This is a genomic window from Curtobacterium sp. MCPF17_018, from assembly GCF_003234135.1.
Classification (GTDB): Bacteria; Actinomycetota; Actinomycetes; order Actinomycetales; family Microbacteriaceae; genus Curtobacterium; species Curtobacterium flaccumfaciens.
In genome coordinates, this window is the sequence record NZ_QKSJ01000004.1 from 168,868 (window position 1) to 261,231 (window position 92,364).

The window sequence follows — 92,364 nt, forward strand, 5'->3', positions numbered from 1 at the left end:
TCACCGAGACGCCCCGGAACACACGAAACGCCGCCGGATCCGGCGGCGTTTCGTCGTGCAGGGGGCGTCGTACGGTGACGACGGCGTCTCGCGCCGGTACAGCGCGGGAGGCGGTCAGAGGGAGCGGAGGACCGCGACGACCTTGCCGAGGACCGAGGCCGCGTCGCCGAGGATCGGCTCGAAGGCGGAGTTGCGCGGCAGCAGCCACGTGTGACCGTCGCGCTGGCGGAAGACCTTGACCGTGGCCTCTTCGTCGAGCATGGCCGCGACGATGTCACCGTTCTCGGCGGTCTGCTGCGACCGGACGACGACCCAGTCGCCGTCGCAGATCGCGGCGTCGATCATCGACTCACCGACGACCTTGAGCATGAAGAGCTCGCCGGTGCCGACGAGCTGTCGGGGGAGCGGGATGATCTCGTCGACGTGCTGCTCGGCAGTGATCGGGACACCTGCGGCGATCCGGCCGACGAGCGGCACGAGCGTGGTGGCGTCGATGTCCGGGCCCCCGACGTCGGACGACGGCTCGTCGACCAGGACCTCGAGCGCACGCGGGCGGTTCGGGTCGCGGCGGATCCAGCCCCCGAGCTCGAGCTGGCCGAGCTGGTGGGAGACGCTGGAGAGCGAGGAGAGCCCGGCGGCGTCGCCGATCTCGCGCATGCTCGGCGGGTAGCCCCGTGAGGCGATCGACGCACGGATCGCGTCGAAGATCGCCTGCTGCTTCGGCGTCAGCGGCTTCTGGCCCCGCAGTTCGTCCACCACGTCGTCTCGCTTTCGTCGGTGCCGGTCCGGCCGCGGCGGGAATGTCGGTGGTCCCCGCCAGGCTTGTCCCAGTCGATCGAAACAGTATCCGACCAGCCAGGGCCGGACAAACACCTGTTCGAGCGTGTCGCAAGAAAACCCCGCAGAAATCCCCTCCCAGGACTTGTGCGTCATCTAATTCGAAACTATGTTCGGTACACGACTTCGGTTCCACCGAACGGGAAGGCAAGAACGACATGAGCACCATCGCCATCGCTGACATCCAGCGCACCGCGGCGCCCGCCGTGCGTACCCGCCTGCGTCTGACGCGTCGCGGCCGCATCGTCTTCACGACGCTCGCCGCGCTCCCGCTCCTCATCGTCGTCGCCTTCGGTGTGCTGAACGGTGGACAGGCCTCCGCCGGTGACGCCACCGCCGGCGGCGCCCGCACCCAGTTCGAGACCGTGACGATCCAGCCGGGCGAGACCCTCTGGCAGCTGGCCGAGCAGACGGCCCCCGACTCCGACCCGCGCGACTTCGTGCAGGACGTCGTGAGCCTCAACGCGCTCGACGGCTCCGCGCTGCAGGCCGGCGAAGAGATCGCCATCCCCACCAAGTACACCGACGGCGAGTAGCCACTCGGGCAGCGCCGTCCAGACGGCTGGTCGTCGCACGGTGACAGCAGCCTACGATGGATCGGTGGCATTCACGCTCGAAGACCTCCCGATCCGAGACGACCTGCGCGGGCAGAGCCCTTACGGCGCCCCGCAGAAGCACGTCCGCGTGCAGCTCAACGTCAACGAGAACACGCATCCCGTTCCGGACGACGTGGCTGCCGACATCGTCGAGTCGATCCGGCAAGCCCTGCTCACGGTGAACCGGTACCCGGACCGCGAGTTCACCGAGCTCCGACAGTCCCTCGCCGACTACCTCGGGCACGACCTGACCGCCGAGCAGCTCTGGGCGGCGAACGGGTCGAACGAGGTGTTGCAGCAGCTCCTCCAGGCGTTCGGCGGGCCGGGCCGCTCGGTGCTCGGGTTCCCGCCCACCTATTCGATGCACTCGATCCTCGCGTCGGGCACCGGCACCACGTGGATCCCGGCCCAGCGGGAGGACGAGTTCCGCATCTCGCCCGAGACGGTCGTGGCGGCGATCCGTGAACACCAGCCGGACATCGTGTTCCTGTGCGGGCCGAACAACCCGACTGGCACCCCGCTCGAGATCGAGACGATCGCGGCCGCCTACGACGCGACCGACGGTATCGTGATGGTGGACGAGGCGTACGCCGAGTTCATGCCGTCCGACGCTCCGAGCGCCCTCACGCTGCTGCCCGGTCGTGAGCGCCTCGTGGTCTCCCGCACGATGAGCAAGGCGTTCGCGTTCGCCGGTGCCCGGGTCGGGTACATGGCCGCGCACCCCGCCGTCGTCGACGCCGTCCGGCTGGTCCGGCTGCCGTACCACCTGTCCGCGCTGACCCAGGCGGCGGCCATCGCGGCACTCCGGCACGCCCCCGAGATGCTGGCGATGGTCGACGACATCAAGGGGCAGCGCGACCGCATGGTCACCGCGCTCCGGGCCATGGGGTACCGCACCTACGAGACCTGGTCCAACTTCGTCCTGTTCGGTGGTGTGGCCGACCCGCACGCCGCGTTCGAGGCGCTGCTCGAGCGCGACGTCATCGTGCGCGACCTCGGCATCCCGAACCACCTGCGGGTGAGTGCGGGGACCGAGGCCGAGACGACCGCGTTCCTCGACGCCATGCGGCAGGTCGCCGCCGAGCAGCCGCCGGTTAGGGTTGAGGCATGACCGCCCGCACCGCCTCGATCAGCCGTTCGACGAGCGAATCGAGTGTCGAACTCGAGCTCGACCTGGACGGCACCGGGACCTCGTCGATCTCGACCTCCGTCCCGTTCTTCGACCACATGCTGACCGCGTTCAGCAAGCACTCCCTGATCGACCTGCGGGTGCGCTCGACGGGTGACACCGAGATCGACGTGCACCACACGGTCGAGGACACCGGCATCGTGCTCGGACAGGCGATCAAGCAGGCGCTCGGCGACCGCTCCGGCATCGGCCGGTACGGTGACGCCCTGGTCCCGCTCGACGAAGCGCTGGCCCAGGCCGTCGTCGACGTCTCCGGGCGTCCGTTCCTCGTGCACTCCGGCGAGCCCGCGGGCTTCGAGTTCCACCGCATCGGTGGTCACTTCACCGGCTCGATGGTCCGCCACGTGTTCGAGGCGATCACGTTCAACGCCGGCATCACCGTCCACGTCCGCGTGCTCGAGGGCCGCGACCCCCACCACATCGCCGAAGCCGAGTTCAAGGCGTTCGCCCGAGCCGTGCGCAAGGCGGTCGAACTGGACCCGCGCGTCGACGGCATCCCCTCCACGAAGGGCGCACTGTGACCGCCGCCAAGCCGAACGTCGTCGTCCTCGATTACGGGTCGGGCAACGTCCACTCCGCCGCCAAGGCGCTCGAGCGCGCCGGGGCTGATGTCACGCTGACCTCGGACAAGCAGGCGGCGCTCAAGGCCGACGGCCTGCTCGTCCCCGGCGTCGGCGCGTTCGCCGCCGTGATCGACCAGCTCGAGGACGTGCAGGGCGGCGAGATCGTCGACCACCGTCTGGCCGGCGGGCGACCCGTGCTCGGCATCTGCGTGGGCATGCAGGTCCTGTTCTCGCGGGGCATCGAGCGTGGTGCCGACGTCGAAGGGCTCGGCCAGTGGCCCGGCACGGTGCAGGAGATCCAGGCCGAGGTGCTGCCGCACATGGGCTGGAACACCGTGCAGGCCCCCGAGGACTCCGTGCTGTTCGACGGGCTGCACGACGAGCGCTTCTACTTCGTGCACTCCTACGGCGTGACCGACTTCCCGCTCGAGGCGTACGGGCCGTTCCGCGCGCCCCGTCTGACCTGGGCCGAGCACGGCCAGAAGTTCATCGCCGCGGTCGAGAACGGGCCGCTCACCGCCACGCAGTTCCACCCCGAGAAGTCCGGCGAGCCGGGCATCCGCCTGCTCTCCAACTGGGTGCGTTCGCTCTGAACCCGGCCGTGCCGGCCGCGACGGCCGTGCCGGACGCGCACCGGGCCTCCCGGCCGTCCGCAGCCCCTTCTCCACCGCAACGAAACCGACAGGACCATGACCGACCTCACCGACACCCCGCCCCTCGTCTTGCTTCCGGCTGTCGACGTCGTCGACGGACAGGCCGTGCGACTCACCCAGGGCGAGGCGGGGAGCGAGACCGGCTACGGCGACCCCGTCGCCGCTGCCCGGACCTGGCGTGACCAGGGCGCCGAGTGGATCCACCTCGTCGACCTCGACGCGGCCTTCGGGCGTGGCGACAACCGCCGGGTGATCGCGCACGCCGTCCGCGAGGTCGAGGGCGTCTCCGTCGAGCTGTCCGGCGGCATCCGTGACGACGCCTCGCTCGAAGCGGCACTGGCGACCGGTGCGGCACGCGTGAACCTCGGGACCGCGGCGCTCGAGAACCCCGACTGGGCCGCCCGTGTGATCGGTGAGTACGGCGAGCAGATCGCCGTCGGGCTGGACGTCCGCGGCACCACGCTCTCGAGCCGCGGCTGGACCGAGGACGCCGGTGACCTGTGGGAGGTGCTCGACCGGCTGGAAGCCGCCGGTTGTGCCCGCTACGTGGTGACCGACGTCACCAAGGACGGCACGCTGCAGGGGCCGAACGTCGAACTGCTCCGCCAGGTGTGCGACCGGACCGACCAGCCCGTGGTGGCTTCGGGCGGGATCTCGACGCTCGACGACCTCCGTGCGCTCCGCGAACTCGTGCCGTACGGGCTCGAGGGCGCGATCATCGGCAAGGCGCTGTACTCCGGGGCGTTCACGCTGCCGGCCGCACTCGACGTCGCCTCCGAGTAACGCCGTGGCGGGCATCTCGAACGGCCGCGGCACCGGGCCCGACGCCGACGACGCGCACACCCCGGGTGGGGCGGCGGACTCGGCGGGCTTCTCGTGGGAAGGTCGCACGTTCGACCACCACGACACCGCGTTCGCCGATGACGACGGGCTCGCCGACCCCGCGGTGGTCGCGGCCATCGGTGCGCTCGCCGACGGAGCCTCCCAGGCCGCGATCGTCGAGGCACTCCGCTCCGCGCGCCTGCTCATCCCGCTCATCGCCGAGGCCGGCGACGTGGGGGAGACCGATGAGGGCAAACTCGTCGACAAGACCCAGGAACTCTCGATCGTGACGGTCGCCGGTCCGGACGGTCGCAGCGCGATGCCGGCGTTCACCTCGGTGGACGCCGTGCACGCGTGGGATCCGGAGGCGCGCCCGGTGCCGGTGGAATCCCGCCGTGTGGCGATGGCCGCGGCGAGCGAGGACACCCAGCTCGTCGTGCTCGACCCGAAGTCGCCGACCGAGTTCGTGCTGCGTCGTCCGGCCGTGTGGGCGCTCGGGCAGGACCTGCCGTGGACCCCGTGCTTCGAGGACCCCGAGGTGGCCCGGGCCTTCGCCGCCTCGGTCGAGGGGGAGCCCGACGTCGCCCGTGTCGAACTCGCGCCGGGCGACCCTTTCGGACGGTTCGCCGGGCCGGAGCTGACGGTGGGCCTGGCGCTGCACCCGGGGCTCGACCGCGAGCGGGTCGGCGAGCTCGTCGGTCGGCTGCAGCAGCGGTGGTCGACCGACCCCGTGATCGCGGAGCGGGTCGACAGCATGCGCGTCGCCCTGCGCGCTGCCTGACGAGCAGCAGCGGCCGCGGCCAGGCTGCCGGCCAGCAGCGGCCGCGGCCAGGCTGCCAGCCAGCAGCGCAGGGGTCCCGCGGCGGTGCGGCCCGGCCCAGCCCGAGGTCGCCGGTACGATGACGGGGTGAGCCCGAACCCGACGACCAACCCCACCGGCGCGACCACCCACGGTCCGACGGGGCGTCCCGTCCGGGACTTCCCCGTACCCGAGGAGCTCGACAGCACCGGACCCGCCCGCATCATCGCGCTCTGCAACCAGAAGGGCGGCGTCGGCAAGACCACGACGGCCATCAACCTGGGCGCCGCGCTCGCGGAGTACGGCCGCAAGGTCCTGGCCGTCGACTTCGACCCGCAGGGCGCGCTGTCCGCGGGTCTCGGGGTCCGGACGCACGACATCCACACCGTCTACGACCTGCTGATGGGTGCCGTGAAGGACCCGAACCAGGTCATCCAGCCGACGAACACCCCCGGCCTCGACGTCATCCCGGCGAACATCGACCTGTCCGCGGCCGAGGTGCACCTGGTCAACGAGGTCGCCCGCGAGCAGATCCTGGCGAGCGTGCTGCGCAAGGTCGCGAACGACTACGACGTGATCCTGGTCGACTGCCAGCCGTCGCTCGGCCTGCTCACCGTGAACGCCCTGACCGCGGCGCACGGCGTGCTCATCCCGCTCGAGTGCGAGTTCTTCGCGCTCCGCGGTGTCGCCCTGCTCATCGAGACGATCGACAAGGTGCGCGACCGCCTCAACCCGGCGCTCAAGCTCGACGGCATCTTGGCGACCATGTACGACTCGCGCACGCTGCACTCGCGCGAGGTCATGGAGCGGGTCGTCGACACCTTCGACGACCGCGTGCTCGACACCGTCATCGGCCGCACTGTGAAGTTCCCGGACGCCACGGTGTCCGCACGCCCGATCACGCAGACCGCGCCGGACCACCCTGCCGCCCACGCCTACCGGCAGCTCGCACGAGAGCTCGTCCAGCGTGGCGCCGTCGCCTGACGCGGGGTTCCGGGTCCGGCTCGCCAACTTCGACGGACCGTTCGACCTCCTGCTGTCGCTCATCACGAAGCACGAGCTCGACATCACCGAGGTGTCGCTCGGTGCCGTGACGGGGGAGTTCATCCAGTACGTCCGGCAGGCCGAGTCCGCCGACGAGCTCGACGAGGCCAGCGAGTTCCTGGTCGTCGGGGCGACCCTGCTCGACCTGAAGATCGTCGGGCTGCTGCCCCAGGGTGAGCTCGTGGACGCCGAGGACGTCGCCCTGCTCGAGGCCCGTGACCTGCTGTTCGCCCGGCTGCTGCAGTACCGGGCCTTCAAGCAGGCCGCCGACTGGTTCGGGGAGCGCTGGGGCGTCGAGTCGCGCCGGCACGTCCGCAGCGTCCGGCTCGAGGAGCGGTTCCGCGCCCGCACACCCGAACTCGTCTGGACGCTGTCGGTGCAGGACTTCGCCGCGCTGGCCGCGCTGGCCTTCGCCCCGCGGGAGATCCCGACCGTCGGCCTCGACCACCTGCACGCCCCGCTCATCAGCATCCGCGAACAAGCCGCGATCGTCGTCTCGATCCTCCGCACCCGCGATGGTGAGGGCATCTCGTTCCGCGAACTGGTCGCGGGCGTCGACCAGACGGGTATCGTGGTGGCTCGCTTCCTCGCGATCCTCGAGCTGTACCGGAACGCGTCGATCTCGTTCGAGCAGCTCGAGCCGCTCGGGGAGCTGACACTGCGGTGGACCGCCGAGGACTGGTCCGACGAGAGCCTCGCGAACCTGGGAGCCGACTATGACGGATGACGTGCACGACACGTCCAGCGCCGAACCCGGCGGCGCCGACGAGATGGCCGACGCCCGCGCGATCGAGCACGAGATCCACGAACGCGCCGCGTCGCCGGCCCACCCCACCATCCCCATCGACCGTCAGCTCGAGGCGATCCTGATGATCGCCGACCAGCCCCAGTCGCTCGTCGCGCTCGGCGCTGCGGTCGGTTCGCCCGTCCCCGCCGTCCGCCAGGCGATCGAACGTCTCGTCGCGGACTTCGACGGCGTCGACGGCACGATCCGCCGCGGTTTCGAACTGCGCGAGGTCGGTGGCGGCTGGCGCTTCTACGTCCGCGCCGACCTGGACCCCGTGGTCGAGCAGTTCGTCGAGGCCGAGCGCCCCTCGCGGCTGTCGCAGGCCGCGCTCGAGACCCTGGCTGTCGTCGCCTACAAGCAGCCGATCACCCGCTCGCAGATCGCTGCGATCCGTGCCGTCAACGTCGACGGCGTCGTCCGGACCCTGGTGGCACGCGGCCTCATCGAGGAGTCGTTCACCGACGCCGAGACCGGCGCCATCAACTACGTCACGTCCGACCTGCTCCTGCAGCAGCTCGGCATCAACTCGCTCGACGAGCTGCCGCTCATCTCGCCCCTCCTGGACGACGGTGCGGACGGCTTCGAGCAGAACGAAGGGATTCCCGATGGCAGGGTTTGACGACCGGGGGCGCGGCGCGCCCCGAGACCGAGACGACCGCAACGGACGCTCAGGAGGCCCGGATCGCTCCGGCCGACCGGCCGGCGGACGCGGCGGGGCCGGCTCTGGTGCCGGTGGCCGCTCCGGCGGGTACGGTCGCGACGACCGCGGGGGCGCACGCCCGCCGCGTGACGACGACCGGCGCGGCGGGTACCCGTCGCGCGACGATCGTGGCGGCGACCGTGGTGGGTACCGCGGGGCTTCGGCGCCGCGTGACGACCGTGGTGGCTACCGGGGTCGTGACGACCGTTCCGGTGGCGGCTACCGCGGCGACTCCGCTCCGCGTGACGACCGTGGTGGGTACCGCGGCCGTGACGACCGTGGTGGGCCCGCGCCGCGTGACGACCGCGGTGGATACCGTGGTGCCCCGGCTCCGCGTGATGACCGCGGTGGCTACCGCGGCCGTGACGACCGTTCCGGCGGGGGCGATCGCGGTGGGTACCGCGGGGCTTCGGCGCCGCGTGACGACCGTGGCGGGTACCGGGGTCGCGACGACCGTGGTGCTTCCGCTCCGCGTGACGACCGTGGTGGCTACCGAGGGTCGGCTCCGCGTGATGACCGTGGTGGGTACCGGGGTCGTGACGACCGTGGTGCTTCGGCTCCGCGTGATGACCGCGGTGGATACCGCGGCAACTCGGCTCCCCGTGACGACCGTGGCGGCTACCGGGGTCGTGACGACCGTGGGGTTTCGGCTCCGCGTGATGACCGTGGTGGGTACCGGGGTCGTGACGACCGCTCCGGTGGCGGCTACCGCGGGGCTTCGGCTCCGCGTGATGACCGTGGCGGCGACCGTGGCGGCTACCGCGGCAACTCGGCTCCGCGTGATGACCGTGGTGGGTACCGGGGTCGTGACGACCGTGGGGTTTCGGCTCCGCGTGATGACCGTGGTGGGTACCGGGGTCGCGACGACCGTGGCAGTTCCGCTCCCCGCGACGACCGTCGCACCCCCGACGGCCAGCAGAGCCGCGTCTGGCACAACGGCCGCCGCTACGTCGGCGGCACCACGAGCGTCCGCAACAGCGACCGCACCACGCCGAAGCCGAGCGGGCAGCGCGACGATCGGGGCAACCCGGCCGAGGGCACGCCCGAACGGCCGATCATCGAGGACTGGGACGCGGCGGACGGAACGGCGCCTGCCGGGGCCCAGCCGGGCCTCCAGGCAGAGGGTGAGCGCCTGCAGAAGGTGATCGCCGCTGCCGGCGTGGCATCCCGCCGCGTCGCGGAGAACCTGATCGTCGAGGGCCGCGTGACGGTCAACGGCGAGGTCGTGGACGCCCTCGGGCGTCGTGTCGACCCCGAGAAGGACGCGATCAGCGTCGACGGCGTGCCGGTGCAGATCGACTCGTCGCGGCGGTACATCGTCCTGAACAAGCCGACCGGTGTCGTCTCGAGCCTGCAGGACGAGCGCGGTCGACGCGACCTGACCGAGTTCGTGGACCGCTACGAGGAGCGCCTGTTCAACGTCGGCCGTCTCGACACCGAGACCTCCGGGCTGCTCGTCCTGACGAACGACGGCGACCTGGCACACGTGCTGGCGCACCCGTCGTTCGGCGTGCAGAAGACGTACATCGCGAAGGTCCACGGCAACGTGAACCCTGCCGTGGTGCAGCGCCTGACCGAGGGCGTCGAGCTCGAGGACGGTCCGATCAAGGCCGACAAGGTGCGGTTGCTCGAGTCCTCGCGGGGTGAATCGCTCGTCGAGATCACGCTGCACTCCGGCCGCAACCGCATCGTCCGCCGCATGCTCGAGGCCGTCGACCACCCGGTCCTCGAACTCGTCCGCCGGTCGTTCGGACCGCTGCACCTGGGCAGCCTGCCGCCGGGCAAGATGCGCGAGCTCGGCACGGTCGAGGTCGGCAAGCTGCTCAGCACCGTCCGTGACGCGAAGCCGTCCGCTCGTGACGACCGCGACGTCGCGCTGGACCAGGACGACGACGAGTACGAGGACGAGTCGGCCGATTGACCGAGCCGGGTCTCGGGCATCGACCGATGCCCGAGACCCGATCGGTAGGCTTGCCCGGTGACCGACGTGAACCCGACCGACATCGACCGCCGTCTGCGTGGCCCGGTCCGGGTCGTCGGTGCCGGGTTGCTCGGTGCCTCGATCGGTCTGGCCCTGCGTGAGAAGGGCGTGGACGTCGTCCTCGACGACGTCTCACCCGCCGCACTGGCGCTCGCCGTGGACTACGGCGCCGGGCGTCGATCGGCTGCCGGCGACCAGCCGGAGCTCGTCGTCGTCGCGGTGCCGCCTGACGTCGTCGCGACCGTGGTGGAGCGAGAACTCGCCGCCTACCCGGACGCCGTGGTGACCGACGTCGCCAGCGTGAAGTCCGGGCCGCTCGCTGCCCTGGTGGCTGCCGGCGCCGACGTCTCCCGGTACATCGGTTCGCACCCGATGGCGGGGCGTGAGCGCAGCGGGCCGACCGCCGCCCGCGCCGACCTGTTCTTCGGGCGCCCGTGGGTGATCGCCGGGCACGACGGCATCACGTACCAGCGTGCCGCGGCGGTCGAGGACCTCGCGCTCGACCTCGGTGCCACCGTCGTGCCGATGGACCCGGAGTCGCACGACCTCGCCGTGGCGTACGTCTCGCACGCACCGCAGCTCGTGTCGACGCTGATGGCCTCGCGCCTGCGGGACGCCCCGGACGGGTCGCTCGGCCTGGCCGGCGGCGGCGTGCGCGACGTCACCCGGATCGCCGCGAGCGACCCCGGGCTGTGGGTGCAGATCATCGGGGCGAACGCCGGGCACATCCGGCCGGTGCTCACCGACCTGCGCGACGACCTGTCCCGCGTGATCGACGCCCTCGGCGACCCGGACGGTGCCGGTTCGCCGCGCACCATCGCCGAGACCATCGCCGACGGCAACCGTGGGGTCGAACGGCTGCCGGGCAAGCACGGCACCACCAAGCGCTTCGCCCAGGTGGTCGTCCTCGTCGACGACACCCCCGGGCAGATCGCCGCACTCCTGACGTTCATCGGGGAGATCGGCATCAACCTCGAGGACATGCGCCTCGAGCACTCACCGGGCGCACAGATCGGCATCGTCGAGGTGTCGGTGCTGCCCGAGCAGGAACAGCGACTCGTCGAGGAACTCGAGGGGCGCGGATGGAGGATCGCAGCAGCATGGGCCTGAACGACGACACGAACGCAGCGACGAACGACTCGGGTGTGGCCGGCGGGCGCGCTCCGGCTGGCGGGACCGACGGGCCCGACTCCGGCTTGCCGACGCCGACGCCGACGCCGACGCCCGGTGACGGGGCACGCGGCGGTGCTGAGGGCGGCCCCCTCGGCGGTCCGGCTGGCGGCATGGGCCAGCCCGGCGGCGAGCCCGGCTCGACCAGCGCCCCGATTCCGTCCGGCCTGGCCGACGGCGCCTACGTGGCGAAGATCGTCATCGCGGTCGACGGCCCCGCAGGCAGCGGCAAGTCGAGCGTCTCCCGTGCGGCAGCCCGCGCCCTGGGCTACGGCTACCAGGACACCGGCGCCGCCTACCGTGCACTCGCGTGGCACGCCCTGCAGCAGCGGGTCGACCTCGACGACGCCGCGGCGATCCTGGCGAGCTGGGACACCTTCGACTACGCCATCGGCACCGACCCCGACGACTACTACGTCAAGGTGGGGGAGACCGACGTCACCGACGCCATCCGCACCCCCGACGTCACCGGCGCGGTCGCCCACATCGCGAAGCTCCCGGACGTCCGGAAGCGCCTGGTCCAGCTGTTCCGGAACGTGATGCGGAAGACCGACGCCCCGGGCATCATCACCGAGGGCCGGGACATCACCACGGTCGTCGCGCCGGACGCCGAGGTCCGGATCCTGCTGACGGCCGACGAGTCCGTTAGAATGGCGCGACGCTCGGCAGAGGTCACGACCCAGTCGGCCGCCGAGACCTCCGCAGCACTCGCTCGTCGCGACGCGGCGGACGCGAAGGTCGTCGACTTCATGAACGCCGCCGACGGCGTCACGACGCTCGACTCCACCGACCTCGACTTCGACCAGACCGTGCAGGCGGTCGTCGACCTGGCCCGCGCGGCCACGCACTGACGCAGACCGGACCGCCTCGGCGGGCCGATCACGCACTGACGCAGACCGGACCGCCTCGGCGGGACGGTCCACCACGGCCGGACCCCCGGCCCCGGCCGGCAACGGCCACCGACACCGCGGCCCCGGCCGCTCGCGAGGAACCCAAGATGGCTCAGCTGGACAACCCGGACAACGACGACTTCCCACAGTACGACGACGCCCTCGGCGAGCGGCTCGCCGGACTCGACGAGGCCGAGGCCGAGCAGCGCGCGACCGCGCTCCGCGCCGGACTCGAGGAGTACGACCTCGAGGACGAAGACCTTGCCCTGCTCGAGGCCGGTCAGGTCGGCGAGGACGGCGTCCACTACCTGCCCGCCTACCCGGTGCTCGCGATCGTCGGCCGCCCGAACGTGGGCAAGTCCGCGCTCGTCAACCGCATCCTCGGTCGTCGTGAGGCCGTCGTGCAGGACGTCCCCGGCGTCACCCGCGACCGTGTCAGCTACAAGGCCGACTGGAACGACAAGCGCTTCACCCTCGTCGACACCGGCGGTTGGGAGCCCGGCGCCGAGGGCATCAACGCCTCCGTCGCCGCGCAGGCCGAGGTCGCGATCGACCTGGCCGACGCCGTGCTCTTCGTCGTGGACGTCACGGTCGGCATCACCGCCACCGACGAGCACGTCGTGAAGATGCTCCGCGGCACCGACCGCCCCGTCATCGTCGTCGCGAACAAGTCCGACGACGAGCGCCGCGACCTCGACGCCTCCGAGCTCTGGAACCTCGGTCTCGGCGAGCCGCACCCGGTCTCCGCGCTGCACGGCCGCGGCGTCGCGGACCTGCTCGACCTGATCATCAAGACGCTGCCCGACACGTCGGCCGTCGCCAAGCAGGAGGTCGGCGGCCCCCGCCGCGTGGCCATCCTCGGGCGCCCGAACGTCGGCAAGAGCTCGCTGCTCAACAAGGCCGCCGGTGAAGAGCGGGTCGTCGTGAACGACCTCGCGGGCACCACGCGCGACCCGGTGGACGAGCAGATCGAGCTCGGCGGCAAGGTCTGGCGCTTCGTCGACACCGCCGGCATCCGCAAGCGCGTGCACCTGCAGCAGGGCGCGGACTTCTACGCCTCGCTCCGCACCACCGCCGCGCTCGAGAAGGCCGAGGTCGCCGTCGTCGTCCTCGACGTCACCGAGCCGGTCTCCGTGCAGGACCTCCGCATCATCGACCTCGTCCTGGAGTCCGGCCGGGCCCTCGTGCTGGCCTACAACAAGTGGGACCTGCTCGACGACGAGCGACGCCGCTACCTGGAGCGCGAGATCGAGCAGGACCTGGCGCACGTCGCCTGGGCCCCGCGCGTGAACATCTCCGCCCGCACGGGCCGCCACCTCGAGAAGCTCGTGCCGGCGCTCGAGACCGCCCTCGAGTCGTGGGACACCCGCATCCCGACCGGCAAGGTCAACGCCTTCATCGCCGAGCTCGTGCAGGAGCACCCCCACCCCGTGCGCGGCGGCAAGCAGCCCCGCATCCTGTTCGGGACCCAGGCGTCGAGCCAGCCGCCGACCTTCGTGCTCTTCACGTCGGCGTTCCTCGACCCGCAGTACCGACGCTTCATCACGCGCCGCCTCCGCGAGGTCTGGGGCTTCTCCGGCACGCCGATCAACGTCAACATGCGGGTGCGCGAGCGCCGGAAGCGCTGAGCCCTCCCACCCGTCACGCAGAACGCGCCCCGATCCGTCGGGGCGCGTTCTGCGTGCGCGTCCGGCCTGGAGGCCCGGAGCCGGTCCGGCGCGCCCGTGCGGCATCATGGGTGCGTGCGTACCGGGCCGTGGGCAGCGGACCGACGTCGGCTCGCCCTGGTGGGCGTCCTCGTCGGTGTGGTCGTCGTGGGCTCGGTCTCCCTGTGGACGATCTCGCACACGTCCGACGACGGTGACACGGTCACGCGTGCCGACGCCGTGGCCCCCGAGCCGGCGCGGTCGCCCGACGTCCGACTGCAGCCGTCCAACGCCCTCGAGGAACCGATCGAGCCCGAACCCGTCCGGCCGGTCGACGGTTCGCCCATCGACCCGTGGTGGCGCCGCGTCCCGCCGGTCTCCGGCGACATCGTCGGCATCGGAGCCGCTGCCTCCGGGCACGTCCGGATCGCCGCGAACACGAGTGACGAGACCCTCGCGGTGGAGATCGACCACCTGGAGACCGGCGGGGACGGCCCGGTCGACGTCGTGCTGTCCGCGGGGACGGTACGCGGTGGTTCGAAGCCGGTGTGGACACCCGCCGGGGAGTCCTACGACCTGTTCCAGGCCGCCGGGGTCGAACAGGGGCTGACCGTCGTGCTGAGCGACCCGTGGTCACTGCCCGACGAGGTCCGGTCCCTGGTCCTGCTCGACGCCGGGACAGGCACCGTGCTGGGCGGCGCGGCACTCGTCCCGTCCGACTGAGCCGTCGGTGCCCCGGGCTGCGTCCGCCGGGGGCCTCGGGATGGGGCACGATGGACTGGTGACGCAGCAGAACGACGGACTCGGTGTGCTCGCCGACCGCGTGTGGTGCCGTCTGCGGCTCGACCGGTTGGCCGGAGGTCGACAGTCCGGGTACGTGATACGCGAGGACATGCTCGAACACCCGGACACCGTCCGCTCGTTCCGCTGGATCCGGTGGCTGCTCGTCGCGGAGACCGTCGTCGGGCTCGCCGCCATCGTGGTCGCCGTGCTGCTGACGCGCGCGGGGGACACCCTGTCGTGGGCGGTCTGGTTCCGGTCCACGGTGGTGCTGCTCATCACGCTGACGCTCTCCGTGTTCGCCTGGCGGGCGCAGCTCGGGTACTACTGGGCGTACCAGCGGCTGCGGTTGTTCAGCCGGATCTTCCCGATCGTGACCCTGATCGTCGCGGCGATCCCGGGGCTCTACCCGTTCTGGATGGTCATCGAGCAGATGCTGTTCTCGGTGCTCATGGTCGGCATCGGCGACGTGCTGACGTCCGACCACATGCGGGCGACGTTCCCCAAGCCCGCGCGGCGGTAGGCCTCCGGCAGGCGGACCGGATCCGCGACAGAACACGAGTCGATCGACGCGTGGAGTGTCGCAACGGTGGTGCGAGACCGGCGCGACCGGGCTACGCGACCGTGGCCAGGGCGAACGGGAGCACTGCGGCGGCCCCGGCGCGCCGGAGCTCCCGGCCGGCGACGGTCATCGTCCACCGGCTGTCGACCAGGTCGTCGACGAGCAGCACCGGGCCCTCGTGCGCCTGCAGGGCTGCGGCGAGCGATGGATCGACCACGAAGGTGTCCCACACGCCGGACAGTCGGTAGGCGCTGTTCGTCGCGCCGTCGCCACGGGGGGTCCCGCCGGCGCGGCCGAGCGTGCCGAGGAACTGCAGCCGCCCGATGGTGGACAGCGCCTGGGCGAGGGACCCCACGAGCTCGGGCCGCGACCGCGAGGACATCGCCACGACGCCGGTCGGCCGGGTCTCCCACGGCCAGTCCTTGAGCGCCCGGACACAGCCGTCGACGAGCTCGCGCGAGATCGGGGCATCGGGGGTGGACGGTGAGAACAGCGCACGCAAGGGACCTCCCCAGCCGAGATCGGTCAGACGCGCCACCGCACGCCCGGGCTGCACGAGCTCGTCCGCGCCGATCTTGCCCCGCACCGAGACCCCGAGCGACGACATCCCCGAGGGCCACTGGGCACGCGGGGCGATCTCGACGCCGACCTTGTCGAGCGCGGCCGCGGCTCCGGAGGAGTCGGTGTCGGACACGGCGGTCGGGAACCACGCCCCGGCGCAGTTGTCGCACCGGCCGCAGGGCTCGGCCGAGGGGTCGTCGAGGTCCTGCTGCAGCAGCTGCATGCGGCAGGCCGAGGTGGACTCGTAGTCGAGCATCGACGCTGCTTCGGCAGCGCGGGCCGCTGCGACCCGCTCGTACCGGGGTGCGTCGTACTCCCACGGCTGCCCGGTCGACACCCAGCCACCGGTGACGCGTCGGACGGCGCCGTCGACGTCGAGCACCTTGAGCAGGAGTTCGAGGGTGGAACGCTTGATGTCGACCAGGCCCTCGAGCGCCACGGTCGACATCGCGGTGTCGGTGGACAGGGCGCCGAGCACGGCGGCGGCGCGGGCCTCGGTCGGCATCGAGGCGCTGGCGAAGTACTGCCAGATCTCGCGGTCCTCACGCCCGGGCAGGAGCAGGACGTCGGCGTTGTCGGTCGCACGACCCGCACGACCGATCTGCTGGTAGTAGGCGACGGGCGACGAGGGAGCCCCGACGTGCACGACGAACCCGAGGTCGGGCTTGTCGAACCCCATGCCGAGCGCACTCGTGGCGACCAGGGCCTTCAGCTCGTTCCCCTTGAGCTGCTGTTCGAGCTGCTCGCGCTCGTCGGTGTCGGTGCGCCCCGTGTAGGCGCGCACCGCGTACCCGTTGTCGCGGAGCAGTCGTGCGATGTCCTCGGCCGCCGAGACGGTGAGCGTGTAGATGATGCCGCTGCCGGGCAGGTCGCCGAGGTGCGCGAGGAGCCACCCCAGCCGCTGCCGGGCATCGGGCAGCGTGAGCACGCCGAGGCGCAGGGACTTGCGAGCCAGGGACCCGCGGATGGTGAACACCGGGTCGGCCGGGCCGGCGGTGAGCTGTTCGGCGACGTCCTCGACCACGCGCTCGTTCGCCGTCGCGGTGGTGGCCAGGACGGGGACTCCGTGGGGGAGCGACCGGATGAGCTCGGCCAGTCGGCGGTAGTCCGGCCGGAAGTCGTGGCCCCAGTCCGAGATGCAGTGGGCTTCGTCGACCACGAGCATGCCCATCCGGGCGATCAGGGTCGGCATCTGCTCGTCGCGGAACTTCGGGTTGTTCAGGCGCTCGGGGGAGACCAGGAGCACGTCGACCTCGTCACGGGCGAGGGCTGCCTGGGTCTCGCCCCACTCGTGGGCGTTCGCGGAGTTGATCGACACCGCACGGACACCGGCCCGCGCGGCGGCGGCGACCTGGTCGCGCATCAGGGCGAGCAGCGGCGACACCAGGACCGTCGGGCCGCCCCCGCGTCGGCGCAGCAGCAGCGTCGCGAGGAAGTACACCGCGGACTTGCCCCACCCGGTGCGCTGCACGACCAGGGCGCGCTGCCGGTGCTCGACCAGCGCCGAGATCGCCTCGAGCTGGCCGGGGTGGAACACCGCGTCGGGGCGCCCCGTGAGCGCAGCGAGCGCCTGCTGCGCCTCGGCGGCGATGTCCGCAGAAGGCGAGACGACAGACGGAGCGGAGGTGGGGGTGTCCATGCCCCCATGCTGTCAGGAGCAACCGACGAAACGCGGGTCGCGCCTCCAGGCTGTGGACAACCGGACCAACCGGGCCCTACTGGTACGTGACCAACGACGGCGTCGGCTGCACGTCCTGCATCGTCTGCGCGGGCGTCAGCATGGGCGTGTCCTCGTCGTAGAAGTTCTTCCAGCCCCAGTGCAGCCCCTCCGGCGCGCCCTGGTGCAGTGCCTTCCAGGTCGCCTGCTTGTCCGGCTGCGACCCCTGCCCGTCGACGTGCACGAGCATGTCGAGCTCCGGGTGGGTCTTCAGTGCGGAGCGGTCCTGGATCATCGACAACCGGAACTGGTGCAGCACCAGGGCCTTCGGCGGCAGCCCCTCCTTCTTCACGAGCGCAGCCAGCCACGAGCAGACCTCGTTCACCTCGGACGCCGACACGCTGCCGATCTGCTCGAGCGGCACCTGGTCCTTCGTGAGCCGCCACTCCGGGTCGAGTGCCAGCCAGACGCCCGGCTTCTTCAGCAGCGACTCGTACTTCTTCGCCTGCGACAGGAAGTCCGACCGGCCGGGCTGCAGGTCGATGATGACCGGCATGTCCGCGTCGTGCGCGGCGTCGACGTAGGGCTCGAGCGTCGACACCGGCAGCTCCGTCGAGTAGTCGCCGTCGGCTCCGGCGTCCCCGGCCGCGACGGTCGCGATGACCTCCATCGCGGGCGTCACGAGCTCGTCGGACTCCGCCCGGTACGGCTTCGCGACCTGCTCGGCGCGCTGCACGGTCTCCTTCGGCCCCTGCTCGCCGAGCACGCCCAGCGCCGGCGCCCCCGGAGCCCCGTACAGCGCCACGTACCGGTGCCCGTCGAACGGCCGCTGGCCGCCGTTCCGCAGCTGGAACCCGCCCTCGGCCGCCCGCACCGTCCACTCCGGGTCCGGCAGGGCGTCGAACGCCGCGCCGACCAGGACGGTCGGGTGGTCCCGTCGTTCGTGCAGCGCCGTCACCACGTCGGGTGCGGCAGCCGGGTCGGTCACCCCCTTCGGCATGGTCACGACGCGCGCGCCGGCGGCCTTCGCGGTCGCCACGGCAGCGGCGTCCGCACTCGCGTCCGCCACCACCACGGTCGCCTGCCGGGAGGCCCGGGTCGACTCCGGCGCGTCACCGCCGTCCGGCGCCTGCCGCTGTTCGACGTCCGTGTCGAGCGACACGTCGCCCTCGGCCTGGTACCAGTCGGCGCCGAGCCGGTCGAGCTCGCGGGCGACGGCGGTGCTCGTGTTCTTGTCGTCCTTCGCGGTCAGCAGCACCGGGACGTGGGCGCTCGCCGCAGCCTTCGCCGCACCACGGATCCCGTCGGCGTCGCCGGCCCGGGCGACGACCGCTCCGGGAGCACTCGCGAACAGGGCCTTGCTGACGCGGACGGACCGGGCGGCGGCGTCCCCAGCGTCGGCCACCGTGACGGTGTCGGCCGAGGCCTTCGCCAGGGTCGGGCGGCTCGTGTCCGGTCCGCTCGACGTGCACCCGGCGGCTCCGAGCAGCAGCCCGGACACCGCGATCGCGAGCAGGAAACGAGGGGTGGAACGAGAACGCATCGAGCCACCATACGAGTCAGACGGAGAGGTCCCTGGGAATCCGACGGGTGTCGTCTCGTAGAAGGGAGGCATGCCCCACCACCCCGACGACCGCCCGCTCATCGGACCGGTCCGGTCGCCCGAGGTGCACTGCATGACGCTCAACGTGCGTCGCCGCGTGCCGCGACAGCCGACCCACCCGGACGCCTGGGAGCGCCGCCGCGACGCCGTCCTCGCGCTCGTCACGTCCGAAGCGCCCACCGTCCTCGCCGTCCAGGAGGCCCTGCCCACGCAGGCAGACGACCTGACGTCCGGCCTCGGGTCGGGTTGGGAGCCCGTCCTGGCCGGGCGGGGAACGCGCGGCGGTGGCGAACAGGTCGGCCTGTTCCTCGACCGCTCCCGCCTCGACGTCGTCGAGCGCCGTACCTGGGCACTCTCCCGCACACCCCACCGCCCCGGCTCGCGGTCGTGGGCCACGTCCTTCCCCCGGCACGCCGTCGGAGCCGTCGTCGACGACCGCGCGACCGGCGTCCGGTTCCTGGCCGTCGCCACCCACCTCGACGTCGCCTCGCCGTGGGCCCGGCTGCGGTCCGCCGAACTGCTCGGCCGGATCGTCCGGCAGCGCGGCCTGCCCGCCGTGGTCATGGCCGACTGGAACAGCCCCGCCGGTTCCGCGCCATGGCGAGCCCTGGCGGAGGCGGGGGTCGAGGACAGCTGGGGGCGGGCCTCCAGGCAGGTGGGTGAGCCCTACGGGACGTACCCGCACTACGGGAGCCCGCGCGTCGGTGGCCGGCGGATCGACGGGGTGCTCGTGACGTCCGAGGCGGAGGTGGACCGCGTCGCGGTCGACGTGCGGCGGCCGGGCGGCGTGTGGCCGTCCGACCACGCTGCCGTGTACGCGGTCCTGCGGTGGGCGTCGTGATCGCCACACTCGGACCGACGTTCCTGCGGCCGCGGTTCCTGGTGGCCGACGTGGTGCGGGCGCTGACGCTCGTGAGCGTCGTCGTGGCGAGTGTCGGGTGGGGCGGGACGGCGTTCCCGGTCATGGCACTGGCGCTGCTCGGGGTCGTGGTGCCGCGGATGCTCGGGCTGCGGCCGGCGTTCGACGTGGCGGTGTGCGTGCTCGTACTCGTCGCCGGGTGGTCGAGCGTGCTCGAGTGGTACACGACCGTCTTCCTGTGGGACAAGTTCATGCACGTCGTGCTGACCGGGCTGCTCGCGGCGGTGCTCTACGTCATCGGTGCCGACCTGCGGGCGGTGCCGGCCCCGCACGCCGAGCGCCGGGTGGTCGTCGCGGTGCTCGCGCTGTGTGCGGGACTCGCGGTCGGGGCGGTCTGGGAGATGGGGGAGTGGCTCGGGCACAACTTCGTCGACTCGAAGATCTTCGTCGGGTACGACGACACGATCGGGGACCTGGCGGCGGACGGGTCCGGCGGGTTGCTCGTCGGGCTCGGGTTGCCGTGGTTGGCGGCGCGGCGCGAGGTGGTGCGGCCGACTCGCCGTGGCACAGAGGGGGCCTGACGTCCGCTATGCTGGACCGGTCGCTCGCGCTCCGGTCGGACGTGGGCGAGGATCCTCCGGGATCCTGAGTTCTCCGGAACTCGCGGGCTGTGGCGCAGCTTGGTAGCGCACTTGACTGGGGGTCAAGGGGTCGCAGGTTCAAATCCTGTCAGCCCGACCGAGACGTGTCTGACACGACGACAGCAGCCCACCGAGGATCTCGGTGGGCTTCTTCGTTCCAGTGCCTGTCGTGGGGTCGTCCGCTTAGGGCTGGGCGGTTTCAAGGGGTCGTTGCAACGGGTGGTTGTTTCGGGTCTGACAGTAGCTGTTCGAATGCTTCTGCCGGGGTGCGGTAGCAGAGGGTTTTGCGGTGTCGTCCGTTGAGTTCGGTGGCGACTTCGAGGAGCCGTTCCGGGGTGTGGATGGTGAGGTCGGTGGATTGCGGGAAGTACTGCCGGAGCAGGCCGTTGGTGTTCTCGTTCGAGCCGCGCTGCCAGGGCTTGTGCGGGTCGCAGAAGTAGATCGCGAGGTCCGTGGCGAGAGTGATGTCCTTGTGCCGGGCAAGCTCCGTGCCCTGATCCCACGTCAACGACGGCCGCAGATGCTCGGGCAGGGTCTGGATGGTGGGGATCATCGCGTCGCGGACGGCGTCGGCGCTGTGCCCGTTCGGCAGGTGCAGCAGCATCACGTACCGGGTGGTGCGTTCGACCAGGGTGCCGATCGCGCTCCTGGCGTTGATCCGACGATCAAGTCGCCCTCCCAGTGACCGGGGACTGCCCGGTCGTTGGCCTCGGCGGGGCGTTCGCTGATCAGGATCATGTCGCGGATCTTCGACCACGACGCTTGCCGACGTTCACCACGGCGCCGGCGGAGGGCTCGGCCGGTGCGGAGATGTTTGTGCAGGTCAGCGCGCAGGTGGCCGCGGCCCTGCACGGACAGGGACTGGTAGATCGTCTCGTGGGACACGTGCGTCTCCGGCCGGTTCGGGAAGGTCCGGGCCAGGTCATCACGGATCTGCTCCGGGGACCAGTTCTGCACCAACCGAAGCTCCACTTGCAGGGCAAGTTCGACCCGGCCCAGCTTCCGCGGTTTCGGCCGGCGCGCTCGTGCCCGGCATCGCTTCTCGGCGGAGTACGGCCGGTAGGTTCCACCGGCCGCGGCGTTCCTCGCGAGCTCGCGGCTGATCGTCGACGGCGCCCGACCGAGTGCTTTGGCGATTGCACGCACGCCCTCACCGTCCTGGCGTAGGTCTGCGATCTGCAGCCGCTCTTCTTGGCTCAGGTATCTGTCGGAGCGCGGCTGGTGGGCGAACGGGTTCCGTCCGCCGGCTGCTTTGACCCATCGGTATCCCTGACGTCGGTCCACGCCGACAGCATCACAGGCCGCCGTGCGCCCAAGGCCCTGTCTCAATAGCTCCCAGAACCGCGCCTCTCGCGCACGGTGTTCCAGCCTCGATCCCATCTGCAGCACTCCGATTCACGGGGGTGTTGCAACGACCGGCTGAACCCAAGATGGCCTATCGGGACGCGGGTCCGCCCTCGCTGGCGACTAGGGTTCGTGTCGTGTCCGCGACTCCTGAGAAGCCGAAAGCCTGGGCGATTGCGAGCTTCTACATCGCTGGTGCAGCCGCGCTGATCTTCGGTGTCGCTCGCTGGACGACGCAGAGCCAGGCAGAGCTAGCCGCGCTGTCGTCGGGGCGGGGGCTGGTTTTGCCCGGATGGGCGTGGAACCTGTTATGTGTGGTGCTGGGGCTGGCGATGTTGGGGTTGGCGATCTGGGCGATGGTCCGTTCCCGTCGTTTCCGGTGAGGCTGGGCTCGCACTGCACCTGGTTGCCACCGTCACAGCAGCAAGGAGCGGATGCTCTGGACGCGCGCCCGCACGTCCGGTAGCCGATCGATCGGCGAGACCGCACCCCCCTTGACTCTCACGCTCCTGATCCTGCTGGCAGCATGCGGAGTCGGGCTCTTCGTGTTGCCACCAGGAGTACCGACGAAGTCGGAGCAACGTGCGTTGTCATGGCGGCCGTGGTGCTGATCTTCTCGGAACGAGCTGGTCGGTCAGGACGCTGACAGCACCGGGGTATTCCCGGTGCCCGCCAACCCATCGGTCACCGGTCACGACGCGGAGCAGTCACGAGTGGGGCATGCTCGACTCATGACGTTCTCCTGGTGGATCTGGTCTGCCTTTGTGCTCGTCGGGCTCATCGGAGCGGGACTGCTCTTCCGTTCGGTTGTGGTGACGGTCCGCGAGTACGGGTTCGGACGAGGTCAAATGACCGGGCGACCGGGGGCACCCTGGTTCTGGACGGGACTCGCAACTCTGGTCATCGCGGGGCTCCTCGTTATCGGCTGGGCCTTCATGCTCGACGGGTGACTCGGCAGGAGGGCGAGTCTCGGCCGTGTCTCGACACCGCCTTGCGTTCGGAGCTCCGGCGGAGCGCGCAGCAGTTCACCCGCGCCCGCTGACCGATCGGCCGCTGAGACAATCGTTGTTTTCCTGGCGAGGACTCTGTTCTAACGGTTGCGCCGCCAATCACACGGGAAACATCGGGTATCCGAGCGCCAGGCTCACGAGTCCGCCGGCACCGAACAAGATGAAGAAGCAGCCGATGGTGGCGATGAATCCGGGCGTGAAACGCTCGGCAACACGACGCCCCAACGCTCCATACAGTGTCGACTCCATCTTCTTCGCGAACCGCGTGAACGGGACACGGAATATCACGATGGTGACGCCGTACAGGAGGAAGAACACGCCGACTACGAGGCTGAAGACGTTCGAGGCAGGCACTCTTGCATGAAACCAGGTGGGGTCGTCGCAGGACGAGGGGTCGCGGATGCGGACGCGCAGTCAGTGAGGCTCCTACCTCGGCGCCGTGCTCGGTCGTGCTGCGAAATTCTGGATCAAGGAACTGTCCACCCGTCCGGTAGCGGATGGGTCACCGAGACCGCCAACGATGATGGGCAGTCCTATCGCTACCTGCGTTTACTGCCCACCCCCTGCACAACGAAGAGCAGACCGATCAGCACCAGGATGACCGCGATGATGATCTGCTGAATCGGCCGGGCTCCCGACTCGGAGGGCGACAAACCGTAGAAAACGCCGCAGGCGGCAAACACCACTCCGAGGACGATGACCGTGGCTGGTCGCTTGGCGTTGAAGAAGTTCACTGCGTTCTCCTAGTGGGGCTTGTGGCCGAACGGGCAGGCCGCTTCTAGCCTGCCTGCAGATCACCACTCTTGACCAAGCCCGCGTGACGATCGGATGCCCGCAGTAGCGGCGCCAAGCGCATAGCGCGCCCGAAAGGCGATCGGCTACCGGCCGCATGGGAGGATCCGGTCATGCTGAGTGACGATGCGATCGTTGAGGGTTCTGCGCCGGAAAGCGGGATGGCGCCTTCTCGACCCTCGGAAGAGCAGTCGGCTCGACTACCGACTCACGGACGTCCGCGTGCGAGACGGACACGTCCTCGACGTGCGCGTCACAGAGCGCGACGACGAGTCCGCTCGTCTGCTCGTCGAGATGCCAGCTTCCGGGTCGCCTCAGTACTGGGTCTACGCCCGACCGGAGGATGCTGCCGACTGGGTCGGGCAACTCCTCACTTGGATCGACGAAGAGGTGTTCACCGACGGCTTGGGACCGGGACGCATCCGGGAAGGTCACGGCGGCGAGAGCTACGTCGTCGTCGCGAACTACGGATGGCATCAGACCGACACCGCAGAACACGCACGCCTCACTGCTGCTGCTGGGCCCCAGGGATGGCATGGCCGGAAGACCGCGGCTTCCGCGGCAAGCAAGGTCGTTGCCGGGGTCGACGCGCACGAGGCGGATGCGTACCGGGGGCTGCAGGACGCCGTCGCGGCGCTCATCGGCGGGTTCAACAGTCCCTTGTTCACTGCCACGGAAGCGGCGGTGCGGGGTCGGGTGAAGTTCCACGCCGCCGCCCCGGACGCGAACATCGACTGGGCCGCAGCATCCGCCACGGCCGCCGAGCTCACGAAGGTCTGACCGGCACCGACCAGCGCAGGGGTACGGTCAGCGCCAGGGGGTCTCACCAGCTCCCGTGCGGGCCGGAGTTGAGTGCATGCTCCTCCGGTCCGTCCTCACAGCGCAGCGAGCTCGCCTGGACCGCACGGTAGGGGATCGCCAATCGGACACCTCTTGCCGCGGTGTGCCGTCGTGTCCACTTAGCATCGCCAGGAGAAGCGGAGCCGTTCTGTCAGACTCGGTTGGATGATCGCGCTTGTCTCGGCCCCGACCAACCTCGGCCTGCGGCCACCAGAGCCAGGCGCAGTCCCCGGAGCGGGGAAAGCGCCTGAAGCGCTTCGCGAAGCCGGTCTCTACCGCCGCTTTGTAGAGCAGGGAGCCACCGACGCCGGCGTGGTCCTTCCTGGTCGGTACGTCGACGACGACGCGACCCGCACCCCAGGTGTCGTGCGAAACGAGGCCGCGATGATCGATCACGCGCGGCGGCTCGCGGACCGCATCGACGCCGTACTGGCAACCGGTGCAGCGCCGTTGGTCATCGGCGGAGATTGCAGCGTGCTCATCGGCGCCGGCCTCTCGATGAAGCGGCGGGGCAGTGTCGGGCTGGTGCACGTGGACGGGCACACCGACTTCCGGCACCCTGGCAACAGCGACGAGTGCGCGAGCGTGGCGGGGGAGGACCTGGCCGCCGCAGTTGGGATTCACTGGCCCGCCGTGTCTGACATCGACGGTGCCGGCCCGTACTTCAACCCCGCACAGACCGCACACGTCGGCTGCCGCGACGACGACGCCGAATTGGCGGAGGTTCGCACCGTGGTAGGTGCGGTCGTCCCGACCTCGGAGTGGCGCGGTCGCGGCACCGCTGCCGTCGTTAACGTCCTGCGGACGACAGCGGGTGCTGCTGGCTACTGGTTGCAGGTCGACGTCGACGTGCTCGACGCAATCGTGATGCCCGCCGTCGACAGTCCTGACCCGGGCGGCTGCACGCCGGAGGAACTGATCGAGCTGCTTCGCGGGCTCGCACCTCGCGCTGTCGGTGCGTCGATTACGGTCTACGACCCGGACCTCGACCCGAAGGGCACGCACGCCCGCCTCTTGGCGGACGTCCTCCCGGTCAGCCTTGGTGACCTCGGAAGCGAGCTGCGGTAGCAACGTCCGGTAGCGGATCCCCTACCGAGGCGGTCACCGGAGAGGGCAGAGTTCGGTGGTCGACGAGCCACTCGACGGCGATAGCAAACTAAACCTTTCATCCGGTATAGTTTGAAGGATGCATCTCTCCTCCCGTCGCAGATGGACCCTGCTCGCCGTGGTCACAGCGTCGTTGCTTCTGATCTCCCTGGACAACTCGATCCTCTACACGGCCCTACCGACCCTGACCGAGGAGATCGGCGCCACCGCGAACGAGGGTCTGTGGATCATCAACGCGTACCCGCTGGTCATGGCGGGTCTGCTGCTGGGAGCCGGAACACTCGGCGACCGCGTCGGGCACCGGCGGATGTTCCTGACCGGAATGAGCATCTTCGGGATGGCGTCACTGGTTGCTGCGTTCTCCCCGAACCCGGAGGTCCTGATCGCAGCACGAGCGATCCTGGCGGTTGGTGCGGCATCGATGATGCCGGCGACGTTGGCGTTGATCCGGGTGGCGTTCACGAACGACCGTGAGCGCAACGTGGCGATCGCGGTGTGGGGTAGCGTCGCGGTGCTCGGCGGTGCGCTGGGGCCGATCGTCAGCGGTCTGCTGCTCGAACACTTCTGGTGGGGGTCAGTGTTCCTGATCAACGTGCCTGTCGCCGTCATCGCGCTCGTCGCTGCTCTGGTCCTTGCGCCGCCGAACGACCCTGATCGGACAAAGAAGTGGGATTTGCTTTCGTCGGTGTACGCGATGATCACGCTCGTCGGGGCAGTCGTTGCGATCAAGGAGATCGCACATCGTCCCCCGTCGGCGCTCGTGATCGGTGGGGCGCTGGCCGCCGCGGTCATCGGTGCCGTGCTGTTCACTCGCCGTCAGGCCCGGTTGCCGTATCCGTTGCTCGACTTCACCATCTTCCGGAACCCCGCGTTCTCTTCTGGGCTTCTCGGGGCTGGCCTGGGCATGTTCGCGTTCGCGGGCGTTCAACTCGTGACGACGCAGCGGTTCCAGCTCCTCGAGGGTATGACCCCGTTCCACGCGGGTCTGCTCGTGGCGCTGATCGCCGTGGGGACCCTCACCACCTCGCTCGCTGGCGGTTTCGTGCTTCACCGGGTCGGTCTACTTCCCCTCATCGCGGGCGGACTGGCGCTGAGCGCCGTCGGTGTGGTGATCATCTCGGTGTCCTTCCACTCTCTGAACGGCTGGCTGTTCCTGGGGCTGATCGTCCTCGGTGCCGGCTCCGGCGCGACGATGTCGGTCGCGTCCACGGCGATCGTCGGCAACGTGCCAGCCCGACGTGCCGGCATGGCTTCTTCAATCGAGGAAGTGTCGTACGAAGTGGGGAACCTCAGCGCTGTCGCGATCCTGGGCAGCATCGTGACTGCGATCTACTCCGCGCTCGTGCGGCTCCCGAGCGGCATCGTGAACGCTGATCAAGCGCGTGAGAGTCTGTCCGCCGCGGCGGAAGCAGCACGAGCTTCGGACGATGGCCGCAGCATCCTCCTTGCCGCCGGCAGCGCGTACGACACGGGCTACTTCGTGGTGATGGTGATCGTCGCATCAGTACTCGGTGTTGGGGCCATCGTCACCGGGATCCTTCTCCGCAGACACGGACCGGGATCGAACGCGACCATCCCGGACGCAGACCACTGACCTGGAAGGGCCTCTTCATGCGCGAGAGCAAACGCACCCTCGTTCTCGAATCCGCGGCACGGATCGTCGAGTCGTCGGGGATCACCGCGGTCACGTTCGACTCGGTTGCTGTCGAGTCAGGCCTCACCAAGGGCGGCCTGCTGTACCACTTCCCGACCCGGGAAGCCCTCCTCGAAGCGCTCCACGAGCACGAAGCCGCTCGCTGGGAACAGCAACTCCTGGATGCCCTCGAGGTGCCGTTCGACACCTCGACACGGGAGCAACGCCTCGCCGCGTACGTGGCAGTGTCCATGCGGTCCGCCTCGACAGCGGCACTCATGCTCCTGCTCGAGGCAACGTTCACCCCGACGCACGCGGAATCCTGGCGGACCGTCCTCAACCGCTGGACCGTCGGCGATGCAGCCACCGCGGCCGCGATGCCGATCGACCACCTCATCGTGCGGCTCGCGGCCGACGGGTTGTGGATGCACGAAGCCACCGCCGGCTTCGCGTTCGACGCCGCCACCCGAGAAGCGCTCCGCGAACGTCTCACCGAACTCCTCACCCGATCCACCGAGACCGACGGCGACCGGTAGACGATCGGCTATCGGATGCCGCGGCTACGTGTGGTGATGGAGCATGCCATCGGTCCGGTCGTGAGCGCATTCGTCGGCGACAGGGTCTTGATCGGCTATTGGGCCTGCAACCCTTGAGCGCGTGTACCAGTGTCAGACTGCGCGGTGGGATCGATGACGAGGGGCGCGATGAACCAGATTGAGGGCGTCGACGCTGAACGTGCACGGTTAGAACGCGTCGCGTGGGGGTCCGCATTGACACCTGCGGATGCGGCCCGCGCGCGGAGCGCCCTTGCCGCCCTGAGCAACGCTGAGCCCGACGCCGCCGACCGCACCGCGCTCGGACACGAGGTGTCTGACAGCAAGGAGTCTGAGGTCGGGGGCGTGGGTATTGCTACTGCCGCCGAGGAGCGTGGGGCGGGTGTCTGGCGGCGAGGCGGCCGCTTCCGCGGTACCAACCACCGGGTTATGTGGGCCCTTGGCGCAGCAGCCGTCGTGATCGCCTTCGTCGCGGGTACTGCGGTCGGTGTGTCCGTGGGTGGCCGCGCCGTCGAGCCGGCGTCGACTGTGACGCCGGCGACCGGGGCGGTGGCGGTCGACCGGCGGCTCGAGCAGCCGCAGACCGCTGCTGACCTGCCGCCGGCGGGGATCGTGACGTCGATGGAGTCCTCGAGCGCCCGGCTGGTGTTCACGAATCGTTCGCTGTCGGGCGACGATGCGGCGACGCCGTGGAACGTTTGGGCCGGGGTTGGGCGGGACGGGTCGACGATCTGCCTTGTCGCGTCGGCTGATCAGCTCGAGGGGACGAGTGCTTGCCACCCGCGGCGGGCGTCGCTGCACGGGCAGGTGTCGCTGTCGGCGACGGCGCTCAGCGGGACGTTGACGGTCCGCTTGGTCGGCGGTGGGGTGCGGGCATCGGTGGTGACTGGTTCCGAACCGATGTACACCGCCGGTCCGGTCGACTAATGCAGCCTCCCCTCCCGGCGCCCGACCCCGTACCTAGGGCGCGATCCACTTGATGGGCAGCTCGTGTGTAAGTACGGTGCAGCCGACCGTTCACCGATCTTTTACCGGACGACGCTATCCACTTCGCAGTCGGCCCTGTCTCGTAAACGGCCGGCACGACGCAAACGCTGCCGAGCTCCTGCGACACACGGCTGCGAGGGGATCAACGCTGGGTCTGCTGCGGCACATAACCGTGCTCCTGATACGCAGCGTCGGCAGGCCGAACCCCTCGTCACGCTTCGACGACGGACCCCAGAAGGACACTGAGCCGGTCACGGTCTGCAGCAGGGACATTATTGAGTAGCGGTGCAAGCGCTGCGAAAGTCCGTTCCTCGACTTCCGCGGCGAAGGTGTGCCCTCGCTGCGAGAGGGCGACTGTGAAACCGCGCTTGTCGTTGGCAGCGGGCTCGCGTTCGACGAGGCCGCGTCGTTCGGCGCGTGCGATCAGGCCCGACGTGCTGGAGCGATCTGTTCCGAGCGCCGCCGCCAGCTCAGCCATACGCAGTCGCCGGTCCCGGAGGATCGCAAGCATCCGCAACAGCGTCAGCGACATGTCCTCCTCGGCCGACAGCTTCGCGAGTCGCCCCATCACCTCGAACGACACTCGTGCGAGCAGTTCAGGGAGTTCTCGTTCCTCTGGCGTTGACATAGTTCGTAACCGCTCTTCCTCGCGACTGATATGCGGGATGTGTCCCGGCATGCTTGTACCGAAATCTCCGACCAGCCAGGGTCCCCGCCGTCTTCTCCGTGACGTCGTCTACGAGCAGATGCTCGAGGCGATCGAAAACGGCACGCTCGACACTGTTCTCGGTGTCCCTCGAGACCGCGGAGCCGAGTGGCCCGGGAATCCTGCGACTGTTCGGGACCGACCTCAACATGGAGGGACTCGAGCTCGAGCCCGATTCACACGCGGCGAAACGGGAGATGTTCGCCGAGTTCTTCAGCCGCGACCGTACTGCGCGCGCGTGATCGGGGATCTGGAGCGCAACCACTGACGGACCGGAGGCTCGGTGCCAGCTGGCACCGTCCCTCCAGGCTCGGCCGTCACCCCGCTGGCGCGGTGCGCCGGTACCGGCTGGTGGGGCCCACCTCCAGTCCCTCACGTGCCGCGCGCGATGAGTTGCTCGTGGTGGAGCTGGAGTTGCCGTCCACATCGCTGTGCGACGCGCTCACTGTGGGTGACGATCACGAACTTGCTTCCTGCTTGCTGCAGCCGGTCGAAGAGGGCGAGCACGTCGTCTTCGGTCGTCTCGTCCAGTGCGCCGGTGGGCTCATCGGCGAGGACGACGGCAGGGCGCTTCGCGATGGCTCGAGCGATCGCGACGCGCTGCGCTTCTCCTCCTGACAGTCGTCGTGGGCGCTTGCCAGCGAGGTGACTGATGCCGACCGCCTCGAGGGCGTCATGTGCTCGGGCGGCAGAATCAGCGCGAGCAGGAACGCCGAGCCGGACGTTGTCGAGCACGCTGCGGTCGCTGAGGAGGCTGTGGTCCTGGGTGACGTTGCCGATGTGTCGCAGTCGGTGCGCCGCCATCCTCCGTGCGGTGCGCTCGAGCACGCGCCCGTCGTGCTCGTAGGTCCCGCCGAAGTCCGTGTCGAGGCCGGCGAGGATCCGGAGGAGCGTGCTCTTGCCGGATCCGCTCCGCCCGGTGATCGCGACCGAGTGATCGTCTTCATGAAGGTCGAAGTCGAGTCGGTCGAACAGTGCTCGGGTCGATCCGTCGGGCTCGGTGATGGTCTTCGAAACGTCGCGCAGCACGATCATCGTGGGGTACCTCTTCGGCGTTGGGCGGTCAGTTCGATGCGGACGGCTCGTCGACCGAGTACGCCGTCCGCCACACACCAGAGGAGCAGGGCGGTGCCGGCTCCGAGTCGTGCCATCGCACTGTCGTTGGGGAGCAGCGCGCTGGTCGCGAGGAACAGCCCGAGCGCGGCGGTGTACTCGGTCAGGCGGCTTGCGCGGAACAGTCGGTTCGTGGCATCCGGGCTCCTCCCGAGGAGATGGTGCACCCGTGCCACTGGCGCTCGACGGTGATGCAGGAGCCGGTGGAGGAACGCCGTGATGATGCCCACGCCCGTGGTGAGGACGGCGAGCAGCGCGGTGACGAGCACCAGGTTGTCCTGGATGAGCTGGCGGACGAGGGAGAGCTGCACGAGGTAGGCCGGAACTCCGAGCAACGTGTACGACCGGAAGCCGGTGTCGTTTCCGATCGCGTCGAGACGCGCGACGACGCCTCCCAAATCGAGGCGGTGATCGACGGCGAGATCGGCGTTGAGCATCTGGAACACCAGGCGCCCGAACAGCTCGGGATCCAGCCGGTCCAGTGCTGCTCGGTCGAGTCCGGCGAGTGTCGGCGGGTAGGGCACGATGACGGTGTCGTCGAGGTAGTGGTTGGCTTCACCGCGGAAGTACATGGCGCTGTTCGGTTCGAGGAATCCGACGACTTCGAGCTCCTGCTCCTGCAGGATGACCGCTCCGGTGAGTCGCTCGCCGAGCTCGTACACGCCGCGGTACTCGTTGCCGAGCAGCACCGGGATCCGGCCGGATCCCCAGTCGACAGCGCTCCACTCGATCGGCTTGCCGTCCTGCACGGAGAGCCCCGCGAACTCGTACGCGGTCTCGTTGAGCTGGATGGACTTGATGTCCTGAACGCTCCGTCCAGACTCGTCCTGGTACTTCCCGTTGAGCGTGTACTCGGTGCCGTACCCGACGTCGAAGCGGTCGTCGCCGCGGAAGTCCTGGACGGTGACGGGCTGGTCGTACGAGGAGATGAAGTCGAACCCGGGCTCGTCGTCGATGCGGTCGGCGAATGATGCGACTGCGTCGAGCGCGTGCTGGTCTCGCCGGATCGCTTCGAAAGCGTCCGGGTCGAGATCGTCGATCACCGTGTAGAGGTCGACGTCGGCATCGGCGGACAGGCCCTGGGCCACGGCCTGCGATGTGGACTGGGTGAACGATGCCACGTTGTACCAGCAGAGTGCGAGCAGCACGAGCAGGACGATCTTGGCGACGATGATCGTCCAGTTGGACCGGAGGTCGTTCAGCAGTTCCATCGTCGGGTTCCCTGCCAGAACGAAGCGACGGCGACGGCGAGCATGACCGTTCCGACCGCGACGACTGCGGTGGTGACGTCGAGGTCGAGGCTGGTGGTCTGCCTGACGAGCGCCGCGCCCGCGAGGGCAGCCGTAGAGGCGGCGGTGCCGATCGCAGCCACTCTGGCGGCCGCGCTGCGAAGGGTGTTCAGTGGTCGGATCCCCGTGGTGAATCGGACGGCGGCGGCGCGGAGTTCCCATCGTCCAGCTTGCAAGCCAGCGACGACGGCGACGAGCACGACGACGAGTGCGCCCAGCGCGACCAGAACTGGCGACACAGCGTCGACGTTCGTCCTGCGGTTCGTGCCGTCGTCGATGATCTCGACGCTCCTGTCGGGGAACTGTGCGCTGTAGTGGTGGGCGCTGCTCGGGCCGTCCAGGAGTAGCCGCTGTGGTGACGCGGAGAACCGCGACGGATCGGCGATGACCACCTCATCGGACAGCAGACTGTCGGCGCGGACGCCGAGACGTCCCACCACGTTGTAGGTCGTGCCACCGACCGCGATGTCGTCACCGTGGACGCTGACGTCCGCGCCGGCGAGGGCTTCGCCGGGACCACTGGTCAGGGCATGCCCTTCGTGCAGGGGGACATCTGTCCACCGTCCCGACAGGATCGCAACGGCGCGGACACGATCATCGAGTTCCACGAACACCTTGGTTCCCGGTTCGAAGGCGCTCCGCGCACGCTCGAGATCGTCGAGGGTCGCGGTCACCCACGCGCTCTGGCCCGTGCGGGGGTCATTGCCTTCCGCGGCGATCACACGTCGGCGAGCGTCGAACACCCCGATCAAGACCGCCAACAGCGTGGCCAGCAGGAGCAGGCCCGCGATTGCCGTGATCTGTTGCTTCGTCACGTCTTCTCCTCACGCCGCAGCGGGTGTACATGCTCACGAGCCGTTAACATGTCAGACGTAGAACGTTTTGTCGAGCAACCTTATTTTCGGTCGCAACCGTCCTGCGGACGCCTGATCGGGGATCTGCAGCGCGACCGCGGACGGACTGGAGGCCCGGTGCCAGCTGGCACCGGGCCTCCCGTCCGTCGATCAGTTCCGCCCAGGGCGACAGATCAGGCGGGCTCAGGCACGCGCGCGCCGTCGCCGGCTCCGCAGCGTCCACACCAGTCCACCGGCCGCGAGCAGTGCCGCCGCCAGCAGCCCGAGGGGGAGTAGGTTCGCGCCCGTCCAGGCCAGTGCGCCGCCCGGGTCGCTGCCCGCATCCGCGCCACCGTTGCCCGGCGCTGCCGCGCCCGGTGTGCCGGATCCGCTGTCACCCGGCGTCGGAGCGTCGCTGCCCGGAGTGCCTGCGCTCGGCGACGTGGTCGGCGCCGGAGCAGCCGCAGCCACGACGGTGAAGGCGGCCCGAGCCAGGGCCACACCGTCGACCGATGCGGTGACGGTCACCCGACCGGACGCCGCGCCCGGCACCCGCAGGTCGGCCGAGAACGCACCGCTCGCGTCAGTGTGCGCGGTGGCCCCGCCGATGCGTGGCGCGGTCGCCAGCGCCACATCGGTGTCGGCCGGGAACCCGCTGCCGGTCACGGTCTGCGTGTCGCCGGCATCGACCCGAGGCGACTCGACCCGCAGGGCCGGGGTCGCCGCAGCCTTGCTGCTGAAGGCCACGACCGTGCGCTTCGTCACGGACCGCTCGTCGACCGGCACGCTGATGGTGCGGGTGCCGGCGTCGTAGGTCCACGCGGTGTTCGTGATCACTCGGCCGTCGATGGTGACGGTGCGGGGGCGGTCGGCGTTCGTGAACGTCGCCGTCCACGAGCGGTCCTGCACCTGGCCGGCGAAGGAGCCGTCGGCGGGGGCGATGGCGAGCGAACCGCCGGTCGCCTGCTGGGTGTAGCGGACGGCGGTGGAAGCGCTGCCCGCCGCGGCCTTCGCGGACGCGGCGGCCGTGGTCATCGCGCTCGACTTCGCGGTGTCGGCGGCGTTGTCCGCAGCGCCGTCCTCGCCGGCGTCTTCGTGCAGGTCGAACGAGCCGTTCGCTCCGGTCGCCACCGTCAGGGTGACGGCATCGAGCGGTGCGGCGTCGTTCTTGACCTGCTCCGAGCGGGTGGGGACGATGCCGCCGCTCTTCACGAACACCGGCATGCTGTTCAGGTCGGTCGTCACGTCGGCGGTGGTGCCGCCCGCGTACGTCTTGCCGGTGAACCAGTCGGTCCACGAGCTGCCGGCCGGGAACCAGACGGACCGGGTCGCCTTGCCGGAGTCGTCGTTCGCGGTGGTGACCGGGGCGACGAGCACGTCCGGGCCGTACAGGTACTCCGAGCCGGCCTGGGCGTAGGACTCCTGCGCCTCGGGGTACTGCAGGTAGAGCGGCTGCAGGATCGGCGTGCCGGTCTCGGTGGCCTGGGCCGCGAGCGTGTAGGTCAGGGGGACCAGGGCCTCGCGGAGGTTCAGGAACTGCTTGGCCGAGGCCTCGGCGGCGGCCGGGTACTGCCACGGCAGCCGGTCGCTGTGGTTGCTGTGCAGGCGGTCGATCGGCTGGAAGGTCCCGAGCTGCACCCAGCGGGCGTAGAGGTCCTCGGGCAGCTGGGTCGTGCCTTCCTCGGCGCCCTCGATGCCGTACTGCCCGCCGTTGTGGCCACCGATGTCGTGGCTGACCGAGGCCAAGCCGGTCGCAGCGGACTCACCCGGGGTGTACCCGACCTCGGCGAGCAGCATGTCCCACGACGACGTGGTGTCGCCGGTGAAGTGCACGGTCGTGCGCTTGTCCGCCCACGGTCCGGTCGGGACCGCCTGCGGGTTGCCGTAGCCACCGGCGGTCAGCGAGCCGTACGCCCGCGAGAACGCGAGCCCCCGGCCGCCGAGCGCCTGGTCCGTGTACTTCGCGTACTGCTGGTTGATGAACGCGTCGGGGGTGACGCCGTTCGCGGAGTACTTCGAGTTCTCGCTGCAGCACCAGTCGAGCCACCACATGTCGACGCCCTTCGGCTGCAGCGAGGTGTGCAGGTCGAAGTAGGCCTTCAGCTGGTCGGGGTCGGACCAGTCGAACAGGTACCGGTCGCCGTCGCCCTTGGTGAGCTTGCCCTTCGCAGTGGCCTGGGCCTTCGCGAACTGCGGGTCCTGGCTCGAGATCGACGGGTGGATGTTGAGGGTGTTGTGGATGCCCTCGGCGTGCCAGTCGGCGAGCAGGCCGGTCATGTCCGGGATCCGGGACGGGTCGACCGACCAGCCGTTCCACTTGCTGTCGCCCTGGTTGGTGGTGCTGCCGATCTTGTAGTCGGTGTCGATCGCCATGACGTCGACGGGCACGTCCTCGTCCTCGAACTGCTTCGCGATCGCCAGGTAGTCGGCCTGCGAACGGTCGTAGTACTCGGAGTACCAGACGCCGTACGCCCAGCGGGGGAGCAGCTTCGTCGGACCGGTCAGGACGGCGAGCTCCTGCAGGGCATGGCGGTAGTCGGAGCCGTACCCGAAGACGTAGCCGTCCTGGTAGCGCTCGCCGCCGTGGTCACCCGCCGGCGTGACGGTGTCGTTCGCCTGGTCGTACAACGCCGAGGCGCTGTCGTCGAGGAGTGACCAGCCGTCCTGGTAGAGCAGACCCGGGTTCGTCTTCACGGATCCGTTGGCGGTGTCGAGGTCGCGTCGGTACCCACCGAGCGGGGCGTGCGCGGCGAGGACCGGCGACGCGGTGTCGACCACGGCGACGGTGTCGAAGTTCACGTTGCAGTTGTTCGCCACGGTCGGGCACCCGATCACGACGTCGTTCCTGCCGGCGGCCAGGTGCACCGGCACGGTGGCGGTGTTCCAGTAGTCCCAGCCGCTCGTCTTCGGGAGCGGTGCAGTGGTCGCCTGTTGACCGGCCGGGGCCGCGGTGAGCGTCGGCGTCCCGGCGGAGCCGTTGGCGTAGCGGACCTGCAGGGCGTAGTCGCCCGCGGCCGGCACGCCGGTGACGTGGGTCGTCAGCTGCGCCCCGGCACGCTCGAACCCGGCGACGAAGCCGGTTCCGGCGAAGCCGTTGTGGTTCGTGGCGGTCGTCGCAGGGGCTGTCCGTGCCGAGTCCTCGGCCTGGCACACGGTGCCGAACGCGCAGTCCTCGCCGGTGACCGTGGTCGACGGCGCCGGGTAGGCAGCACCGGTGCTGACCAGGGCCAGGCTGTCGACGTTCACCCGGCCGGAGTCGTCCGCGGTGCGTTCGATGCGCACGCGGTGCTCGCCCGCCGTCAGGTCGAGCGTCGTGGCGGCGGTGGTCTTCCAGTCGTCCCAGTTCGCGCCGGGTGCGAGCCGGATCGTCTTGGCGGCTCCGCCGTCGACGGTCACGCTGAGGGTGCGGGTGGCGACCTGGCCGTCGCCGCCCTGCGAGTTCGCGTAGCGCAGGGCGAGGTCGTACGAGCCGGCCTGCTCCGCCGTGGTCGTGAAGGTCATCGCGTTGCCGACGGACTCGAATCCCGCGGCGAACCCGGCTCCGGTGAAGCCCGTGTGGTCCGTGGCGAGCGACAGGCCGGTGAGCCCGAGCGTCTCGGCCTCGCAGAGCGATCCGATCGTGCAGGACGGGGTCGGCGTCGACACCCACGGGGTGCCGGTGACCCGCTGGCCGGAGGCCGTGGTCACGGTGGTCTGCAGGGTGTCCTGCGTGAACGCCCCCGAGCCCTCCTTGTAGCGCACGGTCATCGCGCCCGTGTCGAGCGTCAGCCAGCCGTCCCGCTCGGTCTTCGTGAACGTCGTCGGGGCGAAGTCGTCACGCCCGATGACGTTGAAGGTGCTGCCGTCGGTGAACTGGGAGTCGCCGGCGTACTCGGTGCGGATCAGCGTGGGGGAGAGCACCTCGAACCGGGCCTGGCCCGAGATGACGGTGCGCGCCGCTGCGGGGTCCGCGGCGGCCGGGATCGCGGCGATCCCGAGCATGCCGAGGGCGGTCGCAGCGACGATGCCCGACGACAGCGCGCGGCGCAGCCCTCGGGAACGGAAGGAGATGGGGCGCAAGTGGGTGCTCCTCGTGGACGTCGTCGTCCATCGGGCCGTGCAACGGCCGTGACCTGCGGGCCGTCCCTGCGGCGGCCCGTTTACAACGCTGTAAACCATACGACGCGGATGGCCCCCGAGGAAGGGGCAGCCGTCGGCGGCTCGTTTCGCGGCTCCCGCCGCACCGGTCAGTGTCGTGGTCGCGTCGTGCGCGGCCCTGGACTCGAGCCGCTGACGGACTGGAGGCCCGGTGCCAGCTGGCACCGTGCCTCCAGGCTCGGCCGTCACCCCGCTGGCGCGGTGCGCCGGTACCGGCTGGTGGGGCCCACCTCCAGGCTCGGCCGTCACCCCGCTGGCGAGCGCCGTTCGTGGAGGGTTGCTGCAAGCATTCGCTCCCGCGTTCCGCCTCGTGTGCTCGGCCTGGGTGACGGAGAACGAAGACGGCCGGCTGAAAGTTCTCGGCCCGCCCCTACGACGCGAGCATCTGCGCCACCACCGCGTACAGGTCCTTGGGGTCGCCGGCGAGCATCTGCTTGATCAACGCGGCCTGCTCGTCGACGACGACCTCGTAGTCGTCGCGCTCGACGCCGTCCAGGGTCGCGCGCGCCACGTTCGCCGGGTCGGTCTTGGCCATCGAGATCCCCGCGGTCATGTCGGTGTCGGCCACTCCGAGGTGCACGGACATCACCGTGGTTCCCTGGCCGGCCAGCTCGTGACGCAACGCGTTGCCCATGTTCCACAGGGCCGCCTTCGACACCGCGTAGGCGGAGGCTCCGGGCATGGCGAGCCACGAGGCGCCGGAGGCGATGTTCACGATGCTCCCACCGCCGTTCGCCGCCAGGACCGGCGCGAACGCGCGGATCACGGACAGGGTGCCCCAGACGTTCGTGTCCATGTCGGCGTGTGCTGCGTCCAGGTCGCCCAGCAGGGTCGCCGTGGTCGCGATCCCGGCGTTGTTGATCAGGAGATCGACGTCGGTCGCGACCGCGGCCGCCGCTGCGACGGACGCGGGGGAGGTGATGTCGAGGGCGAGGCGCTCGACGCCCTCGAGGTCGATCAGGTCAGGGCGTCGGGCGGTGGCGTAGACCTTCGCCCCCCGGGCGATCAGCTGTGCGGCGAGGTGGCGTCCGATACCGCGGTTCGTGCCGGTGACGAGGGCGGTGGCTCCAGAGAGGTTCATGCCGCTACGGTAGAACCTGACGTCAACGTGAGAATCAAGCCCGAGGGACAGAACGATGCGGATCGGTGAACTCGCAGAACGGGCCGGCGTCAGCGTCCGGTCGCTGCGGTACTACGAGGAACAGGGCCTCCTCGAGTCCGGGCGGACCACGGGCGGACACCGGGAGTACCGCGAGCCCGATGTCGCGCGGGTGCGCTTCATGCAGATGCTCTACGCGGCGGGCATGCCGAGTCGTCGGATCGTCGAGATCCTGCCCTTCCTCGACACCGGGGTCGCGACGCGGACGATGCTCGACCACTTCGACGAGGAGAGCGATCGCATCCGACGCCAGATCGAGGCCCTCGGTGCCACCCACGACCGCCTCGCGCGGCTCCGCGACATCGCGGCGGAGTCCGTCGCGGGGCGGCCGCCAGAGGAGTGCCGCTCGTCGGCGAACGCCGCCGCCGCCTGAGCGCCCCGACTAGCTGGCGGCGGGCCTGCTGAACAGGTTGACGACGTTGCCGTCCGGGTCGCGGACCAGTGCGGAGCGGTTGCCCCACGGCATCGTGGTCGGTTCGAGGACGACGTCGTCGCTGCTGAGCTGCAGTTCGGCGAAGTCGCCGTCGACGTCGGCGACCTCGAACTCGATGAGCACGGAGCGGTTCGTCGCGGGCGTCAGCGCGTCGCCGAGCATGGCCACCGTCGCGGTGCTGGCGATCGCGAGGGTCCCAACCGGGCCGCTGAACTGCGCGAAGACCGGTGCGGGGCGCTCGGCCTGCTGGCCGGTGACCCGTTCGTAGAAGGCGACCATGCCCTCGAGGTCGTCGGTGATGATGCGGACGGATGCGAACGACATGGGGTTCCTCACGGTGGTGCTGCTGACTCGGAGTGACCAGCTTCTCCGGCCGTCGCGACACCGTCCTGTCGGTGTTTCCGGAAACCGGCGGCGCAGCTACTCGTCGAGGACCGGCCGGAGTCGTCCGTACTGGATCGCGAGGTCCTCGGATCGCAGGACGCGCTGCGCGGGCCGCTCGTCGGTGACCTCGACGGACAGCATCCGGTCGCCCCGGAACGCCCGCACCCCGTCGCGCATCCGGCACCAGGCGATCAGGTACCACTGACCGTCCTTCCCGATCGACCCCAGCGGTTCGACGTCCCGGACGGACTCCGCTCCGTCGGCGTCCCGGTACCGGAGTCGCACCACTCGATCCGCGCGCAGGGCCGCCGCGAACTCGGCCGGGACGACCGTGTCCTCCTCGCTCTCCAGGAAGTGCACGCGGGACGCCAGCGCGCTGGCTCGTGCGGCATCCCCGGCGGGCATCACCGCGAGCGTCTTCCTGGCCGCGGTGTGCGCGGCGTGCCGGAACGGACTTCGCCCCAGTGAGCCGAGCCCGATCAGCACCGCGAGGGCCTCATCCGGTGTGAAGCCCGCCGGGCCGAGCGTCGCGGACGCGTCGAGGACGTACCCACCCGTCCGGCCGGGCTCCGCCCAGATGGGCACACCCGACTGCTGCAACGCGGAGATGTCCCGTTCGATCGTCCGCACCGACACCTCGAACCGTTCCGCGAGACGACGCGCGCTCCGCGGTTGCGGGGAGATGGCGCGCAACTCCTCCACGAGGCCGTAGAGCCGGTCGGTGCGGTTCACCTCGTCATCTTCCCTCGCGCGTCGACCTTCCGTCCGATCCACGCCGTCTCGTGTGACGGGTGCTCACTCCGCGGAGCGCAGCTCCTGCACGTCGCCGTCGGAGCACTTCGAGACGCCGGTGATGCTGTAGCGCTGCGGGTAGGCGTTGAAGCCCATCGAGGTGACGGGGCCGTCGACGCCGCGGATCCCGGTGAGCGGGTCTGCGCCGCCGCTCTCGAACCGTTCCGTGGTGATCCCCTTGGCCTTCCAGAGTTCCTCGACGGTGCGGATGTCGGCTGCCGGATCGCCGTCGCCGTCCGTGCCGCTCCGCTCCAGGATGTACACGAAGCGGGCGCCTTCCTGGCCGCCCGACCGGGTGCAGACCTCGGCAGCGGGGCCGCGGTAGACGGTCCAGTCGCCGCCGACCGCGTCGGTCGACTCCTTCACGACATCGACGATCGACTTCTCGGCGTCGGACGGATCCACGGTCTTGCCTCCGGGGGTGTTGCTACAGCCGGTCATGGTCAGCGCCGCTGTCAGGACGAGGACGCCGGTGCTGGTGCGGGCGAGGCCGCGGAATCGTTCGTTCACGGTCACAGTGTCCACTGCGGATTCTCCAGGAGCCGGGACTCCGCTTCCTCGATCTCGACGGCGGCACGGTTCCCTGGTGACGCGTCCCGGTGGCCGGGCTGCGGCACTCGACGGGTGACGACGACGGACTGGAGGCACGGTGCCAGCTGGCACCGTGCCTCCAGTCCGTTGCGGCTCACGTCCGGCTCAATGCCCGGTGAGCGCGCGGTGGGCGAAGTCGAGTCGAGCGGCCGACCGAGACGCGGGGAGCCGCCCGCCGATCTCGAGGGTCGCCAATCCGTGGAGCGTCGCCCATGCCACCTCGGCCTCGGTGCCGTCGGGCCCGGGGAACGCCTCGTGGATCGCGGCGAAGGCGCGCTGGAGCGCGTTCGGGGCGGTGCCCGACCCGAACTCGATCCCGGACGGCATGGAGAACATCGCGTCGTACACCCGCGGCTGGTCGACGGCGAACCCGAGGTACGCCTGCATCCGGGCCTGCGGGTCGGCTGGCACGGCTTCCATCGCGACCGCGATCGCCTTGAACCCCTCGAGCGCGACCGCGTCGATCAGGGCCTGTCGGCCGCCGGCGAACGCGGAGTAGATGACGGGCTGCGTCACCCCGATCTCGGACGCGAGTCGTCGCATGGTGACGGCGTCCCACCCTTCGGCTGCCGCGACCCCGCGAGCCGCCTGGGTGATCTGCGCACGCCGGTCGTCGAGGTCGGGAGCGGGTCGAGGAGACATGGTGAAAGGGTAACAGAACGAGGTTACATAACAACGGTAGACATGGGGGAGGGACTGCATTAACGTCGTTACAGAACGACGTTAGCAATCACCGGAAGGTTCCCCCATGTTCATCGCCGCACTCGCAGTCGCCGTCCTCGGATGTCTCTTCATCCTCTTCATCGGTGGCCGGTTCCTCCTCGCACCGACGGTCGCCACAGCCGGGTTCGGCGTGGCAGAGGACCGCCGTAGGGCATTCACGAGCATCAAGGGGGTCCGCGACATCACCTCCGGCATCGTGCCGCTGGTGGTCGTGCTCGTCGCCGGTCCGCACGCGTTCGGCTGGGTGCTGCTCGCCGCCGCCATCACCCCGATCGGTGACGCGATCATCGTCGTCACGAACGGCGGGACGCTCCGCCAGGCACTCACCGTCCACGGTGCGACGGCGGTCGTGCTCATCGTCGCCGGGCTCGTGCTCGCCCTCGGCTAGAGCTTCGCTGTCGACCCCGTGGCGCGGATCGTCATCGCTCGACGACCTCCGCCGCTCGTACGGCACGCACCCGCAGGAAGTCGAGCTTGTCGGCGTCGGGGCCACTCTCGGGCGTGGAGTAGACGACGAGCTTGATGTCGGAGTCGGGAACGGTGACGACGTCGCAGTCCAGGACCACGTCACCGACGATCGGGTTGTGGACCGTCTTCACGAGCGACTGGTGCGCCGCGGCTCGTCCTTCGTCCCAGTACCCGGCGAAGCGTTCGCTCTCGGTCCGGAGCCGGGCGATGAACGTGCGGAACGCAGGGTCGCCGCCGAGGCTGCCGGCGGTGCGTCGGAGGTCGGCGACGAGGGCGCGTTCGAACGGTTCCGGCCCACCGTGCGCCGTCGCGATCTCGGCGATCCGGTCGTCGAGGAAGGTCTGCACGATCAGGTTCTGTTCGGGGTCCCCGCGCACCGACGGCGCGTCGAAGAGCGCCTGCCAGAGTGGCGTGGAGTGCAGCAGTGTCCAGTCGGCGGTGAACACGGCGAGCGGCAGGTCACCCATGCGGACCAGCATGCGCTGAACTCCGGGTGGGATGTGGCGGGACACCACACCGGCCCGGGGTGAGGCGAGTCCGGCGGCGCGGTGGAACAGGTCCGTCTCGGCTCGGTCGAGCTGGAGCGCACGGGCGAGCGCCTGGACGACCTGGGCCGAGGGGGTGCGGGAGCGGCCCTGCTCGAGCCGCATCACGTAGTCGGCGCTGACACCGGCGAGCTGCGCGAGTTCCTCACGGCGGAGTCCCGCCGTCCTGCGCCGACCGTACGACTCCATCCCGACGTCCTCCGGGGTCAGCCGACCCCGCCACGATCGGAGGAGATCGCCGAGGGCTTCGACCTGGTCTGCGGACACCCCACCATTCTCCGCGCGGGGACCCGCCGCTGGGTAGGACTGTCCTTCCGTGGCTGGAGATCCCGCAGCGCCGCACGCTGGTCACCTCACCACCAGCAACGAGCTCGAAGGAGATCCATGACGAACACCCTCATCACCGGCGGCAACAAGGGCATCGGCCGAGAGACCGCGCGACGGCTGATCGCCGCCGGGCACACCGTGTGGATCGGCGCCCGCGACACCGATCGCGGTCGGCGAGCCGCCGAGGAACTCGGGGCGTCGTTCGTGCAGCTCGACGTCACGGACGACGCCTCGGTCGTCGCGGCCGCGGCGACGATCCTCGACCAGGCGGGGCACCTCGACGTCCTGATCAACAACGCCGGCATCCTCGGGGACGTCACCGCACCCGAGGACATGACCGTCGACCAGCTGCGCGCGGTCTACGAGACGAACGTCTTCGGCGTCGTGCGGGTGACGAACGCGTTCCTGCCGGTCCTCCGGCGGTCCGCGCAGCCCTCCGTGATCAACGTGACGAGCGGCCTCGGATCGTTCACCATGATCCACGACCCCGAACGCGTGGAGTCGCGGTACCCGCTCGCGGCCTACGGGTCGTCGAAGACCGCGGTCACGATGCTGACCATGCAGTACGCGAAGACGACGCCGGACGTCCGCTTCAACGCGGTGGACCCCGGCCAGACGGCGACCGAGTTCACCGGGAACCTCGGGCACAGCGTCGAGGAGGGCGCCGACGCGGCCGTCCGCGTTGCGACCCTCGGTGCTGACACGCCGACCGGCACCGTCACGGATCGCGAGGGCACCCTGCCCTGGTGACGGCGCGGCGATCCCCACGCCGTCACGGGCTGGAGGCACGGTGCCAGCTGGCACTGTGCCTCCCGTCCGTCCGCTGGTCGCGTCGGGCGACTGACACCGGCTTGTTCACCCAACCGACGCATGCGCGTGGCAGGGTGGTGCGGGGCATCGTCGCCCGCAGCCCAGCCAGCCGCCAGCGGAGCACGATGCCAACACCCGACCTGATGATCGTCACGGACCTCGACGGGACGTTCCTCGACCACCACGACTACTCGTTCGACGCGGCCCTGCCGATGCTGGAACAGCTGCGGGCGGACGACGTCCCCGTGGTGTTCTGCAGCAGCAAGACGCGGGCCGAGATCACGGCGCTGCAGGCACGCACCGGGCTCGACGGGCACGCGTTCGTGGCGGAGAACGGCGCGGTCGTCGTCGGACCGGCGGGCGACGTGCTGGTCGGACCGGTCGACGGTGAGCTCGAGCGGCTGCACGCAGAACTCGACCGCGTCCGTCGTGCACTGCATCTGCGGTTCGAGACCTTCGGTGGCGTGACCGATGCGGTCGTCGCCGCGTGGACGGGGCTCGACCTCGAAGCGGCCGGACGAGCGCAGCAGCGCGAGGCGTCCGAGGTGCTGCTCTGGCACGCCGAGGACGACGACCGGGCGGACGCGTTCCGCGGCGCGCTCGCCGCGGTCAGCCTCGACCTGGTGCGGGGCGGCCGGTTCTGGCACGTGCTGCCGGCGAGCCGCGACAAGGGCGCGGCGGTCCGGACGCTGATCGCCGACCACGAGCGCCGGACGGGGACGGTCCCGCGCACGATCGGACTCGGTGACGGCCCGAACGACACGGCGATGCTCGACGCGGTCGACTTCGCCGTCGTGGTCCGCGGACACGGCCCGGCACCCGGACCACTCGCCGACGACCGACCCGAGCGCGTCCACCGCACGACCGCCCCCGGCCCGCAGGGGTGGACCGAGGGCCTCACCCGACTCACCACCCCGTCCGTCAGGAGCCACCGATGAGCGACTTCCACCAGAACGGCGTCATCACGACGTTCCACGACCTCGGTCGCCGCAGCACCGCGAGCCTCGAAGAAGACCTGCGCGGCTTCGCCGAGAAGCGCCCGATGAGCCTGATCCTGCCGGCGCTATACTCCGAGCTCGAGCGTCCGGCCCTGTCGCGGATCGTCGACGAGCTGGCCGAGGCCGACTGGCTCAGCGAGATCGTGATCGGGCTCGACCGGGCCGACCGCTCGCAGTTCGAGCACGCCCGCGAGTTCTTCTCGCGGCTGCCGCAGCGGCACCGGATCCTGTGGAACGACGGGCCGCGGCTGCGCGAGCTCGACGCCGAACTGGAGCGCGCTGGCCTGGCACCGGGGGAGCCCGGCAAGGGCCGGAACGTCTGGTACTGCACCGGGTACGCCCTGGCGTCGGAGCGGGCGGACTGCATCGCCCTGCACGACTGCGACATCACCACCTACGAGCGGGGCATGCTCGCGCGGCTGTTCTACCCGGTCGCGAACCCCGCGTTCGACTACGAGTTCTCGAAGGGCTACTACGCCCGCGTCGCCGACGGCCGGATCAACGGTCGCGCCGCACGGCTGCTCGTCGGGCCCCTGCTCCGCTCGCTCCGCCAGGTCTACGGGGAGTCCGAGTACCTGGAGTACCTCAGCAGCTTCCGGTACCCGCTGTCCGGCGAGTTCGCGATGCGTGCCCACGTGCTGAACGGCCTGAAGATCCCCGGCGACTGGGGACTCGAGATCGGCATGCTCTCCGAGGTCTACCGCGACTACGCGACCCGGCAGGTGTGCCAGGTGGAGATCGCCGACGCGTACGACCACAAGCACCAGCCCCTCGCCGAGGCCGACGGCACCGGCGGCCTCGCACGCATGGGCAACGACATCGTGCAGTCGCTGCTCCGGAAGCTCGCGACGATGGGCGTCCCGCTCACGGCCGACTCGTTCCGGGTGCTCAAGGCGACGTACTACCGGAACGCGCTCGACATCGTCGAGGTCTACCGGCACGAAGCCGAGATGAGCGGGCTCGCGTTCGACCAGCACGCGGAAGAAGCCGCGGTGGAGCTCTTCACCAAGGCGATCCTCGACGCCGGCGGCGCGTTCACGGCGCGGCCGAACGACAAGCCGTTCATCCCGAGCTGGAGTCGGGTGCGCTCGGCGGTGCCGGACGTGCTCGACCGGCTGCGGGACGCGGTGGAGGCGGACCAGCAGGACTGATCCGGTGCCCTGGGCGCGCGCCCTGGGTGCGGGTCAACGGCGGACGGGAGGCACGGTGCCAGCTGGCCCCGTGCCTCCCGTCCGTCGCTCTGGCGCCGTTCTCAGGCCGCGCGCTTCGGTGCCCAGCCGAGTTCCGGACCCACCCGCTCGGCGATGTCCGTGGTGATCTGGACGTAGTCGTCGGGCTCGAACGAGAACGGGAGCGCGAAGGCGACCTCGGTGACCGCCTGGTAGCCGACATCGGCACGCAGCCGGTCCGCGATCTCGGCCGACGTGCCCACCAGGTCGGCGGCGAAGAGCATCCCGGCGGGTCCCATCGGCACGCCGACGCGGCCCGAGCGGCTGTCGACGTAGGCGCGGTAGCGGGACTCCTGCTCGCTCGTCGCGGTGTCGGTCGGGATGACGACCAGGCCCTGCGAGACGCGGGCGGCAGCGGGGTCGGGGTGGACGTCGAGGTAGGCGTCGATCTGGGCGCGCTGGTTCGTGGCGAAGTCGGTGCCGTTCTCACTGCGGGTGACGCTCGAGGTGAGCAGGTGGAAGCCGTTCTCGCCCGCCCACACGGCCGACTTCGTGCTGCCGGTGCCGTACCAGATCCGTTCGGCCAGGCCGGCGCTGTGCGGCTGGACGGTGCTCGCGAACTCCTCGAAGCCGCGGCGTTCGACGGTCTCGGTCGCCGTCACCGGGTCACCGCGCACCAGGTCTCGGAAGCGCAGGAGCCGCCCGTTGCCGAGGTCCTCGTGCTCCAGGGTGTCGGGGTAGATCGCGTCGCGGTACAGGTCGAAGTGCATCGGGGTGCCGACCGAGAACCCGGGGTTCAGGCGGCCACCGAGGAGCACGTCGACCGTGCTGAGGTCCTCCGCCAGTCGGAACGGGTTCTCCGCGCCGATCGGGGTGACGGCGGTGCCGAGGTCGATGCGCGAGGTGCGCTGCGAGGCGGCGGCCAGCACCGCGACCGGCGAGGAGATGCCGTGCTGCAGGTGCCGGTGGCGCAGCCAGGCGCTGTCGAAGCCCAGGGCCTCGGCGCGCTCGATCACGCGCAGGGTGTCCTCGTGGCCCTCGGACGGTCGGGCGGGGTCGAACGACCCGATCGTCAGGAAGCCGAGCCGGTGCAGGGGAGTTCCGTCGAGGGGCATGGGTCGATCGTGCCAGACGCGCCGTGCCGGGTCCGTCGTGCCCGGTGCGTCGCCCAGACCCCGGTCTTGCCGGTCAGGGCCGGGTCTCCTTGATCAGCGCCTCGACGTTGTTGCCGTCCGGGTCGGACACGAATGCCGTGTACGCGCCGTACTCCGGCCAGTAGCGCGGCTCGTGCCGTGACACCCCGCCGGCGGCGACGGCCTCGCGGTGGAAGGCGTCGACCTCGCTCCGTGAACCGGCCTCGAACGCCAGGTGGAGTCCGCGCGTCGTCGCCTCGGGGGTCCGGGCGGTCTCGAGCGAGACGCTCGGGGTGTCGTCCCCGTGCTGCCAGAACTCGGCGACGGAGTCCGTGCGGTAGCCCGCCCCGATGCCGAGGGGCGCGAGGGCGGCGGTGTAGAACGCGGCGCTCGCGGCGAAGTCGGTGGCGAAGACGCCCAGGTGGTGGATGAGGTGACGACCCGGCATGGGACGACCCTAGGCCGAGATCGCGGCATCCGTCCGGGCAGCACCCCGGTCCCGCTGGCAGGCTGGATCCGTGCACATCACCCTCGACTCCGCGACCGACATCGTCATCTCCGGCATCCGTTTCCCGGAGGGCAACCGCTGGCACGGCGGTCGGCTCTGGTACTCCGACATGCACACCGGCCAGGTGTTCTCGGTCGACCCGTCCTCGACCGACGGCCCCCGGCTCGAGGCCACCGTCGACGGGCAGTCGTCGGGGCTCGGCTGGCTCGCCGACGGGCGTCTGATCATCAGCTCGATGGAGTCCCGCACGGTCGTCGCCGTCGAGCCGGACGGCAGCACCTCGGTGTTCGCCGACCTCTCCACGATCGAGTCGTCGCTCGTGAACGACCTGGTCGTCGACGCCCAGACCGGCCGGACCTACATCGGCGCCTTCGGGTACGACCTGTACGCGGGCGAGGAACTGCGGCCCGGCCCGCTCTACGTGATCGACCCCGACGGCTCCGTCCGCCTGGCCGCCGAGGGCCTGGTGTTCCCGAACAGCGCCAACATCCTGCCCGGCACCCGGACCCTGGTGGTCAGCGAGACGTGGGGCGGCCGGCTCACCGCGTTCGACATCGAGGACGACGGTTCGCTGACCGGGCGTCGCGAGTGGGCGGCCCTGCCCGGCGGCGTGACCCCGGACGGCAGCACCGTCGACCGTGACGGCGCGATCTGGGTGTGCTCGGTCGACACGGGGGAATTCCTGCGGGTCGTCGAGGGCGGCGAGGTGACGGACCGCATCGACGCCCCCGGGGACTGCGCGATCGACTGTGCGCTCGGTGGCGAGGACGGTCGCACCCTCTACCTGGCGACCGCCGACAGCTACGACCCGGCCGTGACGGCGACGACGCGCGCCGGTCGGATCAGTTCGGTGCGGGTCGAGGTCCCCGGGTGGTGAACCCGAGCGACCTCGCCGAGGCGACGCGTCGTGCCGAGCACCTGGTCGAGCACGGGCCGACGGTGGTCGTGATGTCGCAGCAGGCGGGGTTCGCCGGCATGTCGATCCTGTGGGCGTTCATCAGCCTTCCCTCCGTGCTCCGCACCGACTCGGTGATCTGGTTCCTGTTCGCCCTGGCCGGAGCGGTCGTGAACGTGACCGCATGGGTCGGTGCTCGACGCCACCGCAGGCTGCTGCCGTATCTCGTCGAGACGCCGGAACAGCCGCTCGGCGCGCTCACGCCGGCGGACCGCAAGTCCGTCACCCGACAGATCAGCGGACGGGCACCGGTGACGCCCGAGGCCGTGCCGCTCGTGCGGGCGATGCTCGCGTGGCAGCGACGCTCCACCTGGACCTCGGCCCCGACCCTGATCGGCACCGGGCTGAGCCTGTTGGGACTCGGAGGTGCCTCGGCCACGACGTTCGGTTGGGGTTGGGCGTTCCTGGTGTTCGTCGCCGTCGTCGTGGTGTTCGTCACGGTCGCGACGGTGATCGGCGTACGTCGAAGCCGCCGGGTCCTGGCCGAGCTGGACCGGGCAGGGACGCCGGTCTCCTGACCTTGGGTATGCCGCCTCCAGCGTCGGTCAGCGTGGGTACGGTGAGGCCGAGATGGACAGTCAAGGTCCGGGGGAGGCCAGGCTGGTCCCATGTCGGACGAGATTGTCGAGCAGGAGTGGTTCCGAGCCGTCCTGCGCTCGGTCGGCGGGTCGGTGGACCGGGTCGAACGGCTGCACGGCGGGGCGGTGAACCACACCTACCGGGTGGACCGTGTGGGTGCTGCTCCGGTGGTCCTGCGGTTCCCCGTCGACCCCAGTCGGCAGGACGAGTACCCCGTCGAGTCGTGGGCCGCTCGGAGCGCGAGCCGGGTCGGCATCCCGGTCGCCGAACCGCTCGCCCACGGGACGGAGGGCGGTGTCCCCTTCTCGGTGTCGGAGTACGTCGCACCTGACCCACGACCGATCGACCGCCCGTGGCGGTGGCTCGGTCGCGCCACGCGAGCCGCCGCCACGATCCCGCTCGTCGATGCGCCTCGGTCGTTGTTCTCGCGGTTCGGCGACGACCTCCGACCCGCCTGGACCGCGCACCTCGACTACGACCTCGATGCGCTCGGCGACGACGATCCGCTGCTCCGTGACGGTGCCTACGCGTCGCCGGGCCGGGTGCGTGATCGTCTCGCCCCGCTGTCGGACGTGCAGTTCGAGTTCGGGCTGGCCCACGGCGACCTCGCACCTCGCAACCTGGTCTCCCGCGGTCCGGACCGGCCGCCGGTGCTCATCGACTGGGGTGCCGCGGAGACCGGGCCGGCACCGTGGACGGACGCCCGCCGGGTCTTCGTGTGGACGTTCATCGACGGGTCCGTCACCCGCGCGGACCACGACGACTTCATGGCGGCTGCCGGACTCGCCTCGGACGACGACCACCGGCGGCTCACGTCGATGACCGCGCTGCACCTGATCGACGTCACGCGGTGGGCGCGTGACCGGCGACCGGACCTGTACGACGAGTACCTCGGACGCTGTCGCAGCGGACTCGAGCGCATCGAGGAGGTCGTCGGCCCGGCCTAGCGCAGGCGACAGGGACACCAGACGACACGGACCCCCGCCCACCCGCGTCACCTGCACCCCTCCGGGTACGGCAGACTGCACGGACAAGCATCCAGGAGTGATCGTCATGTTCGTCGCCGCCATCGTCTTCCTCGTCATCGCGCTCGTCGCGCTCTTCTTCCGAACACGCACCTACTCCACCCCCGCACGACCGGCCACACCCGGTCGCGAGGCACGCCCCGCCGTCCCGACCCGCCGCCCGAACCTCATCGCGACGTGGACCGCGGCCGCTGCCGGCGTCTTGTTCGTCGGGCTCACGCTCGGCAGCACCCTGTACGCGCAGGACACGGGCGAGTCGAAGGTGCAGGTGGACATCTCCGGCAACATCGTCGGGCAGAGCACGGACTCCGGGTTCCACTTCAAGGCGCCGTGGGCCACGCTCCACACGTTCAACATCCGGAACCAGACCGTCACCTACATCAACGCGGTGAACGGCTCCGACTCGGACAACAACGGCAACGTCCGCTCCGGCCCGTACGTCACGGTGCAGGACCAGGACGGCGTCTCGTCGAACGTGAGCCTCAACCTGCAGTACAGCATCGACGCGAAGTCGGTCACCGACATCTACCGGTCGTACAAGACCGAGGAGAACTTCAAGACGCAGTTCATCGGCAACTCGGTGCGCAGCGTCGTGCGCCAGGTGCCGAACGACTTCACCACCATCGAGCTGATCACCAAGCGCGGCACCGTCGAGAAGGCGATGATCCAGGCGCTCGAGAAGCGGTGGAAGGGCTCGGGCGTGCACGTCGACAACTTCGCCCTGCAGGAGATCACGCCGCCGAAGTCCGTCATCGACGCCTACGCCACCGCGCAGCAGGCGCAGATCCAGGTCACGAAGGAGCGCGCGCTCCTGGACGCCAAGAAGGTGCAGGCGCAGCAGCAGGTCGCCGAGGCGCAGGGTCAGGCCGACGCCAACGAGGTCCTCAACGAGCACCCGCTCTCCGACGCCGCCCTCAAGCAGCGCGAGATCGAGGCCCTCAAGAGCGCCGGCGACAACGGCTCGCTGATCGTCGTGCCGCAGGGCACGGACAACATTCTCAGCCTGCCGGGCACCTCGGGTTCGAAGAGCAAGTAGCGCGCGCCGAGACACCGCCCAGTAGCCGAGACGCCTCCGTTGTCGCCAGGCGTCTCGCGCACGGGGCGGCGTCGGGGGAACACGACGGCGTCTTCCGGATCCGAGACGCGCGCCGAGACGGACGGGAGGCCCGGTGCCAGCTGGCAACGGGCCTCCCGTCCGTCGGTGTGGCGGGGTCCGGGTCCCCGCTCAGGCCGCGCCGTGACTGGCGCGGCTGCGCCGCGAGAGCGAGTCGATGATGACGGCCAGCAGCAGCACCGCGCCGGTGATCATGTAGCGGATCGACGAGTCGAGGCTCAACAGGGTGAGCCCGTTCGAGATCGACTGGATCACGATGATGCCGAGCAGCGCCGACCAGGCGCTGCCACGGCCGCCGAACAGGCTGGTCCCGCCGATCACGGCTGCGGCGATCGCGTTGAGGTTCGTGTCACCGGCGCCGGACGACAGGCTCGCCGAGTTCAGGCGGGCGGCGGCGAGGATGCCGCCGACGGTGGCGAAGAGCGAGGTCAGCATGAACACCGAGATGTAGATGCGGTTCACCCGGATGCCGGATCGTCGTGCGGCCTCGACGTTGCCGCCGACCGCGAAGACCGAGCGGCCCCAGCGGGTGCGCTTCAGCACGAAGTTCATCAGCACGACCAGTACGACGAAGAACACGAACGAGGTGCCAGTGCCGAAGTCGCGCGACAGGTACCAGACCATCAGCGCGAGACCGAGGAACAGGGCGACGGCCTTCACGACGGTCAGGGACATCGCCCCGGTCGACAGCCCGGCACGGCGGCGGCGGGCAGCGCGACGGACCTCGGTGAAGAACAGTCCGCCGGCGGCCAGGACGGCGAGCAGGTACGCGAGCCACGGCGGTAGGTACGAGGCCGAGGCGAACTGCACGATCGGCGAATCGTACGGCAGGTTGATCGAGCCGTTCGGCCCGAGGATGAGCAGCTGCAGCCCGAGGAACCCGAGCAGACCGGCGAGCGTGATGACGAAGCTCGGCACTCCGAAGCGGGTGAACAGCAGGCCGTAGAGCAGGCCGGCGGCGGCACCGACGGCCAGGGCGACGGTGAGCACGAGCCACAGCGGCCAGCCGAGTGTGGTGAGGCCCTGGCCGAGGATCGCGGCGGAGAGCCCGCTGACGCTGCCGACGGACAGGTCGATCTCGCCGAGCAGCAGCACGAGCACGATGCCGATCGCGATGGTGCCGACCGCGGCGCACTGCAGGGCGAGGTTGACCAGGTTGCCCGGGGACAGGAAGTCGGGGGAGAGCGCCTGGAACACCGCCCAGATGACGATGAGGCCGACGACCACCGGCAGCGAGCCGATGTCGCCGCCGCGGACCCGTCGGACGAACGCCTTCGCAGCGCCGCCGATCCCCTGGTCACGCAGGAGCCGCTCGTCCTGCAGGTCGGCGGCCGAGGGCGTCGGGGTCGCTGCGGTGAGGGTCTCGTCGGTCTTGCTCATGCGGAGGGCTCCTGCTCGGTGCGGGCGGCGGCGCGACGGGTGACGGCGTTGTCGGTGGCGCCGGTGATGGCCGCGATGATCTCCTCGTAGGAGACATCGTCGATGCGGAAGGTGCCGTTGTTGCGGCCGAGTCGCAGGACCGCGACCCGGTCGGCGACGGCCTGCACGTCCGCGAGGTTGTGGCTGATGAGGACGACGCCGAGTCCGCGCTCGCGCAGGCGTTCGACGAGGTTCAGGACCTCGGCGGTCTGTGCGACACCGAGTGCGGCGGTGGGCTCGTCGAGGACGACCACCTGCGGGTCGCCGATCAGTGAGCGGGCGATCGCCACGGTCTGCCGCTGCCCACCGGACAGCGACGCGATCGGGATCCGTACCGACGGGATCCGGGCCGCGAGCTGCTGCAGGAGCTCCCACGAGCGGCGCTCCATCTCCTCTTCGTCGAGGAACGGGTGGGCGATCTCGCGCCCGAGGAACAGGTTCGAGACCACGTCGAGGTTGTCGGCCAGGGCGAGGTCCTGGAACACCGTCGCGATGCCGAGGGTCTGGGCCGCCGCGGGGTTCGGGACGGTGACCTCGTCGCCGCCGAACGTGATCGTGCCGCCGTCCGGCGTGTAGACCCCGGCGAGGATCTTCACGAACGTCGACTTGCCGGCGCCGTTGTCGCCGACGATGGCGACCACCTCGCCCGGGTAGACGTCGAAGTCGATGTCGCTGAGGGCCTGGACGGCGCCGAACCGCTTGGTGATCCCGCGCAGGGACATCACCGGGTCGGCGGAGGGGTGTGCTGCTGGTGACGCGTTGCTCACGGGTGTCGTGCTCACGGGTGTCGTCCTCGATCGGTGAGGCCCGCCCGGTCCGCAGTCGGACCGGGCGGGCAGAGGGGGGTCGGGCCTACTTGATGCCGGCGCTGTCGCAGGCTGCCTTGTACTGCGCGGTGCAGATCTTCGACACCTCGTACAGGCCGTCCTTGACGACCGTCGACTGCACGTTGTCCGTGGTGACGGCGACCGGGTCGAGCAGCGTCGACTGGACGCTGGCGCCACCGGCGGTGTCGACCGTCGTGTCGCCCTTCGGGGTCTCACCCTTCGCGAACTGGATCGCCAGGTCGGCGGCCTTCGACGCCTCGGGCTTGAAGGCCTTGTAGACGGTCATGTACTGCTCACCGGCGAGGATCCGCTGGATGCCCGCGAGCGAGGCGTCCTGCCCGGTGACGGGCGGGAGCTCGGTGACGCCAGCCGACTTCAGGGCCGCGATGACGCCGCCGCCGGTGTCGTCGTTCGCCGCGTAGACGCCGGTGATCTCGTCCTTGCCGAGCTTGCTGATCTGGCCGGCTGCCCAGTCCTGCGCCTTGGCGGGGTCCCATCCGGGGGTGTCGTACTCGGCGAGCACCTTGTAGCCGCTGTCGTCGATGACCGAGTGCGCGCCCTTCTTGAACTGCGAGGCGTTGTTGTCGGTGGGGGAGCCGTTCACCATGATGATGCCCGAGCCCTCCGGGACCTTCTTCGCCTTGAGGGCGTCGACCAGGGCCTGACCCTGCAGCTCACCGACCTTCTCGTTGTCGAACGAGATGTAGTAGCTCAGGTCGGGGCTGTTGATGAGCCGGTCGTACGAGATCACCGGCACCTTCTTGGCCTTCGCCTGCTGGACGATGGACGCTGCGGCCTCGCCGTCGAACGGGTCGAGGACCAGGACCTTGACGCCCTGCGTGAGCATCGACTGGGCCTGCTGCAGCTGCTTCGACGCGTCGCCGTCGGCGTTCGCGTAGATGACGGAGCAGCCGCTGCACTGCTTCTTCACCTCGGCGGTGAAGAGCGGACGGTCGGCGCTGGCGTAGCGAGCGGTGACGGAGTCGGGCAGGAGCAGGCCGATCTTGGCCTTCGACGCGTCCCCGCCGCCCCCGCCGGAACCGGTCCCGGCGTCCGCGCCGTTGGAACAGCCCGCCAGGGTGGTGATCGCGAGCAGCAGGGCGCTGACGCCCAGCATCGCTCGTGTGGTGGATTTCTTCATTGAAACGTCCTCCAACAGTGGACCGCCCCCATCGGCGGTGCCCTGAGTGTGACAGCGAGCGTTCTTGGCTGCAAGAGTTGAACGCAAGGACCGCGCTCCGTGACGAAACCGTTATCTACCGGGTTCGGGTGACGTCCACGGCCTCGATCGCCAGGGCCAGCGCGCCGGTCACCGAGGCCTTCTCGCCGAGCTGCCCCTGCACCACGTCCGGCGTGCCGTCGACGTCGACGATCAACGACGACTCGAGGGCGTGCCGCATCGGGCCGAGCAGGAGCTCCCCGGCGCGCGCGAACTCGCCCGTCACCACGACCCGCTCGGGGTCGAGGACGTTGCAGAGCCCCACCGCCGCCGAACCGATCGCCCGCCCGGCGTCGGCCACGGCGCGCATGCAGACCTGATCGCCGCCCATGGCCCGCAGGATCAGGTCCGCCAGCTTGAGCGTGCCGACCTCGTCGCGGACGCCCTCGAGCACCGCGGGGGCTCCGGCGATCGCCTCGAGGCAACCCCGGTTGCCGCACCGGCACAGGGGGCCGTTCGGCAGGACGGGCGTGTGCCCGAACTCGCCGGCGATGCCGTGGTGCCCGCGGAACAGGTGCCCGCCGAGGACGAGTCCGGCGCCGATGCCGTTGCCGACGTCGAGCGTCACCACGGTGTCGCGGCCGCGTGCCGCCCCGCTGCGGTGTTCGGCGAGGGCGGCGAGGTTGGCCGAGTTGTCGACCTGCACGGGCTTGTCCATCCGCCGGGCGAGCGACTGGCCGAGCGCGATGCCGTCCCAACCCCGCAGGATCCCGCCGCGCGCCGTCATCCCGGTGCGGGCGTCGATCGGGGCGGCCACGGCGAGCCCGACGGCGAGCACCTCGTCCATCGACGACTCGATGGACTCCACCATGTCCAGCACGAGCAGCGCGGTCTTGTCGAGTTCGGCGTCGGCACGGTGGTCACGGGCCAGGGGCATGTGCCGCTCGGCCAGGACGGCGCCGTTCAGGTCCGACAGTGCCAGCCGCAGGTGTCGCGGCGAGACGTGCACCCCGGCGACCAGCCCGAGGCCGTGCGGCAGGGTCACGCGGAGCGCCCGCCGACCGCTCGAGGTGCTCGGTGTCGCGTGCAGGGCACCGGTCGCGACCAGTTCCTTGACGATGTTCGAGACGGTCGCGGGGGAGAGCCCGGTCACCCCGGCGAGCTCGACCTGCGTCAGGCCGCCGTGTCGCTTCACTGCGCTGACGACCCGACCCCGGTTGGCTTCACGCAGTGAAGCTTGGTTCCCCGGACTGCGGCGCGGCTCTGACACGGGGACAGCGTAACGGGCGGGTCCGGAACGCTCGCCGTGACGGACTGGAGGCACGGTGTCAGCTGGCACCGTGCCTCCAGTCCGTGGGTGGTCGCGTCCAGGGCCCGGAGTCGCCGTGCGGCGGTCGACCGTCAGCGAAGTCGCGCCACCGGAGCGCGGCGAGCGCGGAGCAGCACTGCCGCGCTCGCGGCCGCGGCCAGCAGCACGAGAACCCACGCCGCCGTGGCGACCGCGCCGGCGGGGTGGACGACCGACTGTCCGACCGCGGCCTGCACCGTGAGGAGCACGGTGCCCGCTGCCCACGCAACGGCGACGACCGCGACGATGCGCACCTGCGCGGTCCGCTGTGCCAGCCACGGTAGGTGCCGACCCGCGGCTGCGACGAGGAGCGCCACGAGCGGGAGCACCTGCAGTGCGTGCATACCGACGAAGTGGGCGACCCGGTAGTCGCCGCCGACGGTGCTCCACCCGAGCAGTGGCACCCCGGGTCCGCCGTCCGCGATCCCGACCGTGTGAGCGCCGACGATCCCGTCCGGAGCGGTGAGCTGGGTGGGGGTCGGGCCGGTCATGAGGAAGGCGACCCCGATGCCGCCGAGTGCGATGACGGCACCGGCACGGACGGCGACCGTCAGCGCGGGGGTGGGGAGGCGCAGGAAGAACAGCGCGATCGACGTGACCAAGGTGCAGAGGTACAGCGTCGTGATCGCCGTCGCCATCACGGCCCACACGACGACGTGCACGCTGTTCGAGACGTTGAAGTGACTCGTGGTGCCGGTCGCGGCGGCCCACACGATGAGCACCTGTTCGACCACCAGGGCGACGGCGACCACGGTGCCGAGCCGACGAGCCAGTGTCTGCCACCTCGGCAGGAGGGCTATGAGCCACGCCCAGGTCACGGCGTAGAGCAGGATCGACAGCGAGAACTTCAGGGGCTTCATCCACGCCGGCGCTCCCAGGATGGTCCGGGGATCCACGACGAGTCCGACGAGGCAGACGGCGGTGGACGCGAGCATCAGGCCGGCCACGGCCATGAGTGCCGGGTGCCAGGCCACTGCTCGGCGAACGGCGGCGATCCGGCGGGTTGCGAGGAGAGTAGCGATATCTACTCTCTGTCCGCAAGGCATCAGCGCAGGTTCCGGAAGGTCGCACGGACGTCGTCGACGAGCAGCTCCGGCTGTTCGAGCATCGCGAAGTGCCCGCCGCGCGCCACCTCGTTGAAGAACACCAGGTCGGTGTACCGGCGCGCTGCCCAGCGGCGCGACCGGCGGACGTACTCGCCCGGCATGATGCTCAGGCCGACGGGCAGGGTCAGTGGCTCCTCGACGGTGCCCGGGGTGGCCCAGCCGGTCCGGGTCGCCTCCCAGTAGGTCCGCGCCGAGGACGCGGCGGTGTTCGGCAACCAGTACAGCATGACGTCGTCGAGGATCTCGTCGAGCGGGAAGAGCCGCTCGGCATCGCCGTGTTCGTCGTGCGAGCCGCCGACGTCCTGGAACATCGCGTAGATCCACGACGCCAGCCCGACGGGGGAGTCCGCCAACGAGTACCCGATGGTCTGTGGGCGGGTCGACATCTGCTGCGAGTAGGCCGACAGCTCCCGCCAGTAGTGGCCGCTCTCCTGCAGCATGACCTGCTCGTCGGGGGAGGCGTTCCGCGCCTCGTCGTCCGTCGGCATGAACAGCGCCATGTTGAGGTGGATCCCGGCGAGTCCGATGTCCCCGGCGGCCTGCAGGGCTGCGAGCTCCGCGGTGACGGTGGCACCGAGGTCACCGCCCTGGGCGTACCAGTCCGCGTACCCGAGCCGGGACATCAGTACCGACCAGGCCCTCGCGGTCCGGGCGGTGTTCCACCCGGTCGTCGTCGGCTTCCCGGAGAAGCCGAACCCGGGCAGGCTCGGGATCACGACGTGGAACGCGTCCGCCGCGTCGCCGCCGTGCGCCACCGGGTCGGTGAGCGGACCGATCGCGTGGCGGAACTCCAGGACGGAACCGGGCCAGCCGTGGGTGAGCAGCAGCGGGCGGGCACCGGGGACGGCGGACCGGACGTGCAGGAAGTGGACCTCGAGCCCGTCGACCCGGGTCGTGTGTTGGCCCCAGCCGTTCAGCAGCGCCTCGGTCCGGCGCCAGTCGTACTCCGTCGTCCAGTGTTCGACAAGGGCGCGGACCTTCTCGAGTCGGGGTCCTTGCGAGGTGTCCTCGACGGTCTCGGCATCGGGCCAGCGGGTGGCCAGCAGACGGCGGCGCAGGTCGTCGAGCTCCACCTGGGGGACGTCGAGGGTGAGCGGGGTGATGGTTGCGGTGTCCGACATGGGGTCCTCGGCTGCTCGGCGTCCTGGCGGCTGTCCGTCTTGATCGCAGATTATCTTTGCACAAGACGATCTTGTTCCGGTACGGTCTCTGGTATGGACAGTCCGACGCCGACCGATGCGCTCCCCGAGATCGACTGGGGTGCCGAGGGCATCGAATCCGAACTGGGGTGGGCACTGCCGCTGGCGTTCCAGGGCTTCACGCGGCTGGGCAGCGAGGCGGTGGCCGACGTCCCCGGCGGTCCCCGCGGGTACCAGGTGCTCGTCGCCATCACCACCGAGGAAGCGTCGTCGCAGCTCGGCCTCGCGCAGCGCCTCGGGATCGACAAGACGCAGATGACCTACATCGTCGACGCACTCGAGGCGGGCGGGTTCGTCGAGCGTCGCCCGGCCCCGACGGACCGGCGGGTGCGGCAGGTCCACCCCACCGACGCCGGGCGTGCCCTGCTCGCCCGGGCACGTTCGGCCCTGCGTGAGGCGGAGGGCGTGCTCATGCGGCACCTCGACGACGACGAGCGGACGACGATGCGCCGGCTGCTGGCCCGGGTCGCGCTGACGGCCGGCACCACCACCCCCGGGCCGTCCACTGCCGATCCCACGTTCCACCACCCCCTCGCCGTCCCGGAACGATCCCGGCGGCACACCACGACGACCTCGTCGACCCCCACAGAGTGAGGCTCCGCCCATGACCACCACCATCCTCGTCGCCGGCGCCACCGGCGACCTCGGGCACCGCATCGTCCGCGAGCTCACCCAGCACGACGTGCGGGTCCGGGTCCTCACCCGGCCCGGCAGCAGGACCGCCGGAGAGCGCTTCGGCGACGACGCCCGTGTCGACGTCGTCGCCGCCGAGTACGGCGACCACGACGCCCTGACCCGGGCCGTCAGCGGCTCCGACGTCGTGGTCTCCGCCGTGAGCGGGACACGTCCGGTGATCGTCGACGCCCAGCGCGCGCTGCTCGCGGCGACCGTGGCGGCGGGCGTCCGGCGGTTCATCCCGTCCGACTACTCGGCCGACTACCGGCGGATCACACCCGGCACCAACCGCAACTTCGAGCTGCGGCGCGAGTTCGCCGCCGACCTCGACGCGGCCCCGGTGCAGGCGACGTCGATCCTGACCGGCATGTTCACCGACCTGCTGACCGGCGATGCCCCGATGATCCTGTTCGGCCGCCGGCTCGTGCTGTTCTGGTCGTCGGCGGACCAGGTGCTCGACTTCACCACGAAGGACGACGTCGCCCGGGTCACGGCCCTCGCCGCCCTGGACGACGATGCTCCGCGCGTGATCGAGATGGCGGGCGACCAGGTCACCGCACGCGACGTCGCACGCGCCATGAGCGAGCTGACGGGGGAGCGCTTCCGGCTGCAGTGGGCCGGCACCACCGGGACCCTGTCCGCGATGAGCGCTGTCGGCAGGCGCCTGTCGAAGGACCCCGACGAGACGTTCCCGGCATGGCAGGGGATGCAGTACTTCGTGAGCATGTTCAGCGGGCAGGCGCAGCTGCACCACGTCGACAACGACCGCTACGGCGTGCAGTCGTGGACGAGCGTCCGCGACGTGCTCCGCGCGCACCTCAGCGGGCAGGGCCACCCGGCGACGGACTGACGGGCGCGGTGTGCGGTCGTCGGCGGCTGAGCAGGAACGTGAGCCCGACGACGACGACCGGCACCAGCGCGAGCGCGGCGAGCCAAGCGAGGACGTCCCACTCGGGCGAGAGCGGCACGCCGAACGCGCTCGACGAGGTCCGCCAGACCTGGTCGCCGGGCCCCTCGTGCTCGTCGGCCCCGGTGACCGGGAACAGCAGCGCCGTCACCAACGCCCATCCCACCAGCACCACGACGGCGATCATCGTCCACGGCCGCGGAGTGGAAGACGGGGACATCTGCGTCACCGGACCGAGGCACGCGAGCGCTCGGCCCGGGCACCCGACCAAGTCGCCACCACGGCGACGGCCCCCAGGGCGAGCCCGACGACGCCGGCGAGCAAGCACACGGGCATGATGATGCCGAGCCCGATGTTCGCGCCGCCGCCCTCGGGGCCGGAGAACGCGTCGTACAGCAGGGCGCCGACGCCGAGGAACCCCACGGCGAGCATCGCGGTACTGATCCAGTGGAGCGTCCGGGCTGTGGTCATGGTCGTCATTCCCCTCGGTCGTGCGGTTGGGGAATCCTCGCACGGCCGTTCCGCCGCACATTCCCGGAGCGGCATCAGTCGATCGGCACTCGGCCAGACCGAGCCGCCCGGACGATCTGCCACACGCAGACCGAGAGCACGACGGCGCCGGTGACGCCGGCGATCCACGTGCCGGCGACGCCGATCATCGGCGTGGTCGTGCACGAGCTCGTGCCCGCTCCGGGGGCGGCGTCGCGACAGGTGGTCGTCTGGACCAGCAGCAACATCGACACGGTCACGACGACGACCGCGGCGACCGTGGCCCACCCCACCACTCGCTCCACCGTGCGCTCCGTCCTGCCTGCCATCGGTCGCTCCACGATGCCGCACGCCGGCCCGGGCCGGTGTCTCGATCCTGCAACGACCCGACCAAGCCGACCGGCGGACTGGAGGCCCGGGGCCAGCTGGCACCGGGCCTCCAGACCGTCAACCGGTCGCGGCGACCGCATCGCTCACGCCACGACGGCAGCCGGCGTCACCGGTGCGGCGCTCGCCGCGACGTCCCGTCGCCGCACGGCGCCGGTCCGCACCCGGTGTGCCACCGACAGGGCCGCGGCTGCGGCGACGATCCACGCACCCAACGTGAGGAGCGCGCCGGTAGCGCCCGCCCCGTCGAAGTAGTTGAACCTGGTGACGGCGCCGAACGCGGCACCCGGCGGGAGGGCCTGTCCGACGGTGGCGAGCACGGGCGGCAACAGGTGCGTGCTGATCGTCGCGCCGCTCGTCGCGTTGCCGAGGGTGGTGAAGAGGAGCGTCGAGACGATCACGCCCATCGGTCCGACGATCGAGGTGATCGCCATCGTGGACAGTGAGACGGCGACGGCGAGGAGCGAAAGCACCACGATCACGGCGCCGGTCGATGCGGGGACGGCGCCGTCGATCGGTCCGGCGATGACGGCGACCACCGCGGCCGCGGCCAGGCTCCCGACCACCGTGACGACGATCCGGATGCGGAGGCGCGCGAGGGTACCGAGGGAGTTCATGACCTGCGCCAGGATGAACGCCGCCAGGGTCGTGCCGAAGACCAGGTAGAACCCCGCGATGCCCTGGGCGTCGTTCGTCGCGAGCGGGACGAGGTCCTGTGTGCGGGTGACCGAGGCGCCGGCGCCGGCCGCGACCCCGGAGAGCATCGTGGTCGCGGCGGTCGTCGCGCTCCGTCCCTCGGCGCCCGCCGTGTACAGGGTCCAGCCGTCGGAGCCGTTGCCGGGGACGAGGGCTGCGACGGCGTCACGGGACCGGACGAGGTCGCGTGCGTCGGACGGGGAGTCGGCGGTGCGGACGTCGGCGCGGTCGCCGAGCGCGCCCGCTGCCGCATCGGCCACCTGCGAGCCGACGACGGCGACGGGCAGGTGGTGCGGGGAAGGGGCCTTCTGCAGTCCGATGTACAGGCCGGCGAACGCTCCGGCGACGGTCATCGCGACGAGGACCTGGGTGATGAGGACGGGCAGGATCCGGCGGACCGGCGGGAAACCACCGGAGGCCGAGGCTTTGTTAGTAATCGATTCATTACTCATGGCATCGGATGATACCCTCACCGCATGACGACAGCAAGGGGTCCGGTTCCCAAGAGTGCCGAGCGCATGGCCGGCAGCCAGCGGCGCGAAGCCACACTCACCGCGGCGGCCGCCGTCTTCGCCCGCGAGGGCTACCACGGCGCGACCACGGAGCGCATCGCGCAGGCCGCGGGGATCAGTCAGCCGTACGTCGTCCGCATGTTCGGCTCGAAGGAGAACCTGTTCCTCGCCGTCGTCGACGGGTGCCTCGAAGCCGTGCTCGACGCGTTCCGGGCGGCGCTCGACGACGGGCAGCCGGGCACCGTCGCGTCGCGGCTCGGCTCTGCCTACCGTGCGCTCGCGACCGAGGACGGCGTGCACCTCATCGTCATGCAGTCGTACATGCTCGGTGCCGACCCCGTCGTCGGACCGGTCGCCCGTGACGGCTTCACCCGGATCCTGCACTTCCTGGTCGAGGAGGCAGGGCTGTCGGAGTCCGCGGCGGAGTCGTTCCTTGCCAAGGGGATGCTCATCAACACCCTGCTCGGCATGCGGCTGGGGGACCAGGACGACCCGCTCGCGCAGCGGTTCACGCAGACGGTGTTCGGCCCGGACCCCGCAGGACCCGGGCCGACCGACCGCTGACGAGCGCCGTCGTCACGTGATGCGCTCGACCCGGTCGACGAGCTCGCTGACGGCGTCCGTCGCGCTCGGGCGCTGCGCGGTCTCCTCGCCGAGTCGCCGTGCCGCGGTGAAGTGGCTGCGTTCCGCGAGCATCCGGTGCACCGCCGGACCGACCGCCGACGGCTCGTCGACCACGACCGCGACACCGGCCTCGGCGGCACGGGTCGCGTTGATGAACTGGTCCGCGCCCTGCGGGAGCAGCACCATCGGCACGCCCACGCTGGCCGCGGCGAGCACCGTGCCGGCACCGGCCGCGGCGACGACCAGGTCCACGCCCTCGAGCAGCTCGCGCATCGGGCGGAACGGCAGGAAGTGCACGTGCTCGGTGTCGTCGAGGCGTTCGCCGATGACGCCGACGGTCGCCACCACGTCGACCTCGTCGGGGTGGAACCCGTCGAGGATCGCCGTCAGCAGCGTCGCGTCGCCGAAGACCGTGCCGAGGGTGACGAGCACCCGCGGTCGCCACTCGCTCGCCGGGAACGGTGCGAGCGGCTGTTCGGCGGCGACGTCGGGCCGGCTGTGCGGCTCGGAGCGGAACGGGATCGTGACGGGCGGCTGCGTCCACGCGGGTGCCTGCAGCGACACCGGCGTCGGGTCGAGCAGGGCCACCGGCGGTGTCGGCACGACCCCGCGCTGCTCGTAGCGGGGGAGCACGAGTTCAGCCATCGGGCGGCGGAACTCCTCGGGGACCTCGGGGCCGAAGGCGACGATCGCGTACGGCACGCCGAGCTCCGCGGCGACGAGCGGTCCGACCAGGTCGACGGCGTCCGCGACGACCACGTCGGGTTCCCACCCGCGCGCTGCGCGCAGGGCGTCGTCGACGGTCAGGTCGACGCGTGTGCCGGCGAAGAACTCGGCGACGGCCGCCGGTTCGGGGCGGTTCGCGGGGTCGCTGCCGGGGATGCGCCGAGCCACCTCGGCGAACAGGTCGGGAGGCATGGGTCCGGCCGCCAGGACCGGCACCGTGGGCAGTTCGGTCGACATGGGCTCGCGCATCCCACCACTGGTGAGCAGGGCGACGTCGTGTCCGGCCGCCTGCGCGGCACGGGCGAGCGGGACGAGGGGCAGGAGGTGTCCGAGTGCGGGCACGCCGGAGAAGAGGATGCGCAAGAGGGGCGTCTTCCTGGTTCGGGGTCAGTCGGCGGCGAGGACGAGCGGGATGCTGCGTCGGCGTCCGGTGACGAGGGGGATCGTGCCGGCGGCCACCATGAGCACGAGGCTCACGAGGGCGGCCGGGAGCGCGGCCTGCAGGCCCAGGTGGGGCTGCGTGCCGGGGACGGTGACCGCGAGCGCGACGGCTTGTCCGCAGGCGGTGAGCACGAGGACCGCGGCGGCCACGAGGACCGCGGTGCCGACGAGGATGACGGACTCCCAGGCGGCACGGGCGAGCACGGTGGCGCGGGACCCGCCGGCGGCCTCGACCAGCGCGGCCTCCTGCTCGCGGGTGCGTCCGGCCATCAGGACGGTGGCGGCCGCGCCGAAGAGCGACACGAGCAGCGGCCCGCCGAGCATGAGCAGGACGCTCTGCACGTCGAGTCCACCACCCGACGACCCCGTGGTCCGTTGCACGGCGTCACCCAGGGTGTCGAAGCCGGCGAAGAGGCTGCCGGGCAGGGCGATCGTGATGACGAGCGCGCTCACCGTGGCGCTGCTCCGGTCGACGGAGAACGCGGCGGCGTTGCGGGCGAGGAACCACGATGCCGATCGGTGCGCGGGCACCACCGACGTCCAGGCCCGGAGGGCGGCCGGGAACACCACGGGGCCGATCGCGGTGCAGGCGGCCGTCAGGAGCGGCCCGATGAGCAGCACCTGCCCACCGGTCCGGACGCCGGCGTCGACGATCGAGCTGGTCAGCAGCGCGGCGAGCAGCAGCGCCACGGCACCCGCGGCCCACCGGGTCCACGTGGTCCGTGTTCGGGCGGACTCGGGCTCCCGCAGGACCTCGATCGGGCGGACGAGGCCGGCTCGGCGCGACGGTCGGAGACTGCTCAGGACGACCACGATCGTCACGGCGAGCACGACCGCGACGGCGCTGGTCGGACCGAACCGTTCGTCGAGACCCCGGAGCCCGTCGGACTGCGACAACCCGAAGTGCAGGAACGCCGGCACGAACGGGGCCACGACGAGGCAGCCGATCGTGCTGCCGACCAGCCCCACGACCGCGAGCTGCAGCCGGACGACCACCGTCACCGTGCGGGACGGCACCCCCACCAGCTGCCAGAGCGCGTAACCGCGACGCTGCAGGTCGATCGTCAGGCGGGTGACGCTGCCGAGGACCGCGGTGACGGCGACGATCGTCAGCACGACGACGAGCGACGCGAGCGTGGCGAGGCCCCCGGCTCGGAGCAGGTCCGTCGGTCTGCCGGACCCGATGATCGCGAAGCCGGTCTCGAGCATCCCGGCGGCGATGGCGGCGGCCGCTGCGGTGGCCGCGCTGACGACGAGGGCGCCGATCCAGATGCCGGCGTTCTGCCGGAGGTCGCTCAGGACGAGTCGGAGCACGTCAGGCCTCCTGCGCGGCGGCGGTCAGGGCCTCGAGGACCTGGGCGGCGTCCGGGTGCGCCAGCTCGCGGTGCACGGTGCCGTCGCGCAGGACGAGCACACGGTCGGCACGCGCAGCCGCTTCGAGGTCGTGTGTGACCATCACCACCGAGCGGGCACCGTCGGCCACCCGGCGCAGCAGGTCGAGGACCGCGTCACCGGCGGTGGTGTCGAGGGCGCCGGTCGGCTCGTCGGCGAACACGACGTGCGGTTCGGACGCCAGGACGCGTGCGATCGCGACCCGCTGCTGCTGCCCGCCGGACAGCGCGCCCGGTCGGTGGTCCCCGCGGTCGGCGAGTCCGACCGAGGCGAGCGCGGCGTCGACCTGGGCCGCGGAGACCGGCCGGTGGGCGAGGCTGGCGGGCAGCGCGATGTTCTGCCGCGCGGTCAGCGACGGGATGAGGTTGAACGACTGGAACACGAAGCCGACCGTCGAACGACGGAGCGCCTGCAGTTGCTTCGGCCGGAGGGTCTCGAGGCGTTGCCCGGCGATCGACACCGATCCGCTGTCGTAGGGCTCGAGGGCGGACAGGCAGTACAGCAGCGTCGACTTGCCGGAGCCGCTGGGGCCGACGACGGCGACGAACTCGCCCGGCAGCACGGACAGCGAGACGCCCCGGAGCACCGGGACCCTCGACTGTTCCGGCCCGGGGAACGACTTCGTCAGGTCGTGTGCCTGCAGGAGGGGTGCGGTCATGGTGTCAGTCCATCTCGTTCTCGGCGGCCGGTCACTGGTGCGGGCAAGAGGGTCGTGGTGGAGCCAGCTCCACCACGGCAGGGTCAGACGTCCGTCGCGGGGGCGGCCGACCGCAGGATGCCGAGGACCCGCGCGTACCGACGCTCCTGGTAGACCCCGTGCACACCGGCGAGCAGGACGGCCGTGACCACCCCGGCGGCCAGTGACCCGGACGGCACCCACGTGCTCGCGGTCAGCAGGGCCGCCCCGGCGCCGGCGACGATGCAGTTCACGACCGCGATCGCGCTCGACAGCGTGAAGAACACCCCACGCCAGGACAGCCGGAGCCCGATGTCGAGCAGCTCGTTCGGCGCGATCCGGTCCTCGGGCACCGGGAAGTACTGCGGGGCGCCCGGCAGGATCGTGCCGTACCAGCGGCGGATCCGCTGCATCGCGGCGAGGGCGACCACGTCCTCCAACGAGGTCTGGACGAGTCGCTCGTAGGTGAAGACGCCGAGCAGCACGACGACCGGGATCACCACGGCGAGGTAGCCCGTGGCGAAGTCGGTGTCGGCCAGGAACCCGAACGCCACCAGGGCGCTCGACAGCGTCGTCAGGTAGATCGCGGCCCGGGTCGACGACTCCGAGACGGTGATGCCGCGCGCGGTCTGGAGCACGAAGTGCTCGGTGACGAGCGCCGTGAAGAACGCGCTCGGCGCGTCCGGCAGCCGCGCGGCCGCGTGGTCGGCGTCACCGCCGGTGTCGTCGGCCGTGCCGCTCGCCGTGTCGTCGGCGGAGCCTTCCGGCATGGGCGCCTCCCGGTGGTCGTCGTGGTCGCGACCCGCTGCCGGGTCGCCGCCACGAGGCTCGCAGCTGGTCCACCGACGGTGCATCCGTTGCGTGACGTAACCCGTGCCTCCAGGCCGTCGACCGGTGCGTCAGTCCGTCGGACCGGACGCTGCCAGCGCGGCCGCCAGCTCGGTTCGACTCGTCACGCCGAGCTTCGGGAACACCTTGTACAGGTGTGTGCTGACGGTGCGGTGCGACAGGTAGATGCGGTCCGCGATCTCGCGGTTCGTCATGCCGGCGGCGGCGAGCCGCGCGATCTGCAGCTCCTGGGGCGTGAGCTGTTCGCGCGTCGGCGCCGTCGTGCTGCCGGCCCGCTCCGGGGCCTCGCCGGCTGCGCGGAGTTCCGCCGCGGCGCGGGCGGCGAAGCCCGCGGTGCCGGCGGCGTCGAACGCGTGGAGCGCCTCGCGCAGGTGCAGCCGTGCCTCGACCACACGGCGCTCGCGGCGGAGCCACTCGCCGAACAGCAGCTGGGTCCTCGCCAGTTCGACGGGGGCGTCGGCGAGGCGGCCGACCTCGATCGCGCGGGCGTAGAGGGGCTCCGGGTCCGCGCCGTCCGTGCCCGTTCCCGCCGCGTCCGTGCCCTCGGCGAGCAGCGCCCGGCTCCGGACGACGAGTGCGGTCAGGTGCGCGGACCCGGTGGTGCGGGCGACCGCCTCGGCCTCGGCGAGGTTCTCGACGACCGACTCGGGTCGACCACCCCGGACCGCGGCCTCGGTGCGGTCGGCGATCGCCCACAGCGACCGGGTCGCGTGGACGGTCATGTGCGTGAACTCGATCTGGGCGTCCCGGTGGCGCCGCTGACCGAGGGCGACGAGTCCCGCTGCCCACCGCGCGTCGGCGCTGGCGAGGGCGAGCCGCCCGCCGTGCGCGAACTCCGAGCCCTCGCGCAGCGCGGCCAGCGCGGCCTCGTCGTCGCCGAGCAGGGCGTGGCCCCGGGCGAGCGTGGCGTAGGCCATCCCGGCGATGAGCGGGAGCTGCACGTCGCGGGCGATGCGGACGGCGTACTCGGCGTCGGCCAGGCCGTCCCGCACCCGCCCGCGCAGCATGAGCACCGTCGCCCGGCCCCGGAGCGCCTGGGTCTCGTCGGCGACGGCGCCGAGCTGGTGGGCGCGCTCGTACGCCAGCTCCCAGCACGTCAGCGCGGTCTCGAGGTCCTGCTGGGACTCGGCGGCGATCGCGAGGGACGCCATCGCGAGCGGCTGCTCGGTGAGCTGCGGCACCAGGTGTGCGAGTTCGGTGCGCAGGTGGTGGGCGGAGCCGAGCGGCGCGAGCACGGCGAGGGCCACCGGCTTCAGCGGGCTCGCCGACCGCACCGAGAGCAGTGCCGCCTCGATGTCCTGCCACTCCGACCGCGGCAGGTTGCGGCCGCGGGCGTTGAGGGCGGCCGCCCAGAGCACCCGAACGAGCCGGTCCGCGTGCTCCGGGCCGGCGAGCACGGGCCGGATCCGGCGGAGTTCGATGCGCGGTCGGCCGGCAGCACCCGTGGTCAGGCTCAGCACCGTCTGCGTGACGGCGGTCTCGGTGACGGTCTCGGGGTCGGCAGCGAGGGAGTCGACCTGCTCCAGGAGCTCGATCGCCTCGGCCGTCATGCCGGCGGCCCGAGCGGTCTCGGCGGCGCGGCCCAGCCGACGTGCCCGGCCGGTGACGCCCTGCGACAGGGTGGCCGCACGCTCGTAGGCACGGACCGCCTCGGGGCGGGCACCCCGCTGTGCCGCGCGGTCGGCGGCGGCCTCGAGGTCGGCGGCGACGGACTCGTCCCGCTCGAACGTCGCCGAGGCCCGGTGCCAGGCGGCGCGCATGCCGTCGGCGACCACCGACGCGAGTGCTCGGTGCGCCGCGGACCGTGCGGCGGCCGAGGCGTTGCCGATCACCGCCGAGCGCAGGAGCGGGTGGCGGAAGCGCAGGGAGACGAGGTCGGTGCGGAGGAGCCCGAGTTCCTCGAGCGGTTCGAGGTCGTCGACCCCGAGGTCCATCGTCCGGGCCGCCGCCATGACGTCCTGCAGGCCTGCGTCGTCGGCCGCCGCGGCGAGCAGCAGGAACGAGCGGCTGCCGGACGGGACGGCGGCGACCTGCTCGAGGAACGCCTGCTCGAGCCGCCGCGTGGTGGGGAGCCGGGACGCGATGGTGGCCGGGCCGCCCGTGGCCCAGGTGACGGGGAGTTCGTGCAGGGCGAGTGGGTTGCCGCCGGCCTCGGCCAGCACCCGTCGGCGGACCGAGGCGGACAGGGTGCCGGCGTGTGCGTCGAGCAGGGCCTCGGCGGCGTCGTCGGGGAGCGGCCCGAGCTCGAACCGCGTGAAGCTGCACGGGGGGACGGCGTTCGGGGCGTGTCCGGTCCGGGCCGCCGCGATGACGACGACCGGGGTGTTCGGGAGCCTGCGCCCCACGAAGTCGAGCACCTCGGTGGTGGACCGGTCGAGCCACTGCAGGTCCTCGGCGCGGACGAACACCGGCCGGTGCGACGCGGCCTCCTCGAGCAGCCCGAGCGTCGCGGTGCTCACCAGGAGACGGTCCGGACTCGGGCCGTCCTCGACCGCGAGGGCCGTGAGCAGTGCGGTCCGCTGCCGGGGTGGCAGGGCCGACGCGAAGGGCAGCAGCGGGTGGAGCAGCTCGTGCAGGCCGTCGAAGCCCACGCTGTTCGCGCCCTGGATGCCGGTGCAGGTCAGCACGCGGAAGCCCGCTCGACGCGCGTGCCGTTCGACGGCGGCGAGCAGGGTCGTCTTGCCGATGCCCGCCTCGCCCTCGACGAGGACCGCGGCGCCGCGCTCGGCTGTTCCGTCCGCCGCCGCCGCGGCATCGTCGAGCATGCGCGTGAGGGCTGCGAGTTCGTCTGCGCGGCCGAACAGTGCACGGTCGTGGACCGGCGGTGACACAGTTCGTTCGGCGTCCACACGCTGCCCTTCGCTCATTTAGGTGATCTTTCACCTAAATTACGTCGTACTGGCACGCGAGGGCAAGCGCGGCTAGGGGTGGTCGGCCGGTCGGGGCAGGGTGCCGTGCTCGAGCACCGACTCGTAGACGCGCTCGAGCACGTCGGCGAAGCCCGTCAGCTCGTCCTCGCGCAGGTCGCTGAAGAACATGTCCTTGACGAGTTCGGTGTGGCTCGGTGTCGCTTCGCGGAGCGTCCGCCAGCCCGCCTCGGTCAGAGCGACGGCCGTGGTGCGCCGGTCGTGTTCGGCCCGACGGAGCTCGAGGAACCCGCGTTCGGCCATGCGTTTGGCATGGTGGGAGGCACGGCTGCGCTCCCACCCGATGCGGGTCGCCAGGGCCGACATCGTCATCTCGCCGCCCGGCTCGCTCGTGAGCGCGACGAGGACGTCGTAGTCGGCGAGCGAGATGTCGCTGTCCGCCCGCAGTTGCCGGTTCATCTCGTACCGCAGGCGCAGCTGGAGCTTCATGTACGCGTACCAGGTGCGCACCTGCTCGGCGCTCATGTAGGCGTACGGCGACTCCGGGGGCACCTCGTGCTGCATCGACATCGCCCGTGTCCTCCTGCCGCGCGCCCGCCGTCCAGACGCCCGACCATCATCGCAGGGTGTGTGACGCTGCGCCGGGTCGGGCGTCCGCAGGTGGGTTCAGCTGGTCAGCAGCGTGTAGACCTTCGCGATCACGTCGCCCTCGACGAAGCAGATGTCCATCCCGGACACGACGGGCGGTTGCCCCTCCGGGCCGAAGTGCCAGGCGAGGTACCCCATCCCGTGGTTCTCGTAGACCGGGCCGGCCGGCGAGAACACGAACCCGGGGGCCTCGTCGAGCAGGCGCTGCGCCTTGGTGTGCAGGGCGTCGTGGCCGGTGACGACCTCGTCGGGGTCCAGGAACTCGACGTCCGGGGCGTACGTCCGCTCGATGGCGGCGCGGCGGCGGTCCGGGTCGCGTTCCCCGAACACCTCGAACAGGTTGGCGTGCATGAGCGATTCGAGCGGTTGCGACATGGTGTCTCCGTCGGTGGTCGGTGGTCGGTGGTCGGTGTTCGGTGGTCGGTGTCGGTGTCGGGGTGCGGTGGTGGCGGTCTTCGTCAAGTGTGCGACGGGGACCGGTCGGTCCAGTCGAAGACGAGGTCCCGGTGCGCGATCGCCCACGCGCCCTCGGCCCGCACGAACCGGTCGAGGTAGCGGATGGACATCGTCAGCAGCACCCGCTCGTCCCCGTCGTGCAGCACGTGGAACGCGACGCAGTACGTCTCGCCCTCGGCGGCGTCGGGCCCCGTGAACCGGATCGTGGACTGGCCGTTGAGGTACGTCGTCACCTCGTACTGCGCGATCAGTCCGGCGAACGTCTCGGCCAGGTGCTCGCGGCCGTGGATCGTGTCGACCGGATCGTGCGAGGAGGGGTCGCCGTCGTACAGCACGACGACCCCGTCCTCGGTGAACACGGACGCCTCGAGCACCGCGTCGCGACGGTCGGCCCCGCGGGCGTAGGTCGCCAGCAGGGTGCGGATCTCCTCGCGCGCGACGAGCGTCTCGAGCGTCTCCGGGGTGCCCGCGCGGCCGTGCTCCTGCTCAGGCAAGGGCTGCGCGGAGCGACGCGGTGGCGAGCATCAGCGCGTGCTTCGCGGCCTCGGTGTCGTGCAGCGCGTTCACCATCACGAAGTCGTGGACGATGCCGCCGAACCGGGCGTTCGTCGCCTTGACGCCGGCTTCGCGCAGGCGTGCCGCGAAGGCCTCGCCCTCGTCGCGGAGCACGTCGGCCTCGCCGGTGATGACGAGGGTCTCGGGCAGGGTCGCGAGCACCTCGAGCGGCGCACGGAGCGGCGACACCGTGGGCAGGGCGCGCACGGCCTCGTCGGTCGTGTACTGGTCCCAGTACCACTGCATGCCGGCGCGGGTGAGGAAGTAGCCCTCGGCGAACTCCTCGTACGAACCGGTGTCGAACGCGGCGTTCGTCACCGGGTAGAAGGCGACGAGCTTCACGAACTCGACGTCCCCACGCTCGGCGGCGAGGAGTGCCAGGGCGATCGCCATGTTGCCGCCGACCGAGTCACCCGAGACCGCGAAGCGCGAGGCGTCGAGCCCCTTGTCGCCACCCTCCTTGACGACCCACTGGGCCGCGGCGTACGACTGCTCGAGTGCGACCGGGTGGCCGACCTCGGGCGAGCGGTCGTACTCCGGGAACACGACGGCGGCGTTCGACCCGATGGCGAGGTCGCGCACCAGGCGGTCGTGGGTGTGGGCGTCACCGAAGACCCAGCCGGCACCGTGCACGTACAGGATCACGGGCAGGTTCGCGGTGGTGCCGGCCGGCTTGACCAGGCGGATCTTCACGGTGCCGGTGGGACCGCCCTCGATCTCCAGCCACTCCTCGTCGACCTCGGGCTTGAAGATGGGGGAGTCCTGCACGGAGTCGACGGCCTTGCGTCCCTCGGCGGGCGGCAGGTCGTTCAGGAACGGCGGGTTCGACGTCGCGTCGACGAACTCCTGGGCGGCGGGCTCCAGGGCGATGTGCTTCGGGTTTCCGGTCATGGTGGGCTCCTCGTTGGTCGCTGGTGACGGATGGTGCGTGGCGTGCTCCACGCTGACAGGAGGCCCGTCCCGGCAGCATCCGTCAGGTGACGTATCCGGCACCCAGCGTCCAGAGCCGCTCCGCGTCGCCGTGGTCCAGCGCGTACCGCGCCACCCCGCGGTCGTGGCCGGTGCCGTCGTCGAGCACCGGTGACTCCTGGTTGTCCTCGAAGTACCGCCCGGTCACGCCGGCGACCAGCGGGGAGGCGACCAGCAGTGCCGAAGTCGCCGCGCCCTGCGCCGGCGTCTTGAAGAACGGCTGCTCGATCCGGTTGCCGTCGTCGTCGAGCGCGCCCATCGCCCGGAGCGTCGCGTCGTCGAGGTGGCGCTGAAGTCGGGTCGTGATCCAGCCGGGCATCACGGCGTTCGCGGTGACGCCGTGCTCCGCCCAGCGGTCGGCGACGCCCACCGCGAGGAGCACGTCGGCCGTCTTCGACTGCGCGTAGGCGGCCCACCGGTCGTACGGACGCACCGCGAAGTGCGGGTCTTCGAAGTGGAACGGGGAGCGCAGGTGCGCGGTCGAGCTCACCGTCACCACCCGCGCGGACCCGGCCGCGAACAGGTGCTCCCGCAGGCCGAGCAGCAGGGCGAAGTGGCCGAGGTGGTTCGTCGCGAGCTGCATCTCCCAGCCCGATGCGGCGAGCTGCTTCTCGGGCAGGGCCATCACGCCGGCGTTGGCGACCACCCCGTCGACCGGGCCCTGCCACGCGTCGGTGAAGCGGCGCACGGAACCGAGGTCGCTGAGGTCGAGCGCTCGCGGCACGACCCGGCCACGGGCCTCCAGGTCGGCGAACGCCGCATCGGCGCGGGCCGTGTCGCGCACCCCGACGACGACCTCGGCTCCGGCGCCGGCGAGGGCGCGGACGGTCTCCGCGCCGATGCCGGAGGCGCCTCCGGTCACCAGGTACCGGCGGCCGTGCAGGTCCACGCCGGCGAGGACGTCGGCCGCGGTGGCGGATGCGGAGAAGGGGGTGCGGACGGGGTTAGACATCGTCACGCTCCGTCCGTGCCGTGGCGAGCCGCTCGAGGATCCGGGCCAGCTGCTGCGGCATGTCCCCGGGCTTCCGGGCGGTGACGAACTGGCCGTCCTCGACGACCGGCTCGTCGATCCAGGTGCCGCCCGCTGCACGGACCTCGTCGGCGACCTCGTGCCAGGACGTCAGGCTGCGTCCGTCGACCAGCCCGGCGGAGGCCAGGACCTGGGGTCCGTGGCACACGGAGCCGATGAGTCGGCCCGTGGCGGCGAAGTCCCGGACGAACGACAGGGCCTCGGGGACGGTCCGGACCTCGGCCGGGGCCAGGCCGCCGGGGATGAAGACCGCGTCGTAGTGCTCGGCGGTGGCGTCCGCGACGCGCTGCAGCCCGGTCCGCAGCGACAGGCCGACGTACCCGGTGAGGGTCCCGCCGTCGGGCGTCAGGACGTCGACGTCGTAGCCGGCCTCGACGAAGCGGTAGTAGGGGTAGAAGAACTCGACGTCCTCGACGCGGTCCGCGGTGACGATCGCGATCCGGCCGACCGGGGGTCGGTCGGCGCGGATCGCGGCGCGGTTGTCGGTGACGTGGCGGTCGGTGGTGGTGGGCACGGTGGTCACTCCTTCGGCGTCGAGGCCGTTGCCTCGGCATTGTTTGACAAGCATCAAACCATTGGGATCATCCCTGATAGGTTTGATGCATGTCAAACGAAGAGTCGACGGTCGGGCACGACCCCTTCCCCCTGCCCGCCGTCGAGGACCTCGAACTGGTGCGGGTGCTCCGGGCGGCCGGTGACCCCGCGCGACTGGTGATCATCGAGCGGCTGTCGGACGGCGACCACCACCCGTGCAACCTCACCGACTACCGGCTCGACATCCACAAGACGACGCTCTCGCACCACTTCAAGGTGCTGCGCGAGTCGGGGCTGACGCGGACGCGGGTGACGGGGCGCGAGCACGCCGTGCAGCTGCGCCGGGACGCGCTCGACGCGCGCTGGCCAGGGCTGCTCGACACGCTCGTCGCGGCTGCGGTGCGGGACGACCCCGAGGCGCGGGCGGCGCCCGAGGTGTCGCCCCCGGGCTAGCGGCGAGCCGCTGCCGCCAGTGCGGCGGTCATGCCGGCCCGGTCGTGCCGGACCCCGTACGCCGGCTGGTCGCGCTCGTACCGCCAGCCCTCGCTGAGTGGCCCGACGTCGACCACGTCGAACCCGAACCGCTCGAGCAGCTCGGTGACGACGGCCTTCGCGTCCGCGTCGTCCCCGGCGACGGTCAGGGCTCGGCGCCCCGGCGTGCCCGCGGGGGACCCGTCCGTGGTGACGTCGGCGGCACCGAGGTTGTTGAACGCCTTGACGACCCGGGCGTCCGGCAGCGACCGCTGGAGCAGCTCGGAGGTGGTCGGCACCGCGCCCTGCTCGAGCTCGTCCACGGGTCCGAAGAACTCCGGGTAGTAGTTGCCGGTGTCGACGACGACCTTGCCCGCGAACGCCTCGGCCGGCAGGTCCCGGTAGCCGTTGATCGGGATCGAGACGACGACCACGTCGCCGGCCCGGGCGGCGTCGGCGACGGTGGCTGCTCCGGCACCGGGGGAGAGTTCGTCGATCAGCGACTCGAGCGTCTCGGGCCCGCGGGAGTTCGCGAGGACGACGTCGAGCCCGACGGCGATCGCGCGGCGGGCGATCTGCGCGCCGACGTTGCCGGCGCCGATGATGCCGAGGGTCTCGATGGGGGTGGTGGTCATGTGCTTCCTGTTCCTCGATCCGGATGGGTTCCGAGCAACGGTCGCTCGCCGACGCCGACGGCGGCATCCGTCACTCGACGTATCCGCGACGGGTCTCGGCAGGGCCGGTGGTGCCGAGCCGCGCTGGCCCCTACCGTGGGCACGTGCCGAGCGCGACCCGCCCCGACCAGCCGCACTGGCGCATCGCGCCGTGGCGGTTCCTCCTCTCGTCGACCCCGTGGCGGTCGGTGCTGTACGTCGCCCTGACCGCCGCACTCGGGCTCGTCCTCGCGGCGCCGGTGGTGGCCACATGGTTCGTCGCCCCCTTCTGGGCCGTGTTGATCGCCCGCTTCGAGCGGTGGCACCCGGTCGTGATCGGCGAGCCGTGCATCGCCGACCCCCGTGCTGTCCGCCGGAACCGCCCGGGAGGGATCCGCGAAAGACTGCGCGACCAGGTGGTCTGGCGCGAACTCGGGCACCTGGTCGTGTTCGCCGCCTTCGCCGCCGCCGGGTTCGCGCTCCTGGTGCTGACGCTGGTCGCCCTCGTGCTCGCCGTCCGCGCGTCGATCGGCGGCGCACCCCGGCCCGACGACGTCATCGGGAACGCGATAGCCGGGCTGCACCTCGCCGCACCGGTCGTGCTGGCCGGGTCGATGGCGGTGCTCGTCGTCGCGCTCTACGGGTTCGCCGCCCTGGCGCTCGCCGAGGTGTCGATCGCCCGCACGCTGCTCTCCGGCCGGGCCGAGGTGCTCGAGCAGCGCGTCGAGGAGCTCACGTACTCCCGGCAGGCGTTGCTCGACGGGTTCGACGCCGAACGCCGGCGCATCGAACGCGACCTGCACGACGGCGCCCAGCAGCAGCTCACGGTGCTCGCGATGAACGTCGGCCTGCTCGTCGTCGAACTCGACGCGGCCGTGGCAGCGGCCGCGGAGCGGGACCGACCCGACCTCGACGCACTGCGCACCACGGCCGACCGGATCACCGACAACGTCGACGACGCCGTCCGGGCGCTGCGGGACAGCGTGCGCGGCATCCATCCCCGGGTGCTCGTCGACCACGGGTTCGGTGCCGCGGTCGACGAGCTGGTCGCGCGCTCGCCGCTGCCCGTCCGCGTCGACGTCCGCCTGCCGGAGCGGCTGCCGGCGCGGACCGAGACGGCGGCGTACTTCGTCGTGAGCGAGGCGCTCACGAACGCCGTCCGGCACGGTGCCGCCCATGCGGTGTCGGTGACCGCCGGGGCAGCGGACGGATGGTTCCGGCTCGAGGTGGTGGACGACGGGACGGGCGGTGCGGTACCCACGCCCGGCGGTGGGCTCGACGGTCTGCGTGAACGTGCGGCGGTGCTCGGCGGGACGCTCGTGGTCGACAGCCCGGCGGGCGGCCCGACGGCGCTCCGGTTCACGGTGCCGCTGCACGCCGAGGCGGTGCCGCCGCGCGACGTGGCCGTGCCCCTGCGCGAGCGTGACCGCACCGACTCGTGATCCAATGACGCTCGTGAAGATCTTCGTGGCCGAGGACTCCGTCCTCCTGCGTGCCGGCCTGGTCAGCCTGCTCGAACGCTTCGGGCACGCCGTCGTCGGGACCGCCGAGGACGCCGTCGGCCTGGTGTCTGGCGTGACCGCCCTCGTCGCGGCGGGGGAGGCCCCCGACCTCGTGCTCACCGACGTCCGGATGCCCCCCGACGGAACCGACGACGGGCTGCGTGCCGCGATCGCCCTGCGCCGGGAGCACGTCGGGCTGCCCGTGGTGGTGCTGTCCCAGTACGTGGCGGACGCCTCCGTGCAGGACCTGCTCGACGACGGCGACGGCGGTGTCGGCTACCTGCTGAAGGACCGCGTCGGCAAGGTGCCGACGTTCCTCCGGTCGCTCGAGACCGTGGCGGACGGCGGTGTCGTGGTCGACCCCGAGGTGGTCCGGCACCTCACCGGGGGCCGCGCCGCACCCAGCCCGCTGTCCCGCCTGACCGACCGCGAACGGACCGTGCTGACGCACATGGCCGAGGGCGCCTCGAACGCCGACATCGCCGCGGTGCTCCACCTGTCGGACGCCGCCGTCGCCAAGCACGTCGGCAACGTGTTCACGAAGCTCGACCTGACACCGGACGACGCCAACCGTCGTGTCCGTGCGGTGCTCACCTACCTGCGCGAACAGCGCTCCGAACAGCGCTGAGGAGCCGGAGATGACGACCATCGGACTGCGCCGCATGGTGCCGCGCGACCCCGACCAGCGACACCGGGCCGCGAGCCCCCTGGAGCTCCTGTTCGACCTGGTGTTCGTCGTCGCGGTCGGCTTCGCCGCGACGAACCTGCACGAGATCGAGGTCGAGGGACACGTCACCTCCGCCGTCCTGTCCTACGGGCTGGTGTTCTTCTCGATCTGGTGGGCCTGAATGAACTTCACGTGGTTCGCCACGTCGTTCGACACCGACGACTGGCTCTACCGGGTGATGACCTTCGTGCAGATGGCCGGGGTGCTCGTCCTCGCCGCCGGGGTGCACGCGGCCATGGTCGAGAACGACTTCACGATCGGCATCATCGGCTACGTCGTCATGCGGCTGGCCCTGGTCGGGCAGTGGATCCGCGCCGCCGCATCCTCCACCCGCTACCGCCGGACCGCCACCCTGCACGCCGTCGGCATCACGGTCGTGCAGCTGCTCTGGGTGCTCTCCCTGGCCCTGCCCGACGACGTCTGGGGGTACGCGGCACCGTTCCTCGTGCTCGCCGAGCTGTCCGTGCCGATCTGGGCGCAGACCTCGACGGGGACGGCCCCGTGGCACACCCGGCACCTGGCCGAGCGGTTCTCCCTGTTCACCCTCATCGTCCTGGGCGAGGGGCTGGTGGCCTCGGCCGGCGCGGTGATCGACGCCCTCTCGCACACCGAGCACCTCGGAGCCCTGCTGGCGCTCGCGGGCTGCGGGCTGGTGATCACGGTCGGCATGTGGTGGATCTACTTCTCACGCGAGCAGCACGCGCACATCCGCTCGCTGCCCACCGCGCTCGTGTTCGGCTACGGCCACTACTTCGTCTTCGCCGCCGCCGGTGCCCTGCCGGCCGGCATCGAGGTCGCGGTCAGCGCCGACGCCGGACACGTCGAGCTGTCCTCCGCCTCGGTCGCCGCGACCGTCGCGGTACCGGTCGCGGTGTTCGTGCTGTCGATCTGGGCGCTCGCGATCCGGCCGTCGCTGTCGGCACGGGCCAACGCCGTCGTGGTGGCCCTGGTGCTCGTGGTCCTCGCGTCGATCGCGGTGCCGGCGGTGTCGTTGCCGGTCACGGCGCTCGCCGTGGCGGCGGTCGTCGTGACCCTCGAGGTCGCGTCCGCACGGACCGACACCTGACGGACGACGGACGGGAGGCACAGCGCCAGCTGGCACCGTGCCTCCCGTCCGTCAGGTGGTCGCGTCGACCACCCGTCAGCGCTCGGGGTGCTCCGTCGCCGACGTGTCGGCCGACGTCGGACGCGCGTCCAGGCTCGGGTCGACCGCCGGGTCGGCCGAGACCGACGACGGCCGCACCGGGAAGTCCTCGAGCGCACCGGCCTCCACCGCCGAGGACGCGGTTCCGCGGCCGCCGCGCACCCGGTTCTTCACCGCGGCCCACGGACGGCCGAGGCCGGACCGTGCCGGACGCTCGGTCGGCGCCTCGACCTCGAGGCCGTAGTAGGCGCCGACGTGCTCGAGCAGGACCTCGCGCTCGGCCTTGTCGTAGGCGCGGCGCTCGCGCGTGAAGGCGATGATCGTCGACCAGCAGGTCAGGATCAGGACGACGCTGAACGGCAACGCGGTCGTGATCGCCGCGGTCTTCAGGGCGTTCAGTCCACCGCTGAGCAGCAGGGCGACGGCGAGCAGTGCAGCGACACCGGCGAAGAAGACCCGCAGCCAGTTCTTCGGCTCGATGTCACCGCCCGACGCGATCATCGCCATCACGAGCGAACCGGAGTCCGACGAGGTCACGAAGAACACGCCGATGAGCAGGATCGCGCCGTAGGTCAGGACCATGCCGGCGGGCAGGTCGCCGAGGACCGCGAACAGCGACCCCTCGATGTCGACCGAGCCGTCCGAGCCGATCAGGCCGCCCGAGCCGTCGGTCTGGCGGTGGATCGCGGTGCCGCCCAGGACGGCGAACCACAGCAACGTGAGCGCGGTCGGCACCAGGAGGACGCCGAACACGAACTGGCGGACGGTGCGGCCCTTGGAGATGCGGGCGATGAAGACACCGACGAAGGGCGCCCACGACATCCACCAGCCCCAGTAGAAGGTGGTCCAGGCGCCCTGCCAGGCCTCGCCCTCGGCGCCCTGCTGCGCGGTGACGTTGAACGACAGGCCGACGATGTTCTGCAGGTAGGAGCCGATCGACTGCACGAAGTCGCGGAGCAGGAACTGCGTCGGCCCGACGATGAGCACGAACAGCAGCAGTGCCGCGGCGAGCAGCAGGTTGAAGTTCGACAGGATCTTCATGCCCTTGGTCACGCCGGTGACGAGCGAAACGATCGTGACGGCGGTGATCACCGCGATGATGGCGATCTGGCTGACGATGCTGCTGTCGGCGATGCCCGCGCTCTCGAGTCCGGCGCCGATCTGGATGACCCCGAGGCCGAGCGAGGTCGCGACGCCGAACAGCGTGCCGACCAGGGCGACCACGTCGATCAGGTTGCCCCAGCCGCCGCGCACGCGGTTGCCCAGCAGCGGTTCGAGGGCCCAGCGGATCGACACCGGGCGACCCCGGCGGTGGATCGCGTACGCCAGGGCGAGGCCGAGGACGACGTAGATCGCCCACGCGTGCAGGCCCCAGTGCAGGAACGTCTGCGTGAGGGCCTGCTGCGCGAGCTCCTTCTCGTTGCCGGTGACGCCGGGGCGCGGGGAGGCGAAGTGGCTGAGGGGCTCGGAGACGCCGTAGAAGACGAGGCCGATGCCCATGCCGGCGGCGAAGAGCAGTGCGAACCACGAACCGGTCGAGAACTCGGGCTCGTCCTGGTCCTTGCCGAGCTTGATGTCACCGAAGCGGCTGAAGCCGACGAACAGCGAGAAGCCGACGAAGAACGCGGCGATCAGCACGTAGTACCAGCTGAAGTTCTTGACGATGCCGTCCTGCAGACCGAGGAACAGCGCCTCGGCGGTGGAGGGTGAGATCAGGGTGAAGGCCACGAACCCCAGCACGATGACGGCGGCGGGCCAGAACACCCACCGCCGCAACTGCGGTGTCGTGGTCACGGGTCCGGGCAGGGGAGGAGTGGTGCTTGCCATGCAGTCCATGGTGCCCGCTCGCGTTCCTGTACGTTCGCCCAGGCGTGTCGTGGCCGACGATGCGCTCCGCGCCGTCTCCGTCCCAGCGCGCCGCGTGCTCGTGGACCAGGCGGCGACTCGCGGCCGTGGACGCGCGCTTCGGCGGACGGGAGGCGCGGGGCGGGATGGCACTGTGCCTCCCGTCCATGGGGCGCACCGACCACTGCCACATGCGATTACAACGTTGACGTGCGCTTTACAGCGCTGTAAACAGGAGCCTGCGCGACGATGCGCAACGAGGGAGAGACCCGATGGTGGGAAGCAGGACCGCAACACTCCAGGCCGCGGTGAGCCGGCGGGGGTTCCTCGCGGGCGCGGCCGGTGGCATCGCACTCGGCACGATGGCGCTCGCCGGGTGCGCGACCCCGGGGCGTGCCGCCGGTGGTGCCACGACGCTCCGCTTCTACGAGCAGAAGCAGGAGGTCATCGCCTACTTCGACAAGCTGCTGCGGAAGTTCGAGGGGGAGCACGCCGGCTTGTCGGTCGTGCACGACAGCACGGCGGCCATCGCCCCGCAGTTCGTGCGCGGCGAACCGGCCGACGTCGGGTGCTTCAACGACAACCTCGAGCTCGCCCGGTACATCTCGCGCGGCGTGCTCAGCGACCTCAGCGACCTGCCGTCGGCAGCGCGGGTCCGACCGGACATCGACACCCTGACGAACCAGTACGCGAAGTTCGAGGACCGCACGAGCGTGCTGCCGTACTCGCTCGCGGCGGCCGGGGTGATCTACAACAAGCGGATCTTCGCCGAGCACGACCTGCCGGTCCCGACGACGTGGGACGAGTTCGTCGAGGTCTGCCGGACGCTGCAGAAGGCCGGCATCACGCCGATCTACGCCACCGACCGGGACACCTGGACGCTCTGGCAGGGCCTGTTCGACTACTCGGTGGGCAGCCTCGTCGACACCGGCTCGTTCTTCCGCAGGATGAAGGCCCTCGGCGCCGACGTCGGGCCGGACTCCGAGGTGTCGTTCGAGAAGGACTTCGCGGTGCCGATGGAGCGCGCGAAGACCATCTCGTCGTTCTTCAACCGCGACCACGCCACCCGGGCCTACGCCGACGGCAACCTGGCGTTCGGCAAGGGCGAGGCCGCGATGTACCTGCAGGGCCCGTGGGCGCTCGGGCAGATCGCGCTCATCGACGAGAAGTTGCCCGTCGGCACCTTCGCCCTGCCGGTGTCGAACGACCCGGCCGACCGCAAGGCTCGGGTCAACATCGACCTCGGGCTCTGGATCCCCACGGCGTCCGAGCACCCGGAGCAGGCGAAGGAGCTCGTCGAGTTCCTCATGCAGCCCGAGGTCATCGACGCCTACAACCGCGACAACCTGGCGTACTCGCCTCGCATCGACGCACCGCCGCAGCAGGACGAGCGCCTCGCCGGCCTGCAGCAGTACGTCGACGACGCGGCGTTCTACCAGGGCGCCGGCACCTTCATCCCCACGTCGATCCCGCTCGGCAACTACCTGCAGTCGGCGATCCGGAGCGGGGACTTCACCTCGATGCTGCAGCGGCTCGACTCGGACTGGCGGCGGCTCGCCGGCCGTTCCGCGACGGTCTGAGCCGGACCAGGACACAGGAGCCACCATGACCATGCAGACCCCGCTCTCCCGCGACACCGACCCGGAGACCTCCGGACCGGCGACCGACGCCGCCCGCACGCACCGACGTGTGGGCGCGCGCGGTGTCGGTTCACTCAGCCGCACCGAGGGCATGTACTACCTGTTCCTCGTGCCGGCCCTCGTGCTGTTCACGGCGTTCGTCGTCGCCCCCGCCTGCGTCGGCGTGTTCTACAGCTTCACCGACTACCTCGGGTTCGGGCAGTGGGACTTCATCGGCGTCGAGAACTACAAGGCGCTCGTCTCCGACCCGGCGATCCTGGCGTCGTACGGCTTCACGCTCGGCTTCGCGGCCGTCACCGTCGTCGTCACGCAGGTCGTCGCGCTGTCCCTGGCGATCGCCCTGGCGAAGAAGATCCGGTTCGCCGCCGGGTTGCGGTCGGTGTTCGTCATCCCGATGGTGATCTCAGGGATCATCGTCGCCTACGTGTTCAACTTCCTGTTCTCGAACACCGTGCCGGCCCTGGCCACGAGCGTCGGTTTCGGCCCGCTCGAGCAGAGCATCCTCGGCGACCCGAACCTCGCCTGGCTCGCGATCGTGATCGTGTCCGCCTGGCAGACCGTGCCCGGCGCGCTCCTCATCTACACGGCGGGTCTGACGTCCATCCCCGAGGAGCTGTACGAGGCCAGTGCGCTCGACGGCGCGACCGGCTGGAAGCAGCTCCGCTCGATCACGCTCCCGCTGCTCGGCGGCTTCATCGTCATCAACACCGTGCTCGGCGTGAAGGGCTACCTCGGCGCCTACGACGTGATCGTCGGTCTGACCAACGGCGGCCCCGGCAGCGCGACGAGCAGCGTCGCGATGACCATCTTCGGCGGCTTCACCGGCGGCGACTACGCCTACCAGATGGCGAACGCGACCGTGTTCTTCATCATCACCGTCCTCATCTCCGTGCTGCAGCTCGCGGCGACCCGCGGAAGGAACCTGCGACTCGCATGACCGCCATCGACACACGACCCCCGACCGACACCCGCGCCGTGACCACCGGCGGCGCCGGTCGTTCCGGCCGCGGCCACCGCCGACGACTGGGCGGTACGAACTGGACCCTGACCGTGGTCCTCGGCCTCGCGTCGCTGACCGTGCTCATCCCGCTGTACGTGACGCTCTCGATGGCGTTCAAGACGACCGAGCAGTCCGTCGACGGCAACGCGCTCTCGCTGCCGTTCCCGTTCAACCCGGGCTCCTTCGCCGAGGCGTGGCAGCTGACCCGGTTCCCGGTGTCCTTCTCGGTGTCCCTCGGCGTCGCGGCGCTCACCGTCGTCGCCACGCTGCTGCTCAGCTCGTTCGCCTCGTACGCGATCGTCCGGAACTGGCACAAGCGGTTCTTCCGCTACTCGTTCGTCTACCTGCTCGCGGCGATGTTCCTGCCGTTCCCGGTAGTGGCGCTGCCGCAGATCAAGCTGACCGCCGAGATCGGCCTCGACAACCCGATCGGCGTCGGGATCCTGCACGCCATGTTCCAACTGTCGTTCAGCGTGCTGCTCTACTCGGCGTACCTGCGGTCGATCCCGGTGGAGCTGGAGGAGAGCGCCCGCATCGACGGGGCATCCACGTGGCAGATCTTCTGGCGGATCATCCTGCCGCTCCTCGGCCCGATGAACGCGACGGTCGGCATCTTCGCGTTCCTGGCATCGTGGAACGACTTCATGATGCCGTCGCTCATCACGGCGGATCCGGGGTTGCAGACCCTGCCCGTGGTGCAGAACATCTTCCAGAGTCAGTTCGGCACCAACTACAACGTCGCCTTCGCCTCGTACCTGATGGCGATGGCGCCCACGATCATCGTCTACCTGTTCGCGCAGCGCTGGGTCATCAGCGGCGTGACGCAGGGCGCGGTCAAGAGCTGAGAGGCACCACGTGAGCAGCACCACCGGCACCAGCACCACCACCACCACCGGCACCACCAGCGCCGTCCTTCCCACCATCCGTCCGTTCCCCGGTTCGGACCCGGTCGCCGACCCCGCAGCCGTCGTCACCGGCGACCACTGGCGCATCACCGTGCTCGACGCCGGGGCGTTCCGCATCGAGTGGAGCGACGACGGCGGGTTCGAGGACCGGGCATCGACCTTCGCGATGCGCCGCCGCCTGCCCGTGCCGGCGTTCACCGTGGAGCGGACGGCCGCCGCCGACGGCACCGGCACCGCCGCCGGCGTCGTCGTCACCACCGACCGCGCCCGACTGCGCTACGACGGCCGCCCGTTCAGCCCGAGCGGCCTGGTCGTCGAGACCACCGGCCCGGACGCCAACCGCTGGCGCTGGGGGCAGGAGCCGCGCGACCTCGGCGGCACCGGCCGCACCCTCGACGACGTCGACGGCCGGATGCCGCTCGAACCGGGGATCCTGGCCCGCGACGGCATCACCGCGCTCGACGACAGCGAGTCGTTCCTGTTCGCCGACGACGGCTGGATCGGCACGCGGGTCCCCGGGCGCCGCGACGTCACGGTCTTCGCGTACGGCCGCGACTACGACGCCGCGCTGCGCACCTACCACGCGGTCTCCGGGCCGCCGTCGCGGATGCCGCGGTGGGCACTCGGCAACTGGTGGAGCCGGTACCACCCGTACAGCGACACCTCGTACCTCGAGCTGCTGGACCGCTTCGCCGACGAACACCTGCCGTTCTCGGTCGCCGTCATCGACATGGACTGGCACCGGGTGGACTCGGTCCCGCCGCGCTTCGGCAACGGCTGGACGGGGTACTCGTGGGAGCCGTCGCTGTTCCCGGACCCGCGGGCGTTCCTCGCCGAACTGCACCGCCGGGGGATGCGCACGACGCTGAACCTGCACCCGGCCGATGGCGTGCGGGCGTTCGAGGACGCCTACCCCGCGGTGGCGCGCGCGATGGGGGTCGACCCGGAGACCGAGCAGCCGATCCCGTTCGACCCGACGGACCGCCGGTTCCTGCAGGCGTACTTCGAACAGCTGCACCGCCCGCTCGAGGAGCAGGGCGTCGACTTCTGGTGGATCGACTGGCAGCAGGGCCGCGAGACCGGGCTGCCCGGGGTCGACCCGCTGTGGCTGCTCAACCACTTCCACCTGCTCGACTCGGCGCGACACACCGCGTCAGGCGCAGGCGCAGACGCAGACGAAGCTGCAGCCCCGGTCGACGGCATGACCTTCTCGCGCTACGCCGGCCCCGGCAGCCACCGCTACGCCGTCGGGTTCTCCGGCGATGCCGTCGTGTCGTGGGCGTCCCTGGCGTTCCAGCCCGAGTTCACCGCCACCGCCGCGAACATCGGCTACCCCTGGTGGAGCCACGACATCGGCGGCCACACCCGCGGCGTCCGCGACGACGAGCTCGCCACCCGCTGGGTGCAGTTCGGGGTGTTCTCGCCGATCATGCGTCTGCACTCGGCGAACAACCCGTTCATCCGCAAGGAGCCGTGGGTGTTCCCGGCCGAGGCGCGCGCAGCGATGGGCGAGGCGCTCCGCTTCCGCCACCGCCTGGTGCCGTACCTGCACACGATGAACCACGGCACCGCCGAGGGAACCGCGCTGGTCCGGCCGCTCTACCACCTGGAGCCGCGCCGCGACGAGGCGTACCGGGTGCCGAACACCTACGCGTTCGGCTCGGAGCTGCTCGTCGCCCCGATCGTCGCACCCCGCGACCCGGTCAGCCGGCACGGGGTCGCCCGGGCCTGGTTGCCGCCGGGCACCTGGACCGACGTCTTCACCGGCACGGTGTACGCGGGCGACCGGTTCGTCGACCTGCACCGCACGCTCGACACGGTGCCGGTCCTGCTGCGCGCCGGCGGGATCCTGCCGCTCGCCGCGGCCGACCAGCTCGACGCCACCGTCAACCCGACGGCGTTCGAGGTCCTCGTCGCCCCGGGTGCCCCGGGTGCCTTCACCATGGTCGAGGACCACGAGGGCGAGGGCAGCCGCACCGCCCGGACACGTCTCAGCTGGGACCCCGAGCACGCCGAGTTCCGGGTGCACGCCACCACCGGAGCCCTCGACGTCGTCCCCGCCCACCGCGAGTGGCGGATCACGTTCCTCGCCGCACCTGCCGACGGCCAGGAGCCGTCGGCGCGTTCGGCCGACCGGTTCTCGGTCGACTTGTCGGTCGACTCCGCGTCGGGTGGCTCAGTCACGCTGGTCGGCGCACCGGTCGTCGGTGTCGACGCGCGGGACGCCGTCCGGCGGGTCCTCGAGGGCGCGCAGGCCGGCAACCCGGAGAAGCTCGAGGCGTGGGAGGTCGTGGCGAAGGACCTGCCGCGTGCGGAGCGCATCGTCGAGCTCGGCACCGTGGGCCTGCCGAACGCCCTGCGGGACGTCGTCGTCGAGCTGCTCGGCAGCGTGCACCCGGGGGAGTCGACTCCCGCAGGCCGCTGACGGCAGGCGACGTGGGACGAGGCGGAGGGGAGGCCCGTGGCCGGGCCCGCCACGTGCCCTGGGACCGGCCACACTGCGGACTGGAGGCTCGTGGCCGGGCGCGCGCCGGGCCTCCTGTCCGTCGTCAGGCGCCCTGGTGCGCCGCCCGGTCGGACGTGCCGTCCGCGTACGGCGCGCTCTCGCCGACGAGCAGGCGGTGGCCGACCGTGACGAGCCGACCGGGCACCTCGGAGCCGTCCATCCGCTCGACCAACAGGTCGAGGGCAGTGCCGGCGAGGGCGACCGTGTCGGGTGCGACGGAGGTCAGACTCGGCACCAGGCTCGACCCGAGGCCGACCGCGTCCCAGCCGACGACCGCGACGTCACGGGGCGCGTCCAGGCCGCGCAGGCGCATCGCCCGGAGCGCCCCGAGCGCCGCCAGGTCGTCGCGGCAGAGCAGCCCGTCGACCTGCAGGCCGGCGTCGAGCGCCGCACCGAAGGCGACTTCGGCACCGGCGGCGTCGCCGACCTCGCGGGGGACCAGCAGCGCGTCGTCGAGCGGCAGGCCCGCGGCGACGAGTCCGGCGCGGTAGCCGTCCAGGCGCAGGCCGGACGTGCGCGAGGACGGCCCGGTCTCGTGCCCGAAGAACCCGATGCGGCGACAACCGAGCGCGACGAGGTGCGCGACGGCCTCGGCGGCGGCGCCGGCGTTGTCGATGACGACCTGGTCGGCGTGCGGCGGCCGGACGTCCTCGCCGAGGAACACCACGGCGGTGTCCCCGCGGATCCGGTCGATCGTCTCGGGCGTGAGCACCTGGGGGTGGATCACGACCCCGTCGACCACGCCGGCCTCACGCCCCCGCACGGCGGAGCGCTCGCCGTCCGGGTCGCCGGCGGTCTCCTCGAGCAGGAGCTGGTAGCCGCGGTCGGCGCAGACCCGCGAGAAGACGTGGGCGAGCTCCGCGAAGTAGGGGCGACGCAGGTCGGGGAACGCGAAGGCGAGCATGTTCGACCGCCCGGTCGCGAGTGACCGGCCCGACACGTTCGGCCGGTAGCCGAGCTCGTCGATGGCGGCCTGTACCCGGCTGCGCATGGGGTCGCTGACGTGCTGGTAGCCGCGGACGACGTTGGACACGGTCTTCATCGAGACACCGGCGTGCGCGGCGACGTCCTGCAGCGTGACCTTGCCCATCCGCTCACCGTAGCGGGCGGAGGGTCGGGGTCCGGCGGACCGACCGGGCCAGCGGTGTCGACGGGGCGTGCTCAGGCGCGCTCCGGCCTGCTCGTCAGGGGACGAGTCGGCGCTGCACGATCGCGCGGGCGACCTCGGAGAGTGCTTCGTGGTGCTCGAGCGCGTACCCGCGGATCACGGCGAAGGCGTCCTCGATCGAGACGCCCCGCAGGTACGACACGACACCCTTGGCCTGCTCGATCACCTCACGCGAGCCGATCGTGCGCTGCAACTGTGCGCGGACGACCTCGTGCTCGCGCAGGGACCGTTCGTGCAGGATGCCGATCGTCGCCACGTCGGCCAGGGCCCGGGCGACGCGCAGGTCCGTCTCCCCGAGGGAACCGGGGCCGACACCGAACAGGTTGAGCGTGCCGATGACGTTGCTCCCCAGCCGCAGCGGGACGGCGTGCACCGACCGGAACCCGAGCGCGAGCGCACCCGTGCGGAACATCGCCCACTCCGCCGGTGCCGACTCGATGTCCGGACACGTCACGGCCCGTCCGGTCGCGAACGAGGTCATGCAGGGGCCGGCCTCGGCGTCGAGCTGCAGGACCTCGACGAGCCGGGTGGCCTCGGACGTCGAAGCCACGACCTCGAGCTCCTGGTCGTCGTTCGCCAGCAGGATGCCCGCGGCGTCGATGCCGAGCACGTCGGCGCAGGTCTCGACCAGGGTCTGCAGGAGCTCCAGGACGTCGTACGCATCCACCAGGGTGTCGGCGAGCGATGTGAACGTCTCGAGGATCTGTGCTTCTCTGCCTGCCGTCGTCACTGGACCTCCTCGATCAGGTCGCCTCGTTTCTCGAACCGGACCGTGCCGTCCAGGATCTGCTCCGCCACCCGCCGCATCGTCCTCCGACGGGCGAACGCGTGGCCCTGCAGCAGCAGGTAGGCGTCCTCGGGGCTGATGTCGAGCTGCGCGAGCACGACCCCGGTGGCCTGGTGCACCACGCGACGCGACGAGGGACTCCGGTCGAGCAGGGCGTCGTCCTCGTCCGCGATCGAGCGGAGGGCTCTGCGGAGGACCCGGCGGCTGACGGCCGAGGCGAGGGTCATGGCCTGCCGCACCGTGTCGTCCTCGATCGTGGCGGGCCGCGGCACGTACACGTCGACCGCGCCGAGCGGGAACGGGCCGAACGCGACCGGGAACGCGAAGACCGCACCGACCGGTTCGCTCCGGACGGCCTCGTTGAAGGCGGGCCACGCGGCGTTCGGATGACGGACGACGTCGGTCTCCAGGACCGGGGCGTCCTTCGCCAGGGCGGCCCAGCACGGGCCCTCGGACAGGTCGAACTGGATCTCGTCGACGCGGACGGCGACCTGGTCCGTCGCCGAGACGGTCTCGCTGGGGCAGAGTTCACCGAACGTCGAGATCGCGACGCCGCCCATCGGCAGCGCGAGCGCGATCGGCCGACTGAGTTCGTCGTCGGCGATGTCCGCCGACCGGAGCGCACGGAGTGCACGCTCGAATGCGTCATCCATGGTCGCCTTCCCTGCCGTGATCCGATCCTACGCGCTGTCCCGTTCCGGACGATCCGGACGGCGCAGGCGCGCTGGACGGCGGTCCTGCGCGCCAGGCCGGCAGTTCGACCGGCGGGTACGACCCCTGCTCGTCCTGCACCCGGAGCATCGCGTCCAGGGCGACCAGGCTCACGCCGGACGTCTCGCGCACGACCGCCCGCACCGCGTTGCCGAGCAGGAACGCCATCAGGTCCTCGCTCCCGCCGTCGGGCCGGTAGTCGCGCCACGGGCCGGACCCCGCTCGCTGCAGGGCCCCGGTGAGCACGGCCTTCGGGTCGTCGACGTCGACCTCGCAATCGAGCACCAGGCGGAAGCGCCGCTGGTTCCGGTCCGACAGGCTCGGTGCGCCGTCCTCGTCCTCCTCCGGAACGAAGGAGCGCAACGCCGACGAGGGAGCGATCCCGTAGGCCGCACGGAAGGCCGCGGCCATCCGGCCCGCGTTGCTGAACTGCCAGCGCTCGGCGATCTCGGCGATGGTCTGCCGGTCCGGTGCGCCGGAAGCCGCCTGCAGATCACGCCGCACCCCCTCGAGCCGGACCGCCCGGAGGAACGTCCCCGGGGTCTGCCCGATCTCGGCCTGGAACCGTTTCTGCAGGCTCCGCGGCGACAACTGCACGGCCGCAGCGACGTCCGCGACCGTGATGTGGGTCGCCGCGTGCTCGTGGACGAACCGGAGGGCGTCACGTACCGCACGGGAGAGCCGGGGCGGGACGTCCTGGGTCGCACTGCTCCCGTCGGTCATGAGCCGACCGTACGGGAACCGTCGATGGTGCGCTCCCAGGGCCCGATCGAGGCCGAGCGAGGCCGTGCATGATCAGCCCTGTACGGCCCGAAGTCAACCCCTGACATTGCGGGAAGTGTCCTGTCGATACTGAAACTGTCTCGTGTGCCGCTGTTCTGGCGGTGCGCCACATCGAACCGACAGGGAGGCGCGATGGGACACCGACAGGGCTCCACGACCACGACCAGGATGACCGATGCCGTCGTCTGGCAGCAGGTCGTCCACACCGACCGGATCCGGGCGCTCGCCGCCACGGACCCGACCGACATCCGGGTGCAGCCGGTCGACTCCGGGTGCTGGCGCGTCGTCGACGCAGCTGCCGCCTGGGGTGACCCGGACATGCTCCTCGGGTTCATCGAGCGCACGGTCGACGGCTTCGACTGCACGCTCATGGCGGCGCTGCACGAGCACGACCGACGGGCCACCCTGCAGGACGCCCGCGCCTGGTTCGAGCACCACTGCGGACAGCACCTCGACGAGGCACCGTGCTGACCGCGGTCCACGGGACCGACACGGCCCGGACCGTCACCGCGCGGATCGACGCTCACCGACGTCGCACCGAACGCTCCGGTACCGACCGGGCCTTCGCGGCACGCGTGCTCGCCCAGGCCGGGCACGGCCGTGACGTGCGCTTCGACCTCGAGGACGACGCCTTCCGGCTGCCGTTCCGGTTCCGCTACCGGACCCGACGGGACGGCTGTGTGAGCCTCGTCACGGTGTCGGCGACCTCCGGTTTCTCCGGGGTCTTCCAACCCAACGACCGCATCGTCGTCGGGTGGTCGAGCACCGGCGGTGTCCGCGTCGCCGTCGACGGCGGGGTCGTCCTCGAGACCAGGCCCGGCACGCCCGTCCTGATGCCGACGTCCGGGGAGTTCTCGGTGCGTGCCCCGAAGGGCACGCTGCAGCTCGTGAGCATCGACCGGTCGCTCCTCGACCAGGTGGGCTCGTCGCTGGGAGCAGCAGCGCCGGGACTGCCGACCCGGGGAGCCGAGCCCGCCATCGCGGCGCTCGAACACCTGCGCCGGTGCGTCGAGCAGGTGGCCGTCACCGCGACGCGCGACGGGTTCACCCCGGGTGCCCGGACCGGTGCGCAGGTCGCGCTGGTCGAGGCCGTGCTCCGAGCCTTCGGGGTGCTGACGCCCGCGGTGCTCCGCCGTGCGGTGATGCCGTCGACGGTCGAACTCGCCGAGGCCTACCTCGAGGGCCATTGCGACCGGCCCTTGTGCCTCACCGACATCTGCGACGCCGTGGGTGTGAGCCCGCGGACCCTGCAGACGTCCTTCATGCGGGAGCACGGAGTCTCGCCGATGACGTTCCTGCTGCGGATGCGGCTCGACCGGGTGCACGCGGTCCTCGAGTCCAGCAGCCGGCACGAGACCAGCGTGAGCGAGGCCGCGATGGCCTGGGGCTTCCGGCACCTCGGGCGGTTCTCGGGGACGTACTTCCGTCGGTTCCGGGAGTACCCGGGGCAGACGTTGCGTGCATCGTCCGGGTCGTGCGCAGACGGTCCGGAGCGCCACGCGGGCTGAACCGGTGTGTCGCGCGACGTGTTCCGGACACCACGGTGAACACGCAAGTTCGGCCCCTAGGGTCGCCACAAGCGCACTCGCGTGAACTCCCTCGAACCGGTTGAAGGACCGATCCGTACCGGAAGGCGGTCCACATGACCACCACTCCGCTCGCTCAGGGTTACACCCGCACTCGTCCCGCTACGGGTGCCCGCAAGGGCACCTCGACCTACTCCGCGCTGCTGGCGCAGGTGAAGGAGAACGGCCTGCTCCGCCGTCGTACCGGTTTCTACTGGGCACTGTTCGGCGCACTCGTCGGCAGTCTTGCCCTCACCTGGGTCGCGTTCGCGTTCCTCGGTGACTCGTGGTTCCAGCTCATCGTGGCCGGCGCGCTGGGCGTGCTGTTCACGCAGTTCGCGTTCCTGTCGCACGAGGCCGCGCACCGTCAGGTGTTCGAGTCCCAGAAGTGGAACGACCGCGCGGGCCGCTGGCTCGGCACGTTCCTCGTGGGGCTCAGCTACTCGTGGTGGATGAACAAGCACACCCGCCACCACGGCAACCCGAACACCGTCGGCAAGGACCCCGACATCGCGCCCGACGGCATCCGGTTCCTGCCGGAGGACGCCGCGGCCGTCAAGGGCGGCGCGATGAAGACCTTCATGCGCTTCCAGGGGTGGCTGTTCTACCCCCTCCTGACGCTCGAGGGCCTGAACCTGCACCGCTACGCGGTGATGTCGATCGTCACCGGAAACGGCACCAAGGCCGACAAGAAGCACCGCCTCATCGAGGGTGCCCTGCTCGTGGCGCGTTTCGCGATCTACCTGACCGTCGTGTTCTGGTTCCTGCCGTTCGGGATGGCGTGTGCGTTCCTCGGGGTGCAGCTCGCCGTGTTCGGCGTGATGATGGGCGCCTCGTTCGCCCCGAACCACAAGGGCATGCCGACCATCGCGCACGACGCGAAGGTCGACTTCTTCTCCCGCCAGGTGCGCACCTCGCGCAACATCCGTGGCGGCTGGTGGGTGTCGTTCCTGATGGGCGGCCTGAACTACCAGGTCGAGCACCACCTGTTCCCGTCGATGCCGCGCCCGGCACTGAAGCAGGCCCGCCTGCTCGTCCGTGACCACTGCGACACCCTCGACGTGCCCTACACCGAGACCACGCTGCTGCGGTCCTACGGCATCGTCGTCCGGTACCTCAACCGCGTCGGCCTCGCCGCCCGCGACCCCTTCGCGTGCCCGATGGTCGCGCAGCTGCGCATCCACTGACACCGTGCTGACCGCCATGCCCACGGGCACCGTCAAGTGGTTCGACCACAGCAAGGGGTACGGCTTCATCCACCCCGACGACGGGTCCCAGGACCTGTTCGCGCACTTCTCCAGCATCGTCGCGGCGACCGGCTCCCGGCCGCTCGCCCAGGACGACCACGTGCAGTACCAGATCGGGCCGGGCAAGAAGGGTCCGCAGGCGGACAACATCTCGATCATCCGCTGATGGGCACCACCACGAGCGACGCCCCGACCGGTCCGGTCGGGGCGTCGCTCGTTGCGCGCGTGGCCCCGGCAGCCCGAGTCTCGGCCCCGCGGACAGGTTGCGGGTCCCGGTACGCGCAAGCTGTCCGCGGGGCCGAGTCCCGGCAGGGGCCGCCGGCCCGGCGCGCGGACACGACGGACGGGAGGCACGGTGCCAGCTGGCACCGGGCCTCCCGTCCGTCCGTGCGCCCGTTCTTTCCCATCGCGCGCGCGTTGGTTCGCAAGAACGGGCGTACCTGGTCGAAACAACCCACCAGGTACGCCCGGTTCCACCAGGTACGCCCGGTTCCGCCAGGTATGCCCGGTTCCGCCAGGTACGCCCGGTTCTGCTCGGCGCACGACGCACGACGGCCCGGACCGCGCTGCTGCGTGGTCCGGGCCGACTGTGGTGGTGCGGGGTGTTACTTGATCTGGGCGGTGATGGTGGCGGTGCCGACGAGCAGGCCGCGCTTGACAGCGTCGGTGCCGAAGGTCTTGTTCAGCAGGCCGGCGGCGTCTTCCGAGATGTGGACGGTGGTGCCGGTCAGGATGGCGTTGTCGCCCTCGAGCTGGAGGGGCTTGAGCGAGCCGCCGTGCAGCTCGAACAGGAACGCGTTGGCCGCGGCGACCTTGCCGTT

93 protein-coding genes, 1 tRNA gene and 3 pseudogenes are annotated in these 92,364 nt (G+C 71.0%); 50 read left to right on the forward strand and 47 right to left on the reverse strand.

What is annotated here, in order from left to right; translation table 11 throughout:
- Positions 1–114: 114 nt before the first annotated feature.
- A complete protein-coding gene (gene lexA / locus DEJ27_RS06800) occupies positions 115–759 on the reverse strand; it encodes a transcriptional repressor LexA (RefSeq protein WP_027464773.1) in 645 nt (214 codons plus the stop codon).
- Positions 760–995: 236 nt separating this feature from the next.
- Here lexA and DEJ27_RS06805 point away from each other — a divergent pair, with 236 nt between their 5' ends.
- The 15 genes from DEJ27_RS06805 (at position 996) to DEJ27_RS06875 (ending at position 14,980) form a co-directional block, all read left to right on the forward strand.
- The gene (locus DEJ27_RS06805; protein WP_111090546.1) at positions 996–1,373 is read left to right on the forward strand and encodes a LysM peptidoglycan-binding domain-containing protein; all 378 of its coding nucleotides are present in this window, start codon (positions 996–998) and stop codon (positions 1,371–1,373) included.
- Between the two features lie 64 nt (positions 1,374–1,437).
- Positions 1,438–2,544: a histidinol-phosphate transaminase gene (locus tag DEJ27_RS06810; protein WP_111090547.1), complete on the forward strand. Its 1,107-nt coding sequence runs from the start codon at positions 1,438–1,440 to the stop codon at positions 2,542–2,544.
- Positions 2,541–3,143 carry an imidazoleglycerol-phosphate dehydratase HisB gene (gene hisB / locus DEJ27_RS06815; protein ID WP_110859284.1) on the forward strand — a complete coding sequence of 201 codons (603 nt, stop codon included), beginning with the start codon at positions 2,541–2,543 and terminating at the stop codon, positions 3,141–3,143. Before DEJ27_RS06810 ends, hisB begins: the two co-directional genes overlap by 4 nt.
- Positions 3,140–3,778, forward strand: a complete 639-nt coding sequence (gene hisH, locus DEJ27_RS06820) for an imidazole glycerol phosphate synthase subunit HisH (protein ID WP_111090548.1) — start codon at positions 3,140–3,142, stop codon at positions 3,776–3,778. Before hisB ends, hisH begins: the two co-directional genes overlap by 4 nt.
- A gap of 96 nt (positions 3,779–3,874) precedes the next feature.
- Positions 3,875–4,621 carry a bifunctional 1-(5-phosphoribosyl)-5-((5-phosphoribosylamino)methylideneamino)imidazole-4-carboxamide isomerase/phosphoribosylanthranilate isomerase PriA gene (gene priA, locus DEJ27_RS06825; protein ID WP_110859286.1) on the forward strand — a complete coding sequence of 249 codons (747 nt, stop codon included), beginning with the start codon at positions 3,875–3,877 and terminating at the stop codon, positions 4,619–4,621.
- A gap of 4 nt (positions 4,622–4,625) precedes the next feature.
- Entirely contained in the window at positions 4,626–5,441 is an 816-nt protein-coding gene (locus DEJ27_RS06830) for an SseB family protein (RefSeq protein WP_111090549.1), read from the forward strand.
- A gap of 126 nt (positions 5,442–5,567) precedes the next feature.
- On the forward strand, positions 5,568–6,443 hold the full coding sequence (locus DEJ27_RS06835; RefSeq protein WP_017885900.1) for a ParA family protein: 876 nt from the start codon (positions 5,568–5,570) through the stop codon (positions 6,441–6,443).
- Positions 6,427–7,230 (forward strand): ScpA family protein, encoded by an 804-nt coding sequence (locus DEJ27_RS06840; RefSeq protein WP_181430104.1) that lies wholly within the window; start codon positions 6,427–6,429, stop codon positions 7,228–7,230. The genes DEJ27_RS06835 and DEJ27_RS06840 overlap by 17 nt, the downstream gene beginning before the upstream one ends.
- Positions 7,220–7,909, forward strand: a complete 690-nt coding sequence (gene scpB / locus DEJ27_RS06845; RefSeq protein WP_258369822.1) for an SMC-Scp complex subunit ScpB — start codon at positions 7,220–7,222, stop codon at positions 7,907–7,909. Before DEJ27_RS06840 ends, scpB begins: the two co-directional genes overlap by 11 nt.
- A 1,213-nt stretch (positions 7,910–9,122) precedes the next feature.
- Positions 9,123–9,911 (forward strand): pseudouridine synthase, encoded by a 789-nt coding sequence (locus DEJ27_RS18020; protein WP_231495626.1) that lies wholly within the window; start codon positions 9,123–9,125, stop codon positions 9,909–9,911.
- A gap of 57 nt (positions 9,912–9,968) precedes the next feature.
- Positions 9,969–11,081, forward strand: a complete 1,113-nt coding sequence (locus DEJ27_RS06855) for a prephenate dehydrogenase (protein ID WP_110859288.1) — start codon at positions 9,969–9,971, stop codon at positions 11,079–11,081.
- A 173-nt stretch (positions 11,082–11,254) separates the two neighbouring features.
- The gene (cmk, locus tag DEJ27_RS06860; RefSeq protein ID WP_110859376.1) at positions 11,255–11,992 is read left to right on the forward strand and encodes a (d)CMP kinase; all 738 of its coding nucleotides are present in this window, start codon (positions 11,255–11,257) and stop codon (positions 11,990–11,992) included.
- Positions 11,993–12,138: 146 nt separating this feature from the next.
- Positions 12,139–13,659, forward strand: coding sequence for a ribosome biogenesis GTPase Der (der, locus tag DEJ27_RS06865; RefSeq protein ID WP_111090552.1), 1,521 nt, complete (start codon positions 12,139–12,141; stop codon positions 13,657–13,659).
- A gap of 114 nt (positions 13,660–13,773) precedes the next feature.
- On the forward strand, positions 13,774–14,400 hold the full coding sequence (locus tag DEJ27_RS06870; protein WP_146244655.1) for a hypothetical protein: 627 nt from the start codon (positions 13,774–13,776) through the stop codon (positions 14,398–14,400).
- A 58-nt stretch (positions 14,401–14,458) separates the two neighbouring features.
- A complete protein-coding gene (locus tag DEJ27_RS06875) occupies positions 14,459–14,980 on the forward strand; it encodes a hypothetical protein (RefSeq protein ID WP_111090554.1) in 522 nt (173 codons plus the stop codon).
- 91 nt (positions 14,981–15,071) lie between these two features.
- Here DEJ27_RS06875 and DEJ27_RS06880 read toward each other — a convergent pair whose 3' ends face one another.
- Complete coding sequence (locus DEJ27_RS06880; protein WP_181430105.1) at positions 15,072–17,219, reverse strand: ATP-dependent DNA helicase RecQ; 2,148 nt, start codon at positions 17,217–17,219, stop codon at positions 15,072–15,074.
- A gap of 76 nt (positions 17,220–17,295) precedes the next feature.
- Positions 17,296–18,780 carry a hypothetical protein gene (locus tag DEJ27_RS06885; RefSeq protein WP_111090555.1) on the reverse strand — a complete coding sequence of 495 codons (1,485 nt, stop codon included), beginning with the start codon at positions 18,778–18,780 and terminating at the stop codon, positions 17,296–17,298.
- Positions 18,781–18,850: 70 nt separating this feature from the next.
- Here DEJ27_RS06885 and DEJ27_RS06890 point away from each other — a divergent pair, with 70 nt between their 5' ends.
- The 3 genes from DEJ27_RS06890 (at position 18,851) to DEJ27_RS06900 (ending at position 20,437) form a co-directional block, all read left to right on the forward strand.
- Positions 18,851–19,681, forward strand: coding sequence for an endonuclease/exonuclease/phosphatase family protein (locus tag DEJ27_RS06890; RefSeq protein WP_111090556.1), 831 nt, complete (start codon positions 18,851–18,853; stop codon positions 19,679–19,681).
- Positions 19,678–20,280: a hypothetical protein gene (locus DEJ27_RS06895; protein WP_146244656.1), complete on the forward strand. Its 603-nt coding sequence runs from the start codon at positions 19,678–19,680 to the stop codon at positions 20,278–20,280. The genes DEJ27_RS06890 and DEJ27_RS06895 overlap by 4 nt, the downstream gene beginning before the upstream one ends.
- Positions 20,281–20,363: 83 nt before the next feature.
- Positions 20,364–20,437 (forward strand) — tRNA-Pro (locus DEJ27_RS06900).
- 102 nt (positions 20,438–20,539) lie between these two features.
- On the opposite strand, the pseudogene DEJ27_RS18025 reads toward DEJ27_RS06900, so the two are convergent.
- A pseudogene (locus tag DEJ27_RS18025) lies at positions 20,540–21,720 on the reverse strand (IS30 family transposase).
- 101 nt (positions 21,721–21,821) lie between these two features.
- On the opposite strand from DEJ27_RS18025, the gene DEJ27_RS06910 reads away from it, so the two are divergent.
- Positions 21,822–22,067, forward strand: a complete 246-nt coding sequence (locus tag DEJ27_RS06910) for a hypothetical protein (RefSeq protein WP_146244657.1) — start codon at positions 21,822–21,824, stop codon at positions 22,065–22,067.
- A gap of 348 nt (positions 22,068–22,415) precedes the next feature.
- Positions 22,416–22,634, forward strand: coding sequence for a hypothetical protein (locus DEJ27_RS06915; protein ID WP_111090559.1), 219 nt, complete (start codon positions 22,416–22,418; stop codon positions 22,632–22,634).
- Positions 22,635–22,793: 159 nt separating this feature from the next.
- Here DEJ27_RS06915 and DEJ27_RS06920 read toward each other — a convergent pair whose 3' ends face one another.
- Together DEJ27_RS06920 and DEJ27_RS06925 are read right to left on the reverse strand one after the other, a co-directional pair.
- Positions 22,794–23,048 carry a hypothetical protein gene (locus DEJ27_RS06920; protein ID WP_146244658.1) on the reverse strand — a complete coding sequence of 85 codons (255 nt, stop codon included), beginning with the start codon at positions 23,046–23,048 and terminating at the stop codon, positions 22,794–22,796.
- Positions 23,049–23,233: 185 nt separating this feature from the next.
- Positions 23,234–23,428 (reverse strand): hypothetical protein, encoded by a 195-nt coding sequence (locus DEJ27_RS06925; RefSeq protein ID WP_111090561.1) that lies wholly within the window; start codon positions 23,426–23,428, stop codon positions 23,234–23,236.
- Between the two features lie 178 nt (positions 23,429–23,606).
- On the opposite strand from DEJ27_RS06925, the gene DEJ27_RS06930 reads away from it, so the two are divergent.
- The 5 genes from DEJ27_RS06930 (at position 23,607) to DEJ27_RS06950 (ending at position 28,547) form a co-directional block, all read left to right on the forward strand.
- Entirely contained in the window at positions 23,607–24,266 is a 660-nt protein-coding gene (locus tag DEJ27_RS06930; protein ID WP_146244659.1) for a hypothetical protein, read from the forward strand.
- Between the two features lie 225 nt (positions 24,267–24,491).
- On the forward strand, positions 24,492–25,394 hold the full coding sequence (locus DEJ27_RS06935) for an arginase family protein (RefSeq protein WP_111090563.1): 903 nt from the start codon (positions 24,492–24,494) through the stop codon (positions 25,392–25,394).
- A 118-nt stretch (positions 25,395–25,512) separates the two neighbouring features.
- The gene (locus DEJ27_RS06940) at positions 25,513–27,027 is read left to right on the forward strand and encodes an MFS transporter (protein ID WP_111090564.1); all 1,515 of its coding nucleotides are present in this window, start codon (positions 25,513–25,515) and stop codon (positions 27,025–27,027) included.
- Positions 27,028–27,044: 17 nt separating this feature from the next.
- On the forward strand, positions 27,045–27,602 hold the full coding sequence (locus tag DEJ27_RS06945) for a TetR/AcrR family transcriptional regulator (protein ID WP_111090565.1): 558 nt from the start codon (positions 27,045–27,047) through the stop codon (positions 27,600–27,602).
- Positions 27,603–27,770: 168 nt separating this feature from the next.
- Positions 27,771–28,547, forward strand: a complete 777-nt coding sequence (locus DEJ27_RS06950) for a hypothetical protein (protein ID WP_111090566.1) — start codon at positions 27,771–27,773, stop codon at positions 28,545–28,547.
- 271 nt (positions 28,548–28,818) lie between these two features.
- On the opposite strand, the gene DEJ27_RS06955 is transcribed toward DEJ27_RS06950, so the two are convergent.
- A complete protein-coding gene (locus DEJ27_RS06955; RefSeq protein ID WP_111090567.1) occupies positions 28,819–29,286 on the reverse strand; it encodes a MarR family winged helix-turn-helix transcriptional regulator in 468 nt (155 codons plus the stop codon).
- A 110-nt stretch (positions 29,287–29,396) separates the two neighbouring features.
- Between DEJ27_RS06955 and DEJ27_RS17715 the strand changes: the two genes are divergently transcribed.
- Complete coding sequence (locus DEJ27_RS17715; protein WP_181420008.1) at positions 29,397–29,555, forward strand: hypothetical protein; 159 nt, start codon at positions 29,397–29,399, stop codon at positions 29,553–29,555.
- A gap of 130 nt (positions 29,556–29,685) precedes the next feature.
- Here the strand turns inward: DEJ27_RS17715 and DEJ27_RS06960 are convergent, their stop codons facing one another.
- The 5 genes from DEJ27_RS06960 to DEJ27_RS06985 all read right to left on the reverse strand — a co-directional run bounded on the left by DEJ27_RS06960 (position 29,686) and on the right by DEJ27_RS06985 (position 37,766).
- Entirely contained in the window at positions 29,686–30,348 is a 663-nt protein-coding gene (locus DEJ27_RS06960) for an ABC transporter ATP-binding protein (protein WP_111090568.1), read from the reverse strand.
- A complete protein-coding gene (locus tag DEJ27_RS06965; protein ID WP_111090569.1) occupies positions 30,345–31,637 on the reverse strand; it encodes a hypothetical protein in 1,293 nt (430 codons plus the stop codon). The genes DEJ27_RS06960 and DEJ27_RS06965 overlap by 4 nt, the downstream gene beginning before the upstream one ends.
- Positions 31,625–32,530: a hypothetical protein gene (locus tag DEJ27_RS06970; protein WP_111090570.1), complete on the reverse strand. Its 906-nt coding sequence runs from the start codon at positions 32,528–32,530 to the stop codon at positions 31,625–31,627. Before DEJ27_RS06970 ends, DEJ27_RS06965 begins: the two co-directional genes overlap by 13 nt.
- Before the next feature lie 222 nt (positions 32,531–32,752).
- Positions 32,753–36,607: a TIM-barrel domain-containing protein gene (locus tag DEJ27_RS06975; RefSeq protein ID WP_220035376.1), complete on the reverse strand. Its 3,855-nt coding sequence runs from the start codon at positions 36,605–36,607 to the stop codon at positions 32,753–32,755.
- 448 nt (positions 36,608–37,055) lie between these two features.
- Positions 37,056–37,766 carry an SDR family oxidoreductase gene (locus tag DEJ27_RS06985; RefSeq protein ID WP_111090573.1) on the reverse strand — a complete coding sequence of 237 codons (711 nt, stop codon included), beginning with the start codon at positions 37,764–37,766 and terminating at the stop codon, positions 37,056–37,058.
- 55 nt (positions 37,767–37,821) lie between these two features.
- Here DEJ27_RS06985 and DEJ27_RS06990 point away from each other — a divergent pair, with 55 nt between their 5' ends.
- Positions 37,822–38,217 (forward strand): MerR family transcriptional regulator, encoded by a 396-nt coding sequence (locus DEJ27_RS06990; protein ID WP_111090574.1) that lies wholly within the window; start codon positions 37,822–37,824, stop codon positions 38,215–38,217.
- Positions 38,218–38,226: 9 nt separating this feature from the next.
- Here the strand turns inward: DEJ27_RS06990 and DEJ27_RS06995 are convergent, their stop codons facing one another.
- From DEJ27_RS06995 to DEJ27_RS07010, 4 genes are all read right to left on the reverse strand, one after another.
- Positions 38,227–38,601: a VOC family protein gene (locus tag DEJ27_RS06995; protein ID WP_111090575.1), complete on the reverse strand. Its 375-nt coding sequence runs from the start codon at positions 38,599–38,601 to the stop codon at positions 38,227–38,229.
- Positions 38,602–38,697: 96 nt separating this feature from the next.
- Entirely contained in the window at positions 38,698–39,393 is a 696-nt protein-coding gene (locus DEJ27_RS07000) for a YafY family protein (protein WP_111090576.1), read from the reverse strand.
- Between the two features lie 63 nt (positions 39,394–39,456).
- Positions 39,457–39,963, reverse strand: coding sequence for a hypothetical protein (locus DEJ27_RS07005; protein WP_146244660.1), 507 nt, complete (start codon positions 39,961–39,963; stop codon positions 39,457–39,459).
- Between the two features lie 186 nt (positions 39,964–40,149).
- The gene (locus tag DEJ27_RS07010) at positions 40,150–40,686 is read right to left on the reverse strand and encodes a TetR/AcrR family transcriptional regulator (protein WP_111090578.1); all 537 of its coding nucleotides are present in this window, start codon (positions 40,684–40,686) and stop codon (positions 40,150–40,152) included.
- A gap of 106 nt (positions 40,687–40,792) precedes the next feature.
- Here DEJ27_RS07010 and DEJ27_RS07015 point away from each other — a divergent pair, with 106 nt between their 5' ends.
- Entirely contained in the window at positions 40,793–41,155 is a 363-nt protein-coding gene (locus DEJ27_RS07015; RefSeq protein ID WP_111090579.1) for a DUF4267 domain-containing protein, read from the forward strand.
- A gap of 31 nt (positions 41,156–41,186) precedes the next feature.
- Here the strand turns inward: DEJ27_RS07015 and DEJ27_RS07020 are convergent, their stop codons facing one another.
- Positions 41,187–42,047: a helix-turn-helix transcriptional regulator gene (locus tag DEJ27_RS07020; protein ID WP_111090580.1), complete on the reverse strand. Its 861-nt coding sequence runs from the start codon at positions 42,045–42,047 to the stop codon at positions 41,187–41,189.
- A 117-nt stretch (positions 42,048–42,164) separates the two neighbouring features.
- Between DEJ27_RS07020 and DEJ27_RS07025 the strand changes: the two genes are divergently transcribed.
- The 3 genes from DEJ27_RS07025 (at position 42,165) to DEJ27_RS07035 (ending at position 45,066) form a co-directional block, all read left to right on the forward strand.
- A complete protein-coding gene (locus DEJ27_RS07025) occupies positions 42,165–42,857 on the forward strand; it encodes an SDR family NAD(P)-dependent oxidoreductase (protein WP_111090581.1) in 693 nt (230 codons plus the stop codon).
- Positions 42,858–43,042: 185 nt separating this feature from the next.
- Positions 43,043–43,855 carry a mannosyl-3-phosphoglycerate phosphatase gene (locus DEJ27_RS07030; protein WP_111090610.1) on the forward strand — a complete coding sequence of 271 codons (813 nt, stop codon included), beginning with the start codon at positions 43,043–43,045 and terminating at the stop codon, positions 43,853–43,855.
- Positions 43,852–45,066: a glycosyl transferase gene (locus DEJ27_RS07035; RefSeq protein WP_110859317.1), complete on the forward strand. Its 1,215-nt coding sequence runs from the start codon at positions 43,852–43,854 to the stop codon at positions 45,064–45,066. The genes DEJ27_RS07030 and DEJ27_RS07035 overlap by 4 nt, the downstream gene beginning before the upstream one ends.
- Before the next feature lie 101 nt (positions 45,067–45,167).
- Here DEJ27_RS07035 and DEJ27_RS07040 read toward each other — a convergent pair whose 3' ends face one another.
- Both DEJ27_RS07040 and DEJ27_RS07045 read right to left on the reverse strand, forming a co-directional pair.
- The gene (locus tag DEJ27_RS07040; RefSeq protein WP_111090582.1) at positions 45,168–46,199 is read right to left on the reverse strand and encodes an LLM class flavin-dependent oxidoreductase; all 1,032 of its coding nucleotides are present in this window, start codon (positions 46,197–46,199) and stop codon (positions 45,168–45,170) included.
- A gap of 73 nt (positions 46,200–46,272) precedes the next feature.
- Complete coding sequence (locus DEJ27_RS07045; RefSeq protein WP_111090583.1) at positions 46,273–46,665, reverse strand: VOC family protein; 393 nt, start codon at positions 46,663–46,665, stop codon at positions 46,273–46,275.
- A 70-nt stretch (positions 46,666–46,735) separates the two neighbouring features.
- Here DEJ27_RS07045 and DEJ27_RS07050 point away from each other — a divergent pair, with 70 nt between their 5' ends.
- The 4 genes from DEJ27_RS07050 (at position 46,736) to DEJ27_RS07065 (ending at position 50,320) form a co-directional block, all read left to right on the forward strand.
- Positions 46,736–47,602: an SMP-30/gluconolactonase/LRE family protein gene (locus tag DEJ27_RS07050; protein ID WP_181430106.1), complete on the forward strand. Its 867-nt coding sequence runs from the start codon at positions 46,736–46,738 to the stop codon at positions 47,600–47,602.
- A complete protein-coding gene (locus tag DEJ27_RS07055) occupies positions 47,599–48,198 on the forward strand; it encodes a hypothetical protein (protein WP_146244661.1) in 600 nt (199 codons plus the stop codon). Before DEJ27_RS07050 ends, DEJ27_RS07055 begins: the two co-directional genes overlap by 4 nt.
- Positions 48,199–48,288: 90 nt before the next feature.
- Positions 48,289–49,206 (forward strand): phosphotransferase family protein, encoded by a 918-nt coding sequence (locus tag DEJ27_RS07060; protein ID WP_111090586.1) that lies wholly within the window; start codon positions 48,289–48,291, stop codon positions 49,204–49,206.
- A gap of 106 nt (positions 49,207–49,312) precedes the next feature.
- A complete protein-coding gene (locus DEJ27_RS07065) occupies positions 49,313–50,320 on the forward strand; it encodes an SPFH domain-containing protein (RefSeq protein WP_214523964.1) in 1,008 nt (335 codons plus the stop codon).
- Positions 50,321–50,509: 189 nt separating this feature from the next.
- On the opposite strand, the gene DEJ27_RS07070 is transcribed toward DEJ27_RS07065, so the two are convergent.
- The 6 genes from DEJ27_RS07070 to DEJ27_RS07095 all read right to left on the reverse strand — a co-directional run bounded on the left by DEJ27_RS07070 (position 50,510) and on the right by DEJ27_RS07095 (position 57,378).
- On the reverse strand, positions 50,510–51,778 hold the full coding sequence (locus tag DEJ27_RS07070; protein WP_035807698.1) for a sugar ABC transporter permease: 1,269 nt from the start codon (positions 51,776–51,778) through the stop codon (positions 50,510–50,512).
- Positions 51,775–52,539 carry an ATP-binding cassette domain-containing protein gene (locus tag DEJ27_RS07075; protein ID WP_111090611.1) on the reverse strand — a complete coding sequence of 255 codons (765 nt, stop codon included), beginning with the start codon at positions 52,537–52,539 and terminating at the stop codon, positions 51,775–51,777. The genes DEJ27_RS07070 and DEJ27_RS07075 overlap by 4 nt, the downstream gene beginning before the upstream one ends.
- 130 nt (positions 52,540–52,669) lie before the next feature.
- Positions 52,670–53,785: a sugar ABC transporter substrate-binding protein gene (locus DEJ27_RS07080; protein ID WP_071246748.1), complete on the reverse strand. Its 1,116-nt coding sequence runs from the start codon at positions 53,783–53,785 to the stop codon at positions 52,670–52,672.
- Between the two features lie 115 nt (positions 53,786–53,900).
- Entirely contained in the window at positions 53,901–54,998 is a 1,098-nt protein-coding gene (locus tag DEJ27_RS07085) for an ROK family transcriptional regulator (RefSeq protein WP_258370304.1), read from the reverse strand.
- Positions 54,999–55,204: 206 nt separating this feature from the next.
- Positions 55,205–56,104 carry a hypothetical protein gene (locus DEJ27_RS07090; RefSeq protein WP_258370305.1) on the reverse strand — a complete coding sequence of 300 codons (900 nt, stop codon included), beginning with the start codon at positions 56,102–56,104 and terminating at the stop codon, positions 55,205–55,207.
- Positions 56,105–56,196: 92 nt separating this feature from the next.
- The gene (locus DEJ27_RS07095; RefSeq protein ID WP_111090589.1) at positions 56,197–57,378 is read right to left on the reverse strand and encodes an epoxide hydrolase family protein; all 1,182 of its coding nucleotides are present in this window, start codon (positions 57,376–57,378) and stop codon (positions 56,197–56,199) included.
- A 93-nt stretch (positions 57,379–57,471) separates the two neighbouring features.
- Here DEJ27_RS07095 and DEJ27_RS07100 point away from each other — a divergent pair, with 93 nt between their 5' ends.
- Positions 57,472–58,050, forward strand: a complete 579-nt coding sequence (locus DEJ27_RS07100; RefSeq protein ID WP_110859328.1) for a MarR family winged helix-turn-helix transcriptional regulator — start codon at positions 57,472–57,474, stop codon at positions 58,048–58,050.
- 10 nt (positions 58,051–58,060) lie between these two features.
- The gene (locus tag DEJ27_RS07105) at positions 58,061–58,981 is read left to right on the forward strand and encodes an NmrA family NAD(P)-binding protein (protein WP_111090590.1); all 921 of its coding nucleotides are present in this window, start codon (positions 58,061–58,063) and stop codon (positions 58,979–58,981) included.
- Here the strand turns inward: DEJ27_RS07105 and DEJ27_RS07110 are convergent.
- The 4 genes from DEJ27_RS07110 to DEJ27_RS07125 all read right to left on the reverse strand — a co-directional run bounded on the left by DEJ27_RS07110 (position 58,950) and on the right by DEJ27_RS07125 (position 61,062).
- Positions 58,950–59,258: a hypothetical protein gene (locus DEJ27_RS07110; protein ID WP_146244662.1), complete on the reverse strand. Its 309-nt coding sequence runs from the start codon at positions 59,256–59,258 to the stop codon at positions 58,950–58,952. The genes DEJ27_RS07105 and DEJ27_RS07110 overlap by 32 nt on opposite strands.
- Before the next feature lie 5 nt (positions 59,259–59,263).
- Positions 59,264–59,509 (reverse strand): hypothetical protein, encoded by a 246-nt coding sequence (locus DEJ27_RS07115; protein WP_146244663.1) that lies wholly within the window; start codon positions 59,507–59,509, stop codon positions 59,264–59,266.
- Between the two features lie 74 nt (positions 59,510–59,583).
- Positions 59,584–59,856 carry a hypothetical protein gene (locus DEJ27_RS07120; protein WP_146244664.1) on the reverse strand — a complete coding sequence of 91 codons (273 nt, stop codon included), beginning with the start codon at positions 59,854–59,856 and terminating at the stop codon, positions 59,584–59,586.
- Positions 59,857–60,000: 144 nt separating this feature from the next.
- Positions 60,001–61,062 (reverse strand): hypothetical protein, encoded by a 1,062-nt coding sequence (locus DEJ27_RS07125; RefSeq protein WP_146244665.1) that lies wholly within the window; start codon positions 61,060–61,062, stop codon positions 60,001–60,003.
- A gap of 24 nt (positions 61,063–61,086) precedes the next feature.
- Here DEJ27_RS07125 and DEJ27_RS07130 point away from each other — a divergent pair, with 24 nt between their 5' ends.
- Positions 61,087–61,686: a TetR/AcrR family transcriptional regulator gene (locus tag DEJ27_RS07130; protein WP_111090595.1), complete on the forward strand. Its 600-nt coding sequence runs from the start codon at positions 61,087–61,089 to the stop codon at positions 61,684–61,686.
- 12 nt (positions 61,687–61,698) lie between these two features.
- Here DEJ27_RS07130 and DEJ27_RS07135 read toward each other — a convergent pair whose 3' ends face one another.
- From DEJ27_RS07135 to DEJ27_RS07185, 11 genes are all read right to left on the reverse strand, one after another.
- Entirely contained in the window at positions 61,699–62,835 is a 1,137-nt protein-coding gene (locus DEJ27_RS07135) for a glycosyltransferase (protein WP_111090596.1), read from the reverse strand.
- Positions 62,836–62,859: 24 nt separating this feature from the next.
- Positions 62,860–64,227 (reverse strand): FtsX-like permease family protein, encoded by a 1,368-nt coding sequence (locus DEJ27_RS07140; RefSeq protein WP_111090597.1) that lies wholly within the window; start codon positions 64,225–64,227, stop codon positions 62,860–62,862.
- A 1-nt stretch (position 64,228) separates the two neighbouring features.
- Positions 64,229–64,963: an ABC transporter ATP-binding protein gene (locus tag DEJ27_RS07145; protein ID WP_110864806.1), complete on the reverse strand. Its 735-nt coding sequence runs from the start codon at positions 64,961–64,963 to the stop codon at positions 64,229–64,231.
- Positions 64,964–65,046: 83 nt separating this feature from the next.
- The gene (locus DEJ27_RS07150) at positions 65,047–65,751 is read right to left on the reverse strand and encodes a hypothetical protein (protein ID WP_146244666.1); all 705 of its coding nucleotides are present in this window, start codon (positions 65,749–65,751) and stop codon (positions 65,047–65,049) included.
- Positions 65,752–65,880: 129 nt separating this feature from the next.
- Entirely contained in the window at positions 65,881–68,697 is a 2,817-nt protein-coding gene (locus tag DEJ27_RS07155) for a LuxR C-terminal-related transcriptional regulator (RefSeq protein WP_111090599.1), read from the reverse strand.
- Positions 68,698–68,751: 54 nt separating this feature from the next.
- Positions 68,752–69,267 carry a MarR family winged helix-turn-helix transcriptional regulator gene (locus DEJ27_RS07160; protein ID WP_110859340.1) on the reverse strand — a complete coding sequence of 172 codons (516 nt, stop codon included), beginning with the start codon at positions 69,265–69,267 and terminating at the stop codon, positions 68,752–68,754.
- Between the two features lie 96 nt (positions 69,268–69,363).
- Positions 69,364–69,720: a nuclear transport factor 2 family protein gene (locus DEJ27_RS07165; RefSeq protein ID WP_258369825.1), complete on the reverse strand. Its 357-nt coding sequence runs from the start codon at positions 69,718–69,720 to the stop codon at positions 69,364–69,366.
- Between the two features lie 83 nt (positions 69,721–69,803).
- Positions 69,804–70,295 carry a nuclear transport factor 2 family protein gene (locus DEJ27_RS07170; protein ID WP_111090600.1) on the reverse strand — a complete coding sequence of 164 codons (492 nt, stop codon included), beginning with the start codon at positions 70,293–70,295 and terminating at the stop codon, positions 69,804–69,806.
- Complete coding sequence (locus DEJ27_RS07175; RefSeq protein ID WP_110859342.1) at positions 70,288–71,247, reverse strand: alpha/beta hydrolase; 960 nt, start codon at positions 71,245–71,247, stop codon at positions 70,288–70,290. Before DEJ27_RS07175 ends, DEJ27_RS07170 begins: the two co-directional genes overlap by 8 nt.
- Before the next feature lie 82 nt (positions 71,248–71,329).
- On the reverse strand, positions 71,330–72,277 hold the full coding sequence (locus tag DEJ27_RS07180; RefSeq protein ID WP_111090601.1) for an SDR family NAD(P)-dependent oxidoreductase: 948 nt from the start codon (positions 72,275–72,277) through the stop codon (positions 71,330–71,332).
- Positions 72,270–72,869 (reverse strand): type 1 glutamine amidotransferase domain-containing protein, encoded by a 600-nt coding sequence (locus DEJ27_RS07185; RefSeq protein ID WP_181430107.1) that lies wholly within the window; start codon positions 72,867–72,869, stop codon positions 72,270–72,272. The genes DEJ27_RS07180 and DEJ27_RS07185 overlap by 8 nt, the downstream gene beginning before the upstream one ends.
- Before the next feature lie 89 nt (positions 72,870–72,958).
- On the opposite strand from DEJ27_RS07185, the gene DEJ27_RS07190 reads away from it, so the two are divergent.
- The gene (locus DEJ27_RS07190) at positions 72,959–73,342 is read left to right on the forward strand and encodes a helix-turn-helix transcriptional regulator (RefSeq protein ID WP_110859345.1); all 384 of its coding nucleotides are present in this window, start codon (positions 72,959–72,961) and stop codon (positions 73,340–73,342) included.
- Here the strand turns inward: DEJ27_RS07190 and DEJ27_RS07195 are convergent.
- A complete protein-coding gene (locus tag DEJ27_RS07195) occupies positions 73,339–74,097 on the reverse strand; it encodes an NADPH-dependent F420 reductase (RefSeq protein ID WP_375231892.1) in 759 nt (252 codons plus the stop codon). The two genes, DEJ27_RS07190 and DEJ27_RS07195, sit on opposite strands and share 4 nt — an antisense overlap.
- A 41-nt stretch (positions 74,098–74,138) precedes the next feature.
- Between DEJ27_RS07195 and DEJ27_RS07200 the strand changes: the two genes are divergently transcribed.
- The 3 genes and pseudogenes from DEJ27_RS07200 to DEJ27_RS07210 all read left to right on the forward strand — a co-directional run bounded on the left by DEJ27_RS07200 (position 74,139) and on the right by DEJ27_RS07210 (position 77,308).
- A complete protein-coding gene (locus tag DEJ27_RS07200) occupies positions 74,139–75,455 on the forward strand; it encodes a sensor histidine kinase (protein ID WP_258370307.1) in 1,317 nt (438 codons plus the stop codon).
- A gap of 4 nt (positions 75,456–75,459) precedes the next feature.
- A complete protein-coding gene (locus tag DEJ27_RS07205) occupies positions 75,460–76,143 on the forward strand; it encodes a response regulator transcription factor (protein ID WP_111090604.1) in 684 nt (227 codons plus the stop codon).
- A 34-nt stretch (positions 76,144–76,177) separates the two neighbouring features.
- Positions 76,178–77,308: pseudogene (locus tag DEJ27_RS07210) on the forward strand (low temperature requirement protein A).
- A 75-nt stretch (positions 77,309–77,383) separates the two neighbouring features.
- Here DEJ27_RS07210 and DEJ27_RS07215 read toward each other — a convergent pair.
- On the reverse strand, positions 77,384–79,213 hold the full coding sequence (locus tag DEJ27_RS07215) for a BCCT family transporter (RefSeq protein ID WP_258369827.1): 1,830 nt from the start codon (positions 79,211–79,213) through the stop codon (positions 77,384–77,386).
- A 326-nt stretch (positions 79,214–79,539) separates the two neighbouring features.
- Between DEJ27_RS07215 and DEJ27_RS07220 the strand changes: the two genes are divergently transcribed.
- Genes DEJ27_RS07220 through DEJ27_RS07235 form a run of 4 tightly spaced genes read left to right on the forward strand, consistent with a single transcriptional unit; the run spans position 79,540 to position 85,201 of the window.
- Positions 79,540–80,811, forward strand: coding sequence for an ABC transporter substrate-binding protein (locus DEJ27_RS07220; protein WP_110859351.1), 1,272 nt, complete (start codon positions 79,540–79,542; stop codon positions 80,809–80,811).
- A gap of 25 nt (positions 80,812–80,836) precedes the next feature.
- On the forward strand, positions 80,837–81,808 hold the full coding sequence (locus DEJ27_RS07225) for a carbohydrate ABC transporter permease (protein WP_110859352.1): 972 nt from the start codon (positions 80,837–80,839) through the stop codon (positions 81,806–81,808).
- Entirely contained in the window at positions 81,805–82,716 is a 912-nt protein-coding gene (locus DEJ27_RS07230) for a carbohydrate ABC transporter permease (RefSeq protein WP_110859353.1), read from the forward strand. The genes DEJ27_RS07225 and DEJ27_RS07230 overlap by 4 nt, the downstream gene beginning before the upstream one ends.
- Before the next feature lie 10 nt (positions 82,717–82,726).
- Positions 82,727–85,201, forward strand: coding sequence for a TIM-barrel domain-containing protein (locus DEJ27_RS07235; RefSeq protein WP_110859354.1), 2,475 nt, complete (start codon positions 82,727–82,729; stop codon positions 85,199–85,201).
- A 124-nt stretch (positions 85,202–85,325) separates the two neighbouring features.
- Here the strand turns inward: DEJ27_RS07235 and DEJ27_RS07240 are convergent, their stop codons facing one another.
- The 4 genes from DEJ27_RS07240 to DEJ27_RS07255 form a co-directional block, all read right to left on the reverse strand.
- The gene (locus DEJ27_RS07240; protein ID WP_110859355.1) at positions 85,326–86,372 is read right to left on the reverse strand and encodes a LacI family DNA-binding transcriptional regulator; all 1,047 of its coding nucleotides are present in this window, start codon (positions 86,370–86,372) and stop codon (positions 85,326–85,328) included.
- A 94-nt stretch (positions 86,373–86,466) separates the two neighbouring features.
- Positions 86,467–87,180, reverse strand: coding sequence for a GAF and ANTAR domain-containing protein (locus tag DEJ27_RS07245; protein WP_110859356.1), 714 nt, complete (start codon positions 87,178–87,180; stop codon positions 86,467–86,469).
- Positions 87,177–87,890, reverse strand: coding sequence for a GAF and ANTAR domain-containing protein (locus DEJ27_RS07250; protein WP_110859357.1), 714 nt, complete (start codon positions 87,888–87,890; stop codon positions 87,177–87,179). The genes DEJ27_RS07245 and DEJ27_RS07250 overlap by 4 nt, the downstream gene beginning before the upstream one ends.
- Complete coding sequence (locus tag DEJ27_RS07255; protein ID WP_110859358.1) at positions 87,883–88,671, reverse strand: helix-turn-helix transcriptional regulator; 789 nt, start codon at positions 88,669–88,671, stop codon at positions 87,883–87,885. The genes DEJ27_RS07250 and DEJ27_RS07255 overlap by 8 nt, the downstream gene beginning before the upstream one ends.
- 192 nt (positions 88,672–88,863) lie before the next feature.
- Here DEJ27_RS07255 and DEJ27_RS07260 point away from each other — a divergent pair, with 192 nt between their 5' ends.
- The 4 genes from DEJ27_RS07260 (at position 88,864) to DEJ27_RS07275 (ending at position 91,709) form a co-directional block, all read left to right on the forward strand.
- Positions 88,864–89,202 (forward strand): hypothetical protein, encoded by a 339-nt coding sequence (locus DEJ27_RS07260; RefSeq protein ID WP_146238504.1) that lies wholly within the window; start codon positions 88,864–88,866, stop codon positions 89,200–89,202.
- Positions 89,196–90,239, forward strand: coding sequence for a helix-turn-helix domain-containing protein (locus tag DEJ27_RS07265; protein ID WP_111090605.1), 1,044 nt, complete (start codon positions 89,196–89,198; stop codon positions 90,237–90,239). The genes DEJ27_RS07260 and DEJ27_RS07265 overlap by 7 nt, the downstream gene beginning before the upstream one ends.
- A gap of 134 nt (positions 90,240–90,373) precedes the next feature.
- On the forward strand, positions 90,374–91,483 hold the full coding sequence (locus DEJ27_RS07270; RefSeq protein WP_111090606.1) for an acyl-CoA desaturase: 1,110 nt from the start codon (positions 90,374–90,376) through the stop codon (positions 91,481–91,483).
- Between the two features lie 16 nt (positions 91,484–91,499).
- Positions 91,500–91,709 (forward strand): cold-shock protein, encoded by a 210-nt coding sequence (locus DEJ27_RS07275; RefSeq protein WP_111090613.1) that lies wholly within the window; start codon positions 91,500–91,502, stop codon positions 91,707–91,709.
- A 439-nt stretch (positions 91,710–92,148) separates the two neighbouring features.
- On the opposite strand, the pseudogene DEJ27_RS17720 reads toward DEJ27_RS07275, so the two are convergent.
- Positions 92,149–92,364 (reverse strand): annotated as a pseudogene (locus DEJ27_RS17720) (hypothetical protein); the annotation flags it as partial.

Coding starts and splice junctions, on each gene's coding strand:
- DEJ27_RS06805 (WP_111090546.1), top strand. CDS start 996: ATGAGCACCATCGCCATCGCTGACATCCAGCGCACCGCGGCGCCCGCC.
- hisB (WP_110859284.1), top strand. CDS start 2,541: ATGACCGCCCGCACCGCCTCGATCAGCCGTTCGACGAGCGAATCGAGT.
- priA (WP_110859286.1), top strand. CDS start 3,875: ATGACCGACCTCACCGACACCCCGCCCCTCGTCTTGCTTCCGGCTGTC.
- scpB (WP_258369822.1), top strand. CDS start 7,220: ATGACGGATGACGTGCACGACACGTCCAGCGCCGAACCCGGCGGCGCC.
- cmk (WP_110859376.1), top strand. CDS start 11,255: ATGGGCCAGCCCGGCGGCGAGCCCGGCTCGACCAGCGCCCCGATTCCG.
- der (WP_111090552.1), top strand. CDS start 12,139: ATGGCTCAGCTGGACAACCCGGACAACGACGACTTCCCACAGTACGAC.
- DEJ27_RS06880 (WP_181430105.1), bottom strand. CDS start 17,219: ATGGACACCCCCACCTCCGCTCCGTCTGTCGTCTCGCCTTCTGCGGAC.
- DEJ27_RS06885 (WP_111090555.1), bottom strand. CDS start 18,780: ATGCGTTCTCGTTCCACCCCTCGTTTCCTGCTCGCGATCGCGGTGTCC.
- DEJ27_RS06890 (WP_111090556.1), top strand. CDS start 18,851: ATGCCCCACCACCCCGACGACCGCCCGCTCATCGGACCGGTCCGGTCG.
- DEJ27_RS06915 (WP_111090559.1), top strand. CDS start 22,416: ATGACGTTCTCCTGGTGGATCTGGTCTGCCTTTGTGCTCGTCGGGCTC.
- DEJ27_RS06935 (WP_111090563.1), top strand. CDS start 24,492: ATGATCGCGCTTGTCTCGGCCCCGACCAACCTCGGCCTGCGGCCACCA.
- DEJ27_RS06940 (WP_111090564.1), top strand. CDS start 25,513: ATGCATCTCTCCTCCCGTCGCAGATGGACCCTGCTCGCCGTGGTCACA.
- DEJ27_RS06945 (WP_111090565.1), top strand. CDS start 27,045: ATGCGCGAGAGCAAACGCACCCTCGTTCTCGAATCCGCGGCACGGATC.
- DEJ27_RS06950 (WP_111090566.1), top strand. CDS start 27,771: ATGAACCAGATTGAGGGCGTCGACGCTGAACGTGCACGGTTAGAACGC.
- DEJ27_RS06955 (WP_111090567.1), bottom strand. CDS start 29,286: ATGCCGGGACACATCCCGCATATCAGTCGCGAGGAAGAGCGGTTACGA.
- DEJ27_RS06960 (WP_111090568.1), bottom strand. CDS start 30,348: ATGATCGTGCTGCGCGACGTTTCGAAGACCATCACCGAGCCCGACGGA.
- DEJ27_RS06965 (WP_111090569.1), bottom strand. CDS start 31,637: ATGGAACTGCTGAACGACCTCCGGTCCAACTGGACGATCATCGTCGCC.
- DEJ27_RS06985 (WP_111090573.1), bottom strand. CDS start 37,766: ATGAACCTCTCTGGAGCCACCGCCCTCGTCACCGGCACGAACCGCGGT.
- DEJ27_RS06990 (WP_111090574.1), top strand. CDS start 37,822: ATGCGGATCGGTGAACTCGCAGAACGGGCCGGCGTCAGCGTCCGGTCG.
- DEJ27_RS06995 (WP_111090575.1), bottom strand. CDS start 38,601: ATGTCGTTCGCATCCGTCCGCATCATCACCGACGACCTCGAGGGCATG.
- DEJ27_RS07010 (WP_111090578.1), bottom strand. CDS start 40,686: ATGTCTCCTCGACCCGCTCCCGACCTCGACGACCGGCGTGCGCAGATC.
- DEJ27_RS07015 (WP_111090579.1), top strand. CDS start 40,793: ATGTTCATCGCCGCACTCGCAGTCGCCGTCCTCGGATGTCTCTTCATC.
- DEJ27_RS07025 (WP_111090581.1), top strand. CDS start 42,165: ATGACGAACACCCTCATCACCGGCGGCAACAAGGGCATCGGCCGAGAG.
- DEJ27_RS07030 (WP_111090610.1), top strand. CDS start 43,043: ATGCCAACACCCGACCTGATGATCGTCACGGACCTCGACGGGACGTTC.
- DEJ27_RS07035 (WP_110859317.1), top strand. CDS start 43,852: ATGAGCGACTTCCACCAGAACGGCGTCATCACGACGTTCCACGACCTC.
- DEJ27_RS07040 (WP_111090582.1), bottom strand. CDS start 46,199: ATGCCCCTCGACGGAACTCCCCTGCACCGGCTCGGCTTCCTGACGATC.
- DEJ27_RS07045 (WP_111090583.1), bottom strand. CDS start 46,665: ATGCCGGGTCGTCACCTCATCCACCACCTGGGCGTCTTCGCCACCGAC.
- DEJ27_RS07060 (WP_111090586.1), top strand. CDS start 48,289: ATGTCGGACGAGATTGTCGAGCAGGAGTGGTTCCGAGCCGTCCTGCGC.
- DEJ27_RS07065 (WP_214523964.1), top strand. CDS start 49,313: ATGTTCGTCGCCGCCATCGTCTTCCTCGTCATCGCGCTCGTCGCGCTC.
- DEJ27_RS07070 (WP_035807698.1), bottom strand. CDS start 51,778: ATGAGCAAGACCGACGAGACCCTCACCGCAGCGACCCCGACGCCCTCG.
- DEJ27_RS07075 (WP_111090611.1), bottom strand. CDS start 52,539: ATGTCCCTGCGCGGGATCACCAAGCGGTTCGGCGCCGTCCAGGCCCTC.
- DEJ27_RS07080 (WP_071246748.1), bottom strand. CDS start 53,785: ATGAAGAAATCCACCACACGAGCGATGCTGGGCGTCAGCGCCCTGCTG.
- DEJ27_RS07090 (WP_258370305.1), bottom strand. CDS start 56,104: ATGGCCGTGGCCGGCCTGATGCTCGCGTCCACCGCCGTCTGCCTCGTC.
- DEJ27_RS07095 (WP_111090589.1), bottom strand. CDS start 57,378: ATGTCGGACACCGCAACCATCACCCCGCTCACCCTCGACGTCCCCCAG.
- DEJ27_RS07100 (WP_110859328.1), top strand. CDS start 57,472: ATGGACAGTCCGACGCCGACCGATGCGCTCCCCGAGATCGACTGGGGT.
- DEJ27_RS07105 (WP_111090590.1), top strand. CDS start 58,061: ATGACCACCACCATCCTCGTCGCCGGCGCCACCGGCGACCTCGGGCAC.
- DEJ27_RS07110 (WP_146244662.1), bottom strand. CDS start 59,258: ATGTCCCCGTCTTCCACTCCGCGGCCGTGGACGATGATCGCCGTCGTG.
- DEJ27_RS07115 (WP_146244663.1), bottom strand. CDS start 59,509: ATGACCACAGCCCGGACGCTCCACTGGATCAGTACCGCGATGCTCGCC.
- DEJ27_RS07120 (WP_146244664.1), bottom strand. CDS start 59,856: ATGGCAGGCAGGACGGAGCGCACGGTGGAGCGAGTGGTGGGGTGGGCC.
- DEJ27_RS07125 (WP_146244665.1), bottom strand. CDS start 61,062: ATGAGTAATGAATCGATTACTAACAAAGCCTCGGCCTCCGGTGGTTTC.
- DEJ27_RS07130 (WP_111090595.1), top strand. CDS start 61,087: ATGACGACAGCAAGGGGTCCGGTTCCCAAGAGTGCCGAGCGCATGGCC.
- DEJ27_RS07145 (WP_110864806.1), bottom strand. CDS start 64,963: ATGACCGCACCCCTCCTGCAGGCACACGACCTGACGAAGTCGTTCCCC.
- DEJ27_RS07150 (WP_146244666.1), bottom strand. CDS start 65,751: ATGCCGGAAGGCTCCGCCGACGACACGGCGAGCGGCACGGCCGACGAC.
- DEJ27_RS07155 (WP_111090599.1), bottom strand. CDS start 68,697: ATGAGCGAAGGGCAGCGTGTGGACGCCGAACGAACTGTGTCACCGCCG.
- DEJ27_RS07160 (WP_110859340.1), bottom strand. CDS start 69,267: ATGTCGATGCAGCACGAGGTGCCCCCGGAGTCGCCGTACGCCTACATG.
- DEJ27_RS07165 (WP_258369825.1), bottom strand. CDS start 69,720: ATGTCGCAACCGCTCGAATCGCTCATGCACGCCAACCTGTTCGAGGTG.
- DEJ27_RS07175 (WP_110859342.1), bottom strand. CDS start 71,247: ATGACCGGAAACCCGAAGCACATCGCCCTGGAGCCCGCCGCCCAGGAG.
- DEJ27_RS07180 (WP_111090601.1), bottom strand. CDS start 72,277: ATGTCTAACCCCGTCCGCACCCCCTTCTCCGCATCCGCCACCGCGGCC.
- DEJ27_RS07190 (WP_110859345.1), top strand. CDS start 72,959: ATGTCAAACGAAGAGTCGACGGTCGGGCACGACCCCTTCCCCCTGCCC.
- DEJ27_RS07205 (WP_111090604.1), top strand. CDS start 75,460: ATGACGCTCGTGAAGATCTTCGTGGCCGAGGACTCCGTCCTCCTGCGT.
- DEJ27_RS07215 (WP_258369827.1), bottom strand. CDS start 79,213: ATGGCAAGCACCACTCCTCCCCTGCCCGGACCCGTGACCACGACACCG.
- DEJ27_RS07225 (WP_110859352.1), top strand. CDS start 80,837: ATGACCATGCAGACCCCGCTCTCCCGCGACACCGACCCGGAGACCTCC.
- DEJ27_RS07230 (WP_110859353.1), top strand. CDS start 81,805: ATGACCGCCATCGACACACGACCCCCGACCGACACCCGCGCCGTGACC.
- DEJ27_RS07240 (WP_110859355.1), bottom strand. CDS start 86,372: ATGGGCAAGGTCACGCTGCAGGACGTCGCCGCGCACGCCGGTGTCTCG.
- DEJ27_RS07250 (WP_110859357.1), bottom strand. CDS start 87,890: ATGGATGACGCATTCGAGCGTGCACTCCGTGCGCTCCGGTCGGCGGAC.
- DEJ27_RS07255 (WP_110859358.1), bottom strand. CDS start 88,671: ATGACCGACGGGAGCAGTGCGACCCAGGACGTCCCGCCCCGGCTCTCC.
- DEJ27_RS07260 (WP_146238504.1), top strand. CDS start 88,864: ATGGGACACCGACAGGGCTCCACGACCACGACCAGGATGACCGATGCC.
- DEJ27_RS07270 (WP_111090606.1), top strand. CDS start 90,374: ATGACCACCACTCCGCTCGCTCAGGGTTACACCCGCACTCGTCCCGCT.
- DEJ27_RS07275 (WP_111090613.1), top strand. CDS start 91,500: ATGCCCACGGGCACCGTCAAGTGGTTCGACCACAGCAAGGGGTACGGC.